The sequence below is a fragment of the Pseudomonas sp. TE3911 genome, from assembly GCF_054062775.1.
In genome coordinates, this window is sequence record NZ_JBSSFP010000001.1 from 742,644 (window position 1) to 855,139 (window position 112,496).

General features: G+C 59.7%; 111 protein-coding genes and 1 riboswitch (2 of these 112 cut by a window edge). Of the genes, 72 read left to right on the forward strand and 39 right to left on the reverse strand.

Features of this window, described 5'->3' with window-relative positions; all coding sequences use genetic code 11:
* The 4 genes from ACVWXD_RS03435 to ACVWXD_RS03450 all read right to left on the reverse strand — a co-directional run.
* Positions 1 to 901, reverse strand: the 5' portion of a protein-coding gene (locus ACVWXD_RS03435; protein WP_095185393.1) for an ABC transporter ATP-binding protein. It extends 932 nt beyond the left edge of the window; the window shows 901 of its 1,833 coding nt (coding positions 1–901); it begins with the start codon at positions 899 to 901; its stop codon lies beyond the left edge, outside the window.
* Positions 902 to 982: 81 nt separating this feature from the next.
* Positions 983 to 1,546, reverse strand: coding sequence for a peptidylprolyl isomerase (locus ACVWXD_RS03440; RefSeq protein ID WP_032887711.1), 564 nt, complete (start codon positions 1,544 to 1,546; stop codon positions 983 to 985).
* Between the two features lie 3 nt (positions 1,547 to 1,549).
* Entirely contained in the window at positions 1,550 to 2,353 is an 804-nt protein-coding gene (locus tag ACVWXD_RS03445) for an alpha/beta fold hydrolase (protein WP_260366294.1), read from the reverse strand.
* Positions 2,354 to 2,367: 14 nt separating this feature from the next.
* On the reverse strand, positions 2,368 to 3,291 hold the full coding sequence (locus ACVWXD_RS03450) for a LysR family transcriptional regulator (protein ID WP_032887714.1): 924 nt from the start codon (positions 3,289 to 3,291) through the stop codon (positions 2,368 to 2,370).
* Between the two features lie 49 nt (positions 3,292 to 3,340).
* On the opposite strand from ACVWXD_RS03450, the gene ACVWXD_RS03455 reads away from it, so the two are divergent.
* From ACVWXD_RS03455 to ACVWXD_RS03470, 4 genes are all read left to right on the forward strand, one after another.
* Positions 3,341 to 3,655 (forward strand): hypothetical protein, encoded by a 315-nt coding sequence (locus ACVWXD_RS03455; RefSeq protein WP_032887716.1) that lies wholly within the window; start codon positions 3,341 to 3,343, stop codon positions 3,653 to 3,655.
* Positions 3,656 to 3,806: 151 nt separating this feature from the next.
* Positions 3,807 to 4,409, forward strand: a complete 603-nt coding sequence (locus ACVWXD_RS03460; RefSeq protein WP_457370683.1) for an FMN-dependent NADH-azoreductase — start codon at positions 3,807 to 3,809, stop codon at positions 4,407 to 4,409.
* A 211-nt stretch (positions 4,410 to 4,620) separates the two neighbouring features.
* Positions 4,621 to 5,496 carry a carboxylate/amino acid/amine transporter gene (locus ACVWXD_RS03465; RefSeq protein ID WP_032887720.1) on the forward strand — a complete coding sequence of 292 codons (876 nt, stop codon included), beginning with the start codon at positions 4,621 to 4,623 and terminating at the stop codon, positions 5,494 to 5,496.
* 68 nt (positions 5,497 to 5,564) lie between these two features.
* The gene (locus tag ACVWXD_RS03470; protein ID WP_032887722.1) at positions 5,565 to 5,981 is read left to right on the forward strand and encodes an Lrp/AsnC family transcriptional regulator; all 417 of its coding nucleotides are present in this window, start codon (positions 5,565 to 5,567) and stop codon (positions 5,979 to 5,981) included.
* Positions 5,982 to 6,009: 28 nt separating this feature from the next.
* On the opposite strand, the gene ACVWXD_RS03475 is transcribed toward ACVWXD_RS03470, so the two are convergent.
* The 6 genes from ACVWXD_RS03475 to ACVWXD_RS03500 all read right to left on the reverse strand — a co-directional run bounded on the left by ACVWXD_RS03475 (position 6,010) and on the right by ACVWXD_RS03500 (position 12,340).
* Positions 6,010 to 6,687, reverse strand: coding sequence for a phenylalanine--tRNA ligase beta subunit-related protein (locus ACVWXD_RS03475; RefSeq protein ID WP_032887724.1), 678 nt, complete (start codon positions 6,685 to 6,687; stop codon positions 6,010 to 6,012).
* A gap of 4 nt (positions 6,688 to 6,691) precedes the next feature.
* Entirely contained in the window at positions 6,692 to 7,909 is a 1,218-nt protein-coding gene (locus ACVWXD_RS03480) for an ATP-grasp domain-containing protein (RefSeq protein ID WP_032887726.1), read from the reverse strand.
* Positions 7,910 to 7,921: 12 nt separating this feature from the next.
* Positions 7,922 to 9,103, reverse strand: a complete 1,182-nt coding sequence (locus tag ACVWXD_RS03485) for an MFS transporter (RefSeq protein ID WP_095185398.1) — start codon at positions 9,101 to 9,103, stop codon at positions 7,922 to 7,924.
* Between the two features lie 5 nt (positions 9,104 to 9,108).
* Entirely contained in the window at positions 9,109 to 9,426 is a 318-nt protein-coding gene (locus ACVWXD_RS03490; RefSeq protein ID WP_032887730.1) for a Rieske 2Fe-2S domain-containing protein, read from the reverse strand.
* Between the two features lie 12 nt (positions 9,427 to 9,438).
* On the reverse strand, positions 9,439 to 10,662 hold the full coding sequence (locus ACVWXD_RS03495; protein ID WP_241089592.1) for an iron-containing redox enzyme family protein: 1,224 nt from the start codon (positions 10,660 to 10,662) through the stop codon (positions 9,439 to 9,441).
* Between the two features lie 391 nt (positions 10,663 to 11,053).
* Positions 11,054 to 12,340, reverse strand: a complete 1,287-nt coding sequence (locus ACVWXD_RS03500) for a mechanosensitive ion channel family protein (RefSeq protein ID WP_032887734.1) — start codon at positions 12,338 to 12,340, stop codon at positions 11,054 to 11,056.
* A gap of 193 nt (positions 12,341 to 12,533) precedes the next feature.
* Between ACVWXD_RS03500 and ACVWXD_RS03505 the strand changes: the two genes are divergently transcribed.
* Positions 12,534 to 13,880, forward strand: a complete 1,347-nt coding sequence (locus ACVWXD_RS03505; protein WP_017735367.1) for a DEAD/DEAH box helicase — start codon at positions 12,534 to 12,536, stop codon at positions 13,878 to 13,880.
* 49 nt (positions 13,881 to 13,929) lie between these two features.
* Here the strand turns inward: ACVWXD_RS03505 and ACVWXD_RS03510 are convergent, their stop codons facing one another.
* Entirely contained in the window at positions 13,930 to 14,205 is a 276-nt protein-coding gene (locus tag ACVWXD_RS03510) for a hypothetical protein (RefSeq protein WP_095185399.1), read from the reverse strand.
* Positions 14,206 to 14,361: 156 nt separating this feature from the next.
* Between ACVWXD_RS03510 and ACVWXD_RS03515 the strand changes: the two genes are divergently transcribed.
* The gene (locus tag ACVWXD_RS03515) at positions 14,362 to 14,751 is read left to right on the forward strand and encodes a transcriptional regulator (protein ID WP_099602987.1); all 390 of its coding nucleotides are present in this window, start codon (positions 14,362 to 14,364) and stop codon (positions 14,749 to 14,751) included.
* 42 nt (positions 14,752 to 14,793) lie between these two features.
* On the opposite strand, the gene ACVWXD_RS03520 is transcribed toward ACVWXD_RS03515, so the two are convergent.
* The 3 genes from ACVWXD_RS03520 to ACVWXD_RS03530 form a co-directional block, all read right to left on the reverse strand.
* Complete coding sequence (locus ACVWXD_RS03520; protein ID WP_032887739.1) at positions 14,794 to 15,660, reverse strand: DUF6279 family lipoprotein; 867 nt, start codon at positions 15,658 to 15,660, stop codon at positions 14,794 to 14,796.
* 66 nt (positions 15,661 to 15,726) lie between these two features.
* Complete coding sequence (locus ACVWXD_RS03525) at positions 15,727 to 16,449, reverse strand: TorF family putative porin (RefSeq protein ID WP_122754458.1); 723 nt, start codon at positions 16,447 to 16,449, stop codon at positions 15,727 to 15,729.
* Between the two features lie 206 nt (positions 16,450 to 16,655).
* A complete protein-coding gene (locus ACVWXD_RS03530) occupies positions 16,656 to 16,835 on the reverse strand; it encodes a hypothetical protein (RefSeq protein WP_003193095.1) in 180 nt (59 codons plus the stop codon).
* A 322-nt stretch (positions 16,836 to 17,157) separates the two neighbouring features.
* On the opposite strand from ACVWXD_RS03530, the gene ACVWXD_RS03535 reads away from it, so the two are divergent.
* From ACVWXD_RS03535 to ACVWXD_RS03545, 3 genes are all read left to right on the forward strand, one after another.
* Positions 17,158 to 17,994, forward strand: coding sequence for a CvfB family protein (locus ACVWXD_RS03535; RefSeq protein ID WP_032887742.1), 837 nt, complete (start codon positions 17,158 to 17,160; stop codon positions 17,992 to 17,994).
* Positions 17,995 to 18,107: 113 nt separating this feature from the next.
* On the forward strand, positions 18,108 to 18,506 hold the full coding sequence (locus ACVWXD_RS03540) for a DUF2177 family protein (protein ID WP_032887744.1): 399 nt from the start codon (positions 18,108 to 18,110) through the stop codon (positions 18,504 to 18,506).
* Between the two features lie 199 nt (positions 18,507 to 18,705).
* A complete protein-coding gene (locus ACVWXD_RS03545; protein ID WP_032887746.1) occupies positions 18,706 to 20,148 on the forward strand; it encodes an NCS1 family nucleobase:cation symporter-1 in 1,443 nt (480 codons plus the stop codon).
* Here ACVWXD_RS03545 and ACVWXD_RS03550 read toward each other — a convergent pair.
* Positions 20,060 to 21,265, reverse strand: a complete 1,206-nt coding sequence (locus tag ACVWXD_RS03550; RefSeq protein WP_181639434.1) for an MFS transporter — start codon at positions 21,263 to 21,265, stop codon at positions 20,060 to 20,062. The genes ACVWXD_RS03545 and ACVWXD_RS03550 overlap by 89 nt on opposite strands.
* A gap of 104 nt (positions 21,266 to 21,369) precedes the next feature.
* On the opposite strand from ACVWXD_RS03550, the gene ptrR reads away from it, so the two are divergent.
* Entirely contained in the window at positions 21,370 to 22,263 is an 894-nt protein-coding gene (gene ptrR / locus ACVWXD_RS03555) for a putrescine utilization regulator PtrR (RefSeq protein WP_457370684.1), read from the forward strand.
* 143 nt (positions 22,264 to 22,406) lie between these two features.
* Entirely contained in the window at positions 22,407 to 22,529 is a 123-nt protein-coding gene (locus ACVWXD_RS03560; RefSeq protein WP_003193089.1) for a PA1414 family protein, read from the forward strand.
* Between the two features lie 91 nt (positions 22,530 to 22,620).
* Here the strand turns inward: ACVWXD_RS03560 and ACVWXD_RS03565 are convergent, their stop codons facing one another.
* Positions 22,621 to 22,929, reverse strand: coding sequence for a hypothetical protein (locus tag ACVWXD_RS03565; protein ID WP_457370685.1), 309 nt, complete (start codon positions 22,927 to 22,929; stop codon positions 22,621 to 22,623).
* 505 nt (positions 22,930 to 23,434) lie between these two features.
* Here ACVWXD_RS03565 and ACVWXD_RS03570 point away from each other — a divergent pair.
* Positions 23,435 to 25,492 carry an FAD-dependent oxidoreductase gene (locus tag ACVWXD_RS03570; protein ID WP_457370686.1) on the forward strand — a complete coding sequence of 686 codons (2,058 nt, stop codon included), beginning with the start codon at positions 23,435 to 23,437 and terminating at the stop codon, positions 25,490 to 25,492.
* A 63-nt stretch (positions 25,493 to 25,555) separates the two neighbouring features.
* On the opposite strand, the gene ACVWXD_RS03575 is transcribed toward ACVWXD_RS03570, so the two are convergent.
* The 4 genes from ACVWXD_RS03575 to speB are packed head-to-tail and all read right to left on the reverse strand — an operon-like array spanning position 25,556 to position 29,880.
* Positions 25,556 to 26,938: a sodium:solute symporter gene (locus tag ACVWXD_RS03575; RefSeq protein ID WP_032887756.1), complete on the reverse strand. Its 1,383-nt coding sequence runs from the start codon at positions 26,936 to 26,938 to the stop codon at positions 25,556 to 25,558.
* Between the two features lie 33 nt (positions 26,939 to 26,971).
* Positions 26,972 to 28,483, reverse strand: coding sequence for a purine-cytosine permease family protein (locus tag ACVWXD_RS03580; RefSeq protein WP_095185406.1), 1,512 nt, complete (start codon positions 28,481 to 28,483; stop codon positions 26,972 to 26,974).
* A 21-nt stretch (positions 28,484 to 28,504) separates the two neighbouring features.
* Complete coding sequence (locus ACVWXD_RS03585; protein ID WP_122681156.1) at positions 28,505 to 28,930, reverse strand: YybH family protein; 426 nt, start codon at positions 28,928 to 28,930, stop codon at positions 28,505 to 28,507.
* Positions 28,930 to 29,880, reverse strand: a complete 951-nt coding sequence (gene speB, locus ACVWXD_RS03590; protein ID WP_032887762.1) for an agmatinase — start codon at positions 29,878 to 29,880, stop codon at positions 28,930 to 28,932. The genes ACVWXD_RS03585 and speB overlap by 1 nt, the downstream gene beginning before the upstream one ends.
* 149 nt (positions 29,881 to 30,029) lie before the next feature.
* Between speB and ACVWXD_RS03595 the strand changes: the two genes are divergently transcribed.
* The 7 genes from ACVWXD_RS03595 (at position 30,030) to ACVWXD_RS03625 (ending at position 37,922) form a co-directional block, all read left to right on the forward strand.
* A complete protein-coding gene (locus ACVWXD_RS03595; protein WP_017134867.1) occupies positions 30,030 to 30,923 on the forward strand; it encodes a LysR family transcriptional regulator in 894 nt (297 codons plus the stop codon).
* A 6-nt stretch (positions 30,924 to 30,929) separates the two neighbouring features.
* Positions 30,930 to 31,535, forward strand: coding sequence for a tRNA-uridine aminocarboxypropyltransferase (locus tag ACVWXD_RS03600; protein ID WP_457370687.1), 606 nt, complete (start codon positions 30,930 to 30,932; stop codon positions 31,533 to 31,535).
* A 230-nt stretch (positions 31,536 to 31,765) separates the two neighbouring features.
* Positions 31,766 to 32,668 carry a cysteine synthase CysM gene (cysM, locus tag ACVWXD_RS03605; protein ID WP_457370688.1) on the forward strand — a complete coding sequence of 301 codons (903 nt, stop codon included), beginning with the start codon at positions 31,766 to 31,768 and terminating at the stop codon, positions 32,666 to 32,668.
* Positions 32,668 to 34,020 carry a 23S rRNA (uracil(1939)-C(5))-methyltransferase RlmD gene (gene rlmD / locus ACVWXD_RS03610; RefSeq protein ID WP_457370689.1) on the forward strand — a complete coding sequence of 451 codons (1,353 nt, stop codon included), beginning with the start codon at positions 32,668 to 32,670 and terminating at the stop codon, positions 34,018 to 34,020. Before cysM ends, rlmD begins: the two co-directional genes overlap by 1 nt.
* 121 nt (positions 34,021 to 34,141) lie before the next feature.
* Complete coding sequence (gene relA, locus ACVWXD_RS03615; RefSeq protein ID WP_032887770.1) at positions 34,142 to 36,385, forward strand: GTP diphosphokinase; 2,244 nt, start codon at positions 34,142 to 34,144, stop codon at positions 36,383 to 36,385.
* Between the two features lie 132 nt (positions 36,386 to 36,517).
* Entirely contained in the window at positions 36,518 to 37,351 is an 834-nt protein-coding gene (gene mazG / locus ACVWXD_RS03620; RefSeq protein ID WP_122754450.1) for a nucleoside triphosphate pyrophosphohydrolase, read from the forward strand.
* 25 nt (positions 37,352 to 37,376) lie between these two features.
* The gene (locus ACVWXD_RS03625; RefSeq protein WP_457370690.1) at positions 37,377 to 37,922 is read left to right on the forward strand and encodes a DUF2058 domain-containing protein; all 546 of its coding nucleotides are present in this window, start codon (positions 37,377 to 37,379) and stop codon (positions 37,920 to 37,922) included.
* A gap of 121 nt (positions 37,923 to 38,043) precedes the next feature.
* Here the strand turns inward: ACVWXD_RS03625 and ACVWXD_RS03630 are convergent, their stop codons facing one another.
* From ACVWXD_RS03630 to purM, 4 genes are all read right to left on the reverse strand, one after another.
* On the reverse strand, positions 38,044 to 38,232 hold the full coding sequence (locus ACVWXD_RS03630) for a hypothetical protein (RefSeq protein ID WP_032887774.1): 189 nt from the start codon (positions 38,230 to 38,232) through the stop codon (positions 38,044 to 38,046).
* Between the two features lie 308 nt (positions 38,233 to 38,540).
* Entirely contained in the window at positions 38,541 to 39,254 is a 714-nt protein-coding gene (locus tag ACVWXD_RS03635) for a DUF3108 domain-containing protein (protein ID WP_032887775.1), read from the reverse strand.
* Between the two features lie 8 nt (positions 39,255 to 39,262).
* Positions 39,263 to 39,913, reverse strand: coding sequence for a phosphoribosylglycinamide formyltransferase (gene purN / locus ACVWXD_RS03640; protein WP_457370691.1), 651 nt, complete (start codon positions 39,911 to 39,913; stop codon positions 39,263 to 39,265).
* The gene (gene purM / locus ACVWXD_RS03645; protein ID WP_014719398.1) at positions 39,913 to 40,971 is read right to left on the reverse strand and encodes a phosphoribosylformylglycinamidine cyclo-ligase; all 1,059 of its coding nucleotides are present in this window, start codon (positions 40,969 to 40,971) and stop codon (positions 39,913 to 39,915) included. The genes purN and purM overlap by 1 nt, the downstream gene beginning before the upstream one ends.
* Before the next feature lie 343 nt (positions 40,972 to 41,314).
* Between purM and ACVWXD_RS03650 the strand changes: the two genes are divergently transcribed.
* From ACVWXD_RS03650 to ACVWXD_RS03670, 5 genes are all read left to right on the forward strand, one after another.
* A complete protein-coding gene (locus ACVWXD_RS03650) occupies positions 41,315 to 42,355 on the forward strand; it encodes a DUF2066 domain-containing protein (RefSeq protein WP_122754449.1) in 1,041 nt (346 codons plus the stop codon).
* Positions 42,356 to 42,390: 35 nt separating this feature from the next.
* Complete coding sequence (locus ACVWXD_RS03655) at positions 42,391 to 43,464, forward strand: AI-2E family transporter (RefSeq protein ID WP_032887781.1); 1,074 nt, start codon at positions 42,391 to 42,393, stop codon at positions 43,462 to 43,464.
* A 203-nt stretch (positions 43,465 to 43,667) separates the two neighbouring features.
* Positions 43,668 to 44,372: a DnaA regulatory inactivator Hda gene (gene hda / locus ACVWXD_RS03660; RefSeq protein WP_032887783.1), complete on the forward strand. Its 705-nt coding sequence runs from the start codon at positions 43,668 to 43,670 to the stop codon at positions 44,370 to 44,372.
* A gap of 213 nt (positions 44,373 to 44,585) precedes the next feature.
* Positions 44,586 to 45,215, forward strand: coding sequence for a C40 family peptidase (locus tag ACVWXD_RS03665; protein ID WP_032887785.1), 630 nt, complete (start codon positions 44,586 to 44,588; stop codon positions 45,213 to 45,215).
* A gap of 144 nt (positions 45,216 to 45,359) precedes the next feature.
* Positions 45,360 to 45,896, forward strand: coding sequence for a C40 family peptidase (locus tag ACVWXD_RS03670; RefSeq protein WP_032887787.1), 537 nt, complete (start codon positions 45,360 to 45,362; stop codon positions 45,894 to 45,896).
* Between the two features lie 134 nt (positions 45,897 to 46,030).
* Here ACVWXD_RS03670 and ACVWXD_RS03675 read toward each other — a convergent pair whose 3' ends face one another.
* On the reverse strand, positions 46,031 to 47,344 hold the full coding sequence (locus ACVWXD_RS03675) for a PQQ-dependent sugar dehydrogenase (protein WP_122754448.1): 1,314 nt from the start codon (positions 47,342 to 47,344) through the stop codon (positions 46,031 to 46,033).
* Between the two features lie 99 nt (positions 47,345 to 47,443).
* Positions 47,444 to 47,696, forward strand: a riboswitch (cobalamin riboswitch).
* 79 nt (positions 47,697 to 47,775) lie between these two features.
* Here ACVWXD_RS03675 and cobO point away from each other — a divergent pair.
* The 13 genes from cobO to ACVWXD_RS03740 all read left to right on the forward strand — a co-directional run bounded on the left by cobO (position 47,776) and on the right by ACVWXD_RS03740 (position 59,120).
* Entirely contained in the window at positions 47,776 to 48,387 is a 612-nt protein-coding gene (gene cobO, locus ACVWXD_RS03680) for a cob(I)yrinic acid a,c-diamide adenosyltransferase (protein WP_027603802.1), read from the forward strand.
* Entirely contained in the window at positions 48,384 to 49,691 is a 1,308-nt protein-coding gene (locus ACVWXD_RS03685) for a cobyrinate a,c-diamide synthase (protein WP_032887791.1), read from the forward strand. Before cobO ends, ACVWXD_RS03685 begins: the two co-directional genes overlap by 4 nt.
* Entirely contained in the window at positions 49,688 to 50,338 is a 651-nt protein-coding gene (bluB, locus tag ACVWXD_RS03690; RefSeq protein ID WP_457370692.1) for a 5,6-dimethylbenzimidazole synthase, read from the forward strand. The genes ACVWXD_RS03685 and bluB overlap by 4 nt, the downstream gene beginning before the upstream one ends.
* Positions 50,335 to 51,243 carry an adenosylcobinamide-phosphate synthase CbiB gene (gene cbiB, locus ACVWXD_RS03695; RefSeq protein ID WP_457370693.1) on the forward strand — a complete coding sequence of 303 codons (909 nt, stop codon included), beginning with the start codon at positions 50,335 to 50,337 and terminating at the stop codon, positions 51,241 to 51,243. The genes bluB and cbiB overlap by 4 nt, the downstream gene beginning before the upstream one ends.
* Positions 51,236 to 52,225, forward strand: a complete 990-nt coding sequence (gene cobD, locus ACVWXD_RS03700; RefSeq protein ID WP_032887797.1) for a threonine-phosphate decarboxylase CobD — start codon at positions 51,236 to 51,238, stop codon at positions 52,223 to 52,225. The genes cbiB and cobD overlap by 8 nt, the downstream gene beginning before the upstream one ends.
* Positions 52,222 to 53,673, forward strand: a complete 1,452-nt coding sequence (locus ACVWXD_RS03705; RefSeq protein WP_457370694.1) for a cobyric acid synthase — start codon at positions 52,222 to 52,224, stop codon at positions 53,671 to 53,673. Before cobD ends, ACVWXD_RS03705 begins: the two co-directional genes overlap by 4 nt.
* 157 nt (positions 53,674 to 53,830) lie before the next feature.
* A complete protein-coding gene (gene cobU, locus ACVWXD_RS03710; RefSeq protein WP_179178621.1) occupies positions 53,831 to 54,352 on the forward strand; it encodes a bifunctional adenosylcobinamide kinase/adenosylcobinamide-phosphate guanylyltransferase in 522 nt (173 codons plus the stop codon).
* Positions 54,349 to 55,404, forward strand: coding sequence for a nicotinate-nucleotide--dimethylbenzimidazole phosphoribosyltransferase (cobT, locus tag ACVWXD_RS03715; protein ID WP_122754443.1), 1,056 nt, complete (start codon positions 54,349 to 54,351; stop codon positions 55,402 to 55,404). The genes cobU and cobT overlap by 4 nt, the downstream gene beginning before the upstream one ends.
* Positions 55,401 to 55,976, forward strand: coding sequence for an alpha-ribazole phosphatase family protein (gene cobC / locus ACVWXD_RS03720; RefSeq protein WP_032887806.1), 576 nt, complete (start codon positions 55,401 to 55,403; stop codon positions 55,974 to 55,976). The genes cobT and cobC overlap by 4 nt, the downstream gene beginning before the upstream one ends.
* 2 nt (positions 55,977 to 55,978) lie before the next feature.
* Positions 55,979 to 56,707 (forward strand): adenosylcobinamide-GDP ribazoletransferase, encoded by a 729-nt coding sequence (locus ACVWXD_RS03725; RefSeq protein WP_457370695.1) that lies wholly within the window; start codon positions 55,979 to 55,981, stop codon positions 56,705 to 56,707.
* 42 nt (positions 56,708 to 56,749) lie between these two features.
* Positions 56,750 to 57,154 (forward strand): MarR family winged helix-turn-helix transcriptional regulator, encoded by a 405-nt coding sequence (locus tag ACVWXD_RS03730; RefSeq protein ID WP_032887810.1) that lies wholly within the window; start codon positions 56,750 to 56,752, stop codon positions 57,152 to 57,154.
* A 63-nt stretch (positions 57,155 to 57,217) separates the two neighbouring features.
* Positions 57,218 to 58,417: an MFS transporter gene (locus ACVWXD_RS03735; protein ID WP_163033221.1), complete on the forward strand. Its 1,200-nt coding sequence runs from the start codon at positions 57,218 to 57,220 to the stop codon at positions 58,415 to 58,417.
* A gap of 151 nt (positions 58,418 to 58,568) precedes the next feature.
* On the forward strand, positions 58,569 to 59,120 hold the full coding sequence (locus ACVWXD_RS03740; RefSeq protein ID WP_032887814.1) for a glutathione peroxidase: 552 nt from the start codon (positions 58,569 to 58,571) through the stop codon (positions 59,118 to 59,120).
* A 65-nt stretch (positions 59,121 to 59,185) separates the two neighbouring features.
* Here ACVWXD_RS03740 and ACVWXD_RS03745 read toward each other — a convergent pair whose 3' ends face one another.
* The 4 genes from ACVWXD_RS03745 to ACVWXD_RS03760 all read right to left on the reverse strand — a co-directional run bounded on the left by ACVWXD_RS03745 (position 59,186) and on the right by ACVWXD_RS03760 (position 62,354).
* Complete coding sequence (locus ACVWXD_RS03745) at positions 59,186 to 60,469, reverse strand: OmpP1/FadL family transporter (protein ID WP_122754441.1); 1,284 nt, start codon at positions 60,467 to 60,469, stop codon at positions 59,186 to 59,188.
* Positions 60,470 to 60,615: 146 nt separating this feature from the next.
* The gene (locus ACVWXD_RS03750) at positions 60,616 to 61,098 is read right to left on the reverse strand and encodes a hypothetical protein (protein WP_122754440.1); all 483 of its coding nucleotides are present in this window, start codon (positions 61,096 to 61,098) and stop codon (positions 60,616 to 60,618) included.
* 281 nt (positions 61,099 to 61,379) lie between these two features.
* Positions 61,380 to 61,604 carry a hypothetical protein gene (locus ACVWXD_RS03755; RefSeq protein ID WP_003175353.1) on the reverse strand — a complete coding sequence of 75 codons (225 nt, stop codon included), beginning with the start codon at positions 61,602 to 61,604 and terminating at the stop codon, positions 61,380 to 61,382.
* Between the two features lie 444 nt (positions 61,605 to 62,048).
* On the reverse strand, positions 62,049 to 62,354 hold the full coding sequence (locus ACVWXD_RS03760) for a hypothetical protein (RefSeq protein WP_032887819.1): 306 nt from the start codon (positions 62,352 to 62,354) through the stop codon (positions 62,049 to 62,051).
* Between the two features lie 456 nt (positions 62,355 to 62,810).
* On the opposite strand from ACVWXD_RS03760, the gene ACVWXD_RS03765 reads away from it, so the two are divergent.
* Positions 62,811 to 63,134: an SEL1-like repeat protein gene (locus ACVWXD_RS03765; protein WP_032887821.1), complete on the forward strand. Its 324-nt coding sequence runs from the start codon at positions 62,811 to 62,813 to the stop codon at positions 63,132 to 63,134.
* A gap of 61 nt (positions 63,135 to 63,195) precedes the next feature.
* Entirely contained in the window at positions 63,196 to 64,674 is a 1,479-nt protein-coding gene (rmuC, locus tag ACVWXD_RS03770; protein ID WP_095185419.1) for a DNA recombination protein RmuC, read from the forward strand.
* Positions 64,675 to 64,706: 32 nt separating this feature from the next.
* Here rmuC and ACVWXD_RS03775 read toward each other — a convergent pair whose 3' ends face one another.
* The 3 genes from ACVWXD_RS03775 to ACVWXD_RS03785 form a co-directional block, all read right to left on the reverse strand.
* Positions 64,707 to 68,177: a hybrid sensor histidine kinase/response regulator gene (locus tag ACVWXD_RS03775; RefSeq protein ID WP_457370696.1), complete on the reverse strand. Its 3,471-nt coding sequence runs from the start codon at positions 68,175 to 68,177 to the stop codon at positions 64,707 to 64,709.
* A 120-nt stretch (positions 68,178 to 68,297) separates the two neighbouring features.
* Positions 68,298 to 68,681 (reverse strand): YbaN family protein, encoded by a 384-nt coding sequence (locus ACVWXD_RS03780; RefSeq protein WP_032887826.1) that lies wholly within the window; start codon positions 68,679 to 68,681, stop codon positions 68,298 to 68,300.
* Between the two features lie 20 nt (positions 68,682 to 68,701).
* Entirely contained in the window at positions 68,702 to 69,289 is a 588-nt protein-coding gene (locus ACVWXD_RS03785; RefSeq protein WP_032887828.1) for a UPF0149 family protein, read from the reverse strand.
* 279 nt (positions 69,290 to 69,568) lie between these two features.
* Between ACVWXD_RS03785 and recQ the strand changes: the two genes are divergently transcribed.
* Together recQ and ACVWXD_RS03795 are read left to right on the forward strand one after the other, a co-directional pair.
* Positions 69,569 to 71,695: a DNA helicase RecQ gene (gene recQ / locus ACVWXD_RS03790; protein ID WP_032887830.1), complete on the forward strand. Its 2,127-nt coding sequence runs from the start codon at positions 69,569 to 69,571 to the stop codon at positions 71,693 to 71,695.
* A gap of 121 nt (positions 71,696 to 71,816) precedes the next feature.
* On the forward strand, positions 71,817 to 72,251 hold the full coding sequence (locus ACVWXD_RS03795) for a MarR family transcriptional regulator (RefSeq protein WP_032887832.1): 435 nt from the start codon (positions 71,817 to 71,819) through the stop codon (positions 72,249 to 72,251).
* Positions 72,252 to 72,352: 101 nt separating this feature from the next.
* Here ACVWXD_RS03795 and ACVWXD_RS03800 read toward each other — a convergent pair whose 3' ends face one another.
* Positions 72,353 to 74,542, reverse strand: a complete 2,190-nt coding sequence (locus ACVWXD_RS03800; RefSeq protein ID WP_122754437.1) for a patatin-like phospholipase family protein — start codon at positions 74,540 to 74,542, stop codon at positions 72,353 to 72,355.
* Positions 74,543 to 74,626: 84 nt separating this feature from the next.
* On the opposite strand from ACVWXD_RS03800, the gene ACVWXD_RS03805 reads away from it, so the two are divergent.
* Complete coding sequence (locus ACVWXD_RS03805) at positions 74,627 to 74,914, forward strand: SelT/SelW/SelH family protein (protein ID WP_032888088.1); 288 nt, start codon at positions 74,627 to 74,629, stop codon at positions 74,912 to 74,914.
* 39 nt (positions 74,915 to 74,953) lie between these two features.
* Here the strand turns inward: ACVWXD_RS03805 and ACVWXD_RS03810 are convergent, their stop codons facing one another.
* From ACVWXD_RS03810 to ACVWXD_RS03820, 3 genes are all read right to left on the reverse strand, one after another.
* The gene (locus ACVWXD_RS03810) at positions 74,954 to 75,235 is read right to left on the reverse strand and encodes a hypothetical protein (protein WP_095185420.1); all 282 of its coding nucleotides are present in this window, start codon (positions 75,233 to 75,235) and stop codon (positions 74,954 to 74,956) included.
* A 132-nt stretch (positions 75,236 to 75,367) separates the two neighbouring features.
* Entirely contained in the window at positions 75,368 to 76,252 is an 885-nt protein-coding gene (locus tag ACVWXD_RS03815) for a DMT family transporter (protein WP_032887838.1), read from the reverse strand.
* Positions 76,253 to 76,351: 99 nt separating this feature from the next.
* Complete coding sequence (locus ACVWXD_RS03820) at positions 76,352 to 77,101, reverse strand: AraC family transcriptional regulator (protein ID WP_122681137.1); 750 nt, start codon at positions 77,099 to 77,101, stop codon at positions 76,352 to 76,354.
* A gap of 133 nt (positions 77,102 to 77,234) precedes the next feature.
* Here ACVWXD_RS03820 and ACVWXD_RS03825 point away from each other — a divergent pair, with 133 nt between their 5' ends.
* Complete coding sequence (locus ACVWXD_RS03825) at positions 77,235 to 78,044, forward strand: UDP-2,3-diacylglucosamine diphosphatase (RefSeq protein ID WP_053133181.1); 810 nt, start codon at positions 77,235 to 77,237, stop codon at positions 78,042 to 78,044.
* 126 nt (positions 78,045 to 78,170) lie between these two features.
* Here ACVWXD_RS03825 and ACVWXD_RS03830 read toward each other — a convergent pair whose 3' ends face one another.
* From ACVWXD_RS03830 to phhA, 3 genes are all read right to left on the reverse strand, one after another.
* Complete coding sequence (locus tag ACVWXD_RS03830; RefSeq protein ID WP_122754435.1) at positions 78,171 to 79,364, reverse strand: amino acid aminotransferase; 1,194 nt, start codon at positions 79,362 to 79,364, stop codon at positions 78,171 to 78,173.
* A complete protein-coding gene (locus tag ACVWXD_RS03835; RefSeq protein WP_010208721.1) occupies positions 79,364 to 79,720 on the reverse strand; it encodes a 4a-hydroxytetrahydrobiopterin dehydratase in 357 nt (118 codons plus the stop codon). Before ACVWXD_RS03835 ends, ACVWXD_RS03830 begins: the two co-directional genes overlap by 1 nt.
* Positions 79,721 to 79,825: 105 nt before the next feature.
* On the reverse strand, positions 79,826 to 80,617 hold the full coding sequence (gene phhA / locus ACVWXD_RS03840; protein WP_032887847.1) for a phenylalanine 4-monooxygenase: 792 nt from the start codon (positions 80,615 to 80,617) through the stop codon (positions 79,826 to 79,828).
* A gap of 258 nt (positions 80,618 to 80,875) precedes the next feature.
* On the opposite strand from phhA, the gene ACVWXD_RS03845 reads away from it, so the two are divergent.
* From ACVWXD_RS03845 to fliM, 29 genes are all read left to right on the forward strand, one after another.
* Positions 80,876 to 82,438 (forward strand): sigma-54-dependent phenylalanine hydroxylase transcriptional regulator PhhR, encoded by a 1,563-nt coding sequence (locus ACVWXD_RS03845; protein ID WP_032887849.1) that lies wholly within the window; start codon positions 80,876 to 80,878, stop codon positions 82,436 to 82,438.
* Between the two features lie 273 nt (positions 82,439 to 82,711).
* A complete protein-coding gene (locus ACVWXD_RS03850) occupies positions 82,712 to 83,452 on the forward strand; it encodes a flagellar basal body rod protein FlgF (protein ID WP_032887850.1) in 741 nt (246 codons plus the stop codon).
* 62 nt (positions 83,453 to 83,514) lie between these two features.
* On the forward strand, positions 83,515 to 84,300 hold the full coding sequence (gene flgG, locus ACVWXD_RS03855; protein WP_032887852.1) for a flagellar basal-body rod protein FlgG: 786 nt from the start codon (positions 83,515 to 83,517) through the stop codon (positions 84,298 to 84,300).
* Between the two features lie 53 nt (positions 84,301 to 84,353).
* Entirely contained in the window at positions 84,354 to 85,049 is a 696-nt protein-coding gene (gene flgH, locus ACVWXD_RS03860) for a flagellar basal body L-ring protein FlgH (protein WP_032887854.1), read from the forward strand.
* A gap of 27 nt (positions 85,050 to 85,076) precedes the next feature.
* Positions 85,077 to 86,165: a flagellar basal body P-ring protein FlgI gene (locus ACVWXD_RS03865; protein ID WP_081797739.1), complete on the forward strand. Its 1,089-nt coding sequence runs from the start codon at positions 85,077 to 85,079 to the stop codon at positions 86,163 to 86,165.
* Positions 86,166 to 86,175: 10 nt separating this feature from the next.
* Entirely contained in the window at positions 86,176 to 87,441 is a 1,266-nt protein-coding gene (gene flgJ, locus ACVWXD_RS03870; protein ID WP_260366331.1) for a flagellar assembly peptidoglycan hydrolase FlgJ, read from the forward strand.
* A 10-nt stretch (positions 87,442 to 87,451) separates the two neighbouring features.
* Positions 87,452 to 89,500 carry a flagellar hook-associated protein FlgK gene (flgK, locus tag ACVWXD_RS03875; RefSeq protein ID WP_457370697.1) on the forward strand — a complete coding sequence of 683 codons (2,049 nt, stop codon included), beginning with the start codon at positions 87,452 to 87,454 and terminating at the stop codon, positions 89,498 to 89,500.
* A 14-nt stretch (positions 89,501 to 89,514) separates the two neighbouring features.
* Complete coding sequence (locus tag ACVWXD_RS03880) at positions 89,515 to 91,155, forward strand: flagellar hook-associated protein 3 (protein ID WP_457370698.1); 1,641 nt, start codon at positions 89,515 to 89,517, stop codon at positions 91,153 to 91,155.
* Between the two features lie 276 nt (positions 91,156 to 91,431).
* Positions 91,432 to 92,361: a ketoacyl-ACP synthase III gene (locus tag ACVWXD_RS03885; protein ID WP_032887863.1), complete on the forward strand. Its 930-nt coding sequence runs from the start codon at positions 91,432 to 91,434 to the stop codon at positions 92,359 to 92,361.
* A gap of 265 nt (positions 92,362 to 92,626) precedes the next feature.
* Positions 92,627 to 94,111, forward strand: a complete 1,485-nt coding sequence (locus ACVWXD_RS03890; RefSeq protein ID WP_457370699.1) for a flagellin N-terminal helical domain-containing protein — start codon at positions 92,627 to 92,629, stop codon at positions 94,109 to 94,111.
* A gap of 74 nt (positions 94,112 to 94,185) precedes the next feature.
* The gene (locus ACVWXD_RS03895) at positions 94,186 to 94,536 is read left to right on the forward strand and encodes a flagellar protein FlaG (RefSeq protein WP_095185426.1); all 351 of its coding nucleotides are present in this window, start codon (positions 94,186 to 94,188) and stop codon (positions 94,534 to 94,536) included.
* Between the two features lie 80 nt (positions 94,537 to 94,616).
* On the forward strand, positions 94,617 to 96,020 hold the full coding sequence (gene fliD / locus ACVWXD_RS03900) for a flagellar filament capping protein FliD (protein ID WP_122756993.1): 1,404 nt from the start codon (positions 94,617 to 94,619) through the stop codon (positions 96,018 to 96,020).
* A gap of 139 nt (positions 96,021 to 96,159) precedes the next feature.
* Positions 96,160 to 96,564, forward strand: coding sequence for a flagellar export chaperone FliS (gene fliS, locus ACVWXD_RS03905; protein WP_032887870.1), 405 nt, complete (start codon positions 96,160 to 96,162; stop codon positions 96,562 to 96,564).
* A 26-nt stretch (positions 96,565 to 96,590) separates the two neighbouring features.
* Entirely contained in the window at positions 96,591 to 96,887 is a 297-nt protein-coding gene (gene fliT / locus ACVWXD_RS03910) for a flagellar protein FliT (RefSeq protein ID WP_028617332.1), read from the forward strand.
* A gap of 170 nt (positions 96,888 to 97,057) precedes the next feature.
* Positions 97,058 to 98,533: a sigma-54 dependent transcriptional regulator gene (locus ACVWXD_RS03915; protein WP_457370700.1), complete on the forward strand. Its 1,476-nt coding sequence runs from the start codon at positions 97,058 to 97,060 to the stop codon at positions 98,531 to 98,533.
* Between the two features lie 110 nt (positions 98,534 to 98,643).
* Positions 98,644 to 99,855 (forward strand): sensor histidine kinase, encoded by a 1,212-nt coding sequence (locus tag ACVWXD_RS03920; protein ID WP_457371574.1) that lies wholly within the window; start codon positions 98,644 to 98,646, stop codon positions 99,853 to 99,855.
* A gap of 6 nt (positions 99,856 to 99,861) precedes the next feature.
* Positions 99,862 to 101,238, forward strand: a complete 1,377-nt coding sequence (locus ACVWXD_RS03925; RefSeq protein WP_122754429.1) for a sigma-54-dependent transcriptional regulator — start codon at positions 99,862 to 99,864, stop codon at positions 101,236 to 101,238.
* Positions 101,239 to 101,366: 128 nt separating this feature from the next.
* A complete protein-coding gene (gene fliE / locus ACVWXD_RS03930; RefSeq protein WP_017134937.1) occupies positions 101,367 to 101,696 on the forward strand; it encodes a flagellar hook-basal body complex protein FliE in 330 nt (109 codons plus the stop codon).
* A gap of 16 nt (positions 101,697 to 101,712) precedes the next feature.
* On the forward strand, positions 101,713 to 103,494 hold the full coding sequence (gene fliF, locus ACVWXD_RS03935) for a flagellar basal-body MS-ring/collar protein FliF (RefSeq protein ID WP_032887876.1): 1,782 nt from the start codon (positions 101,713 to 101,715) through the stop codon (positions 103,492 to 103,494).
* Positions 103,487 to 104,503, forward strand: a complete 1,017-nt coding sequence (fliG, locus tag ACVWXD_RS03940; protein ID WP_032887877.1) for a flagellar motor switch protein FliG — start codon at positions 103,487 to 103,489, stop codon at positions 104,501 to 104,503. Before fliF ends, fliG begins: the two co-directional genes overlap by 8 nt.
* A gap of 10 nt (positions 104,504 to 104,513) precedes the next feature.
* Positions 104,514 to 105,278, forward strand: a complete 765-nt coding sequence (fliH, locus tag ACVWXD_RS03945; RefSeq protein WP_032887879.1) for a flagellar assembly protein FliH — start codon at positions 104,514 to 104,516, stop codon at positions 105,276 to 105,278.
* Positions 105,268 to 106,626, forward strand: a complete 1,359-nt coding sequence (gene fliI / locus ACVWXD_RS03950; RefSeq protein ID WP_032887880.1) for a flagellar protein export ATPase FliI — start codon at positions 105,268 to 105,270, stop codon at positions 106,624 to 106,626. Before fliH ends, fliI begins: the two co-directional genes overlap by 11 nt.
* A 3-nt stretch (positions 106,627 to 106,629) precedes the next feature.
* Complete coding sequence (gene fliJ, locus ACVWXD_RS03955; protein WP_032887882.1) at positions 106,630 to 107,079, forward strand: flagellar export protein FliJ; 450 nt, start codon at positions 106,630 to 106,632, stop codon at positions 107,077 to 107,079.
* A 167-nt stretch (positions 107,080 to 107,246) separates the two neighbouring features.
* Entirely contained in the window at positions 107,247 to 107,552 is a 306-nt protein-coding gene (locus tag ACVWXD_RS03960) for an STAS domain-containing protein (RefSeq protein WP_260366334.1), read from the forward strand.
* Positions 107,549 to 109,267, forward strand: coding sequence for an ATP-binding SpoIIE family protein phosphatase (locus ACVWXD_RS03965; RefSeq protein WP_260366335.1), 1,719 nt, complete (start codon positions 107,549 to 107,551; stop codon positions 109,265 to 109,267). The genes ACVWXD_RS03960 and ACVWXD_RS03965 overlap by 4 nt, the downstream gene beginning before the upstream one ends.
* A gap of 30 nt (positions 109,268 to 109,297) precedes the next feature.
* Positions 109,298 to 109,642: an Hpt domain-containing protein gene (locus ACVWXD_RS03970; RefSeq protein WP_032887887.1), complete on the forward strand. Its 345-nt coding sequence runs from the start codon at positions 109,298 to 109,300 to the stop codon at positions 109,640 to 109,642.
* 131 nt (positions 109,643 to 109,773) lie between these two features.
* Positions 109,774 to 111,108, forward strand: coding sequence for a flagellar hook-length control protein FliK (locus ACVWXD_RS03975; protein WP_457370701.1), 1,335 nt, complete (start codon positions 109,774 to 109,776; stop codon positions 111,106 to 111,108).
* A gap of 222 nt (positions 111,109 to 111,330) precedes the next feature.
* Positions 111,331 to 111,837 (forward strand): flagellar basal body-associated protein FliL, encoded by a 507-nt coding sequence (fliL, locus tag ACVWXD_RS03980; protein WP_032887891.1) that lies wholly within the window; start codon positions 111,331 to 111,333, stop codon positions 111,835 to 111,837.
* 9 nt (positions 111,838 to 111,846) lie between these two features.
* Positions 111,847 to 112,496, forward strand: partial view of a flagellar motor switch protein FliM gene (gene fliM, locus ACVWXD_RS03985; RefSeq protein WP_010208755.1) — the 5' portion only. The gene runs 319 nt beyond the window's last position; only the first 650 of its 969 coding nucleotides appear in the window; its start codon is at positions 111,847 to 111,849; its stop codon lies beyond the right edge, outside the window.

The window sequence follows — 112,496 nt, forward strand, 5'->3', positions numbered from 1 at the left end:
CGCCCACGGAAATCAGCGACTGGGTCCATAGCCACAGGGCGAGGCCGGTGGTGGTGACAATCAGCAGGCCGTTCATGGTGGTGATCACGATGTCCATACTGGTCACCACGCGGCTGGCCAACTGGGTTTTTTCGGTCTGCTCGATGATCGCTTCCTTGGCGTACTCCTGTTCGGATTGGGTATGGGCGAACAGCTTCAAGGTGGTGATGTTGGTGTAGCCGTCGACGATGCGGCCCATCAGTTTGGAGCGCGCCTCGGAGGAAATCACCGAGCGCTCCTTCACCCGTGGCACGAAGTAACGCAGTGCCAGGCTGTAGGCGATGATCCAGGTCACCAGCGGGATCATCAGGCGCCAGTCGGCCTCAGCGAACAGCACCAGCGAACTGATGGCGTAGATCGCCACGTGCCAGATCGCATCCACCGCCGCCACGGCGGAGTCGCGCAGGGAGTTGCCGGTCTGCATGATGCGTTGGGCGATACGACCGGCGAAGTCATTCTGGAAGAAGTTGAGGCTCTGTTTGAGCACATAGCTGTGGTTCTGCCAGCGAATCAGGCTGGTCATCCCGGGGCTGATGGTCTGATGCACCAGCAAGTCATGCAGTGCGCCGAAGATCGGGCGCAGCAACAGGGCGACCACGGCCATCCAGATCAGCTCGGTGCTGTGGACCTGGAAGAAGTCAGCGGGCGGGGTGCCTTGGGCGAGATCGATGATGCGGCTCAGGTAGCTGAACAGCGCGACTTCGATCAGCGCACCGATCAGTCCCACTACCAGCAAGGCGGCAAAGTGCGGCCACACCTGGCGCAGGTAGTAGAGGTAGAAGGGCAGGACTTTATCGGGAGGGGCTTCGCTGGGTGCGTCGCGGAAAATATCGATCAGTTGTTCAAAACGACGATAGAGCATTGAGTATGACGCCCGCTGTGCGGGCTCTCCTTTCAAATGCGCGCGCCGCCTTGTGGGCCGCGCGCGGAACTACCTGCTACCTCAGTCGATGCGCTTGGCCGACTTGATGTACACAGGATCGATTGGCACGTTCTGCATGCCCTGCTTGGTAGTGGTTTGCGAGTTGACGATCACATCAACCACGTCCATGCCCTTGACCACTTTGGCGAACACGGCATAACCGGCATCGCGACCCGGATCGAGGAAGGCGTTGTCAGCCACGTTGATGAAGAACTGGCTGGTCGCCGAGTTCGGGTCATTGGTGCGCGCCATGGACAAGGTGCCACGCACGTTATGCAGGCCGTTGCTGGCTTCGTTCTTGATCGGTGCTTCGGTCGGCTTTTGCGACATCGACTGGGTAAAACCGCCACCCTGGACCATGAAGCCCGGGATCACACGGTGGAAAATCGTGTTGGTGTAGAAACCCTTGTCGACATAGGCCAGGAAGTTCTTGGTACTGATCGGCGCCTTGACCGGGTCCAGTTCGATTTCAATGTCGCCGTTGGTGGTGGAGATCAATACGTGTGGCGCCTTGGCGGGTTCGGCCGCCATCAGGTTGGCAGCGAACAGAACGGAACCGGCAAAGAAGGCGATTTTTTTCAGCATGGGTCAGTGATCCTGGGTAGTGGTTTCGACTGTCTCTAGAAAATCGAGCAGGGTGGTATTAAAGACTTCGGGTTGGTCCAAGGGCGTGGCGTGGCGGGAATCCTTGATCACCACCAGCCGCGCATCGGGCAGCAGTTTTACATAGTTTTCTTTCTGGGCCACGGGGGTGTAGTCGTGGTCGGCGCTGATGACCAGGGTTGGACAGGTAATCCTCGAAAGTCGTTCCTGCACGCCCCAGCCCACAATCGCATCGAAGCTGGCGAGATAAGCACGTTTGTCGTTTTTTGCCCAGCGTTCGGCCATATTGCGGCGCAGGTCGGCCTGCGCAGGTTTGGGGAACAGCCGGTCGCCGAGGGCCTTGCCGATGGTGGCCAGGCTGAGCACGCGGGCCAGCGTCCAGCGCTTGGCCCACTGCCAATAGTCATCGGCACTGCGCACCTTGACCTCGGGTGCGCTGTTGACGATGCACAGGCTTCTGACCAACGTAGGTTCATCCACGGCTAACTGGAAAGCGATCATGCCGCCCATGGACAGGCCCACCACATGAGCGGCAGGCAGGTTCAGGTGCTCGAACAGCGCCACCACGTCATGGGTGAACCCTGGGATGCTGTAACGCTCACGCGGTTTGTCTGAGCGACCATGACCGCGTACGTCCACCACGATCACTCGGTAGTGCCTGGACAGTACCGGAATCTGCAATTCCCAATCCTGGCTGCTGGAGCCCAGGCCGTGGATCAGCACCAGCGGTGTACCGTGGCCGTATTCCTCGTAGTGCAGGCTGCATCCTTCGTGGTCGAACCAGGCCATGGATGAACTCCGTTTCAGGCTTGTTGGGGGGCGGCGAAAGGTGCGTCCAGGGGCGCCGTGTCAAACGTGCGCAGTAACTCCACGAGGATCTGCGTCGCTGGCCCCAGGGGTTTGTCCTTGTTCGAGTACAGGTAGAACGCGGGGTGACGGCTGCCGCCCTGTTCCAAGGGTAGTTGCTTGAGCACGCCCTCGGCGAGTTCGCGTTCGATCATGTGCCGCGGCAGCCAGGCGAAGCCCAGGCCGCTGCCGACAAAGGCGGCCGCGGTGGCCAGGCTGCCGACGGTCCAGCGTTGTTCGGCGCCGAGCCAGCCCACATCCCGTGGCTGCTGGCGGCCGGAGTCGCGGATCACCACTTGCATCTGGCTTTCCAGGTCCTGGAAGCTCAGCTCGCGATTCATACGGTGCAGCGGATGCTCGGGGTGGGCCACGGCGACGAATTCCACGTCGCTCATTTCCGTGCCCAGGTAACCGGGGATGCTGAAGCCGCAGATCGCCAGGTCGGCCACGCCTTCGATCAACAACTCTTCAACGCCGGACAACACCTCTTCACGCAGGCGCACGCGGCAACCACGGCTTTGCGGCATAAAGGCCGTGAGAGCGCGCACCAGGCGGGCGTTGGGGTAGGCAGCGTCCACGACCAGCCGCACTTCGGCTTCCCAGCCCTGTTCCATATGGTGGGCGAGGTCTTCCAGCTGACTGGCGTTTTTCACCAGTTGCCGGGAGCGGCGCAACAGCACTTCACCGGCGTCAGTGAGCACGGCTTTGCGCCCGTCGATGCGCAGCAGCGGCACGCCAAGCTGGTCTTGCATGCGGGCCACGGTGTAGCTCACCGAAGACTGCGAACGGTGCAGCGCTTCGGCCGCCTGGGCGAAGCCGCCATGGTCGACCACGGCTTGCAGCGTGCGCCATTGATCGAGGGTAACGCGGGGCGCTTTCAAGATAGGTTCCTCTTGTCCTAAGCTGGCGGTCCTTATTGGAGACTGCCGAATGAGAAAATTTTGTTATGTGCTGTTGGCCCTGCTGCCGATGAGCGCGTTTGCGTACCCCATCGACGTGACAAAAAAGATCAGTGGCGTGAGCGTGGACTACACCGCCTCAGACGTGGACGGCGACATCAGTTCGATTCAACTAAACAACTACGGCACCAACGATGCCCTGTGCTCGGTAGTCTTCACCAATGGCCCGGAGGCACCCCGCCGACGCACGGTCTCGGTGCCGGCAGGCAAAAGCACCAACACCACGGTCAAGTTCAACCGCGCCATTATCAAGATGCGGATTGCCTTGGACTGCGCGCCAAAATAAAGGGGTAGCGGAGCATGTCTACAGGAATACTCCGCATATCAACAAATTTCTAGATGGGTTATAGCAGTTTTTTGCGCTTTTTTATCGAATGAGCCATGGTTAATCTTTTCTCCATCGACTTACAGCATTTACAGATGGAGCCTACGAAGCCATGTCCAACGTTCTGATCATCGAAAGCAGCGCCCGCCAACAGGACTCGATCTCCCGTCAACTGACCCAGCAGTTCATCAGCCAATGGCAGGCCGCCCACCCGGCAGACCAGATCACCGTGCGCGACGTGGCCCTCAACCCGGTGCCACACCTGGACGCCAACCTCCTTGGCGGCTGGATGAAACCTGCGGATAAGCGCAACGACAGCGAGCAGGTGTCCCTTAACCGCTCCAACGAATTGACCGACGAACTGCTCGCTGCCGACGTACTGGTGATGGCCGCGCCGATGTACAACTTCGCCATCCCCAGCACCCTCAAGGCCTGGCTGGATCACGTGTTACGCGCTGGTGTGACCTTCAAGTACACCCCCACCGGCCCACAGGGTCTGTTGACCGGCAAGCGTGCCATTGTCCTGACCGCGCGCGGCGGCATCCACACCGGCGCCAGCTCCGATCACCAGGAACCGTACCTGCGCCAGGTCATGGGGTTTATCGGGATTCATGACGTCACCTTTATTCACGCCGAAGGGGTGAACCTGAGCGGTGACTTCCAGGAAAAGGGCATCAACCACGCCAAGGCCCTGCTGGTGCAGCTCGTGGCATGAGCCGCTTGATCCTTTAATCGTCAGATAATCGCGCGGTGTTTATATCGCTCCACGCAAACCCTTCAAGTACGCGTACGAACCTCCCTTTGCACTTGTTGCTCCTAAGTGCTCCTGCCCGACTGACGCTTTAGCGAGGTCGGGTTTTTTTTGCCCTGAGTTTCTTCAAACCTTGAAAACCTTTAATGTCGCGCCCATTCGAAGCGAGGCACACATGGGCTATCTACTGGTTGTCACCCTGATTCAGGCATTTTCCTTCAGTCTGATCGGCGAATACCTCGCCGGTCATGTGGACAGTTACTTCGCTGTGCTGGTACGCGTCGTGCTGGCCGGGCTGGTATTTATCCCGCTGACCCGCTGGCGCTCGGTAGAGCCGGCCTTCATGCGAGGCATGCTGGTGATCGGCGCGCTGCAGTTTGGCGTGACCTACGTGTGCCTGTACCTGAGTTTTCGCGTGCTCACGGTGCCGGAGGTGTTGCTGTTCACCATCCTCACGCCGTTGCACGTGACGCTTATCGAAGATGCACTTAACCGGCGCTTCAACCCGTGGGCCCTGGTCGCCGCCTTGGTGGCAGTGGCGGGGGCGGCGGTGATTCGTTTCGATCAGATCACGCCTCACTTCCTGATGGGCTTCCTGCTGCTGCAACTGGCCAACTTCACCTACGCCGCCGGGCAAGTGATGTACAAGCACCTGGTAGCGCGTTATCCGAGTGACCTGCCGCACTACCGGCGCTTCGGTTACTTCTACCTCGGTGCGTTGCTGGTGGTGTTGCCGGCGTTCCTGCTGTTCGCCAAGGCCGACTTTCTCCCGCAAGCGCCGCTGCAATGGGGTGTGTTGGTGTTCCTCGGGCTGGTCAGCACGGCGCTGGGCATGTACTGGTGGAACAAGGGCGCGTGTTTGGTGCATGGCGGCACGCTGGCGGTGATGAACAATCTGCATGTACCAGTGGGGTTGTTGCTGAACCTGCTGATCTGGAACCAACACGAACCCCTGGGCCGCCTGGCGTTGGGTGGGTTGGTGATTCTCGGGGCGGTGTGGATCAGTCGGTTGGGCATAAAGCCTGCGCCTGGCGTAAAGTCTGCGACGTGATGGCCCCAAGGCATGCGTGAGCGGCAATGAAAGTCTGTTATAGAAAAGAACGGTGTGGGGGCGGCAGAGTGGACAAGATTGATGAACTGATCATTGCAGCCTTGAAGGACGACTCCCGGGTCAGCCTGGCGCAATTGGCGCGGCAAGTTCATAAGTCGCGAACAGCGGTGGAGTCGCGTGTCCAGAAGTTGATTGAAAAGGGCATCATCCTAGGCTTCACCATCAACGTAGCCGAGGGCGATGAGACCCTGCAAGCGGCGTTCTTGATGCTGACGCTCAATGGCAGCAACTGCCACCTGGTGTTTCCGAAGATCCAGCAGTTCAGCCAAGTGGTGCACGCCTACTCACTGTTTGGCGACGTGGACATGATGCTCGACGTTCGCTACAGGAGCTTTGAAGAACTGATGGTCTTCAAGGAAAGCCTGCTGAACATCGAACATGTGAAGGAAGTCGTGGTCAACCCCGTGCTGAAGGCCTGGCGCTAGGCGCCGGCCGTTTCTTCAACTCGTGGCTTCAGGCGTGATCGCGAACCGTTTCAAGGAAGTGATGGCTCAGGTTCGGCATTTTCTGACGAAGCGTGTCCACCAGCTCTTCGATGACGCCCTGGTTGAATTGAAGCGACGTGTCGTCATGCCCCAGGATCACCACCAGAAGCCTTGACGAGTCCTTCGTCAGCCGGAAGTCATGGGCGTCGGCGTCAACCTTGCCGATGCTCGCCAACGGCACATCCCCGCAGGTATAGACGATATCGCCAACGGGAATGGTGATGGCCTTCTTGGCAAACAGTGGGCGTAGAACCCTTGGTTTGTCAGAGCGCATCACGTAGATGTCATCTTTCTGATGATAGGTGTGCACACCGATGCTGACCCCATGACGGATGGAGACTGCGTTATAGGCGTCAACGATGTTGTTGATGGGGTATACGCCCTTGGCGATGAAGCGCCGCAGCAGCTTTTCGTTGGCGCTGACGGTGTTTTCGTAGCCGAGTTTTTTGAGCTGCTTGGCAAACCCTTCATACACGATGTTCGAGTCCAGCTCATTGAGGCGGGATGCGACGTGGTTCAGGTTGCTCTGCAACACCCCGACGAAGCTTTGGTCGTCTGAAACGGTGATGTCTTCGATAACCGCGGCGCACGCATTATTGATGCCCAGCTCACAGGCTGATTTTTTGATGATCAAGCGACTTTGCATAACCTTAGCCCCAGAGTAGTTTTCGAAGGTTCGCGGTACTGGTGTCCAGTTGCAGCGCCGAAGGACTCTGTAGCCAGAACAGCCCCGGACAGGTGGCGAAGTCAATCGTGACCGGCGTGGTATGACCGGGAGCGATGAAGTACCGGTGGCCGCAATAGGCCTCGTCCGCTTGGGCACTCTGGAGGGCCTGGGGAGAGGGAGGATCGAAGGTGCGTTGTGCATCGGAGCAGAAGAAACCGATCCGGCCATGGCTGATCTGGCTCGCTGCATCAGCTTGCGGGCGTGGGTGGCCGAGGTAGCTGTCGATCGACAGCGACAGCAAGTCGGGGTGATAGACCTGTTGAAACAGAAGGGGCGCGATGCCGCCGTGCAAGCGACCTCCGGCTTCAATCATCACCGGCCCGGCATCGGACCAAATGATCTCCATATGAATCGGCCCGACCCGCACGCCGAGCGCCGCGGCTGCCTGGCGGGCGTAATCGGTCAGCGGTTGCAGGTGCGCAGCCTGGGGATCAAGTGTGTCCAGGCTTTCGTAGACAAACATGCTGCCGTTCTTCTGAATCTTGGTGTACTTGCAGACACTGGCAATGATGTACGTGCCGTTGAAGGCGACCATATCCACCACGTACTCCGGCCCCGCGATAAACGACTGCACGATAAACCCCAGGTTGACCTCACCCAGGTCATTCTTCTGCTGCCAGGCCGCGTTTCTCAACGCGGTCTCTGCTTCGCCTTTGCCCTGGGCAAACACCACGCCTTCGGTGGCGGCCGAATTCAGCGGCTTGACCACATAGGTGGCCGACTCTTCCAGCTTGGCCACCACTTCGCCAATGCGGCTTGGCGAGCTCAACAGGTGCGAGTCGATGTGCGCCAACTGGTGTTTTTTCAGCGCCTGCTGCATGGAGAATTTGTTGCGCCGCAGGTCGCTGGTGATACGGCTGTTACCCGGAATGCTGAGCAACTCCGTCAGGTAGTCCGTGAGGTAGATGGCGGTTTCGCAACCGGCGATTACTGCGCTCAAAGACAACGTTTCCAGGGTGATCAGCAGGCTCTCTTCCCAGTGATACACCTCATGGAAATTCTCAGCGACCAGGTCGTTGGTGAAGTGTTCGGGCAAGGCGCGTGTGGAGATCACGGCGATGCACCGTATGCCCTGCGCGTTGAGCAGGGGCGCATAGAGCTTGCCCGTGGAGAATGGGTCAACAATCAGTACGGTTTTCACGTCGTGCAATCCTTATTCCGTGGTCGCGGCAGGCGAGGCTGCGGGGGTCAGGTTCCACGCCAGTACGGCAGTGGCCAACAGGCCGGCGGAGACGATCATCAACAGCCGTGCGCCTTCGAGTCCGAGAAAGCCCGAGGTGGTAAAGAACGTCAGGATCATCGGTGCCGAGCCACTGACCAGCAGGTAGTAGAGCGAGCTTTTCGCGGCGATGACGTCGGCTACCCGGTCGTTGGGCGCCGATTCAATCAGGGTTTTACGCAGTTGGATCCGCAGGCTGTTGATGCAAAAGCCCAGCAGGAACGCAGCGGCCATCATCACGTAGAGATTCTGGAAGTAGACGATTGCCACGTCCGCCAGAATCACCAGTGCGATGGCCCCATAGCTGTTGAGTTTGATACGCGGAAGCACGGCGGCGCTGAAGGCCCCCAGGCCGGCCAGGCCACTGGCGACGCCAAACAGGGTGGCGTTCCACTCATTGAGCTTTTGAAAAACGATAGGCACCAGGCTGTTGAACGCGCCGATATGGAAGCCGATCATGCTCAGCACAATGATCAGAATGTAGAGGTTGCGCGGCAGGTCCAGCGGCGCGGCGGCGGTGGAGGCTGCGGTCTGATCGGTGCCATGTGCGCTGGGGCTGTCGGCCACCAAGTAGACGCCCGCCAGTGACACAATCGCCGCCAGGCTGATGATTTGCAGCGTCTCGTTGACCGAGAACACATCCACGATCAAACCGCCCAGGAGCGCGCCGCCGAAGGCACCGATCTGGATGGAGGTTTGCATCAACCGCGCGCAGGTATCGCTGTCGGTGAGGCCTGCCAGCACCAGCTTGGTGTTTTTCGATTCCAGGGTACTGATGGTGAAGTAGTCGGTGACGCCCACCACAAACGCGATCGCCAGGAAGCCGATCGGCAGCAAGGCGGCCTGGGTAAACGACAATCCCAGGACGGCGGCGAACGCAGCCAGGCGTATGTACAGCAGCCGTTTCAGGCTGAGTTCAATCGTGAAGAACTTGCCGATGTACTGTTCACATAAATAGGGCACCACGGTCGCTACACACAAGGTGGCGCCTACCAGGAATGTCGAGCCGGTGGTCTCAAGGCCAAACCAGACCATCGCGATCACAATCGCCATGTCGAGGCCGGTGAAGAGGGTCACGATTGAATAGAACGCGGTCAGTGTCGAATTAGTCTTCATGGGCTTCATCCGTCGTAACGGGAGAGTTTAAGTAGCGGCACGCACCGTTCGGTGTCGCCGACCACGGTGCTGATCTGGTTTCTGACGCGCACGGTGGGCAGCGCCTTCTTTTCCAGGTTGCAGACCTTGTAGGCGTTGTCGTGCCAGGGACAGATCACGCTTTGGCCGTCGCCCGTCACTTCGCCCATGTGCAGTGGGCCGCCACGATGGGGGCACGAGGTGGGCAGCAATTGCGTCGAATACGCGTGACGCTTCAGAAAATAGGTTCTGTCCTCCACGGCCACGTAATGGGCGTGGGTGATATTCAGGCTGATGGCTTTCATTGGGTGGCCCATTCAGATGGCGGTGACGGTGTACGTGCAGGACGGACTGACGATGCGCGTGCCATGGAGCATTCCCTTGGGAATCACGACGCCTTCGCCGGCGATGAGGCGCACAGTCAATTCGGGGCTGGCGACAAACTCCAGCTCGCCGGATTCGACCCAGAACAGTTCGTCATTGGGGTGGGTGTGCAGCACCGAGAGCTCGTGTTCAGCCTCGGTGATTCGCAGGTCCACCGGCTTTTGGCCCTGAAGCTGCGAAGCCTTGGCGCGATGTTCATCCAGCTCGTCGTGCCATTTGATATGGGCATACAGTTCTTCGTCGGCGATGTCCTGAAGGAGCTTGAACTCTTCAAAGCCGCGGATAAGGTCGGGGATGATCTTGGTGCCGAACTGCTTGATCATGGGAATGATCAGGCGCTGAAGTGCCATTCTGCCGTGGTGCACATCGATATGAGCATGCTCATCGAAGTAGGCAGTGGAGACCTGGCCATCGAAGATGGTCTTGATCGCACGGGACTGGTGCTTGGTCGTCAGCGCCAGCGTAGCTTCGGTGTAGTACATGGCGCCGATGTAGCGGAACAGTTCGCCGTGGTTGGCCGACACATAGTGGAAATAGTTGGTCAGCGACAGCGACGCAGGCGTGTAGAACTGCCAGTAATGGTGCACGTGGTGTGACATGTCCATGTCCTGGAGCATGTCTTCAAAGATGGTGCTGTGCTTCTTTTTGTCGACGCCGTAGCCATACTCGTCGATCAGGATCTTGAACAACTCGCTGGTGTACACACCGCAGTTACCCAAAACATTGCGCGCCATGGCCGAGGCTTCACTGAGGAAATCCCCTGCGCATTGGGTCATGAAAAAACGCGCGGCACGCTGGGGGTTGCGGCTGGTGGTCAGCACCTCATGCAGTTTGGAGTCGGCTTGGGCTACATCATCCAAGACTTTATCGGTGTGGGCGACAAAAGAGTCCAGGCACCAAGGACCATTGATGTGCACTTCTTCCTTAAGCCAGTTGTATAAGTAGTGTTCCAGTAACGGGCGGATCTTTTTGCCACTGGCGGCATGTTGGGGGTCATAAAACTGTTTGAAAGCCTTTAAGTCGAGTTCTAATGGCGGCTTGGGCAAGAAGACTAAGTCTTGCTCGTAGATATTCAATAACAAGCGTTGTGCCAACAAATGCTGACTGTCTGAAAGTTGGTCGCTGGTCAGGCTGGTGGTGATGATCGAGTCGGTCACGTCCTGCGGCCTGGAAGGTCGCTGATAGGGACTAGTGGTATAAAAATCGCGAGGTTGAGCAAAGGCACTAGCACCACAATAGTGGGTCAACGCTTCGGCATTCGAAGTTAATACAAAGTCTGCCGCATTATCAGAAAGCTGAGTTGTCCATAACATGAGGGATGGCCTTTATCTGGCGTTGTTTGATGGCCAAATGCTAAGGCGTTGGTTTTTTTAAAAACAGATTAGAAATAGTGCGCACAAGTAGTGAAAATCACTAAAGGCGTAGGAGAAATTTTCTTTATTGTTTGCGTCAGTTGATTATTCGGTCGCAGCGGCTACACATAGTTGCCGGCGCTTAGCGGGATATTGCGCCGGCGAGGTGCGTATTTTCACCTCGCCGGCTTCGGGCTCACTGCAGGGCTGGCGTGCTCTGGGGGCTGGGTGTCAGCGCCAGAATTCCTGCCCGTAGATCGGTGCCACTCGGTTGCTGGTACAGACTCAGTCCAAACTCCGGCAACACCGCCAGCAGGTAATCGAAGATGTCCCCCTGGATGCGCTCGTAATCGGCCCACGCCGTGGTGCGGGTGAAGCAGTAGATCTCCAGTGGCACGCCCTGAGCCGTGGTTTGCATCTGGCGCACCATGCAGGTCATGTTCGGCTGGATGTCCGGATGGCTTTTCAGGTAGGCCAGGGCATAGGCGCGGAAGGTGCCGAGGTTGGTCATTCGGCGACGGTTGGCCAGCAGTTGTGCGCTGTGTCCTTGGGCTTCATTCCAGGCCTTGAGTTCTGCCTGCTTGCGTCCGATGTAGTCGGTGAGCAGGTGCACCTGGGTCATGCGCACCTCTTCGTCATCGCGCAGGAAACGCACGCCGCTGGCGTCGATGAACAGGCTGCGCTTGATCCGACGCCCGCCGGAGGCTTGCATGCCGCGCCAGTTCTTGAACGACTCGGACATCAGGCGCCAGGTAGGAATGGAGACGATGGTCTTGTCGAAATTCTGCACCTTGACCGTGTGCAGAGTGATGTCCACCACGTCGCCGTCGGCGCCGACCTGGGGCATTTCGATCCAGTCACCGACCCGCAGCATGTCGTTGCTGGTGAGCTGCACGCTGGCGACGAACGACAGTAGCGTGTCCTTGTACACCAACAGAATCACCGCCGACATCGCACCCAAACCCGACAGCAGCAACAGCGGCGAGCGGTCAATCAGGGTGGCGACGATGATGATCGCGCCGAACACGAACAGCACCATCTTCGCCAACTGCACGTAACCCTTGATTGAGCGGGTGCGTGCGTGTTCGGTGCGGGCATAGATGTCCAGCAGGGCATTGAGCAGGGCGCTCATGGCCAGGACCAGGAACAGGATGGAGATGGCCAGTGCCACGTTGCCGATGAACAGAATTGCGGTTTTGCTCAAATCCGGCACCAGGTACAGGCCGAACTGGATCACCAGGGACGGCGTCATTTGCGCCAGGCGGTGGAAGACTTTGTTGTGCCGCAGATCATTGAGCCAGTGCAGCGACGGTTGGCGGCCGAGCAATTTGACGGCGTGCAGGGTGAGGTATCGCGCTACCCGTCCGAGCAGCAGGGCCACCACCAGCAACACCATAAAACCAAGGCTGGCATGCAGCACCGGGTGTTGGTCGAGGGCGCCCCATAGGTCTTGGACGTTGAGCCAAAGCTGTTTGATATCCATGGGTGAAACCGATTCCTCTGTAAGACAAGACGGCGCGATTAGAGCATCTAAGTGCGACAAAGTTGACGTTGTAGACAAATGCCCTGACAAAAAAGCACCTGATTCGCACCGTTCGCGTAAAGAAACTCGGTTTGGGCGCCCGAAACCGTTACCCTATGCAGCTGATATTTTGTATTTCTTCGAGGTAGCACCCGTGTTTTCCCAATTCGCCCTGCACGAACGCCTGCTCAAAGCCGTGGCCGAGCTAAAATTTGTCGAGCCTACGCCTGTGCAAGCAGCGGCCATCCCGCTCGCGCTCGAAGGGCGTGACCTGCGGGTGACGGCTCAAACTGGCAGCGGCAAAACCGCCGCTTTCGTCTTGCCGGTTCTGAATCGTCTGATCGGCCCGGCCAAAGTCCGCGTGAGCATCAAGACCCTGATCCTGCTGCCGACCCGTGAGCTCGCCCAGCAGACTTTGAAGGAAGTGGAGCGCTTCTCGCAGTTCACCTTCATCAAGTCCGGCATTATTACTGGCGGCGAAGACTTCAAGGTCCAGGCCGCCATGCTGCGCAAGGTGCCGGACATCTTGATCGGCACCCCAGGCCGTATGATCGAGCAACTCAACGCCGGCAACCTCGACCTCAAGGAAGTCGAAGTGCTGGTGCTCGACGAAGCCGACCGCATGCTCGACATGGGCTTTGCCGACGACGTTCAGCGTCTGGTTGCCGAATGTGTCAATCGCCAGCAGACCATGCTGTTCTCCGCCACTACCGGCGGCTCGACCTTGCGCGAAATGGTCGCCAAGGTGCTGAACAACCCTGAGCACTTGCAGGTCAACAATGTCAGCGACCTGAATGCCACCACGCGCCAGCAGATCGTCACCGCTGACCACAATGTGCACAAAGAACAGATCCTCAACTGGCTGTTGGCCAACGAGACCTACCAGAAGGCCATCGTGTTCACCAACACCCGCGCTGCCGCCGACCGCATCTACGGTCGCTTGGTTGCCCAGGAATACAAGGCTTTCGTGCTGCACGGCGAGAAAGACCAGAAGGACCGCAAGCTGGCCATCGATCGCCTCAAGGCGGGCGGCGTGAAGATCCTGGTGGCTACCGACGTGGCTGCCCGTGGCCTGGACGTTGATGGCCTGGACCTGGTGATCAACTTCGACATGCCACGAAGCGGCGACGAGTACGTGCACCGTATCGGCCGTACCGGGCGTGCCGGCAACGATGGCCTGGCCATCTCGCTGATCTGCCATGGCGACTGGAACCTGATGTCGAGCATCGAGCGCTACCTCAAGCAGTCGTTCGAGCGCCGCACCATCAAGGAAGTCAAAGGCACCTACACCGGACCGAAGAAGGTCAAGGCGTCGGGCAAGGCTGTTGGCGTGAAGAAGAAAAAGACTGACGCCAAGGGCGACAAGAAGAAGACAGGCGCCAAGTCGCCGACCAAGCGCAAGATCGCCAACCGTCCGAAGACCGATAACCTGTCGTTGGTCAGCAAAGACGGCATGGCCCCGCTTAAACGCCGCAAGCCCGAAGCACCGGCTGCTGAATAAGCCAGCGCTGATGTGAAAAAACCGGACATTGTCCGGTTTTTTTATGCCTTCAGTTTTTGGCTTTTGCCGCAGCTTCTTTCAATTCTTTAAGGCGCGCGTCGATCAGCTGGCACTTGTCAGGGAATTCCGCGCTTTCAGTGTCCAGGTCCATCTTCTGCAGCTCGTCGTTCATCTCTTTGGCTTTAGTGGGGTTCTGCTCGGTGAGCTTGGTCACTTCCGTCGCCAACTGCTCTCGTTTCGCCGTGGCCTCTTCGGGCGTGCAGGCCCAGGCGGGCAGGGCCGTGAGCAGGGCGGCGGCGATGGCCAGGTTTCTCAAGGTGTTCATGGTACGTACCTCCTTGGTGATGATGTGCGGTTGAGGGGGCGAACGTCTGGAAAGTTCAGAGAAATGACGTCCGTCTGGCGGGCTGAACGGTGGCAGGTGTGGCATGTCACACCTTTTGACGGGCTACTTTTTCTTAGGCCTGCAGGAGGAATCAGGATGACGACTTACAACTGGGATCTAATCGAACGTCTGCTGCACGAAGTGCAGAACGGCGAAGGCAGCTTTGCCCCGCGCAAATACGCCGAGCAGGAAGCGGCCGAGAAGGCCACGGCGGGTGAGAACACCGGCAATCTGGATGCGCTGAAAAAGACCGCAGCGGATTATGAAGCGCTGCTGTTCAAGCGCGGTTTTATTGAATCGCGCCCCGAGGCAGAGGGCGGAAATGGTGAGAACTTCATTTTGACGCAATTGGGTGCCCAACTGCTGGCGCTGATCGACAGTTCCATTCCCGGCAACGATCACCCGCGCCAAGTGCTGGATGAGCAGTCGGATGCACTGGACCCGGCAACCTTCGCTGAAGTGGCGTCCAAAGCGCAGATTGCCTGACGGGTATGCGCGGACCCAGTGTGGGTGGCAGCCCCTCCCACATTAAATCCCGGCGGCCTTGAGGCATTTGAGTGCCTTGAAGTCGCTGCGTACGCCGTCAATTTTCTGCGTGAGTTTAAGGCGTTGCTGCGGCGTACTTTCGGCCATCACGTCGACAATCAGGCTGCGCGCCGCAGCTTCGGTCTGGGCGTAAGCCGCGCGATATTGCGGGGTCCATAGGCTTTCGCGGTCCACCAGCAGTTGCTGCATCTTCTGTGGGAATTCGGCGCTGTGGCGTTGCTGCACCGCTTCGATAAATTGCGCCTGCCAATGGGCGCGATTGCCGATCCATTCCTGATTCTGTTCGCCCAGCGCGACGGACCACGCGGTGACGCGATTTTGCTGGCTAGCGCTCAGTGGGCCCATCCAGGTGTCCAGGCGTTTGTTCATGCGCTCGGCGCGGTCCTTGATTTGTTGGGCGAGGGGCGGCTTAAGGTAGTCGTCCTGGCGTTTGCGCAGATCCTTGGCCAGAGCGTCATTCATTTCTTTGACCTGCTGATCATTCAATCCCTGGAGCAATTCGATGGCTGAGGGGGTGATTTCGCGGGCGACTTCAGCGATTGCCTGTTCGGCTTCGGCGGTGCGCGTTTTCAATGCAGCATCGGTGACCTGGTTTTCGTCGACCATCTGTTGCAGGCGATCGAGCCAATCGAGATAACCCGGCAACTGCGTGGTGCAATGCCAGGCCAGGTGTTCCTTGAGCTTATCGTTGAACCAACTCTTCTGCCCGGCGTTCATGTCCAGGTAGTCATTGAGGGTCCAGGGGATGATCACGTCCAGGTTGCGGTAGGCCAGGCCCACGCGGTTGCAGCCGGCGAGTGCCAGGCTTAGGGTCAGCAGGGCCACCAACAGTTTGAGCCGACGCAGCATGGGCGTTTCCTTGGGCAGAGGGATTCAATGCATGTGAACCCGCGCCAGGCGCTACAGTTCAGCCCATCAATAAAACGACCGCGCGGCCTTTAACGTCAACAGCCCGTCGCATTGCGAATTGTGTCCGGAGTACGCCGAGCAGTCGCCGCCGCTAAGGCTGGAGTCGCTGTAAATCAGGTCCAAGTCGATGCCCTTCCAGGCGCGGGAGAACTGAACCGACCAGTCGCTGAAGCTGCTGATGGTGCCGCCGTCCACCGAAGCTGGAGTGCCCAATTGGTGGGTGGTGTACTTCATGCTGACGCCGATGCCGAAGGGTTGGGTGCCGCCGAGGTCGGCGAAAATCGTGCTGTCCTGGCGGTCCGGGTCGTTGCTGAAGGAGGCACCGAAACGATTGCCCAACAGGTTCAAGCCGCCGTAGAACTCTTGGCTGTCGAGGGGGCTGAGCTTGGGGTAGCTGTAGTGGATCAAGCCGACTTCGTAGCCGAGCGTCTGGTCGAAGGGGTGTTTGAAGCCCATGTAGGAGTCGACTTCGAGGGTGCTTGCCGAAGACAGGCCCATGTTTGGCGAGAACTGGCCGAAGTACAGGCCGCTGTTGTGGCTGAGGTCTAACCCCCCGTGGAAAGAGTCGCTGCCCGGCGAGGTCGGCTTGACCAGGCCCTGTGCCATGCTGCGGCTGGGGGTGGTGCCTAATTTCAGGTCGAAGTCGCCCAATTCGCGCTGGAAGATCTGCGCTTCGGCAAGGGGGCAAGCCACTAATGTGCTGACCAGAAAAATGCAGGATTTGAGCATGCTTCACTCCATGAAAAGCGAGGAGCAGTAACGGAGAAAATCGGGCAGATGCCCGTGCTAGACGTGTGCAAGGATACCGGCGAATGCCAGGCGATGAGGCCCGTTCGTCGATTAACGCAATATTGAATGTAGAAGGAGGGTGTTTCGGGCTCTAGTCCTAGCGCCTTGGAGGCAAGACGCTTAGGGACCAGGTATTTTGCGCGGTGTTACTTTTTACCCAGGCTGATCTGCTTGGACGGGCCGAAAGTCTGGCCGCTCACGCCTTTTGCAATTTGCTGGATTTCGCCACCGGACTTGAGGAAAGCAGCGATTTGGCTGTTGATCGATTCGCTGGTTTCAACGGCTGGAGCTGGCTTTGCTTTGCTGTTGGATGCTTTTACGCGCATGGCGGCCACTAACCTGTAGAAAATTAACTTGGCCAGGCATCGTACAGGAAATACTTGACAATTGCTTGGCAAATATCCCCTGGGAATAAGTAGCGCGGCTGGAAATAAACGAAGTTCATCGTTGAAATTAGGCCCTAACTTACTGTTTTGACTCGAAACCACCTAGCAAAGCAGTGCTGGTGGAAGGGCAAAACTCAGTCGAATGATCGGACGAGCGGAGCGATGCCATCGTAGGGCCATGCCAGGCCGCGATTTTTCAGGCGTGCGCGCGTCGCGGGCGCAACTCGGGTAGAATGCCGCCCACGCAATGAGGGTATTGGAAATGGCTCTAGTCGGGCGCTACAACAGCTTACAAGTGGTTAAACACACTAACTTCGGTTTGTACCTTGATGGTGCGCAAGATGGCGAAATCCTCTTGCCTAATCGGTATATCCCAAAAGATATTCCCAGTGAAGATGAAGACTGGCTTAACGTTTTTATTTACCTGGACAGCGATGACAAACTTATCGCCACCACCGAAAAACCCAAAGTTCAAGTCGGCGAATTTGCCAGTTTGAAAGTGGTGGAAGTCAACAGTATTGGCGTGTTCCTCGATTGGGGTCTGCCAAAGGATCTTTTGCTTCCGTACTCGGAAGAAAAACGTCAGATGACCGCCGGTGAATACTGCGTGGTGCACGTCTATCTCGACAAGCACACCAAGCGTATTACCGCCACCGCGCGCCTTGACCGCTACCTGGACAAGACGCCGGCCAACTACGTTGTGGGCCAGGAAGTCGACCTTTTGGTGGCCGAAGCCACTGATATGGGCTTCAAGGCGATCATCAACAACAAACACTGGGGGCTGATCCACAAGAACGAAGTGTTCAAGTTCCTGCGTCCCGGCAAGGAAGAGAAAGGCTTCATCAAAGAGATCCGCGCCGATGGCAACATCAGCCTGAGCCTGCAACCGGTCGGCCAGGAAGCGGCCTCCAGTCTCAACTCGAAGATCCTCGCCAAGTTGCGCGAAAACAACGGCACGTTGCCGGTCAGCGATAAAAGCGACCCGGCAGTAATCAGCAACTTGTTCGGCGTGAGCAAGGGTAACTTCAAGAAGGCTATTGGTGCGCTCTACAAGCAGGGTCAGATCGTGATTCACGCGGATCGCATTGAACTAAGCTGAGTAGGGTTTGCTCTTCTGTAGGAGCGAGCTTGCTCGCGAAAAGGGTACATCCGATACCGCGATGGGCCTGAGATATTTTCGCGAGCAAGCTCGCTCCTACAGAGGTCCGCTTGATGTCTAAAAAATCGTTGTTCGCCTACCTCGGCACCTTGCTTGCTTTTCTGGTGCTCGACGGCCTCTGGCTCGGCGTCCTCATGGGCCCTACCTACAAATCCTTGCTGGGCCCGCTGATGCTTGATCAGCCCCGCCTGTTGCCCGCAGTGCTGTTCTATCTCCTGTATGTCCTCGGTTGTGTGGTGTTCGTGGTCTTGCCAAGCATCAACTGGCAACGCGCAGCGCGTCTGGGTGCCTTGCTGGGTCTGGTGGCCTATGGCACCTATGACCTGAGCAACTGGGCCACACTGCAAGGCTGGTCTGCGAGCTTGGCCCTGATGGACATGGCCTGGGGCACCTTCCTGACAGCGGTCTGTTGCACGGTTGGACACGTGTGTGCACATCGGGTGCACCGATGATTGTGTACAGGATTTATGTGCACCGTTGCTGAGCGCGGTCCCCGCTACTAAACCGTCATAAGCGCCTTTGGAGCACCGTCGTAGAGGGATTGTGTGCCATTGGCACGCATTCTGCTGACTGTTTCGTATACAAACCTGGCCGCCTCCCGTATGCATCCCCGTGACGGAAGCGCAGGCCGGTATTACGAGGAGCCCAGCGATGACCGAACAATTGCCCAAAGGCTATAGCCCGCGCCTGTACAACCAGGATCTGGGCCCACTGCCGCAGAAGTGGAACTGGTACAACATTTTTGCCTTCTGGATGAGTGATGTGCACAGCGTCGGTGGTTATGTATTCGCTGCCAGTCTGTTCGCCTTGGGGCTAGCCAGTTGGCAGGTGTTGATCGCCTTGCTCGCGGGTATTTGCATCGTGCAATTGATCGCCAATCTGGTGGCTAAGCCTAGCCAGCAGGCCGCCGTTCCTTATCCAGTCATCTGCCGGCTCGCATTTGGTGTGTTTGGCGCGAATATTCCTGCGGTGATTCGTGGCCTGATTGCCGTGGCCTGGTACGGGATTCAGACTTATCTGGCGTCCAGCGCTTTGATCATCGTGGTGTTGCGCTTTTTTCCACAGATGGCGGTGTATGCAGAACCGCATTTCGCCGGTCTGTCCTACCTGGGCTGGTTTGGTTTCCTCAGCCTGTGGGTACTGCAAGCTGCAGTTTTCTGGGCCGGCATGGAGTCTATCCGCCGCTTTATCGATTGGGCGGGGCCGGTGGTATATGCGGTGATGTTTGCCCTGGCTGGCTGGATTGTTTGGAAGGCTGGCTGGTCGAACATCAGCTTTACTCTGTCGGAAAAGTCCCTGTCGGGCTGGCAAGCGTTCGGCCAAGTGATCGTAGCCACGGCGCTGGTGGTGTCGTACTTCTCTGGGCCAACCCTGAATTTCGGCGATTTCAGCCGCTACTGCCGCAGCATGCAGGATGTGCGACGCGGAAACTTTTGGGGCCTGCCGGTGAATTTCCTGGCGTTTTCCCTGGTGACGGTGGTGATCGTCTCTGGCACCTTGCCGGTGTTTGGCGAAATGCTCCACGACCCGATCGCCACGGTTTCGCGTATCGACAACAACATGGCCGTGCTGCTTGGCGCATTTGCCTTTGTGACCGCGACCATCGGTATCAATATCGTCGCCAACTTTGTGTCCCCTGCGTTTGACTTCGCCAACGTCGCGCCAAGCAAAATCAGCTGGCGTGCCGGGGGCATGATCGCAGCAGTAGCCTCGATCTTTATCACTCCATGGAACCTGTTCAATAACCCGCTGATGATCCACTACACCCTGGATATCCTTGCGGCGTTTATCGGGCCGCTGTTTGGGATTCTGTTGGTAGATTTCTACCTGATCAAAAAACAGAAAATCGATGTAGATGCGCTGTTCGATGACAGCCCAAGCGGGCGCTATTACTTCGACGGCGGCGTGAACTGGACAGCGGTCAAGGCGCTGGTGCCCGCGACACTGGTGGGCGTCGCGATCACCTTCACACCGGCGTTGCAGGGCATGGCCAACTTCGCCTGGTTTACCGGCTGCTTCCTGGGAGGGCTGTTTTTCCTGGCGCTGTCACGGCGCGAACAGGTGCGCACGCAAGCGCCTTTGGTTGCTGGCTGACCAATATCCCCCCCGCCAAGAACAGGCCTGTACCGGCAATCACCAATGCCGGTTGCAGGCCGCCGCTTAGATGGCTGCTCGCCGACGCCAATAAGGGCCCGCTCAATTGGCCGATGGCAAAGCTGGCGGTCAGCAGACCGGTGCTGCGCTGGTAGCCGTGGGGCGCCACATCCCGCAAGCGCGCCATCACCAATTGCATACAGGCCAGGAACGGACCGCCGCAAAGCAGAACGCCCAGTGCCAACCCCCAGCCATTGCCCAGCAAGCACGTGAACACTCCGGCCGCTTGCAGCCACAGCGTTGTCATCAGCCAGCGGCGAGTAGCGTCTGGATCTTTGCGACGCAGAGTCGCCACGCCCACGCCAATCGCTGCCAGCAGGCCAAAGCACGGCCAGAACAGATCGGCCTGCCAGGCCCCTTTGAACTGGGCGCTGGCCATCTGTGACAGGAAGGTCGCTGGAATGATGTAACCCAGTCCGAATAGCACATAAATCCAGCACAGGTGCGTGATGCTGCCGTTGCTGCCCGCGTCGCTATGACCGGCGCCAGGGGCGCTGGCACAAGGCTGCGGCAAAAACGGCAGGATCGCCAGCAGCATGAGCAGCGCCACAGCGCCATAGATCAACCATAACGTGGCGGAGTTTTGCCCCAGCAGGTTTGAGCCGAGCGCCAATAGCCCGGTCAACAGAATCCCCAGGCCCGGCCCGGCAAATACCAGAGCACCCAGACGCGGGCGTCCGGCGGTAAGCGCCAGCGGCTGGCTCAAGCTAGTGATCATCACCAATGCCCAGGCACTTGCCACGCCAGTGCCAAAGCGCAACAGCAGATGGGGCCAGAACCCATGGGCCCAGGAGGACGCAAAGGTCAGCAGCACACATAACCAGAGCCCACCGTACAGCCGACCGCGTACATGACGGTGACCGCGGGCGAAAATCGAATCCACCGCGCCCACGAAGTAGCCGAGGTAATTGGCGGCGGCGATCAGGCCGGCGTCGGTCAGGTCGATCTGCCCTTCGCTAAGCATGTGGGGCATTTGTGGGGTGAGGGCGAAGCGGCCAATGCCCATGGCCATCATCAGGGCGATGGAGCTGGCGAGTAAGCGAATCAGGGGTGACATGGTCAGGTGTCCTGCTGAGAAACGAATGACCCTCAGCCTAAGGTGTGTTGACTTTCTGTAAAATTGAATAATATTGAGTAACTTATTCAGTTTTGGAGAAAGTCGTGGAGTTCAGTCAATTGCGCATTTTCCAGGCCGTGGCGGAAGAGGGGTCCATCACCCGCGCGGCTGAGCGCCTGCACCGCGTGCCGTCAAACCTATCGACCCGACTCAAACAGATGGAGGAACAGCTCGGTGTAGAGCTGTTCCTGCGCGAACGTCAGCGCTTGCAGCTGTCTCCGGCGGGCAAGATATTGCTGGACTACAGCACCCGTCTGCTGGCGCTACACGATGAAGCCCATGGCGCCGTGCAAGGTGGGCAACCGGCCGGCGACTTTGTTCTGGGCAGCATGTACAGCACTGGAGCAGTGCATTTGCCCAAGCTGCTGGCGCGTTATCACAAGGCCTACCCAATGGTGAATCTGCAGGTGCAGTCAGCGCCCAGTGGTGAGTTGCTGGAAGATCTGATCACGGGGCGTCTGGACGCAGCGTTTGTGGACGGCCCGCTGACCATCGCCAGCCTGGACGGCGTGCAGTTATGCGAGGAAAAACTGGTGCTGATCTGTGAAGCCGACCACCCACCCGTGCGTGGTCCCCAGGATGTTGCCGGCCGTTCGGTGTTTACGTTCCGACGCAGTTGCGCTTATCGCACACGCCTGGAAAGCTGGTTTTCCCACGAGCGCGTAGCCATGGGACGGGCGATTGAGATCGAGTCATATCAAGGCATGCTCGCTTGCGTGATTGCTGGTTCAGGAGTGGCGTTGATGTCCCAAGCCATGCTCGACAGCCTGCCAGGCAAGGACAGCGTGTCCGTTCATCCACTGACAGGGCATTTTGCCACTGCGACCACCTGGTTGATGTGGCGAAAGGGTATGCTCGGCGCTAACCTCAATGCGTGGATCGACTTGCAGCAAGAGGGCCAGGCGACGGTAATGAAAGACACCCGCGCCATTGCCTGACCGGTCCGTCAGAATTCGGATGAATTCAGTAATAGTTCGTTGTGGTTTCGTTCAAGCAATATGTAGGACTTAGGGCTACTATCAGTGTAGGAAAAGGCGACATAGCTTGCGCCTACAAGCATTACCCTCAAAGGGGGCAAACCATGAAAGAGAAAATCCAAAACTGGCTCCATGATCTGGGCGTTGCACTGGGCTTGATCGAGCCTCCGCTGCAGCCGGTGCCGATTCGTACGGATGACGAGCAGCGTCGCCCACGTCGCAGATGAGGCCCCGGGGAGCGCTCGCGCGATGAATACCTCTCTATGTCGTGGGAGCGCTGCCAGGTAAATCGGATGGCTGTACGACGTGTGAGTTGCGTCATTCGCCTTTACTGACTTCGGTAAACCCGAAGCTATGTATGTGGTCCTCGCCAGTGGCGCAATCGTGATAATGGCCCTTTACCTCCATCTCACCATTGAAACTTCCGTGAACTTCAAAGCCGAACCAGTCTTTAAATGCTCGTTCTATGGGCAGTGTGGCAAATGAAGTCCCGTTTTTATAAAACATGAGCTTGTATATTCCAGTGCAGACGCCTGCGTGGGGGCCGTTTATATGCACGCGGTCGCCTGTCTTAAGTTGCGGTGGAACTGTTGACGCAGCGGGGTAGCTAGGATCGCGCTGTTTCATTTCATCACCTCATGGGTTATCGGGTAGCCAAGCCAATTTCTTCAGATTTGAAATGGCCATGTCAGGCTATTACGGCCCTCAGCGGTCCTTCTACTGTGATAACGATCAGTTCCGACTAATGGCAGCTGGGTGAGCTCAGGGAAAACAGGTGCAGCATCCGCGTGCATCTGATGCAGTAAATTCCTCCCGAACATATTCGTTGGGTAACGCCTCGTAGACACGGGTTGTAGTACGAAAGTGAGCGTGCCATTCAGGCTGTGCTTTTTTAAGACCGGAATTGGACTACCCGTTTATCAGAAGCGGTTGGGTTAGTTAGTTTGAAATATCGGAGTAGTTTGAGTTTCGTTAAGTAATGATTTGTACCGCTTACTGATATAAAGCTTCCTGAAGAAAACGGGTTTATGAAGAGTGAGTTTTAGGGCTTTAAGTATTTAAAGTGTTGGCCCCAACTTATTTAACTCCTATCTCCAGGCATTAGTCAGCCAGAATTGTTGGAGACGAAACTATGCTGCTCTCTCACGTTCCGCCAGTTGCCGCGTCACTCATCGCCACTACCGAAAATATTTTACATATCGCACCTACGTCGAGCCGTTGGAAGGCTGATGCACCCAGCAACGTAGTGTTTTTCCCCCCGAACTCAACCAAGCAAGCGCTGCTGCTACAGATCGGGCTCGTGCGCCCATCAACGATCATTATTGGAGATCAGGTTATCGATGGGGAGGTCATTGACCTATGGCGTTTAAGCCACCCATTTGGAGATCTCTGTCTGATTCGCCGAGGCACAAGTCTGGATAAGGTGCGGTTGGATTTATGCGAGTCAAACGGCATTCGAGTGGTCAACACTCCTGGGGTCAACGCGCCGCACGTTGCGGCTTATATCGCGCACTGGCTGACACTTGCCGATGGCTCTACACCCCAAGACATCTGTGTCCTGGGTTACGGAAATGTGGGGAAAGAGCTGGTCAAGTTGTTACTTGATCGAGATCCGCATGTTCGGATCAAAGTGTTGAGTCCACGCAGCCAGGCGTGTCCAGATAGCCGAGTCTCATTTGTGTCGGACTGGTCCGAGGCACTGCAAGGGGCTCGTTCTATCGCCATTTGTTTATCCCTGAATGATGATTCTGCCCATCGCATTGATCGGGCCCTGATTCAATGTATGCACAGGCAGGCGCGTCTGATCTGCGTCGCCAAACCAGATGTGTTCAGCGACGATGCGTTGCAATCCCTTTCACTGGCTGACGACGTCCAACTTGTCTTGGATTACGGGCCTGCGACATTGGAGGCGTTTCGGATACGTACACAAGCGCTCGGTTGCAGTGTCGCCACCTGGCGGAGACCGGCGACGCTGACTGCACAGGCGGCAACCACCGAAGCCTGCCATTGCGACCTTGATTATGCCGTCGCTGTTCAATTGAGCTTGATGGCCCTGCGTGGCCTTGTCAGGCGCAAACTTGCACGCTCACTGACGATCCCCACACTGCATGCACATGCCGATGCGCCCCGTGTATCAATCATCGGCAGAGGGATCAACGGCCTGCTCCAGGCCGTGATGTTTCGCTTGGCGAATTATCAGGTAACAGTCTATGGAGGCAATCGGGACAGTGATGGTGCCAGCCATAAGCGTATGAATATGCGCCATCTTTCAGCAACTGAGACGACTGCAAAGCCGCCACATAACGACTATTTACTTCCAGGAAATCAGTATCTGGCCATTGAGTGCAACCGCGCCGGCATTGAGTTGTTTGAAAAATTTCTGGCTGACAACCCATCACTGGAGCAATTTGCGCGAGCGCGGGTTGTGCGCGCTTATAGGGAGACAACCAGTGAAGTAGATGCCGCAATACGCGAGCAGCGCGAGATCGAAAGCAGACCGTGGCCTAGTGGCAAACCTGGAGGTGAGCTCAGAGAAATCAGCCCACAACAACTCCACGCGCTTTGTGGCATCCATGGAGTCGGAAGGGCTATTGAAGTATCAGGCTACGATGTGGAATTTGTTTACCTAATGGATGAGATTGAGGTGCTGTTGCAGTGCTCTGGGGTTCAGTTCCAGCCTCAGCATCTGAGCCGTGTCCAAATTGCTGAGCTGAGCAAAGAACATTTCGTCGTCAGTGCCATGGGCGTAGAGGAGCCAGAGGTTATCGCGATCATCGGCTGGTTTTTCAAGCTGCCTGCTGTGGGTAATGAAGGCGCTGAAATGCGGGGGCTCAAGCTTCAATACGATCTGCCAATTGGTGTCATGAATTGCCGCTTGGACGGGCACTGCATTCTCGTCTCCGGTGGACAGGTCCCGCCCGATTCGACGCCGGAGCACAAAGAGCAGATCCTGGCAGCCTGTCTGGCCGCTGTTTCTCTTCACTTTCCAATGTCTTATTGCAGTGCAATCGAAAGTGGCGACTTGCATATTGTCGAATGTGTCAGGCCCGGCACCTCAGATGGACTTTCGATCGTTTATTGGGCCGCCCATCATCAAATCGCCGCCGGAGGCACAACCCAAGGATTGGTATGGGCCTCCCTGGTCCAGGAAATCATCCAGGCAAACCAAAACCTGTCAGTTGGGCGATAAAAAAACGGGCGCGACATCCGACGTCGCGCCCGCTGAAGAAACCGCTCTTGATTCTGTGAGGCGTCAAACCACCCGAGTCGCCATCGCCTCCGGCCGCCGGGACAACAAACTGACCAGCACAAAACTCACCAGCCCAACCGCCAAGCTGTAGTAAATCGGCGTGTTCGCATCCAGCCCATCCTTGAACATGAACACCAGCGCCGTCACAAAGCCCAGCGTCATGGACGTAATCGCCCCCGACGTGGTCGCGCGCTTCCAGAAGATCGCGCCAATCAACGGGATCAACATCCCGCCGACCAAAAGGTTATAGGCCAGGGTCAGCGCGCTGATTACATCGCTGACCACCAGCGCGATACCCAGCACGGCGATACCGGTCAGCATCGTGAACAGGCGGTTGATGTTGAGGCTCGACTGCTTACCACCACGCAAACGCGGCAGCAGGTCCTCGGTCAGTACGGTGGAGGCGGCCAGCAAGCCGGCGCTGGCCGTCGACATCATCGCCGCCAGTGCTGCCGCGATCACCAGCCCACGGATGCCGTCCGGCAGCGACAGTTTGACGATGGCCGCAAACGCGTTGTTGACGTTGTCCAGGTCCGGAATCAGTACATGGGCCGCCATGCCGATCAGCGCACAGGCCAGGCCGTAAAGGATGCAGTAGAAACCGGCGAAGGTGCCTGCGTACTTGGCGACTTTTTCATCACGGGCGGTGAACACCCGTTGCCAGATGTCCTGGCCGATCAGGATGCCGAAGAAGTAGATCATGAAGTAGGTAATGATCGTGTCCCAGCCGATCGCGGTGAAGCTGAAGCTCGACGCCGGCAGCTTGGCTACCAGTTCATCCCAGCCGCCTACGCGGTACAGGCAAATCGGCAGCAGGATAAACATCAGGCCAACGGTCTTGATCACGAACTGCACAATGTCGGTGAGGGTCAGCGACCACATGCCGCCGATGGTCGAGTACACCACCACCACGCCGCCGCCCAGCAGTACCGAGATCCAGAACGGCAGGCCGAACAGCACTTGCAGCACGGTACCGATGGCCAGGATCGAAGTTACGCCGATCATCAGCGCGTAGGCCAGCATGATCACCGCACTCGCTTGGCGAGCCATGGGGTTGTAGCGTTTTTCCAGCACCTGGGTGACGGTGAAGATCTTCAGTTTGAGCAGCGGCTTGGCCAGGAACAGGTTCAGCGCGATGATTCCCATGCCCAGCGCGGCGCACAGCCAGAAGCCGGAGATGCCATGCACATAACCCAGGCGCACGGTGCCGACGGTGGACGCGCCGCCCAATACCGTCGCGGCCATGGTGCCCATGTACAGCGACGGGCCCAGGTTGCGCCCGGCCACTAGGTAGTCTTCGTGGGTCTTGGCGCGGCGCATGCCGTAATAGCCGAGCACGAGCATGCCGGCGGCGTAGATGAGTACGACGAATAAATCCAAAGCCATGACGGCGAGTCTCCGATTATCTTTTTTATGAGGTCAGGCGGCGTGTTGCATCGCCGGTTTAGCGAGCGAATCCATGCTCTTGCTGCGTGGATCAGTCGGTCCATAAACAGAGGCCGGCTCCGGGAACACTCGCAACAACGTCAGGTAAACCACTGACGCCAACCCCAGCGTTACCGGCAGGCTGATATCGATGCCATCGGCCAAATTGCCCAGCGGCCCGACAAACTGCCCCGGCAGGTTGACGAAGCACAGGCCCACCAACGCGCTCGGAATCCAGGCCCCCAGCCCGCGCCAGTTCCAGCCATGGCTGAACCAGTAGCGCCCGCCGGTTTCACCGCGGGTGAACACTTGCAGGTCATCCGGGCAGTAGAAGCCGCGGCGCACGATCAGGCCGATGATCATCATCACCATCCACGGCGTGGTGCAGGTGATGATCAGCACGGCGAAGGTCGACACGCTCTGCACCAGGTTGGCGGCGAAACGTCCGATAAAGATGAAGGCAATCGACATCACCCCAATCAGCAGCGTGGCCTTGACCCGCGACAGCAGGCGCGGGAATACGCTGGACATGTCCAGCCCCGTGCCATACAGCGAGGTCGTGCCGGTGGACATGCCGCCGATCACCGCGATCAGGCACACCGGCAGGAAGAACCAGGTGGGCGCCACCGCCAGCAGGCCACCGACATAGTTGTTGGCTGCGATGTAATCCGGTGCCTTGATCGCCACGATGGTCGCGGTGGCGAGGCCAAACAGGAACGGGATCAAAGTAGCGATTTGCGCCAGGACCACTGCCAGCATGATGCGCATTTTCGGCGTCTCACGGGGGATGTAGCGTGACCAGTCTCCGAGGAACGCGCCGAAGGAAATCGGGTTGCTCATGGCTACCAGCGCAGCGCCGATAAACGCGGCCCAGAAGCCGGTCTGGCCCATGGCGACGCTGCCTGAGAAGTGGCTGTCAAAGGCTGGCGCGAACGCGAAGATCCCCAGCAAAAACAGCAGGCTCGCCGCCCATACCGCAATTCGGTTGACCCACAGCATGAAGCGAAAGCCGTAGATGCACACCGTGAGGACAAGCAGGGCGAACAGGCCGTAGGCCAGGCCCAGGGTCAGGTCGGTTTCCGGCAGGCCAATCAGGCGTTTCGCACCTCCGACCAGCGCATCGCCTGAACTCCACACCGACAGTGAGAAGAAGGCAATTGCCGTCAGCAATGACAGAAACGAACCGACGATCCGCCCGTGCACCCCAAAGTGCGCACCGGAAGACACCGCGTTGTTAGTGCCATTGATCGGCCCGAACAAGCCCATAGGCGCCAGGATCAGAGCACCCAGCAGCACGCCCAGCACAATGGCCCAGACGCCGGCCTGGAATGACAAGCCAAACAGCACTGGGAACGAGCCCAGCACGGCAGTGGCGAAGGTATTGGCACCGCCGAAGATCAGACGGAACAGATCCTTGGGGTTGGCGGTACGTTCGTGGTCCGGAATCTGTTCGACCCCGTTGGTTTCAATCTTGCGAATACTGTTTTCGTTGTTTTTATTATTCATGATCAGCTCCGATCACATTGGCTAAGGGGGCGGCAGCCCTTCCGGCACAGCGGACAAATGTTCGTGACAGGCCAGCCACAGGCCTTGTTTTTGTTGTGTGCGTAGCCCTTGCCGTTTGAAGACAATGGTCTCGCGTTCCTGGCTGAAAAATTGCTCCCCGTTCATGCGCAACTCGGTGGCCACGTCATGAATAAATATCGCCACATCCTCACCTTGCAGGCTGACAGACGGGTTGCTCGACGTGCAGGACAGCACCTCGAAGCCCTCGTCCGCGCGCCAGCTGTCCCACAACGCCTGGTAGGCATCGCGGCTGAGCAGCGGTTGGGGGAGGGTGTAGAACACAAAGCTGGCATCGGCCGTGAACGCACCGAAGTAGGCGGCGCGGTCATTGCGGGCGAAGGCCGCCACCAGGTCGGCGGCGGCTTGCAGCACCTCGTGCGTGCTCATCAGCGATGCGCCACGCCGGGCAGTACGCAGAGCATCTCGTACAGCAGGTTGGCGCCGAGCAGCGAGGTGTTGCCGGTGGTGTCGTAGGGCGGCGAAACTTCTACCAGATCACAACCAACCAGGTCGAGGCCCTGGCAACCACGGATGATCTCAATGGCCTGGATAGTGGTCAGCCCGCCGATTTCCGGAGTGCCTGTGCCGGGGGCCCAGGCGGGATCGATGCCGTCGATGTCGAAGCTCAGGTACACCGGGCCGCCGCCGACTTTCTCCCGCACTTCGGCCATCAGCGGCGCGAGGGAGTGGTGCCAGCATTCTTCCGCCTGGACCACGCGAAAGCCCTGTTTGCGGCTCCAGTTGAAGTCTTCCGCGGTGTAGCCCTGGGCGCGCAGGCCGATCTGCACCACGCGGTCGCAATCGAGCAGGCCTTCTTCCACGGCGCGGCGGAAGGTGGTGCCGTGGGCGATTTTCTCGCCGAACATATGGTCGTTGACGTCGGCGTGGGCATCGATGTGCACCAGCCCGACCTTGCCGTGTTTCTTGTGGATCGCCCGCAGGATCGGCAGGGTGATGGTGTGGTCACCGCCCAGCGTCATGGGGATCACATCGTGTTCTAGGATCTCGTCGTAGGCTTCTTCGATGATGCGCACGGCGTCGAGCAGGTTGAAGGTGTTGATCGCCACGTCGCCGATGTCAGCCACGGAAAGCGAGTCGAACGGTGCTGCGCCGGTGGCCATGTTGTACGGGCGGATCATCACTGATTCGGCGCGGATTTCACGCGGCCCGAAGCGGGTTCCGGCACGCAGCGAGGTGCCGATGTCCAAGGGCACGCCGACAAAAGCAGCGTCCAGGCCTTTGGCCGATTGCAGGTGGGGAAGACGCATCATGGTGGCGATGCCGGCGAAGCGCGGCATTTCGTTGCCGCCCAGTGGTTGGTGGAAGATCTTGTCCACGGGATTGCCTCATCGTTGTTTTGTTTATTAGGGGCCGATTCTGCGAAATGCGAAGGAAGGGAAGAATCGGCAGAGGCAAATACTTAGTTCAGGTTTTTCTAAACTAATGCACGCGAGTAAACTGCCCCGGTCCTTACCCGGAGCCGACCATGGCCAACGCCTTGCCCGACCTCAAACTCCTGCGCATCTTCGTCAGCGTCGTGCGCCACCAGGGGTTCGCCAACGCCCAGCACGAACTCAACCTGTCCACGTCGGCCATCAGCACCTATATGAGCCAGTTGGAAAGCGCGTTGGGCCTGGTGCTGTGCCATCGCGGGCGCGGCGGCTTCAGCCTCACCAGCAAGGGCGAGTTGTTTCACCAGGAAACCTTGCGCCTACTCGGTGAACTGGAAGGCTTCGAGCAGTACGCCGCCGCGCTCAAAGGGGAGTTGCGCGGCACTCTCAAGCTCGGCGTGCTCGATTCCACCGTCAGCGACAAGGCTCTGCCGTTCGCCGAAGTGATCGGCGCCTACAGCCTGGAACACCCGGCGGTGCATCTGCATCTCTCGGTGATGAGCCCGTACGAATTGCAATTGGGTGTGCAGGACAACCGCCTCGACCTGGCCATCGGCGCCTTCTCCAACCGTATGAGCGGGCTGATCTACATGCCGCTTTATCGCGAGCAGCATTGGCTGTATTGCAGCACGCGGCATCCTTTATTCAATGAGCGACGCATTCCCGAACAAGTGATCACCCAGCAACGCATGGTCGGACGCGGCTACTGGAGCCAGGCGGAACTCGCGCGCCACGGCTTCAAGCACAGCGCCGCCACGGTGGAAAGTATGGAGGCGCAGCTGATCTTGGTGCTGTCCGGCGCCTATATTGGTTACCTGCCGGAGCATTACGCCCAGGCCTGGGCCGACAAGGGTGACCTGCGCGTATTGCTGCCAGCCACCTTTGGCTATCAAGCGCCATTTTCGATGATCATGCGCCGGGGCCGCAGCCGTGAGCCGCTGATCCAGACCTTCCGCGATTTGCTCAAAGCCCAGCTCAATCAGGCCTGAAGAACCATGTCCAGACCCCAATGCTCCCGTTGCCTCAGGCCCACTGCCCATTGCTTGTGCGCGCTGATCCCCAACCTCGATAGCCGCACCCGCGTATTGCTGTTGCAGCACCCGAGCGAGGTCAACCATGCGCTCAATACCGCGCGGTTGGCGGCGCTGGGATTGAACAATGCGCAGTTGGTGGTGGGCGAGGTCTTTGATGACTTGCAGGCCCTGTTGAACCCGCCCGGCTACCAGGCGAGGCTGTTGTTTCCTGCTGACGATGCCCAGCCGCTGCAAGCCTACGCGCCAGGGGCTCAGCCGCTGTTGCTGGTGGTGCCTGACGGCACTTGGCGCAAGGCGCGCAAGTTGTTGCACCTCAATCCCTTGCTGGCGGCGTTGCCTCGGGTGACGCTGGCTGAGGCCGCCGTGTCCCGCTATCGACTGCGCAAGGCGCCCGGGCCAGGGGCGTTGTCGACGGTGGAGGCGATTGTGCAGGCGCTGCAGGTGCTGGAGGCGCCGGTTTCGTTTGAGCCGCTGCTCAAGCCGTTTGATTCATTGATCGAAGGGCAGATTGCGGCGATGGGTGAGGAGGTCTTTCGGAGAAATCATGGCGATGGGCATTTGGGCTAGGCGGGGTATCGAGGCGCGGCCATCGGGAGCAAGCCCGCTCCCACATTCGACCGAGTTCCAGCATGAGAATGCGGTCCAGTGTAGGAGGGGGCTTGCTCCCGATGGGGTCCCCAAGCTCACCCTCTTTTCCGCTTATTCCTTTAAGCCATAAGCACCACACTTTGCGTGATATGGCCCGCCGGCCTTTCCCGGTATGATGTGCGCCCCGCAGTCTGGATTGCGAATACGCCATGACCTTGCAGTACCCTACAATCGCCGATTGCGTCGGCAACACGCCCCTGGTCCGCTTGCAACGCATGGCGGGTGAAACCAGCAATACCCTTTTGCTCAAGCTCGAAGGCAACAACCCGGCCGGCTCGGTAAAAGACCGCCCGGCGCTGTCGATGATCACCCGCGCCGAGCTGCGTGGGCAGATCAAGCCCGGTGACACTCTGATCGAAGCCACCTCCGGTAACACCGGCATCGCCCTGGCCATGGCCGCCGCGATCAAGGGTTACAAGATGGTGCTGATCATGCCCGACAACGGCAGCGCCGAGCGCAAGGCGGCGATGACCGCCTATGGCGCCGAGTTGGTGCTGGTGACCCAGGAAGAAGGCATGGAGGGCGCCCGCGATCTCGCCGAGCGCATGGCCGCCCAAGGCCGTGGCCAGGTGCTGGACCAGTTCGCCAATGGGGACAACCCCGAGGCGCACTACACCACCACCGGCCCGGAGATATGGCGCCAGACCCAAGGCACCATCACCCATTTCGTCAGCTCCATGGGTACCACCGGCACCATCATGGGCAACTCGCGCTACCTCAAGGAGCAGAACCCGGCGATCCAGATCGTCGGCCTGCAACCGATGGAAGGCTCGGCTATCCCAGGTATTCGCCGCTGGCCCGAAGAGTACTTGCCGAAGATCTACAACGCGACGCGCGTGGACCGCATCATCGACATGGCCCAGCGTGAAGCCGAAGACACCACCCGCCGACTGGCCCGTGAAGAAGGCATCTTCTGCGGCGTGTCGTCCGGCGGTGCCGTGGCGGGTATGTTGCGGTTGTCCAAGGAAGTGGAAAACGCGGTGATCGTCGCGATCATCTGTGACCGAGGCGACCGTTACTTGTCGACCGGCATTTTCGACGAACCCAACTGATGGCCAAGCACGAGAGAGGCCTGCGCTTCCAACCGACGGGCGGCAGCCGGGCCCCACAGATTCCAGTGGGCAAGAAACAACGCCTGACCATTGAGCGCCTGGCCAACGATGGCCGTGGCATCGTCTTTTTTGAAAGCCGCACCTGGTTCGTCAATGGCGCGCTGGCCGGCGAAGAAGTCGAAGCGCGGGTGTTGGGTACCCACGGCAAAGTGGTCGAGGCCCGCACCGAGCGGGTGTTCAAGGCCAGTGAACTGCGCCGTCCTGCACCGTGCGCGCACTTCGGCCGCTGTGGCGGTTGCAGCGTGCAGCACTTGCCCCACAACGAACAACTCGCCCTGAAACAGCGCATGCTCGCCGAGCAACTGTCCCGCGTGGCCGGTGTCGAACCGCAAGAGTGGGCCGCACCGTTGAGCGGCCCGGAGTTCGGTTACCGGCGCCGTGCCCGCGTGGCGGTGCGTTGGGATGCCAAGGCAAAAAAACTCGACGTGGGTTTCCGCGCCGTTGCCAGCCAGGACATCGTCGCCATCGATGATTGCCCGGTGCTGGTACAGGCCTTGCAGCCGATCATGCAGCGCTTGCCCAACATGCTCCGTCGTCTGAGCAAACCTCAGGCACTGGGCCATGTTGAGTTGTTCAGTGGCTCGTCCGTCGCCTTGTTGCTGCGGCATATGGCGCCGTTGTCGGAGGCGGACCTGCTGATCCTGAAAGAATTTTGTAGCTTCCATGAAGCCCAGTTGTGGCTGCATGGCGAAGGCCAGCCGGAACCCTTTGAGGCCGATCAGTCACTAGGTTTCCGATTGGACGCATGGGACTTGGAGTTGGCGTATCGGCCGGGGGATTTTGTCCAGGTCAACGCCGGGGTCAACGAGGCGATGGTTGCCCAGGCCCTGGACTGGCTGGCGCCGCAACCTGATGAACGGGTGTTGGACCTATTTTGCGGCTTGGGCAATTTTGCCCTGCCACTGGCCAAACAGGTGCGTGAGGTGGTGGCAGTGGAAGGGGTGCAGACCATGGTGGACCGGGCTGCACAGAACGCCATCAGCAACAATTTGCATAATGCGCAGTTTTTTCAGGCCGATTTGTCCCAGCCTTTGACTGACGCGGATTGGGCCAAACAGGGCTTTTCTGCGGTACTCTTGGATCCACCCCGCGATGGTGCCCAAGAGGTTGTGCGCAAGCTCGCCACCCTGGGGGCCAAGCGCCTGGTGTATGTGTCCTGCAACCCGGCGACGCTGGCGCGGGACACGGTTGAGTTGGTCAAGCAAGGCTACCGGCTAAAACGGGCCGGGATCCTCGACATGTTTCCGCAGACGGCGCATGTCGAGGCGATGGCGTTATTTGAAGCGGGCTAGGATGCCCGTTTAATCCGACTGGCCTGCATTCTCCAAGGCCGTGAACTGCCAGGGAGTTTGCAGCAAAAGGTCGGCATGATTTTTGGCGCATCCAAGGTGCGTCGTAGGGAAGGTAAGCAAGATGGTACAGGTGAGAGCACACCAGCCGATCAACACCGACGGCAGTATCAACCTGGAGGCATGGCTGGATCATGCCATCAGTGTCGACCCGGCACTGGACCGTGAAGCCTTGAAAGCAGCCTGCGAGTTCGCTCGCGAGTCTGAGCAGCAAGACAATGCGGCCAAGAACCTGTGGGCTGAAGGCACTTCCAGCTTTCGCACCGGGTTGGAAATCGCCGAGATTCTTGCCGATCTCAAGTTGGACCAGGATTCGCTGATCGCCGCCGTGCTCTATCGCGGCGTTCGTGAAGGGCACATCCAGTTGCCGACGGTCAGCCAGCGTTTCGGCGCAGTGGTGGCCAAGCTGATTGACGGCGTCCTGCGCATGGCGGCCATCAGCGCGAGCCTCAGTCCGCGCCAGTCCATGGTGCTGGGCACCCAGGGCCAAGTCGAGAACCTGCGCAAGATGCTGGTCGCTATGGTCGACGACGTACGCGTCGCCCTGATCAAGCTGGCCGAACGCACCTGCGCGATCCGTGCGGTAAAAACCGCCGACGACGAAAAGCGCAACCGCGTTGCCCGCGAAGTCTTCGACATCTACGCCCCCCTGGCTCACCGCCTGGGCATCGGCCATATCAAATGGGAGTTGGAGGACTTGTCCTTCCGCTACCTGGAACCCGATCAATACAAACAGATTGCCACGCTGCTGCATGAGCGGCGGCTCGATCGCGAGCGGTTTATCAGCGACGTGATGGGCCAGTTGCGCTCCGAGTTGCAGGCCACCGGGGTCGACGCCGACATCAGTGGCCGTGCCAAGCACATCTATTCCATCTGGCGCAAAATGCAGCGCAAGGGCCTGGCCTTCAGCCAGATCTACGACGTGCGTGCGGTGCGCGTGCTGGTGCCGGAAATGCGCGACTGCTACACCGCGCTGGGCATCGTTCATACGCTGTGGCGTCACATTCCCAAGGAGTTTGACGACTACATCGCCAACCCCAAGGAAAACGGCTATCGCTCTCTGCACACCGCCGTGATCGGCCCCGAAGGCAAGGTACTGGAAGTGCAGATCCGCACCCACGCCATGCACGAAGAGGCTGAGCTGGGCGTGTGCGCGCACTGGCGCTACAAGGGCACCGACGTCAAGGCCGGGTCCAACCAGTACGAAGAGAAAATCTCCTGGCTGCGCCAAGTGCTGGAATGGCATGAAGAGCTCGGCGACATCGGCGGCCTGGCCGAACAACTGCGTGTGGATATCGAACCGGACCGGGTCTACATCTTCACCCCCGACGGCCACGCCATCGACCTGCCCAAGGGCTCGACGCCGCTGGACTTCGCCTACCGCGTTCACACCGAGATCGGCCACAACTGCCGGGGCGCCAAGATCAACGGGCGCATCGTACCGCTCAACTACAGCCTGCAGACCGGTGAGCAGGTCGAAATCATCACCAGCAAACACGGCACGCCGAGCCGCGACTGGCTGAACCCGAACCTGGGCTACATCACCACGTCGCGGGCACGGGCGAAAATCGTCCACTGGTTCAAATTGCAAGCGCGCGACCAAAACGTCGCCGCCGGCAAGACCCTGCTTGAGCGCGAACTGGCTCGCCTGGGCCTGCCGCAGGTGGACTTCGACAAGCTGGCCGAAAAGGCCAACATGAAGATCGCCGAAGACATGTTCGCCGCCCTCGGTGCCGGCGACCTGCGCCTGGCGCAACTGGTCAATCTGGCCCAGCAGTTGGTCGAGCCGGAACGCGGCAACGAACAACTTGAGCTGATCCCCCGTAAAGCCACCGGCTATAAGCCTGGCAAGCGCGGTGATATCCAGATCCAGGGCGTGGGCAACCTGCTGACGCAAATCGCCGGCTGCTGCCAGCCGCTGCCGGGGGATGCGATCGTCGGTTACATCACCCAGGGCCGTGGCGTGAGCATTCACCGCCAGGACTGCGCCTCGGTGCTGCAACTGGGTGGGCGCGAGCCGGAGCGGATTATCCAGGTCAGCTGGGGCCCGGTGCCGGTGCTCACCTACCCGGTGGACATCATCATCCGTGCCTACGACCGTTCCGGTTTGCTGCGTGACGTTTCGCAAGTGCTGCTCAATGAGCGGATCAACGTGCTGGCGGTCAACACCCGCTCGAATAAAGAGGACAACACCGCGTTGATGTCCCTGACCATCGAGATCCCGGGGTTGGACGCATTGGGCCGGTTGCTGGGGCGGATTTCCCAGTTGCCGAATATCATCGAGACACGGCGTAACCGCACACCATGATTCGCGGAATGAATGCAGGCTAAATGTGGGAGGGGGCTTGCTCCCGATAGCAGGCTGTCAGTTGATACATCTGGTGGCTGACGCACCGCTATCGGGAGCAAGCCCCCTCCCACACTGATCGGACACAGAAAGATGTATTCACTTGAAGACCTGCTGCACCTGATGAGCCGCCTGCGAGACCCGCAATATGGGTGCCCGTGGGACCTCAAGCAAACCTACGCGACCATCGTCCCGCACACCCTCGAAGAAGCCTATGAAGTGGCCGACGCCATCGAGCGCGGCGACTTCGATCACCTGCAAGGCGAGTTGGGCGACCTGTTGTTCCAAGTGGTGTATTACAGCCAGTTGGCGGGGGAAGAGGGGCGTTTCGAATTTGCCGGCGTGATCGACAGCATCACGCGCAAGCTGATCCGGCGTCATCCCCATGTGTTCCCCACCGGTGATCTGTATGCGCCATTAGATATCCCACAGTTGAGCGAAGAGCAGGTCAAGGAGCGCTGGGAGCAGATCAAAGCCGAGGAGCGTGCGGAAAAATCCGACGCACCAGAGCAGCTTTCCCTGCTGGATGATGTGCCCACGGCGCTGCCGTCCTTATCCCGTGCCGCCAAATTGCAAAAGCGCGCCAGCCAGGTCGGTTTCGACTGGCCGTCTGCCTTGCCGGTGGTGGACAACGTGCGCGAAGAGCTGGATGAAGTGCTCGAAGCCATGGCCGATAATGACTCGGTAGCCATTGCCGATGAAGTCGGTGACCTGCTGTTTGCGGCGGTCAACTTGGCCCGTCACCTCAAGGTTGACCCGGAAACCGCACTGCGTGGCGCCAATGCCAAGTTCGAACGACGTTTCCGATTTATCGAACAGGCATTGCGCGACACCCGTCGTCCCATAGAAGATTGCACCCTCGAAGAGTTGGACGCCCTATGGGGCGAAGCCAAACGTCAGGAAAAGAATGTGTCCAGCTGCGGTTGAGCAGTTGCCTAAGTGAGTAAGCACCATGAGCCTTTCCCTTCGCGACCAGTTGCTCAAAGCAGGTCTGGTCAACCAAAAGCAGGCCAAGCAGGTCGGCAAAGAGAAACAGAAGCAGCAGCGCCTGGTCCACAAAGGCCAAGCCGAGGTCGATGACACCCAGGCACGCCTGGCTGCCGAGGCACACGCCGAAAAGGTCAAACGTGACCAGGAGCTGAATCGCCAGCAGCAGGAAAAAGCCGAGGCCAAGGCCCGCACGGCTCAGGTCAAGCAATTGATCGAAACCTCGCGCCTGCCCAAGCTGACCACCGAGGATTACTACAACTTCGTGGATGACAAGAAGGTCAAGCGCCTGTCGGTCAACACGCTGATGCGTAACAAGCTGAGCAACGGCTCCTTGGCGATCGTGCACCACGGCGGCGGCTACGAAGTGATCCCGCGTGAAGCGGCGCTGAAGATTCAGGAGCGCGCACCAGAGCGCATTGTGCAACTCAACATCCTCACAGAAAGCCAGGTGTCGGATGAGGACGATCCGTACGCGGCTTACCAGATCCCGGATGATCTGATGTGGTAAAGCGTTCAAGCACCTGAGTGGTAAGCAGTACCTCTCAAAACAACAAACCCCGCTCAAAAGGCGGGGTTTGTGTTTTCAGGCGTCGGGCTGCGTGGGCCTTGTGCCGAAATCCTGCGAATATTCAGGAGCTTTGTGCCTGGCGTTTCATCTCAAGCGACTCAAGCTCGTTTTTATAATTGTGAGCGTCGCTCTCGTTGTGAAACATGCCGACCAGCAGGTCTTGTTGGTGTACATCCCAGATGTGAATCCCATGGCCCAGCGCTTCGTGGGACATATGTGCATCGTCGCGTTCAGTTACTTTTACAGTCATCTGCTTGCTCCAATTTCTGGTGGGTATGCGGCAAGTCGTCGCAGGTCTTTTTATACGATTTGTTAGCTTGCTAAGTAAACCGCTTTGGCGGTTTATGACAGAAGTTTCATGTTGGGCGGCAGCCTGATAGGGCTGTGTTGGTCATGCCGGCGCCATCGGGAGCAAGCCCCCTCCCACAGGGGTAAGTGTTCGCAGTTCAAATGTGGGAGGGGGCTTGCTCCCGATGATGGCAGACACTTGAACCCAAAATCCCCAGACGAAAAAAAGCCCCGCATTCAGCGAGGCTCTTGTTCAGCTCATCCGCGCAATCAGTTGCCTTTGACAGCCTTGCCGTCAACGGTACCGTCTTGCAGCATGATGTTGTATTCCTTGCCGTCGGTCTCAACCTGACGCAGGGCGACCAGGATGCCGCCCTGGTCCTTGGCAAACCACATCTGGGTGATGCGCTTGCTTTGGGTCGGGTCACGCACGCGCTCGACCTTGATCGCGTCGATGGAGCCTACCTTGGTCTGGACCTTTTCCGGGCCGATCACGCGGAAGTCGTAGGTGTCGACGTCGGTCCCTTCAACCACGTTGTAGCTCATGCTTTTCTTGCCGGCTGCCACATCGCGTTGCAATGCGAGCTGGTAGGTCGACTTGTCGAGCATGTTGCTTTGCAGGGCCACGTTCACTGGGTCTTTGTTTTCAAAACCGGTGACTTTCTTGGCGGTCTGGTCGAAGTCCAGGTTGATTTTCTTTGCCTTGCCCAGGCCGCCACGTTCGAAGCTGTAGCTCACGGGTTGCAGGGTGTCCTTGTCGAAGCGGATCACGCTGGTTTCGGTCAGGCTGGCGATCATCATGGATGCCTTGAAATTCAAGGTCCACGAGCCGTTGTCGTTCTTGGTCAGGCTGCGCTCAGCCGAACCACTCATGGGCAACTGTTTCCAGTCGGCGGTGTAGCTGGCGGAGAAGGGGTGAAGGTCGGCTGCCTGCACGGCAGGCAAGGCGAACAGCGCAACAGCGAAAAGCAAGGCGCGACGCATAAAATCTCCTAGGTTCGAATCAAGTGGCCGCTGGCCGCAAGTAACTGACCGTCCAATAATGCACCCTGGTCACCAAGAATCAACCGCCCCTCGGCAAACCAGCGCACAGCCAGCGGGTAAATCCTGTGTTCCTGGGTATGAACCCGTTGCGCAAGTGTCTGCGCCGAGTCGTCAGACTCTACCGGAACCACTGCCTGTACGACCAGAGGCCCGCCATCGAGTTCCTCGGTGACAAAGTGCACGCTGCAGCCATGCTCACTGTCACCGGCTTCAAGGGCGCGCTGATGGGTGTGCATGCCTTTGTATTTGGGCAGCAGGGAAGGGTGGATATTCAGCAGGCGCCCGTCGTAGTGCCGCACGAAATCGCCGCTGAGGATTCGCATGAATCCGGCCAGTACCACGAGTTTGGGGTTGAAGGCATCGATGAGTTCGATCAAGGCGCTGTCGAAGGCCTCGCGGCCCTCGAAAGCCTTGTGATCCAGCGAGCGGGTTTCGATACCCGCGTCCCTGGCACGTTGCAGGCCGAAGGCGTCGCTGCGGTTGGAGATCACCGCAGCGATGCGCACCGGGCTGTCGCCGGTGCGCGTGCTGTCGATCAGGGCCTGCAAGTTACTGCCGGTGCCGGAGAGCAGCACCACAACATCACAGGTCTGAGACATCAATGAGCCTTGAGGTTCTTCAGTTCAACCTGGGCCGCGCCCTCGGCAGCGGTGGCGATCTGGCCGATGACCCAAGGCTGCTCGCCGGCTTCACGCAGGACGTTCAGCGCAGTTTCAACGTGCTCTTGCGCTACGCAGATCACCATGCCCACGCCGCAGTTCAGCACGCGGTGCATTTCGGTTTCATTGACGTTGCCTTTCTCTTGCAGCCAGTCAAATACCGCAGGACGCTGCCAGCTGGCCACGTCGACGATCGCCTGAGCGCCTTTTGGCAGGACGCGCGGGATGTTGTCCAGCAGGCCGCCGCCGGTGATGTGGGCCATGGCTTTGACCGCGCCAGTGTCCTTGATCAGCTTGAGCAGTGGCTTGACGTAGATGCGGGTCGGGGCCATCAGCAGGTCGGTCAGTGGCTTGCCGTCGAGTTGGATGTTCTCGATGTCCGCACCGGACACTTCGATGATCTTGCGGATCAGCGAGTAGCCGTTGGAGTGCGGGCCAGAGGATGGCAGGGCGAGCAGGGCGTCACCGGCAGCCACTTTGGAACCGTCGATGATTTCGGCTTTCTCTACAACACCCACGCAGAAACCGGCCAGGTCGTAGTCTTCGCCTTCGTACATGCCTGGCATTTCAGCGGTTTCGCCGCCTACCAGGGAGCAACCCGACAGTTCGCAACCCGCGCCAATGCCGGTTACCACTTGGGTAGCGGTCTCGACGTTGAGCTTGCCGGTGGCGTAGTAGTCAAGGAAGAACAATGGCTCGGCGCCGCATACCACCAGGTCGTTGACGCACATGGCCACCAGGTCGATGCCGATGCTGTCGTGCTTGTTCAGGTTCAGTGCCAGGCGCAGCTTGGTGCCCACACCGTCGGTGCCGGAAACCAGAACAGGCTGCTTGTAGCCGGCCGGGATTTCGCAGAGGGCGCCAAAACCGCCCAGGCCGCCCATGACTTCGGGGCGCGCAGTGCGCTTGGCGACGCTCTTGATGCGTTCGACCAATGCTTCACCGGCGTCGATGTCTACACCGGCGTCCTTGTAGCTCAGGGAGGGTTGCTTGCTCATGATCCAGGCCTTTAGGGGGGATTCAGGGGTAACGACCGAGCGGGCAGGGGCTTTTGGTAAAAGGCCCAGCCGATGACGGTCTGCGAAGGCGCGCGATTTTATCAGGCTTGAGGGGCAGCGGCCATCCTCGGGCCGACGGGCAGGGCCATATAGGTTAAAAAAATGCTAATCGCGTCAGCCGTGGCACGTATTAAGGTATAGCCTTGAACCCGCTATCGTTATGACAGCATGAAAACTTACCAGGACTCTGTGAATGTTTTACCGGTTGCCGTGGTCACAGCCTTGGCAAACCGAGTTCACGCGGTCTGTTCCAGCCGCTAAATTTGTCGTTCGGGAATCTTCCATGCGTCTGTGTAAATTCTTCTTTATGGGCTGCTTGTCGTTGGTCAGCCTGGCGAGTCATGCCGAAACCCTCAATGGTCTTTATCAAGTACTTGAACCCGTCAGCAGCCAATCGCCCCAAGAGCGCGACCAGGCCACCCAGCGCGCGGTGCAGACCCTGGTAATCCGTCTGACCGGCGACGCCAAAGCCGCCGACGGCCCAGGCCTGGCGGCGATTCGCAAGGATCCGCAGCAAATCATCACGCAATACGGTTACGACGCCGGCCCACCCGAGAGTCTGCAAGTGGATTTCGACCCGGTCAGCACCGACCGCGCTCTGCGTGATGCGGGCCTGTCGATCTGGGGCAGCAATCGGCCGTCGATCCTCGGCTGGTGGTTGAACGATTCCACTGAAGGCAGCAGCCTGGTGGGGGATGGCCAGACCGTCGCCCAGGCGCTGCGTCATGCAGCCCAGCACCGTGGCTTGCCGTTGCGTCTGCCGCTGGGCGATCTGGATGAGCAGGTCGTCGCCACGGCGCCGAACCTGGAGAGTGCCGACGCCACACCGTTGCGCGCCGCATCCGAGCGCTACGGCGCCGACGCGTTGCTTGCCGTGCACGCGCGTCAGGAAGGTAACCAATGGCAGGCCAAATGGCGCCTGTGGCTGGGCGACAAGAGCGAACAGGGCACAGCCCAAGGCCCCGACACCGGCGCGGTGGCCGACGCAGTGATGCTGGCGGTCAGCCAGAAATTGGCGCCGCGTTTTGCGGTCAAGCCTGGCGTGAGCACCGAACAACTGCTGGAAGTGCAGGGGATGACCCTGGAGCGCTACGCGGCACTGGGTCATCTGCTGGAGCCGTTTGGTGGCCAGCCGCAGTGGGTTGACGGCAATCGCATTGTGTATCGGGTTAACGGGAGCGCCGATCAGTTGCGCACCCAGTTGAGCCTGGCCAAGCTGCAGGAGATCCCTGCGGGCGAGTCGCCGGCTACGCAGCCAGTCGCTGAGGGCGCGCAACCGGCCGCTGCGCCTGAGCCTCAGGCGCAACTGCGTTTTCGTTGGTAACAGTTCTTCCTTATATAGAAGCAATGGAGTGGTTTATGGCGGATACGCGTCGTTGGGTGTGGCTTGGCGGGATCGTCCTGCTGTGCGTTTTTGTGTTCTTGCTGCATTCGATCCTGACGCCGTTCCTGGTTGCGTTGCTGCTGGCCTATCTGTTCGATCCGGTGGTGGATCGTTTGGAGAAAGCCGGGCTGTCGCGGACCTTGGGCGTAGTGGCGGTGTTTGCGCTGTTCACCTTGATCATCACCGCGCTGGTGCTGGTGTTGGTGCCGATGCTGGCCAAGCAACTGTTTCGTCTCTATGAGTTGGCGCCGCAGATGCTCGACTGGTTGCAGCACACGGCAATGCCGTGGGCCCAGGCCAAGTTGGGGTTGTCGGACGGCTTCTGGAAGTTCGATAAGGTCAAGGCGGCGATCAGTGAGCATATGGGGCAAACCACCGATATCGTCGGTGTGATCCTCAGTCAGGCGACTGCGTCGAGCCTGGCGTTGATCGGCTGGCTGACCAATCTCGTGCTGATCCCGGTGGTGGCGTTCTATCTGCTGCGCGACTGGGACATCATGATGGCCAAGATCCGCAGCTTGCTGCCGCGTGATCGTGAGGAGCGCATCGTCTCCCTGGCCGGTGAGTGCCATGAAGTCCTTGGCGCATTCGTGCGTGGCCAGTTGCTGGTGATGCTGGCCCTGGGCGTTATCTACGCCGCCGGCCTGATGGCCATCGGCCTGGAGCTGGGCCTGTTGATCGGCCTGATCGCTGGCCTGGCGGCTATCGTTCCTTATATGGGCTTTGTGATCGGCATCGGCGCGGCGCTCGTGGCTGGCCTGTTCCAGTTTGGTGGTGATCTGTATCCGATGCTCGGGATTGTCGCGGTGTTCATGGTCGGCCAGGCCCTTGAGGGCATGGTGCTGACGCCGTTGTTGGTGGGTGACCGGATCGGTCTGCACCCGGTGGCGGTAATCTTTGCGATCCTGGCGGGGGGCGAGCTGTTTGGCTTTACCGGCATCTTGCTGGCATTGCCGGTGGCGGCGGTGATCATGGTGCTGGTGCGCCATATGCACGATTTGTACAAGGATTCGGATGTGTACACGGGCGTCGAAGACCCCGACCTGTAACCGCTGCTTCATAAACCCGGCTTCGGCCGGGTTTGTTGTTTATGGGGGGATGGCGTCAAACAATCCGCGTAAAACCGGCAAGTTAACGCAAACCTTTGATTTTGCTTGTGGTCTGCTGCATTGTGCGCCCCGCGTCACGGGTATAAACTTTGCAAACTTTACACAGAGGCCACTAGCGGTTCGATGGGAGCCGTTCAGTCAGCATGAAACCGATTCAGCTGCCCTTAGGTGTGCGTCTGCGTGATGACGCCACCTTTATCAATTACTACCCAGGCGCCAATGCCGCTGCACTCGGCTATGTCGAGCGGCTCTGCGAAGCCGACGCCGGGTGGACTGAAAGCCTGATCTATCTGTGGGGCAAGCACGGCGTGGGGCGTACTCACCTGTTGCAGGCCGCCTGCTTGCGCTTCGAGCAAATGGGCGAGCCGGCGGTGTACCTGCCTTTGGCTGAATTGATGGACCGCGGTATCGGGATCTTCGACAACCTTGAGCAATACGAGCTGGTATGCCTGGATGACCTACAGGCGATTGCTGGCAAGGCCGATTGGGAAGAGGCGCTGTTTCATCTGTTCAACCGCCTGCGAGACAGCGGACGGCGCTTGTTGATTGCTGCCTCCACATCGCCCCGCGAGTTGCCCGTCAAACTGGCCGACCTCAAGTCGCGCCTTACCCTGGCGCTGATCTTCCAGATGCGCCCGCTCTCCGACGAAGACAAATTGCGCGCCCTGCAACTGCGTGCTTCTCGCCGCGGCCTGCACCTCACCGACGAAGTCGGACACTTTATCCTCACCCGTGGCACTCGCAGCATGAGTGCGTTGTTCGATTTGCTCGAACAGCTCGATCAAGCCTCTTTGCAGGCCCAGCGTAAACTGACCATTCCCTTTCTCAAAGAAACCCTCGGCTGGTAGCAACCCCTTTGTTTGCAGGGGTTTTGGCAAATTCCAGGCGTCAGAAAACCCGCGTTTGAGCCGGTTTGGCCACGCGAAAGGCGCTTATAGGGTGTTAAGGGCTTAGATGTCATAGTCCAAACAGGAAGTCACATAGATCACGATTGAATTTGCAAATCGATGTGATAGAGGGCATAGTCTCGGCTTCTTTACACATCAGCCACGGTCGTGCCCATGCTAAATCGCTTCGCACCCCTCGTGCCTCTCGCACTCGTTACCCTGTTGTTTGGTTGCGCCTCCCACCCTCAGCAGGTGGTTGAGCAGCAAAAGCCTCAACAACATTCCCAGGCAAAATTTGTTGCAGCGCAGTCTTCCACTGTCTATGAGGAAGAAGTTGCAACAGAGAAAGAACTGGCCGATTTCTCCGGCAGCAAGCCTTATCAGCTTCCAGTTCTGGCCGACAGCATTCTCGAACGCGGCATGTCCCTGATCGGTACCCGTTACCGTTTTGGCGGTACTTCCGAAGCCGGTTTCGACTGCAGCGGTTTCATCGGCTATCTGTTTCGTGAAGAAGCTGGCATGAACTTGCCACGCTCCACTCGCGAAATGATCAACGTGAACGCACCGTTGGTCGCGCGCAACAACCTCAAGCCCGGTGATCTGCTTTTCTTCAGTACTGCAGGTCGTGGTCGTGTCAGTCACGCCGGTATTTACCTGGGTGATAACCAGTTTATCCACTCCAGCAGCCGTCGCAGTGGCGGTGTCCGAGTCGACAACCTGGGCGACAGTTACTGGAGCAAAACCTTCATCGAAGCCAAGCGTGCACTCGCCATGGCCCCGACGACCGTTACCGCTAGCAAGTAAACTTAAAGTGATACTTGAAGTTTGACGTGTAAGCGCTAGAATCCCTGGACATTGTTGTAATCCGTTCGCGCGAGCCTTGCTTGCGCGTTCTGGTTTTCAGCGTTCGGCAGCGAAAGCCGCATCCAGATCAGGATTGTTCTGCACATGTCGACGTCAGCCCGCCTAGTTCTTCTCGTTTGCGCCGCGCTGCTCAGCGCCTGCGCCAGCCGTCCGCCGCCTGCTCCTGTCGCGGCCAAGCCCAAGCCGGTATTCAACTACGCCACCCAGAATTTCTCGCCTGCTGCCGAAGACGTGCTCTTCCGTGCGCTGGGCCTGGTCGGCACGCCTTATCGCTGGGGCGGCAACACGCCGGACTCGGGCTTTGATTGCAGTGGCCTGATCGGCTTTGTGTTCCGTGACGCCGCCGGCATTTCCCTGCCACGCACTACCCGTGAGCTGATCGTGATGCGCGCTCAGGACGTGAGTGAGCAGAACCTGCAAACAGGTGACCTGCTGTTCTTCGCCACCGGTGGTGGTTCGCAGGTCAGCCATGCTGGGATCTATGTGGGCGAGGGCCGCTTTGTCCATGCGCCGCAAACCGGCGGTACGGTGAAGCTCGATACCCTGTCCAAGGCGTATTGGCAGAATGCCTATCTGAGCGCCAAGCGGGTATTGCCAGCAAACCTGGCACGTAATCCCTGAACCCAATACCTAACTAAATGTGGGAGGGGGCTTGCCCCCGATAGCGAAGTATCAGTCACAGTATCTGTGCCTGACCCACTGCTATCGGGAGCAAGCCCCCTCCCACATTGGTTTTGTGATGCTTCTGGGGGCGTTTATTTGGCCGCCGACACCCGCCATACCTTGTTCCCCACGTCATCCGCCACCAGCAAGTCCCCTTGCTGATCAATCACCACGCCCACTGGGCGGCCCATGGCTTTCTCATCTTTATCGAGGAAGCCGGTCAGCACGTCCACCGGCTGACCTTTAGGCTGGCCTGCCTCGAATGGCACGAAAATCACCTTGTAGCCGCTGTGCGGCTTGCGATTCCACGAGCCATGCTGGCCGATGAATGCGCCGTTGCTGAACGGCGCCGGGAGTTTGCTGCCCTCGGCGAACGTCAGGCCCAAAGAAGCGGTGTGCGGCCCTACGGCGTAGTCCGGCGCAATGGCCTTGGCGACCAGGTCCGGGTTCTGCGGCGTGACGCGCACATCCACATGCTGGCCGTAATAGCTGAACGGCCAGCCATAGAAACCGCCGTCCTTGACCGAGGTGATGTAGTCCGGCACCAGGTCGCTGCCGATCTCGTCGCGCTCGTTCACCGCTGTCCACAGCTTGCCGCTCTGCGGTTCCCAAGCCATACCATTGGGGTTGCGCAGGCCGGAGGCGAAAATACGGTGCTGGCCGCTGGCGCGGTCGACTTCCCAGATCGCGGCACGCCCCTGTTCCGCCTCCAGGCCGTTTTCACCGACATTGCTGTTTGAGCCGACGCTCACGTACAGCTTGCTGCCATCCTTGCTGGCCACCACGTTTTTCGTCCAGTGATGGTTCAGCGGACCGCCTGGCAAGTCGACCACCTTGGAGCCTTGGGCCTTGATGGCAGTTTCGCCTGGCTGATAGGGGAAACGCAGCAGCTTGTCCGAGTCGGCCACATACAGGTCGTTTCCGACCAGGGTCATACCGAACGGCGAATTGAGGTTTTCCAGGAACACCGTACGTGTTTCGGCGACGCCGTCGTGGTCGGCATCGCGCAATAGAGTGATACGGTTCGGGCTCGGCACCCCGGCGCCGGCACGTCCCATGACCTTCTCCATGACCCAGCCGCGTATGCCCTTGGCGTCATCCGGTTTGGGCGGTGCGTTGGTTTCCGCCACCAGCACATCGCCATTGGGCAACACATACAGCCAGCGCGGGTGGTCGAGGCCCTCGGCGAACGCGGCCACTTGGGTGCCGGGGGCTGCCGTTGGCTTCGCGCCATCTGGCCAGCCGATGGCTGGAGCGATGTTGACGGTAGGGATCAGCGTTTTGTTCGGTTCCGGCAGTCGGGGCGAGGGGCCGGTGCCGTCGGAAACCTTCAGGGTTGAGCTTTCTCCGCACGCCGCGAGGGTGCCGGCAAGCATGATTAACAGGGCGAGTCTGGTTTTATGCATGGTGTTCTCCTTGATACCTGTAAGGGTAGAGGAGGGCGGTGGTGCGATGGTTCAAGTACTCGACTAGCTTTCATTGACGCTCCACCCCCAACCCACTAACCTTCGCCGCTTGTTCCAGGTGCTCTGTGACCCGTGGGTCGACAGAGTGAAACAGGGAAGCCGGTGAGTGAGCGCGCTTGTACACAGCGCCGCCGCAATTCCGGCGCTGCCCCCGCAACGGTAAATGAGTCAAGACGCTGCTTTTGCCACTGTATCGCGTGCGATATGGGAAGGCGCAGCGTTGGCCTGCTTGCTCTCTACAAGAGCTGCGCCACTCATGAGCCCGGAGACCGGCCTGGATCATCCAACAGCATCACGGTGGGCGATGCTTGGCTGTCTGTTTTTTCTTTTTCCTGCCCGCCGTTTTTGTCCAGCCCCAACGGAGAGCTGCCATGACCGATACCCCCGACCGCGACGAACGCCACTTGGCGCGCATGCTGCGCAAAAAAGCCGTGATCGACGAGCGCATCGCCAACTCCCCTAACGAATGCGGCTTGCTGCTGGTACTCACCGGCAACGGCAAAGGCAAGAGCAGCTCGGCGTTTGGGATGCTCGCTCGCGCCATGGGCCATGGGATGCAATGCGGTGTGGTGCAGTTCATCAAGGGGCGTAACAGCACTGGCGAAGAGTTGTTTTTCCGCCGCTTCCCCGAGCAAGTGCGTTTCCACGTCATGGGCGAAGGCTTTACCTGGGAAACCCAGGACCGCCAGCGCGATATCGCCGCCGCCGAGGCAGCCTGGGCGGTATCCCGCGAACTGCTGCAAGACCCAACCATCGGCCTGGTGGTGCTGGACGAGCTGAACATAGCCCTCAAGCACGGCTACCTCGACCTGGACCAAGTGCTCAGCGACCTGCAAGCCCGCCCGCCGATGCAACACGTGGTGGTCACTGGCCGTGGCGCTAAGCCGGAGCTGATCGAGATGGGCGACACCGTCACCGAAATGGGCATGCTCAAACACGCATTCCAGGCCGGTATCAAGGCACAGAAGGGCGTCGAACTTTGAATCAGCCCCGTCATTGCCCGGCCGTATTGATCGCCGCACCGGCGTCCGGCCAAGGCAAAACTACCGTCACCGCCGCCCTGGCCCGTTTGCACCGCAATCTGGGACGTAGGGTGCGCGTGTTCAAATGCGGTCCGGACTTTCTGGACCCGATGATCCACGAACGCGCCAGCGGTGCGCCGGTGTATCAATTGGATATGTGGATGGTGGGCGAGCAGGAAAGTCGCCGCCTGCTGTGGGAAGCGGCGGGGGAGGCCGACCTGATCCTGATCGAAGGCGTGATGGGTCTGTTCGACGGCACGCCCTCCAGTGCCGACCTGGCGCGGCACTTCGGCGTGCCGGTGCTGGGCGTGATTGATGGCACCGCCATGGCCCAAACCTTTGGTGCTCTGGCGCTAGGCCTTGCGCGCTACCAGCCGGATCTACCGTTCGCGGGCGTGTTGGCCAACCGCGTCGGCACGTTGCGTCATGCGCAATTGCTCGAAGGTAGCCTCACTGAAGGCCTGCGCTGGTACGGCGCGCTGTCCCGCGAGACGGGAATCGAGCTGCCGAGCCGTCATCTGGGCCTGGTTCAAGCCAGCGAACTGAATGACCTCGATGCACGCCTGGACGCCGCCGCCCAAGCCTTGGGCAGCAGTTGCGAAGTCGCTTTACCGCCGCCCGTGACCTTCGCCGCGCCTGAAGTGATCGAAGCTGAGCCGTTGTTGGCCGGTGTCCGCATTGCCGTGGCCCGCGACGAAGCCTTCGCCTTCACCTACGGCGCCAGTCTTGACCTGTTGCGGGCGATGGGCGCTGAGCTGACATTTTTCTCCCCGATCCACGATCGCGAATTACCTGACGCCGACAGTCTGTATCTGCCTGGTGGCTACCCGGAACTGCACCACCAGGCGTTGTCGGAAAATACTCCGATGCTCGACGCCATCCGTGCTCACCATGCGGCGGGTAAGCCGTTGCTCGCTGAGTGTGGCGGCATGCTCTACCTGCTGAACTCCCTCACCGACGTCGACGGCAACCGCGCCGAACTGCTCGGCCTGTTGCAGGGTGATGCAGTGATGCAAAAGAAACTGGCGGCCCTGGCGCTGCAAAGCGTCGAATTGCCGGAAGGCGTACTGCGCGGCCATACCTATCACCACTCCCTGACCAGCACCGAATGGCAACCGATTGCCCGTGGTTTGAGCCCCAATGGTGGGCGCGGGGCCGAAGCGGTCTACCGACAGGGGCGGATGACGGCCTCTTACGTGCACTTCTACTTTCCGTCGAATCCGGCTGCTGTGGCCGCATTGTTTTTACCCACGATAGCGCCATGACTGACAACGCCTTCCCCCAGGCCGACCGCGATGCCGTTTACCGCGCCATTGCCGAACGCCGCGACATGCGTCACTTCAGCGGTGGCACTGTCGCCCCTGAATTGCTCCACCGCCTGCTTCAGGCCGCGCATCAGGCGCCGAGTGTCGGCCTCATGCAGCCCTGGCGTTTTATCCGCATCAGCGACCGCCACCTGCGCGGGCAGATCCAGCAACTGGTGGAAGAAGAGCGCGTGCGCACAGCCGAGGCCCTTGGCGAGCGCACCGATGAGTTCATGAGGCTTAAGGTCGAAGGCATCAATGACTGTGCCGAAGTACTGGTGGCGGCATTGATGGATGATCGCGAGCGCCATATTTTCGGCCGGCGCACCTTGCCGGAGATGGACATGGCCTCGCTGTCCTGCGCGATCCAGAATCTGTGGCTGGCCGCTCGCGTGGAAGGCCTTGGCATGGGCTGGGTCTCGTTGTTTGAGCCCCAGGCCCTGGCCGATTTGCTGGGCCTGCCGCCCGGCGCAAAACCTCTGGCTGTGTTGTGCCTGGGGCCGGTCGTCGAGTTCTATCCGGCACCGATGTTGCAGCTCGAAGGCTGGACCGAACCGCGTCCGCTGAGTGACATGTTGTTTGAGAATACGTGGAGAGTAAGTCAATGAGTGTGGCCTTGCTGTGTGTCGCTGCAGTGGCGTTGGATGCGCTACTGGGCGAGCCCAGGCGCTGGCATCCGCTGGTGGCGTTCGGCAATTTTGCCGGGCGCATCGAGCAACGTTTCAACAGTGGCGGCCGTGGCTGGCGCAGTCACGGTGTGACGGCGTGGTTTATCGCCGTGGTGCCGTTGACGCTGCTGGCCACCGCGTTGTCGTGGGCGCCTTATATCGGCTGGGTGTTGGAGATTCTGGCGTTGTACTGCGCCCTCGGTATGCGCAGCCTCGGCGAGCATGTGATGCCGGTGGCCCAGGCGTTGCGCAGCGATGACCTGGATGAAGCCCGCACGCGGGTGAGTTACCTGGTGAGCCGCCAGACCAGCGAGCTGGATCGCACCGAAGTCGCCCGCGCCGCCACCGAATCGGTATTGGAAAACGGCAGCGATGCGATATTCGCCGCGCTGTTCTGGTTCGTGGTCGCTGGCGTACCGGGCGTGGTGCTCTACCGATTGAGCAACACCCTTGATGCCATGTGGGGCTATCGCAACGAGCGCTTCGAGCGCTTCGGCTGGGCCGCAGCGAAAATCGACGACGTGCTCAACTACATTCCGGCACGCCTGGTGGCCTTGACCTACGCCGTGCTCGGCAAAACCCGCCTGGCCCTCAAATGCTGGCGCACCCAGGGCCCGACCTGGGACAGCCCCAACGCCGGGCCGGTGATGGCTGCCGGCGCAGGCGCCTTGGGTGTTGAATTGGGTGGTGCTGCGATTTATCACGGCGAAGTACACCAGCGTCCGCCATTGGGCGAAGGCCCGGCGGCGGATGCCGACTCCATCGACCGAGGCTGGCAACTGGTGCAGCGCGGCGTATGGTTGTGGCTGCTGATCCTATGTGCGGGGGCGCAATTCTATGCTTGAACACGGTGGCCGACTGCGTAAAGCATCCATTCAATACGGGATTGCCGAGGCCGACTGGCTTGACCTGTCCAGCGGTCTCGCGCCTTGGCCCTGGCCGATCCCGCCGATCCCGCTGCGTGCCTGGGCACGATTGCCAGAGACCGACGACGGCTTGGAACAGGCTGCCAGCGAGTACTACGGGGCCGCGCATTTATTGCCGGTGCCCGGTTCCCAGGCGGCGATCCAGTTGCTGCCGCGCCTGCGCCGATCCGGCAAAGTCGGCGTGCTGTCGCCTTGCTATGCCGAGCATGCCGAAGCCTGGCGCCGCGCCGGGTATGTGGTGCGCGAGGTGCAGGAACAGGAAGTCGACTTCTTCCTCGATAGCCTCGACGTTTTGGTGGTGGTCAATCCCAACAATCCTACAGGCCAGAGCCTGACTCCCCAGCGCCTGCTGGACTGGCACACACGGCTGGCCCAGCGCGGCGGCTGGCTGGTGGTGGACGAAGCGTTTATGGACGTGACGCCGGAGTTGAGTTTGGCAGGCCAGGCTCATCAGGTCGGTCTGATTGTGTTGCGCTCGTTCGGCAAGTTCTTCGGCCTGGCCGGCGTGCGTCTGGGATTTGTGCTGGCCGAACGCAAGTTGCTCAAGTTGCTCGCTGAACAGGTCGGGCCTTGGGCCGTCAGCGGACCGACACGCGTGTTGGGGCAAGTGTGCCTGCGCGACACTGCCGGGCATACCCGTCAGCGGGCGCGTTGCGTCGAGGCTGGCGAGCGATTGTTCACGCTGCTTGAGCGCCACGGATTTCAGCCTCAGGGCGGCTGCGCGTTGTTCCAATGGCTGATCACCCCGCACGCCGAACGCATGCACGAATTCATGGCCCAGCGCGGCATCCTGCTGCGCCTGTTCGTCCACGACAGCAGCCTGCGCTTCGGCCTGCCCGACACCGAGGCCGATTGGTTGCGCCTCGACGCCGCACTGGCCGCCTATAAGGATGCTTCATGAGTACGCTGATGGTGCAAGGCACCACGTCCGACGCCGGCAAAAGTACGCTGGTGACCGCGCTGTGCCGCTGGCTGGTGCGCCAGGGCGTCGCAGTGGTGCCGTTCAAGCCGCAGAACATGGCGCTCAACAGTGCCGTGACGGCCGAAGGCGGCGAGATCGGCCGCGCCCAGGCGGTGCAGGCCCAGGCAGCTAATCTGGCGCCCCACACTGACATGAACCCGGTGTTGCTCAAACCCAACAGCGACACCGGTTCCCAAGTGATCATCCACGGCCGCGCCGTGACCACCATGAACGCCGTGGCCTATCACGACTACAAAGCCATCGCCATGCAGGCAGTGCTGGCCTCCCACGCACGGTTGAGCGAAGCCTATCCGGTGGTGATGGTGGAAGGCGCAGGCTCCCCGGCGGAGATCAACCTGCGCGCCAATGACATTGCCAACATGGGCTTCGCCGAAGCCGTTGACTGCCCAGTGTTGCTGATCGCCGACATCAATCGCGGCGGTGTGTTTGCCCATCTGGTCGGCACCTTGGAATTGCTTTCGCCCACCGAACAAGAGCGGGTCAAGGGCTTCGTCATCAACCGTTTTCGCGGCGATATCGCGCTGTTGCAACCCGGTTTGGATTGGCTGCAAGCACGCACTGGCAAACCGGTAGTGGGGGTTTTGCCCTACGTGATGGATTTGCACTTGGAGGCTGAAGACGGCATCGACCAGCGTCAGATCGACAAGGCGGCGCAGGTGCTCAAGGTGGTGGTGCCGGTATTGCCGCGCATCAGCAATCACACGGATTTTGACCCACTGCGCCTGCATCCTCAGGTGGATTTGCAGTTTGTCGGTCCGGGCCGGTCGATTCCTGCCGCCGACCTGATCATCCTGCCGGGCTCGAAAAGCGTGCGCAGTGATTTGGCGTATCTGCGTGCCAATGGCTGGGATACCGCCGTAGCACGGCATTTGCGGTATGGCGGCAAGGTGCTGGGGATTTGCGGCGGGTTGCAGATGCTGGGCGAGCAGGTGCATGACCCATTGGGGCTGGAAGGAGCGGCGGGTTCCAGTGACGGGTTGGGGTTGTTGGCGTTCAGCACGACTTTGGAAGAAGAGAAGCAACTGCGCAATGTGCGGGGGCGGTTGTTGCTGGAGGATGCTGAGGTCAGAGGGTACGAGATTCATGCGGGTGTGACGTGTGGCGCTGCCCTGTCGAACGCCGCCGTGCTGCTGGAGGACGGTCGCAGTGACGGCGCGCAAAGTGCTGACGGGCAGATTCTCGGCACGTATCTGCATGGCTTGTTCGAGACCCCGGCGGCCTGCAGTGCGTTGCTGCGTTGGGCAGGGTTGCAGGATGTGCAGGAGGTGGACTACCACGCCCTGCGCGAGCGCGATATCGAACGCCTGGCCGATCTGGTGGAGAACCATTTGGACACCGATTTGTTGCGCAAACTGTGTGGGATTTAATGGTGTACACACGGTTCAAAGGTGGGAGGGGGCTTTCGGTGTACATATCCATTCCTGCGTTCGGCCAGCGTGGTTTACGGGGCGACTTCAGATCAAAAGCAGGATCAAAAACGACTCGCTTCGCATCGTGGATGGGTGGGTGGGTAGGGGGTGTCTCATGCTTCAACTGATTTTAGGCGGCGCTCGTTCCGGTAAAAGCCGCCTGGCCGAAAAGCTCGCCAGCGACAGCGCTTTGCCCGTCATCTATATCGCCACCAGTCAGCCGCTTGACGGCGAGATGAATGCCCGCGTTGCCTCGCATCGCGAGCGTCGCCCTGATCATTGGGGTTTGATCGAAGAGCCTGTCGAGCTGGCGCGTGTGCTACGCGAAAACGCCGCACCCGGTCGCTGCTTGCTGGTGGATTGCCTGACCCTGTGGCTGACCAATCTGCTGATGCTCGAAGACGCAGAGCGCTTGGCGTTTGAGCGCGATCAATTGCTGGAAACCCTGGCCACGCTGCCGGGGGAAATCATTTTTGTCAGCAACGAGACCGGAATGGGTGTCGTGCCGCTGGGCGAATTGACTCGCCGCTATGTGGATGAAGCCGGTTGGCTGCATCAAGCTTTGGCCGAGCGGTGTCAGCGTGTTGTCCTGACGGTTGCCGGCCTGCCCCTGACTTTGAAAGGTATTGCGTTATGACTGACACCTGGTGGCTCAACCCTTGTAAGGCGATTAACGCCTCGGCGTACGAACAGGCCCTGGCGCGCCAGCAGCAATTGACCAAGCCGACCGGTTCCCTCGGTCAGTTGGAAGCGCTGGCCGTGCAATTGGCTGGCTTGCAGGGCCAGGTCAAACCGTCGGTTGATCACGTGTGGATTGCGATTTTTGCCGGGGATCACGGCGTGGTTGCCGAAGGTGTGTCGGCGTATCCCCAGGAAGTGACCGGGCAGATGCTGCATAACTTTGTCACCGGTGGTGCGGCCATCAGCGTACTGGCGCGGCAATTGGATGGGCAGTTGGAGGTGGTCGACCTCGGTACGGTGAACCCGTCGCTGAGCCTGCCGGGCGTGCGTCACCTGAATATCGGCACGGGCACCGCCAACTTCGTCAAGGGCCCGGCAATGACCGTGGCTCAGGGGCAATTGGCATTGCAAGCGGGTCGCGATAGCGTGCTGCGTGCCCGTGAAAGCGGTGCGCAGTTGTTTATCGGCGGCGAAATGGGCATCGGCAACACCACCGCTGCCAGTGCGTTGGCGTGCGCGTTGCTCGATTGCCGCGTCAGCGATCTGACCGGCCCGGGTACAGGGTTGAACGCTGAAGGGGTGAGCCACAAGGTTGCCGTGATCGAACGCGCATTGGCGTTGCATGGCGGGCAGCGTGGTGACGCACTGCACACCCTGTTCAACCTGGGCGGCTTTGAGATTGCTGCGTTGGTGGGAGCTTATCTGGCGTGCGCCCAAGAAGGCGTGGTGGTGCTGGTGGATGGGTTTATCTGCACGGTCGCCGCACTGGTGGCCACGCGTCTGAATCCGGACTGCCGCGATTGGCTGTTGTTCGGCCATCGGGGCGCTGAGCCGGGTCATCGTCATGTGCTGCAAAGCCTTGATGCTCAACCGTTGCTCGAACTCGGCTTGCGCCTGGGCGAAGGCAGCGGCGCCGCGTTGGCGGTACCGTTGTTGCGCCTGGCGTGTGCGCTGCACGGGCAGATGGCGACCTTTGCTGAAGCGGCCGTGGCAGACCGTCCGGCATGATTTTGCACCTGGACCTGCTGCGCCACGGCGAAACCGAGCTGGGCGGCGGCCTGCGTGGCAGCCTGGATGACGCCTTGACCGCCAAAGGCTGGGAGCAGATGCGCGCCGCCGTCATAGCGCAGGGGCCTTGGGACCGGCTCATCAGTTCGCCGCTGCAACGCTGCGCGCGCTTCGCTGATGAGTTGGCGGCGCGGCTGAAGGTGCCGGTGAGCTTGGAAAAGGACCTGCAAGAGCTGCACTTCGGCGCTTGGGAAGGACAGAGCGCGGCGGCGTTGATGGAAACCGACGCCGAAGGCTTGGGCCTGTTCTGGGCCGATCCCTATAGCTTCACGCCACCTGAGGGTGAGCCGGTCAGGGAATTTTCCGAACGTGTTTTGAGCGCCGTCTCACGCTTGCATCAGGCCTATGCTGGTGAGCGCGTGCTGTTAGTCAGTCATGGCGGGGTGATGCGTTTGCTATTGGCCCAGGCCCGAGGCTTGCCCCGCGAGCAGTTGCTGAATGTCGAAGTCGGCCATGGTGGGCTGTTCAGCTTGCAGGTCGCTGCCGATGGCGTGTTGAAGGAAGGAATCTGACGATGCTGCCGTTCTGGATTGCCCTGCAATTTCTCAGCAGCCTGCCGATTCGCTTGCCGGGCATGCCGCAGCCGCAGGAGTTGGGGCGCTCGTTGCTGTTTTATCCGGTAGTCGGGCTGCTGTTCGGGTTGCTGTTGTGGGGGCTGAATACGGCGTTGATGGGGGCGCCATTGTTGCTGCATGCCGCGCTGCTGCTGACGGCCTGGGTGCTGCTCAGTGGCGGGTTGCACTTGGATGGCCTGGCGGACAGCGCGGACGCCTGGCTCGGTGGTTTTGGCGACCGTGAGCGCACCCTGACCATCATGAAAGACCCCCGCAGTGGACCGATTGCGGTAGTCACCCTGGGCTTGGTGTTGCTGCTCAAGTTCAGTGCACTTGTGGCCTTGATTGAGCAACACAACGGCGCTGCGCTCATTTTGGCACCGCTGATCGGGCGGGCCTCGATGCTGGCGTTGTTTCTGACCACTCGTTATGTGCGTGCTGGCGGATTGGGTCAGGCATTGTCGGATCATTTACCTCGGCTCGTCGGCCAACAGGTGCTAATCCTCAGTGGTCTGGCCTGCATTCTTATCGGGGGATTCAGTGGTGGGATCGCGGTGCTGCTCGCGGCGATCTGCTTCATTGGTCTGCGCCAGTTGATGGTCAATCGCCTCGGCGGCACCACCGGCGACACCGCTGGGGCCTTGTTGGAGCTGCTGGAAGTCGCTGTATTGGTCGGTCTGGCGCTGTAACACTTTCTTGCATTTCAATAATCGCGGGTATATACACGTTCCATGCTTGCCTCCCAATGTTTATGCACCAACCTGCGACGCGCCGCCCGTGGCGTCAGCAGGCACTACGACGGCGCCCTCGACGGCTTCGGGATCAACGTTGCCCAGTATTCTTTGCTGTGTAACCTGCAGCGCCTTGATCAGCCGAGCATTTCCAGCCTGGCGGACGCCATGGGGCTGGACCGCAGCACCTTGGGGCGCAATCTCCGGGTGTTGGAGTGCGAAGGATTGGTCCAGTTGGTCGAGGGCAATGACCTGCGAAATCGCCTGGTGCTGCTGACCGAGGCGGGTGCAGAACGGCTGGCTGCGGCCTTGCCAGCCTGGGAAGCAGCGCAACAGAAATTGATCGATCAACTCGGCGCGGATAAACGCGAAACCTTGTTGGCCTTGCTGGATGAGCTCGCCTGAAGGCGAGCTTGTTCGAACATAAGCGGGTATATACCCGCGAGCGGAGAATAAGAAATGACCTCGATGTGGCGCACCAGTGGTTGGATCCTAGTGGGGAGTGCGCTGATCCTGGCGTTGTCATTGGGGGTGCGACACGGTTTCGGCTTGTTCCTTGCGCCAATGAGCAGTGAATTCGGCTGGGGTCGAGGCACGTTCGCCTTGGCGATTGCGCTGCAGAATCTGATCTGGGGCCTGGCGCAGCCATTTGCGGGGGCGGTGGCCGACCGATTCGGCGCGACCAAAGTGGTATTTGTAGGTGGAGTGCTGTACGCCGTGGGCCTCGTGTTGATGGGCCTGTCCGATTCCGCGTGGTCGCTTTCGCTGAGTGCCGGTCTGCTGATTGGTATCGGTCTCTCTGGAACCTCGTTTTCGGTGATTCTTGGGGTCGTCGGCCGTGCCGTGGCGCCGGAAAAACGCAGCATGGCCATGGGTATTGCCAGCGCCGCAGGTTCATTCGGCCAGTTCGCTATGGTGCCCGGCACCTTAGGCTTGATCAGTTGGCTGGGCTGGTCCGCAGCACTGCTTGCGTTGGGCCTGATGGTGGCGTTGATCTTGCCGCTGGTCAGCATGCTCAAGGATCAGCCGCTGCCGGTACTGGCCGGGCAGCAGACCTTGCGCGAGGCATTGCACGAAGCCTGCGGACACTCCGGATTCTGGCTGCTGGCCTTTGGCTTTTTCGTCTGTGGTTTCCAGGTGGTGTTTATCGGTGTGCACCTGCCGGCCTACCTGGTGGATCAGCACTTGCCGGCCACCACAGGCACCACCGTGCTGGCATTGATTGGCCTGTTCAATATCGTCGGTACCTACACCGCCGGTTGGCTGGGTGGGCGTATGTCCAAGCCGCGTCTGCTGACCGGGTTGTACCTGTTGCGAGCGGTGGTGATTGTGCTGTTCCTTTGGGCGCCGGTGACCCAACTCAGCGCCTACCTGTTCGGCATGGCGATGGGCTTGCTGTGGTTGTCCACGGTGCCGCTGACCAACGGCACCGTAGCCACCTTGTTTGGCGTGCGAAATCTTTCGATGCTCGGTGGGATTGTGTTCTTGTTCCATCAGATTGGTTCGTTCCTCGGCGGTTGGTTGGGCGGGGTGGTCTATGATCGAACCGGCAACTACGATTTGATCTGGCAAGGTGCCATTGTGTTGAGCCTGCTCGCAGCCGCCCTCAATTGGCCGGTACGCGAGCGGCCGGTGGCGCGTCTACAGGCGCAAATGGAGGCGGCATGAGCCTGAAAGCACAGGGTTTATTGATTATTGCGGGGCTCATCCTGCTGGTGCTGGCATGGTGGGGCTGGCAGCGCGGCGGGCTGGCATTGATGCAACTGGGTATGTCGATCTGTTAAGTTCGATCCCTGAACTCTTGAAAGGACGTTTCGACATGCAGATGCGCTGGCTGGCTGTACCTGTGCTGATGGCGGCTTTTGGCGGTGTGGCGTTGGCTGCTGATTGCCCACCTTTGCTTGAAGGCCAATTGCCCAAACTGCGCGCCAAGGAATCCATCGACCTGTGCCAGCGCTTTGCCGGCAAGCCTTTGGTTATCGTCAACACCGCGAGCTTTTGCGGATTCGCCCCGCAGTTCAAAGGCCTCGAAGCCTTGTATCAACGCTACAAGGATCAAGGGCTGGAAGTGATCGGCGTGCCGTCCGATGACTTCAAGCAGGAAGCCAAGACCGGCGAGGAGACCGCCAAGGTCTGCTACGTGAACTACGGCGTGACCTTCACCATGACTGAGCCGCAGAAGGTCAAGGGCCCGGATGCAGTGAATCTGTTCAAGGTGTTGGCACAGCAGAGCAACGCGCCGAAGTGGAATTTCTACAAGTACGTGGTGGATCGCCAGGGTAAGGTGATTGCCGATTTTTCCAGCCTGACCAAGCCGGACAGCCCGGAGCTGATCAAGGCGGTGGAGCAGGCGATAGCGTCTAAACCCTGATCCGCGCCCAATGAAAAGCCCCGCCTCCTTTGCAGGAGAGCGGGGCTTTTTTACACCTGCCTGAATCAGAAGGTGTAGGTCATGCCCAGGCCGAAACCGTTGGCACTGTTTTCGTACTTGGCGCTGTAGTTGGACGGCAGCGAGGTGTTATTGACCTTGACGTCTTCTTCCTTGAGGTAGGAGTACGCCAGGTCGACCGTCATGTTATCCATGACCTTGTAGCCCAGGCCCACGCTGAAGATCGTCCGGTCGCCAGTAGGAATACGTGGCGAACGATCGGTGTTGTTGGTTGGCGACTGGTCGAAGGTCAGGCCGGTACGCAGTACCACCTGCTTGGTCAACTGGTATGAGGTACCCACGGCATAGGCCCAGGTGTCGTGCCAGTTTTGTTCTTCGGTGATGTTGGCGATTCGGCTAGGGGCCAGGGCGCCACCGTTTGTCCCAGTCACACCTTCGTTGTTGACGGTGATCTCTTTCAGGCGACTCCAGCGTGTCCAGGTTGCACCGCCGTACACTTTCCAGGCATCGGTCAGGTCTTGAGTGACCGACAGGTCGTAGGATTCCGGGGTCTCGATTTTCAAGGAGGCGTCGTAACGGTTGTTACGCAGCGCGCCTTGAGTCTGGGCCGGACCGCTGACGGTGGTGTGCCCCTCAAGCTTGTAATTGACCTTGGAGTGGTAGGTCAGGCCGACGCGGGTAGTATCGGTTGCCTGGACCAGCACACCAACATTGAAGCCCAGTGCGGTGTCATCACCCTTGATCTTGACGTTGGTGTCCGAGAAAGGCGCGCCGATTACCAATGTCTTGTCCGACTCCAACACCCCGGAGATGCGGTTGATGGTCGGACCAAAACCGATGGAAACCTTGTCGTTGAAGGCATAGCTGACAGTCGGCTGGAAGGTCATGACCTTCACTTCGCTCTTGCTGCCAAAGCCACGGCCCTGGAAGCCGTTTTCGTAGTCGGTCACCAGACCGAACGGTGCATAGACGCCGAAGCCGATGGCCCACTGATCGTTGAGTTTGTTGGTGTAGAAGCCGAATGGCACCGCAGTGAACGGAACCATATCACCTTTGTTGGAGCCGCTTGGGCGGCCACTTGCGTCCTTGATATCGGTCGAAGCATCAATGGCAGCAACACCGCCCGTGATCTGCTGGCCATTCAGGCGAGCCATACCGGCAGGGTTACCGTAAACAGTGCTTGCATCATCGGCAGAAGAGGAGCGACCTGCGAAACCCGTACCCATCCCGCTCACGCTTTGTTCGTTCAGTGCAAAGCCGCTTGCGAACAGTTGGGAGGATGCCATGGCAACGGCGAGGCTAAGTGTGGTCTTGAGCATTACTTTTTTCATTATTAGAACTCCGTGGTGATCACCGCTGCGGAAAGTACCAATAAAATTAACATCGCGCTATAGGCTGTAATGTCGGAGATAGAGCGTTTTTGTAGGACAATCCGACCAAAATTCAGCGTTTTTGGCGAATCTTGCAAATTGCCCGGTCAGCAGGCCACGTGATTCATGGGTGAAACACAGGTTTGCCAGGTTTGGGTGAAATCTCGCAGCCTTCCTTGCGGATGAAATATTTCTTTCCAGATACGTGCCATCGCTAAAACGTCACCGGATTGAGGCAGGGCAGGGCTATGTTGTTCCACCAGAAGCCATGCGATGGCGGTGGCGTAACGCAGGTTTACGGTGAGCTCCAATTGTGGGGCGCTGAGAAAGGCGTGTTGGCTGGCCAGCCCGCGCACCAGGCTGGCACGCTCGGGGTCGAGTGCCAGGTAGGTGTCCCACAAGGCGCGATGACGGGGTTCGGTGATGCTGTACAGGCCGTGACCGCGTCGATCGTGCAAGGCGGAACCCAATTCCGACTGGCTGGCCGCGATACCCAGGAGCAGAGACTCTGCCGTTGGGCTCTGTCGGTCGAGGTACATCAGCGTCGGCCGGATTACATAACGACACAATTCACTGGCAGCGATACCCATACAAGCCTCAATCCGTGAAAGTGGTCGACGAGACCTGAGAAGGAGGGGGCTTGGCAGCAGTGGATCGGATCTCAGGCTCGCCGGAAGCGGATCACGCCGCTTGAGTTGAAGTGTAGTGTCATATTCGCGATGTAAAGGCCTGTTTTTAAAACATCTTATTCAACCAGTTATAATGTTTATATCGATTTGAACTTAGTAAAACTTCGCAATTCAGGAATCGCAGGCAATAAAAAACCCTGTGTTTTAAACAGGGTTTTTTGTGTTTCAGCGACTCGGGTCGATCAGGCAACCAGTGCCTGACGGGTACGCTCGATCACGGCCTGCAGCGGTTCTGCGCTGGAGTATTGATCGGGGTACAGGCGTTCGCTGTGACGAGCGATGCCGTGTTCGTTGACCAGTGTGAAGCTGAAGCAGCCTTTGCGAGCGGCCATGATCAGGCAGTTCATTGGGGCAAAAGCATTAGTGAGGGTGCGAATGGCATCCTGAGTATGGATTTGAGCGTTCATATTATTGGTGTTCCTACAAATGACACGGATTAAGAGCCGTGCAACGTTAAAACGTTCCAGTAACGTTGATCACCATTGATCAAACGAAGAACCTGACTGGAACAAAGCAGCCAGTTTGAAGCGCTAATAAGTTAGGCGCGCTTGGGCTGGCAGGTAGGTACTTAGGAGGGCAGGCAGCACAACAGGGGCAAAGGTTCTGGGCCCAGGGTGAAGATCCTGATCAATTTGCAGGTTGGTTCGGTCAGAGTATGGAAACTTCGCGACACCCTTTGCTTGTTCAAAGGCAATGTCGTCGCAAGTGATACCTGGAAACCTTCGAGGTGGTCGATCCCGTGTTGTTCAGGGGAGTTGTTCGACCAGAATTGACTTTCAGCTTGGTACTAACGCCGCGGATAGTAACGGAATGAAACAGGTAATGGAAGTGTGTTACCAAAAAAACTTCAATCAGCCAGCCAGCAGGCTGCGGTAGACCAGTACGGTGATAGCTGCGGCCATCGAACAGCCCAGCCCATAGGCGGCTAAGGTCAGGCGCAGTGATTGGCCGGTCTCAACGACCTTCATCACATCGCGCATATCGTTGATGCGGCCTTCGCCGAGCTCGATGCACAGGCTTATGGCCGTGAAAGCGGCCGACAGCAAGATAGCGATGGCGAACAGCGCGCCATCTGGCGATGGCAGCGCGGCATTAATCCACAATGAGATGGCGCAGATGGCCAGTAACAGCACAGCGAATAACAGAATTCCTTTCATCGACCTAGTCCGCATTGCGTTGCCCGTCGGGCAGTGTGGAGAGCCGGTAAAGATTTGAAAAGTCCCCAATTGGCTTCGCGGTAACGTTTTTGAAGGCAGTCGCTCCAAAAAAAGCCGGGGATATAACCATCGGATCGGTACTTGTGCACATTGGTTGCGGCAGGTGTAACCAGGCTGTCCATCGCATCGCAGCCTCGCCATTTGCCTGTAATGGAAATTTAAGTCAATGAAAAATCTGGCTTTTTTTTATTGGTGAAAAAATCGTCAGTTTGACTGCGAGCCCCGCTCCATGGGCCTTTGCGCGAGTTTAAGGTAGGTTGTCCACTGAGTTATCCACAGCTTCTGTGGATTGTCCCAAGCGCTTGCTCTAGCACGGGCGTGCACGGTTTTTTGAGCTTTACCTGTACGAAAAAAAGAGTAGAGTGGCGCGCCTTCCGTTCTGTCCCACAGTGCTTTATGAAGTTTCGCTCAGTATCACCTTCTGTTACCGACACCCTACAGACTGTTACCGCACCCAAGCGCTTCTCATTGAAAGTGGCCCTGTGGTTGCTCGACAGCCCGCGCCTGGGACACAGCAGCAACGTCAAACACTTCGCCGGACGCTTGCTCAAGCAGCCGGCTCGTGAAGGCGTCGTCGCCGCACAAAGCCGCCTGGGCCAATTGATGTGCCGTGAATGCGGCAATGCCCGCGACCGCCGTATCGGTCACGACCTGCTGCGCATGGCCGCCCGTGCCGGTGACCTGCGCGCCCAACGCGAACTGGGCCAGGTCGAAGACTGAGCTGTCTTCCCGCCCTATGCTTGGTTAACCTTGCTCCTTTTCGGTGATGGCAGAAATGGCTATGGCTTTTGACTGGACCAGTATTGCCCTGGGCCTTGCAGGCGCTGCAGTGCCGTTGTTGGCTGTGTGCTGGCAGCTCCAGCGGCGGTTGACCGCGCGCACCACTGGCTGGGAATTGCTTGAAGAGCGCCTGGCCACTGCGCAACTGGCCCAGGAAGGCCTCGCCGCGCAACTGGATGCCAGCCGCGATGAAATCAGCGACCTGAGCCAGGCCAACGCCGCCAAGCAGGCCGACCTCGCCGCTGTGCGCCGTGAAGTCGAACTGCTGCAGATCGACCGTGACAACGCCCGCGACGCCGCCCACGCCTGGAACCTCGACCGCAGTGCAAAAGACACCGAGTTACGGCGCCTCGACGCCCTGGCGGCCGGCTTGCGCGCCGAACTGCGTGAGCAACAGGACAGCCATCAACAGCGTCTGACTGACCTGCAAGGCTCGCGAGATGAACTGCGCGCGCAATTCGCCGAATTGGCCGGCAAGATCTTCGACGAGCGTGAACAGCGCTTTGCTGAAACCAGCCAGGAACGCCTGGGACAGTTGCTCGATCCGTTGAAGGAACGCATACAGTCCTTCGAAAAGCGTGTGGAAGAGAGCTATCAGAACGAGGCGCGTGAGCGTTTTTCCCTGGCCAAGGAGCTTGAGCGCTTACAGCAACTGAACCTGCGTCTGTCAGACGAAGCCACCAACCTGACCCGCGCCCTCAAGGGCCAGAAAACCCAGGGCAACTGGGGCGAACTGATCCTTGAGCGCGTGCTGGAACATGCGGGACTGGAGAAGGGGCGCGAGTACCAGACCCAGGTCAGCCTCAAAGGGCCGGACGGCGAACGCTTTCAGCCGGATGTGCTGATCATGTTGCCTGGCGACAAGCAGGTGGTGGTGGATTCCAAGGTCAGCCTGACGGCGTATCAACAGTACGTTGCGGCTGATGATGAAGTGATTGGCCAAGCGGCGCTGAAACAGCACGTGCTGTCGCTGCGCAATCACGTCAAAGGCTTGGCCGGCAAGGACTATAAGCGCCTGGAAGGCCTGCACAGCCTGGATTTCGTCTTGCTGTTCGTGCCGATCGAAGCGGCGTTTTCCGCTGCGTTGCAGGCCGAGCCGAATCTGTTTCAAGAGGCCTTCGACCGCCATATCGTGATCGTCAGCCCTACGACCTTGCTTGCGACACTGCGGGTGATCGACAGCCTTTGGAAGCAGGAACGCCAAAGCCAGAACGCCCGGGAAATCGCCGAGCGCGCTGGTTGGCTGTATGACAAGTTTGTGCTGTTTATCCAAGACTTGGACGAAGTGGGCAACCGTCTTCAGCAGTTGGATAAGGCCTACAGCGCCGCGCGAAACAAGCTGACAGATGGACGCGGAAATCTGGTCAGCCGCACCGAGCAATTAAGGCTGCTGGGTGCTCGCGCGAGCAAAAGCCTGCCGGCGGACTTGCTGGAGCGGGCGATGACCGATTCAGACGGCGTCGCACACCTTCCCGAATAAACGCAGCGCTAAATGTGGGGGGCGCATCCGGTTTATAGAGGTAAGTGTCGACTCAGCAACGCCCGCAACGCCGCCGGCTTCACCGGCTTGGCCAGATAGTCCAAGCCAGCCGCATGCACCTCGGCAACCATCTCCGGACGGCCGTCGGCACTGATGACCACACCGGGAATAGGCTCCGCCAACTGCGCGCGCAGCCAACCCATCAATTCAGTGCCGGTTTCTCCATGATCCAAGTGGTAATCCACCAGCGCCAGTTGCGGCCGCACCCCTTCGGCTAACAACGCCGCGCACTGCGCCTGGTCGGTGGCGGTCCACACTTCGCACCCCCAGCGCGTCAGCAGGCTGCGCATGCCGATCAGGATGCTTTCTTCGTTATCCACGCACAGCACTTGCGCGCCGCTCAATGGCTGGCCGTTATCCGCTGTCGGCTTGGGCTGCGGGCTGGCCTGGTTGCGCGCCAGTGGCACGCGCACGCTGAACACGCTGCCTTTGCTCGGCCACGAGCGCACGCTCAGACGATGGCCCAGCACCCGGCACAGGCCGTCGGCAATCGCGAGGCCCAGGCCCAGGCCTTTCTCGGCGCGGGTCTGATGGCTGTCCAGGCGCTTGAACTCTTCGAAGATCACCTTCTGTTTATCCTGCGGAATACCGGGGCCTCTGTCCCACACCTCCAGGCACAACTCGCCCTTGCGCCGGCGTACGCCAAGCAGCACCGGGCCGTCGGCATAACGGAAAGCGTTGGTCAGGAAATTCTGCAGGATTCGTCGCAGCAGCTTGATGTCGCTGTCGACCCGCAGGCGACTACCGCGCAGGCGGAAGCGCAAACCTTGCTCCTGGGCCAGTGCCTTGAATTCCGCGCCCAGAGTGTCGAACAGCTCGTTGAGCACAAAGGGCTGGCGTTGCGGATTGATTTTGCCGTTTTCCAGGCGCGAGATATCCAGCAGGTCGCTGATCAGGTCTTCGGCGGAGCGCAGCGAACTGTCCAAGTGCTGCACCAGTTGCCTGGCTTCGCTGGACAGGCCGTCGTTCTGGTGGGAGAGGGCGGCTGAGAACAGGCGGGCGGCGTTCAATGGTTGCATCAGGTCATGACTGACGGCTGCGAGAAAGCGTGTCTTCGACTGGCTGGCGGATTCGGCCACGCCTTTGGCATCGGTGAGCGCCACATTGAGCTGCGACAGTTCATGGGTACGTTCGGTCACCCGCTGCTCAAGGCCTTCGTTCGCTTCGGTGAGCGCCTGCTCGGCTTCGCGGAACGCGGTGATGTCAGTGAAGCTCATGACAAATCCACCACCGGGCATCGGGTTGCCAATCAGCTCAATCACCCGTCCATTCGGGAACAAACGCTCGGAGGTGTGCGCGCGGCCCTGGCGCATCCAGTGCAGGCGTCGCGCCACATGCACTTCGGCCTCGCCCGGGCCACAAAGGCCGCGCTCGGCGTTGTAGCGGATGATGTCGGCGATTGGCCGGCCGACGCTGATCAGCCCGTCGGGGTAGTTGAACAGTTCCAAGTAGCGTCGATTCCAGGCCACCAGCTTGAGCGACTGGTCGACGACGCTGATGCCCTGGGTAATGTTTTCGATAGCCCCTTGCAGCAGCGCACGGTTGAACTGCAGCACTTCCGACGCTTCATCGGCGATGCGTACTACGTCCTCCAGCTGCATTTCCCGCCCTTCAATCGCAGCTTTTACCACCGCACGCGTCGAAGAGGCGCCGAGTACACCGGCCAACAGGCGTTCGGTGTGGGCGATCCAGTCATTATCGGCATTCTGATTGGGGTTGAAGCCTTTGCCCTGGCGGTAGGCAAAGCGGATAAAGCTCTGCTGGGCACGTTCTTCACCAACAAAACGTGCCGCCAGGCTGAGGAGGTCGCTGATCTGTACCGACAGCATTGAGCGGGCGTTGGCGCGCTGGCTGATTTCCTGGCCGATAAAACGCCCGGCTTGCCAGTGCTCCGACACCCGCGTGCGCGACAGCATCGACACCCACACGAACAGCGTGAAGTTACCCGCGAGGGAGAACACCGTGCCCAGGGTCAGCGACGTGACGGATAAACCCAACGGGTGGGAATGCATCCACGTCAGCCCAGGGAAAAGGCTGAGGGACCAGCCCAGGCTTTTCGCCGTTACGGGTAGGACCAAGGTGTAGAACCACAGGAATGTGCCCGCCGCCAAGCCGGCAAACACACCGCGGCGGTTCGCCTGCTTCCAATACAGCGCGCCAAGCATGGCCGGGGCGAGCTGGGTCACGGCGGCAAAAGCGATCTGTCCGATAGTTGCCAGGCTTGCCGTAGAACCCAGTAAGCGGTAACTCACGTAAGCCAACAGCAAAATGATCACAATGCTGACCCTGCGCACCGAGAGCATCCAGTGGCGGAACACCTCGAACGGGCGCTCTGCGCTGGAACGGCGCAACAGCCACGGCAGCAACATGTCGTTGGAGACCATGGTCGACAGGGCGATGCTCGCCACAATCACCATGCCGGTGGCCGCTGAGGCGCCGCCGATAAATGCCAGCACCGCCAACGCCGGATGGGCTTCGGCCATGGGCAGGCTGATCACGTAGGAGTCCGGCAATACGGAGCCGGGCAGCAGCATCTTGCCGCCGAGAGCGATGGGGATGACGAACAGAGCGGCGAGGATCAGGTAGGCGGGGAATACCCACTTGGCTACGCGCAGGTCCTGCGGGTCGATGTTCTCTACCACCGTCACATGAAACTGTCGGGGCAAGCAGATGATCGCCATCATCGCTACGCCGGTCTGCACCACCATTGACGGCCAGTTGACGGTCTCCTTCCAGTATTCCTCCAAGCGTGGCGCGAGCATTGCCTGGCTGAACAGGTCGCCGAAACCGTCGTAAAGGCCGTAGGTCACGAACGCGCCCACTGCAAGAAAAGCGAACAGCTTGACCAGGGATTCAAACGCAATCGCCAGCACCATGCCACGGTGGTGTTCCGTGGCGTCGAGGTTGCGCGTACCAAACACAATGGTGAACAGCGCCAGCACCAAGGACACGATCAGTGCCGTGTCCTGGGCCCGCGTGCCGGTGGTATCGGCGCCCGCGCCGATCAGCAGGTTCACCCCCAGCACGATGCCTTTGAGTTGGAGGGCGATATAGGGCAGCACGCCCACCAGGCAGATCAGCGCGACCACCACTGCCAGGGACTGGGATTTGCCGTAGCGCGCGGCAATGAAGTCTGCGATGGAGGTGATGTTTTCCTGCTTGCTGATCAGAATCATCTTCTGCAGCACCCAGGGTGCCAACACAAGCAACAGCACCGGTCCCAGGTAGATCGGTAAAAACGCCCACAACTGTTCGGCGGCTTGGCCTACGGCGCCGAAGAACGTCCAACTGGTGCAATACACCGCCAGAGACAGGCTGTACACCCAGGCGCGCACGCGCGGCGGCAATGGCGCGCGACGGCGGTCACCGTAGAAGGCAATGGCAAACATAATGGCCATATAGGCCAGGGCAACGGCTGCAATCAGCCCGCTGGACAGCGTCATGGTAACTCCGAGCATAGAAACACCCGGGTATTCCTGCCCCGGTTGGACAGTCTCGCATGATGGCTGAGGTTAGTCAGTGTCGACCAAGGTCGTGTGGGATCTAATGTCGCAGGGCGACACTTAGCGCGGTGGCAGGGTTTTCTGGCGCAGGATGTAGATCGTGACGAGTACCGCACTGGTCAGCATGAACCCGCGTGCCCACGGCAGCGGCACCAAGTAGCACGAGAGGCCGATGCTCAGCCACATCAAGCCAATGGCGTAGACCTTACCCTTGAGTGGGATGCCATTGCCGTCCAGATAATCGCGAATCCAGGGGCCCAGGCGCGGATGTTCCACCAGCCACTGGTAGAAACGCGGGGAGCTTCGAGCGAAGCAGGCGGCGGCGAGCAGGAGGAAGGGCGTGGTCGGCAATACCGGTAGGAAAATGCCGATTACCCCCAGCGCTACGCTTAACCAGCCGATGGCTAGCAGCACGTAACGCAGGAGGAGCGAGCGATTGCCCATGGGTGTCACGGGCAAGGGACTCAGTGGTGACGAGGCTTGAGGATCGCCGGTTTTTCGTCAGGGGCGTTGCACAGCAGGTACAGGGCGGTCAGGGCTTCCGGGATCTGTACGATCATGTCGTCCATCAGGTTGGCGTCGGCGGCGATGTCGGAAAACTCAGCTTCTTCTTCAAACAGCCCCGAACCGACCATGATCGGCAGCAGCATTTCGCTGACTTCTTCCTCGGCGGTTTCGAACCAGGCAGCTTCACGCAGGAACACGCCTTCCATGAAACCGATGCACCAGCCGCGCAGGTCGGAGTCGTCCGGATCTTCGCCCAGGTCCAGCTCGCATGGCAGTTCGAATTCCTCATCGGAGGCCAGTTGGCGAGCGATGTGGGCCTTGAGGGCCAGCAGGGTGGATTCGATTTCTTCGCGCTGGGCGTCGTCTGCGTAATGAGGCTCTTCAGCGAATAGCGCGTCAATCCATTCACGGTCGGGAACGACGTCGGAGCAGATCGAAAGGGCGGTCAGGTAGCCGTGGGCGGCCACATAGTCCAGCGCCTCGTCATGCAGCTCATCGGCGTCGAGGAAGGCTTGCAGGCGGGTTAGTTGCTCAGCGAAGGACATTGAAGGACTACCTTGGGAATAAACGATGCTGAATTCTAGGCGTTCTTGCGCGCCCAAGCCAGTCGGCATGCAGATTTGCCCGGTTTTAGAGACGGGCTGCAATTCGTCAGCGGCGCCCTTTGCCGGATGGTGCTCGGGTATACTGCCGCGTTTTGTGATGCCCCAGCAGGCCAAGCGCCAGGTCGAGAAAACTCCACTTACGGATTATTTTCCGTGAGGTCGGATTTTTTCGACCAGCCTGTACAGAGGGATTTCGGCACTATTTTGTTGGAGTTATACATGCTCGATCAGGCTCAACGCGTCCTCAAGGACATCTTCGGCTACGACAGCTTTCGTGGCCGCCAGGGTGCGATCATTGAGCGCGTGGCCAAAGGCGGTGACGCCCTGGTACTGATGCCTACCGGCGGCGGCAAGTCGTTGTGTTTCCAGGTGCCTGCATTGTTGCGCAACGGGCTGGCCGTGGTGGTGTCGCCGTTGATTGCATTGATGGACGACCAAGTGGCGACCCTGGAAGAACTTGGTGTCGCCGCCGCCGCCTTGAATTCCACCCTCAGTGCCGAGCAGCAGCGTGACCTGGCCGCACGCATCAAGCGCGGTGAAGTGAAAATGCTCTACCTGGCCCCCGAACGCCTGGTGCAGCCGCGCATGCTGGCGTTTTTGCAGAGCCTGGAAATTGCCCTGTTCGCCATCGACGAAGCTCACTGTGTATCCCAATGGGGGCACGATTTCCGCCGCGAATATTTGCAGTTGGGTCAACTGGCGGAGCTGTTCCCGGACGTTCCGCGCATCGCCCTGACCGCCACCGCCGACAAGCGCACCCGCGAAGAAATCGTCGAGCGCCTGCACCTGCAGAACGCCGAGCGTTTCCTGTCGAGTTTCGACCGACCGAATATTTTCTACCGCATCGTGCCCAAGGAGCAGCCGCGCAAGCAGTTGCTCGCGTTCCTCTCTGAACGGCGCAGCGACGCGGGCATTGTCTATTGCCTGTCGCGCAAGAAGGTCGATGAGGTGGCCGCGTTCCTCTGCGAGCAAGGCTACCCGGCGCTGCCGTACCACGCCGGTCTACCTAATGAAACGCGCTCCGCTCACCAGAAGCGCTTCCTCAACGAGGAAGGCCTGATCATGGTGGCGACCATCGCGTTCGGCATGGGCATCGATAAATCCAACGTGCGTTTTGTCGCCCATATGGACCTGCCAAAATCCCTTGAGGCTTACTACCAGGAGACCGGGCGTGCTGGCCGTGATGGTTTGCCGGCGGATGCGTGGATGGTCTACGGCCTGCAGGACGTGGTGATGCTCAAGCAGATGTTGCAGAACTCCGAAGGCGATGAACGGCACAAGCGCTTGGAGCAGCACAAACTCGACGCCATGCTCTCGTTGTGTGAAGAGACTCGCTGCCGCCGTCAGACCTTGCTGGCGTATTTCGACGAAGACATGCCGGAGCCTTGCGGCCATTGTGATAACTGCATCGATGGCGTGCAGACCTGGGACGCTACCGAGCCCGCACGCCAGGCGTTGTCGACCATCTACCGCACCGGTCAGCGTTACGGTGTGGGCCATCTGGTGGATGTGTTGCTGGGTAAGGACAACGAAAAAGTCCGCAGCTTCGGTCACGAAAAACTCTCGGTCTACGGCGTCGGTAAAGCCCGCGCTGAGGGCGAGTGGCGTTCGCTGTTCCGCCAGATGGTCGCGCGCGGCCTGGTGGATATCGACATTGAAGGCTACGGCGGCCTGCGTCTGAATGACAGTTGCCGCCCGCTGCTCAAGGGCGAGGTCAGCCTGGAACTGCGTCGCGACCTCAAACCGCAAACCACTGCCAAGACCAGCACCAGCCAGGCCAGCCAGCTCGTGCGAGGCGAGGAGCGCGAGCAGTGGGAAGCCTTGCGCACCCTGCGGCGCAAATTGGCACAGGAACACAGTGTGCCGCCTTACGTTATTTTTCCCGACTCCACCTTGCTGGAGATGCTGCGCGAGCAGCCCACCACCATGGCCGAGATGGCGCGGGTCAGCGGCGTCGGTGCACGCAAACTGGAGCGCTATGGCCAGGCGTTCCTCGAAGTGCTCGGCGGCCAGGCCGAAGCACCGAAGGAAATCGCCGACATTCGGCACGAGCTGATCAGCCTGGCGCGCGCTGGCATGACGCCGATCCAGATCGCGGGCCAACTGCAATGCTCGGAGAAAAACGTCTACACCCTGCTTGCTGAATCCATTGGCAAGCAGCAGTTGTCCCTGGAGCAGGCCCTTGATTTGCCGGAAGATTTGCTCGGTGAAATCCAGGATGCATTTCTCGACGGAGAAGGCGAACTGCCACCGGTAGCCGAGATTGCGCCACTGTTCACAGGACGTGTTCCAGAGGGTGTTTTGTACTGCGTGCGGGCCGCTTTGCAGTCTGAATTCGAAATTTAGTGTGCCAATTACGACAATGTAACGATTCAGTTCATAGCAACTCTTGCCTAGTGGCATGGCTCATGCTTAGCTGGCTAATAATTAGCCACACTTTATTTTCAGTCTAACCCATGAGTTTTTTATGCCGTTAACCGATCAACACCGATTTGGCATGCAGCTGGCGCAAATGTCCCGAGGTTGGCGCGCCGAGCTAGACCGCCGTTTGGCGGGGCTGGGCTTGTCCCAGGCGCGCTGGCTGGTGCTGCTGCACTTGGCCCGTTTTGAAGAAGCTCCCACTCAGCGTGAGCTGGCGCAAAGCGTTGGCGTAGAAGGGCCGACCCTGGCTCGCTTGCTCGACAGTCTCGAAGGCCAGGGCCTGGTGCAACGCCAGGCAGTGGTTGAAGACCGCCGCGCCAAGCGCATTCTGCTGTGTGACACCGCGCGGCCGCTGATCGAACAGATTGAAACCATCGCCACTGAGTTGCGTCACGAGCTGTTCGTGGGCGTGGATGAAGCGGATTTGAGTGTGTGCATGCGCGTGCACGGGCACATCCTGGCGAATCTGGAAAAGTCCTGAACCCAAGTGCAGTGAAGATCAACGTGTGTGGGGCTAATTGTGGTGAGCGGGGCAAGCCCGTTCACCACAATTAGCCGCTCCAACACTGATTCAGCGTTGTCTCAGAACGTCTGCCCCAGGTTCAGGTACACCGCCTTCTGATTATCATCGTTGAACCCGTAGCTGAAATTCAGCGGCCCCAACGGTGTATCAAACCCCAGAAAAATACTCGCAGCGTTTATATAACCGCTGTCGAACTCATTGTCGTTGTTCCATGCCCGGCCCCGCTCCAGAGACGCGCCCAGGTACAACGGGAAATCCAACGGTAAGTACGAGCGCGGCGTCAGTCGGCGGTAGTACACCGCGCGCATCAGGCTGATGTTCTGCCCGGAAATCGCATCCTGGCGGAAGCCCGACAACTGTCGCGCACCGCCCAGCAGGAAGCTGGAAATCACCACATCGGAATCATCCAGGGTGCGCCCATACCGGCCGCCCAGCACCAGCGTGTCCGGGCCATGGCTCATGGCCTTGTCCAGCTTGAATTCCCATTGTCGATAGCGCTGGTCCGAACCCAGTCCCGGTTCGAACTCGCGGTAGGCCAGGCCGATGTCCTCACCGGTGTGCGGGAAGTACACGTTATCCAGGGTGTCGAAGGAGTACTTCAGTTCATAGAAACCTTCGCTGAAGCTCACACTCGGCAGGTCGCGGTCGCCGATGCGCACATCCGCCTTGCCCCAGGCCTCGCCGACACCGAAGCGGATCTCGCCGCTGTTGCCGATCTGCCGCCCCACGTTCAGGCCGAAACCATAGCGTTCCAGGCGGTATTCGGAGATGGGGTCGTTGTCCAGAATCAGCTCGACGTTCTGCGCCTGGGCGCTGAGATAGGGTGCGATGAAGTAGCGCGAGCCAGCGTCCATCGGTTGATAGAACTCGCTGTACAACTCCTGCCGATCACCGATCTGCACGCGGGTCAGCCACTCGGCACCGAGGCGATTGATGCCGTTCATGCGGTAGCTCGCGCCGAGGTTGAAGGCGCTGTCGCCGCGCATATCGTCCGACAGGTTCAAGCCCAGGCGCAGGTAGTCGGTGCCGCTGCGCTTGCCCCGCGCGCTGATCACCAAGGTGTTGTCGTGGCCTTTTTTCACCACGCGGTATTGCACCTGCTCGAAGTAATCCAGGCCGTACAACGTGCCCATGTCGGTTTGCAGACGGCCAAGCTCCAACGGTTCGCCCAACGGTTGGCGGATGTAGTAGCGGATCACGTCGTCGCTGACTTTCGAATCGTTCTCCAGCTTGATCGCGGTGATCACCGGGGTTCGCTCGCCTGGAGTCCGCGCGGCCACCAATTCGGGGTCAACCGGTTCGGCAGGGCGCAAATGGGCCAGGCGAACGTCAAGGGCGCGGGTGGCACGGTAGCCGGCGTCGATCATGTCTTTGGCGCGGCCGAAATCGGTCACGCCAAAAGCGGACAGTGGCGGCTGGATCAGTACGTCCTTGGGATTGAGGGCCTTGAGCTGTTCTTCTGAGTTGCGCCGGGTCATCAGGGTGATGGACTGGTTGAGCACATCTACCACGGTCGCGAGTTGCTTGCGTGAGCGCAGCGGGGTGCCGATGTCGACCACGATGGCGATGTCCACGCCCATCTCACGCGCCACATCCAATGGGATGTTATCGGTCATGCCGCCATCCACCAGCAGCCGGCCATCCAGCTCTACAGGGGCGAACACCGCCGGGATCGACATACTGGCGCGGATTACCTGGGGCAGGTGGCCCTTGCGGAACACTACTTTTTCGCCGGTGGTGATGTCGGTGGCCACGGCGCGAAAGGGGATCGGCAGCTTGTCGAAATTACGCGTGTCGCTGCTGTGGGCGAACATGCTTTCCAGCAGCAGCGCCAGATTCTGGCCCTGGATCACGCCCAGGGGCAGGCCGAGGCTGCCGTCATCGCGGAAGCTGAGCTTCTGCTTGACCAGGAAATCCCGGTCATCCTGCTTGCGCCGAAACGGCACGTCTTCACGCGGCGGCGCGTCGGATAACGCCTGCTGCCAGTCGATGCTCAGGGCGAGCTTTTCCAGCTCGTCGATCTTGTAGCCCGAGGCGTATAACCCACCAATCACCGCGCCCATGCTGGTGCCGGCAATGGCGTCGATATGGATGCCCTGTTCTTCCAGGGCCTTGAGCACGCCAATGTGCGCCAGGCCGCGGGCGGCACCGCCGGACAGCACCAGGCCGATTTTCGGTCGGGGTGGTTCAATGGCGTCGGCAAGCAGGGGGACGAGGCACAGAAACAGGCAGGACAGCAGGCGGCGCATCAGGAATCTCAGGGCTGGGCGATAAAGGCCGGTATTATAGCCACTCGATCCTCATCCCTCGTCATGCCAGGAACTTGTCAAATGATGTCCGTCAGCAAACCCGAGATCGTTATCACCTATTGCACCCAGTGCCAGTGGCTGCTGCGCGCCGCGTGGTTGGCTCAGGAACTGTTAAGCACCTTTGCCGATGACCTGGGCAAAGTGTCGCTGGAGCCAGCGACTGGCGGCGCGTTTCGTATCACCTGCGATGGCGTGCAGCTTTGGGAGCGTAAGGCTGACGGTGGTTTCCCTGAGGCCAAGGTGCTCAAGCAGCGCGTGCGCGATCAGATCGACCCGCAGCGTGACCTGGGGCACAACGACCGTACACAGTGAAGGTCACCGCCATCGGCTGACGGTGACTGATGGAGGCCGCTACTTGGCGGCCATTTTGCTTTTGATGAAGCCCACGACCCACGTCAGCACCAGGCCTCCGACGCCGCCGCCGACAATATTGCTGCCGACCGCCGCCACATCCAGCGCCTCACCGCCCGAAGCGCCCGTCAGTGCCGTCACGATCTGGCCCAGTACAAGCCCGCCGACACCGCCCAGCATGGTATTGAGCCCGGTCCCCAGGCTTTGTTTGGTCATGCCGGCCAAATTGCCGCCGACGGCACCGCTGATGATTTGAACCAGTAAGCTGATAAACATTTCCATGATGTAGCCTCTGCATCGCGTTTAAGGAGTGACTACTCGCTTGCAGCAACTGCAGGGCACACCAAGGCTGTCGTCGAGCGGTCAGTTATCCGTTGAACGACTCCAGACTGTTGCGGATGTTTAAAGTATAGATCAGGTCGTTGCAGTCGGCTGTTTGGCCTGGCTGGCGCTGCCCATCAGCCCTGAGAGCACGATGGCGACGATGATCAGCGCGCCCCCCAGCAGCATGCGCAGCGTCGGGGTTTCGGCGAACAGCAGCCAGGCCGCGGTAATGCCGTAGACCGGCTCCATGGCAAATACCACGGAGGCGGTACGCGCCTTGATTACTGCGAGGCTGGCGACAAACAGGCTGTGGGCCAAGCCTGTGCAGAACACGCCGAGCAGGCCGATCCACAACCAGTCCAGCGCACGCACATCCGCCAACCCCGGCGCGGCCACGGGCAATAGGCACACCGCAACGACCACGTTCTGGCACAGGGCTGCCTGTACGGCAGGAATGCGCCCGGAGCTGGCACGGTTGTTCAGCGACAATAAAGAGAACAGCAGCCCCGACGCGATGCCCCACAGCAGGCCGCCGGTGGCTTCGCTGGCCAGGTTGAAGTCCGGCGTCACCAGCACCAGGCCAACGGTGACCAGCGCCACCAACACGACTTCATTGGCGCGGATACGCTCGCGGAAGATCAGCCCTTCAAGGATCACGGTAAACGCCGGAAACGCCGTGAACCCGAGCGTGGCGACGGCCACGCCAGCGACTTTGACCGCCATAAAGAACGTCACCCAATGCGCGGCCAGCAACACGCCGCTGACCAGCAGGCGTTTCCAGTCGCGCAGTTCCAGCGTTTTCCAGGGTGCGTTGCTGACGAAGCGCGCAAACACTGCCAGGGCAATCACGGCAAACGCGGCGCGACCGAATACGATAATGGCCGGTGAGGCGGCCGCCAGCTTGCCGAATACGCCGGTAAGGCCAAACATCAGTGCGCCGATATGCAGGGCGCCGAGGGCTGAACGGGGAGTCATTGCGATCCTTGAACCAACGGGAGTGACAGGACCGCAGTCTAGAGGGTGCTACTACGCACGTCTGTCGCGCAGCTCGCGATTTTTAGCGCCAGCCTCGCCCTATGCCGAGCGCCGCAACGCGCCGGGAGAGGCGCCAAACTCGCGCAACATAGCGGCGGCAAAGGCACTTTGAGAGGTGTAGCCGACACGCTCGGCGATTTCACCGATGGGCAATGGCGTTTCGCGCAGCAGGTTCAGGGCCAGTTGCAGGCGACGGCTGCGGATGTAATCCATGGGTGTTTGGCCGCACTCGGTCACAAAGCGCGCATGCAGGCGCGCCACCGACAGGCCGGCAATCCGCGCAAGGTCGGCGACCTGCAGCGGATGGGCGACGTGGCGCTCTATATGCGTATTGAACGCCGCATACGGCAGGCGCCGGCCAGGTACCGGTTGGGCCAGTGAATGATTGAGGCTGGCCAGCAACAGCACCGCGCCCTGTTGCACGATCAGTGGGTCATCCACCGGGCTATGGGCCAGCCATTGCACCAGTTGGTGTTGTCGCGAATCCAACGCCAGGCGCGCCGGTTGATCCAGCAAGCGGCGGCTTGCATCGGCGTGTTCACCCAACGATTGCAGCACCCAATGCTCCGTGGGCACATCCAGCACCAGGCAGCGGCTGCCATCGCGACTGCCGCAGGCATGGTGGGCAGAGAAGGGCAGGACCATCACGCTGCTTTCACGCACCTGGCTGCCACGGCCATCGACTTCCAGGTCCAGATGACCGGACAGGCCGAACACCAACTGCGCATGTTCATGGCTATGGGCGATGGGCGCTTCGAGGTAGTGGCGCAGGGTGAGGGTAGGTCTCATCGCGGTCTCCTATGCAGGTCGCCAGTCTACAACGCTTCGCGAACACGGGCTTTGTCATCAGACTGACGCACAGTTGTCATGGGCTATTAATCGCCATGGCGCAAGCTCGCGAAAACAGCGTCGAGTGATGCCCATGACCAGTGCCGAGTTCACCAAGCCCAGCCGCAAGCAACGGGTACGTACCCTGTGGATTTCCGACGTGCACCTGGGCACCCGGGATTGTCAGGCCGAACATTTGTCGCAATTCCTCAAGGGTTACCACGCCGACAAGGTGTACCTGGTGGGCGATATCATTGACGGCTGGAAAATGCGCGGCGGCATGTATTGGCCCCAGGCCCATACCAACGTAATCCGTCGCCTGCTGACCATGGCCAAGCGCGGCACCGAGGTGATCTACGTCACCGGCAACCATGATGAGTTCCTGCGGCGCTATTCCAAGCTGATCCTGGGCAATATCCAGTTGGTCGATGAAGCAGTGCACGTCACCGCCGATGGCCGGCATTTGTTGGTGATCCACGGTGACCAGTTTGATGTGATCACCCGTTATCACCGCTGGCTCGCATTCCTCGGCGACTCTGCCTACGAATTCACCCTCACGTTGAACCGCTGGTTGAACCATTGGCGTGCGCGGTATGGCTACGGCTATTGGTCGTTGTCGGCGTATCTGAAGCACAAGGTCAAAACGGCCGTGAGCTTTATCAGCGATTTCGAAGAGGCCATCGCCCATGAGGTGACCAAACGCGAGTTGCACGGTGTGGTGTGCGGGCATATCCACCATGCGGAGATTCGCAAAGTGGGCGAGGTGGATTACCTCAACTGCGGGGATTGGGTGGAGTCGTGCACGGCATTGATCGAGCACTGGGATGGGAGTATCGAGTTGTATCGGTTGGCGGACGCGCAGGCGAAAGAGGCGCTGCTGAAAGCCGAGATGGTCGCCAGCTGAAGGGTGTACTCGGTCAAAATGTGGGAGGGGGTTTGCCCCCGATGAGGGAGTGTCAGCCAGTACACCTGTCACTGACCCACTGCCATCGGGAGCAAGCCCCCTCCCACATTTTCAGTCCCGGTTTCGTCAGTTGGATACGTCGGCGATGGCTTCGGCCAGGAGTGTCAGGCGTGTCGCATCAATACCCGCCACGTTGGCTCGCCCCGAACTGACCATATACACGCTGTGCTTTTCCCTCAGTTGCTTGACCTGCTCGGCACTCAAACCGGTATAGGAAAACATCCCGCGTTGTGCGCCGATGTGCGCAAAGCGCTCCGATAAACCATGGGGCGCCAACGCCTCCACCAGTCCGGAACGCAACTGCGCGATCCGCGCACGCATGGCTTCGACTTCCTCGCTCCACTGCTTTTTCAGCTCGGCATCACCGAGGATAGTCGCGACCACTGCCGCACCATGGTCCGGCGGCGTAGACCACAGATTACGCGCGATATTCGCCAGTTGGCTGCGTACATCCGTCAGCTTCTCGGCGTCTGCAGCGCACACGATCAGCGCGCCAACACGGTCGCTGTACAGGCCGAAGTTTTTCGAGCACGAGCTGGTGACCAATACTTCCGGCAACTCTCTGGCAAACAAGCGCACCGCCCAGGCGTCCTGCTCCAGGCCATCGCCGAAGCCCTGGTAGGCGAAGTCGATCAGTGGCAGCAGTTGGCGCTCGCGCACGATCTGCAGCACGTGGCGCCAGTCATCCTGGGACAGGTCGAACCCGGTGGGGTTGTGGCAGCACGCGTGCAGCAGCACCACATCACCTTTTGGCACGGTGGAAAGGGTCGCTAGCATCGCCTCCACATCTAGGCGGTTGTCGGCGCCTACATACGGATAGTGGCTGACCTTGAGCCCGGCCTTGGCAAAGATGCTTTCGTGGATTGGCCAGGTCGGGTTGCTCAGCCACACGCCGCGTCCTGGAAGGTTTTGAGCGATGAAGTCGGCACTGAGGCGCAAAGCACCGGTACCACCCGGGGTTTGCGTGGCGCCGGCCCGGCGTTCACGGATAAGTGCAGAATCGGCACCGAGGACCAGCTCGCTGATCAATGTGCCGAACGCTGCATTGCCGTGGCCGCCGATGTACGTTTTGGTGGTTTGGGTGTCAACCAGGCGCTGTTCGGCGAGCTTCACCGAATGGGGAATCGGCGTCAGGCCCTGATCATCTTTATAGACGCCCACGCCGAGGTCGAACTTGTTCGGGTTGGTGTCCTGGGCATACAGGTCCATCAGCCCGAGGATCGGGTCGCCGGGCACGCGGCCAATGGCATCGAAATGCATTACTTGCGGCCCTCGGCGTCCTTGGCCACTTCGTCGGTGCGGGCGGCCATGATGAAGTCGTTGCGGTGCAGGCCTTTGATGGAGTGGCTCCACCACGTCACGGTGACTTTGCCCCATTCGGTGAGCAGGCCCGGGTGATGGCCTTCGGCTTCGGAGATTTCACCCATGGCGTTGGTAAAGGCCAGGGCGAATTTGAAGTTCTTGAACAGAAAAACCTTTTCCAACTGCATCACGCCGTCGCGGACTTCGATGTTCCAGTCTGGGATCTGCTTGAGCAGCACCGGCAATTCTTCATCGCTGACTTGTGGGGCATCGGCGCGGCAGGCTTCGCAGTGGGCTTGGTTCAAGGTGGTCATGTGGTGGTGTCCTGAATTCGAGTGTTTAAAAACGGTCGTCAGTGGCGTCACCCTAAAGCAACGCGGGGCCAGGGAACAGACTCACCTGGCCTTAAAAGCCACGGTTCATGCGGCCTTGGGTTTTGGCGGGAATTTCGGCGCATGCAACCCAAGCTGCATACCGCGCTCGACCATGCCCATGATGTCTTCCTGCGCGACTTCGAACAGGCGCTTGAGGTTGGGCAGTACGAAATACAGCGGTTGGAGGATGTCGATGCGATACGGCGTGCGCATCGCTTCCAGCGGGTCGAAGGCCTGGTGCTCGGGCTCGTCCGACAGGCAGTACACGCTTTCCTTGGGCGACGACAAAATCCCGCCACCGTAGATGCGCCGACCCTCGGGCGTATCCACCAAGCCGAACTCGATGGTCATCCAGTACAGGCGCGCCAGGTACACCCGTTGCTCCTTGCTGGCCGCCAAGCCGAGCTTGCCGTACGTGTGAGTGAATTCGGCGAACCAGGGGTTGGTCAGCAGTGGGCAGTGGCCAAAGATCTCGTGGAAAATATCCGGCTCTTGCAGGTAGTCCAGTTCTTCACGGGTACGAATAAATGTCGCCACCGGAAATTGCTTGTTAGCGAGCAATTCGAAGAAGGTCTGAAAGGGGATCAGCGCGGGGACCCGGGCCACTTGCCAGCCGGTGGTCTCGGCCAGCACTTTATTGATTTCGCCCAACTGTGGAATGCGGTCCAGGGGCAGGCCAAGTTTGTCGATACCGTCCAGGTATTCCTGGCAAGCGCGGCCTTCGATCACTTTCAACTGGCGCGTGATCAGAGTGTTCCACACCGCGTGTTCTTCCGGCGGGTAGTGGATAAAACCTTGCGCATCGGGCTCGCGGGCCACGTAGTGCGTCTGCTTCATACGGCTCTCCTGCTAGGCATTCGTTCTTGTTATGTCATGCGATGAACCTATTGATAACCCGCGCGGAGCAGGATTCCATCTGTTTGTGAGCGGATATTGTAGGAAAAAATACCGATTTTCGTAAATTAATCGTTACGCTTGTGTGGTTCATCGCGCCGTTGGGCTGTGAAAAGCACATAAGCTGTCACATAATCTTGACGACTATCTGCGCCCAGCGACAAAAAGACGCGGCGCCTACCCACTTTTTCGGGCCCTTTCATGCGTATCAAAGTGCACTGCCAAAACCGCATCGGCATATTGCGGGACATTCTCAATCTGTTGGTGGAGTACGGCGTCAACGTCGCCAAGGGCGAGGTCGGTGGTGAGCATGGAAATGCCATTTACCTGTTTTGTCCGAACCTGGTGAACATGCAGTTCCAGGCATTACGTCCGCAGTTCGAAGCCATTGCCGGGGTGTTTGGCGTGAAAAGGGTAGGGCTGATGCCCAGCGAGCGCCGGCACATGGAGCTCAATGCCTTGCTCGGTGCGTTGGAGTTTCCGGTGCTGTCCATCGACATGGGCGGCTCCATTGTCGCCGCCAACCGCGCGGCGGCGCAGTTGCTCGGGGTGCGCGTGGACGAAGTTCCGGGTATTCCGCTGTCGCGCTACGCCGAGGACTTCGACTTGCCGGAACTGGTGCGCGCGAGCAAGTCGCGGATCAATGGTCTGCGGGTCAAGGTTAAGGGTGACGTGTTCCTGGCGGACATAGCGCCACTGCAATCCTCCGAGCACGACGACAGCGAGGCCATGGCTGGCGCGGTGCTGACCCTGCACCGCGCCGACCGCGTGGGCGAGCGCATCTACAACGTGCGCAAGCAGGAACTGCGCGGCTTTGACAGCATCTTCCAAAGCTCCAAAGTCATGGCGGCGGTGGTACGTGAAGCCCGGCGCATGGCGCCGTTGGACGCACCGCTATTAATAGAAGGCGAAACCGGCACTGGCAAAGAATTGCTGGCCCGCGCCTGCCACCTGGCCAGCCCCCGTGGGCAATCGCCGCTGATGGCGCTCAATTGTGCTGGTCTGCCGGAGTCGATGGCTGAGACCGAGTTGTTTGGCTATGGCCCCGGCGCGTTCGAAGGCGCGCGGGCCGAAGGCAAGCTCGGGCTGCTGGAGCTGACGGCGGGCGGTACGTTGTTTCTCGATGGCGTGGGGGAAATGAGTGCGCGCTTGCAGGTGAAATTGCTGCGCTTCCTGCAGGATGGTTGCTTCCGTCGGGTGGGCAGTGATGAGGAGGTGTACTTGGATGTGCGGGTGATCTGCGCAACCCAGGTGGATTTGTCCGAACTCTGCGCCCGTGGCGAATTCCGCCAGGACCTTTATCACCGCCTCAACGTGCTGTCGTTGCACATCCCACCACTGCGCGAATGCCTTGATGGGCTGGGGCCGTTGGTTGACCACTTTCTTGACCAGGCCAGCCGTCAGATCGGCTGCCCACTGCCCAAGCTGGCGCCGGCGGCGATGGAGCGACTCAGTCACTACCACTGGCCGGGCAATGTGCGGCAGTTGGAAAACGTGCTGTTCCAGGCCGTGTCGTTGTGCGAGGGCGGGACGGTCAAGGCCGAGCATATTCGCTTGCCGGATTATGGCGTGCGTCAGCCGCTTGGCGATTTTTCCCTGGAGGGTGGGTTGGAGGCGATCGTCGGACGGTTCGAGAAGGCGGTGCTGGAGAGCCTGTATGCCGAGCACCCGAGCAGCCGGCAGTTGGGCAAGCGGCTTGGGGTATCGCACACCACCATAGCCAATAAGTTGCGCGATTACGAAATTCTGAAGGCTGATAAATAACCTGTGTGGTTGGGGGGGCTGCTTCGCAGCCCGGCGTGGGGCAAGCCCGCTCACCACAGCAAGCTCGCTCTCACATTTGATCTACGTCGTTGCCGTAAGCGGCAGTAGTCCGCCGTTTTTTCGACTATCCCCAGTCCTTCAAATCCTGCTGACTCAACGCAAACCCCCGTCCTGCCTGGTCTTTCCCCTTTTTTTAAAAGTTGGTTCGCAAATTGCTTAAGCCTCATCAGTACAGCGGTGGGCGGCAAGCCTGCGTCAGAAAGAGGAAAGAATGTGGACAAGTACCTTTATGTGGCAATGACCGGCGCCAGCCAGAATGCTCTGGCGCAGAAGGCCCATGCCAACAACTTGGCGAACATTTCCACCAACGGCTTTCAACGTGACCTGGAACAGGCGCGTTCGATGCCGGTGTTCGGTGACAGCTTTCCGGCGCGGGCGTTTGCCCTGACCGAACGTCCAGCCACCGACTTCACTCCCGGCGCGATGATCGAAACCGGTCGTGATCTGGACGTGGCGGTCAACGGCGACGGTTGGATGGCGGTGCAAACCCCGGATGGCAGCGAAGCCTATGTGCGCAGCGCCAGCATGAACGTCGATGCGTTGGGCGTGCTGCGCGCCGGTAACGGCATGCCGATCATGGGCAACGGTGGCCCGATTGCCGTGCCGCCCCAGCAGAAGATCGAAGTTGGTTCCGACGGCACCATCAGCATCCGCGCCATGGGCGAAGGCCCACGGGTGATGGCTGAAGTGGACCGGATCAAGCTGGTCCAGCCTGACCTGAAGAATATGAATAAAGGCCTCGATGGCACCATTCACACCAAAGATGGCCAGCCGGCCGTGGCCGATGCGAGTGTCAAGCTGACCTCGGGTTTCCTGCAGGCAAGCAACGTCAATGCCGTGGAAGAAATGACGGCAGTGCTGGCGCTTTCCAAGCAGTTCGAGCTGCACATCAAGATGATGAACAGCGCCAAAGAAGACGACCAGGCCATGACTCGCGTCATGCAGATGAGCTGATCAGCGCTCACTCACTAATTTGCTAAACGGCGCCAACAAACAGGCGCACGAAGGAGAACACCATGCTTCCGGCTCTATGGGTTGCCAAAACAGGTCTGTCCGCCCAGGACACCAACCTGACCACCATTTCCAACAACTTGGCCAACGTGTCGACCACGGGCTTCAAACGTGACCGCGCCGAGTTCCAGGACTTGCTCTATCAGATCAAGCGCCAGCCAGGCGCCCAGTCGACCCAGGACAGCGAATTGCCGTCGGGCCTGCAATTGGGTACCGGTGTGCAAATCGTCGGCACCCAGAAGAACTTCAACGCCGGTAACCTGCAGCAAACCGGCCAGCCGCTCGACATGGCTATCAACGGCAAGGGGTTCTTCCAGATCCTGCAACCGGATGGGACCACTTCGTACACCCGTGACGGCACGTTCCACCTGGACGCCAACGGCCAGATCGTGACGGCCAACGGTTTCGCCCTGGAACCGGCCATCGTCGTGCCGAACAACGCCCAGACCTTCACCGTCGGCAACGACGGCACCGTGTCCATCACCGTGGCCGGTAACCCGGCATCGCAAGTGATCGGCAACCTGCAAACCGCCGACTTCATCAACCCGGCTGGCCTGCAGGCCATGGGTAATAACCTGTTCCTGGAAACCGCCTCCAGCGGCGCGCCGCAAATCGGCACCCCTGGCCTGAACGGTTTCGGCACCACGCTGCAAAGCACCCTGGAAACCTCCAACGTGAGCACCGTTGAAGAGATGGTCAACATGATCACCACTCAGCGCGCCTACGAGATGAACTCCAAGGTGATTTCCACCGCCGACCAGATGCTCTCGTTCGTAACGCAGAATCTGTAATCAAGTCTATGGGGCGCTCTTGAAGGCGCCTGCAACACCGTGAGGTATGGGTCATGAATCGCTATGTTTCCGTTTTGGCATTGAGTGGGATTGCCGTGCTCGCGGGCTGTGTCGCCCCGACGCCCAAACCCAATGACCCGTACTACGCGCCGGTGTTGCCGCGCACGCCGTTGCCGGCGGCGGCCAACAATGGCTCGATCTACCAGGCGGGTTTCGAACAGAACCTGTACAGCGACCGCAAGGCGTTCCGGGTTGGTGACATCATCACCATCACCCTGAACGAGCGGACCCAGGCCAGCAAGAACGCCAACTCGCAGATCGGCAAGACCAGCAAGGCCAGCATTGGCCTGTCCTCGCTGTTCGGCGGTGTGCCGAACACCAATAACCCATTGGGCAGCGGTGACTTGAGCCTCGATGCCGGCTACAGCGGCGACCGTGCTACCAACGGCAAGAGCGCTGCGGCGCAAGGCAACACACTGACCGGTTCGATCACCGTGACCGTGGCCGACGTGTTGCCTAACGGCATCATCGCGGTACGCGGTGAAAAGTGGATGACCCTCAATACCGGTGATGAACTGGTGCGCATCGCCGGCATGGTCCGTGCCGATGACATCGCCACCGACAACACCGTGCCGTCGACACGGATTGCCGATGCACGCATTACCTACTCGGGTACGGGTTCGTTTGCTGATGCGAGCCAGCCGGGTTGGTTCGACCGTTTCTTCCTTAGCCCGCTGTTCCCTTTCTAGGTGGCCACTTTGAAACTCAAACAGCTGATGGCTGCCGCACTCCTGCTTTCGTTAAGCGCTGTCGCCCAGGCCGAGCGCCTGAAAGACATTGCGAGCATCTCCGGCGTGCGTTCCAACCAGTTGATCGGTTACGGCCTGGTAGTGGGGCTCAACGGCACGGGTGACCAGACCACCCAGACTCCGTTCACTCTGCAGACCTTCAACAATATGCTCTCGCAGTTCGGCATCAAGGTGCCGGCGGGCTCGGGTAACGTGCAGCTCAAGAACGTCGCGGCCGTGTCTATCAGTGCCGACTTGCCGGCGTTCTCCAAGCCGGGTCAGGTGGTGGACATCACCGTGGCCTCCATCGGTAACTCGAAAAGCCTGCGCGGCGGCACGCTGCTGATGACGCCGCTTAAAGGTATCGACGGTAACGTCTATGCCATCGCCCAGGGCAACCTGGTGGTGGGTGGGTTTGACGCCGAAGGTCGTGACGGTTCGAAGATTACCGTCAACGTGCCATCGGCCGGTCGCATTCCTGGCGGTGCCACGGTGGAACGTACCGTGCCCAGTGGTTTCAACCAAGGCAACAGCCTGACCCTGAACCTCAACCGTTCCGACTTCACCACCGCCAAGCGCGTGGTCGACAAGATCAACGACATGCTCGGCCCTGGCGTGGCCCAGGCCATCGACGGCGGCTCGATCCGTGTAACTGCGCCGCTGGACCCAAGCCAGCGTGTGGATTACCTGTCGATCCTGGAAAACCTTGAAGTCGACCCAGGCCAGGCGGTGGCCAAAGTCATCATCAACTCGCGCACCGGCACCATCGTGATCGGCCAGAACGTCAAGGTGTCGCCGGCAGCGGTGACCCACGGCAGCCTGACCGTGACCATCACCGAAGACCCGATCGTCAGCCAGCCTGGGCCGTTGTCCAATGGCCAGACGGCGGTAGTGCCGCGCTCGCGGGTCAATGCTCAGCAGGAAGCCAAGCCGATGTTCAAGTTCGGCCCTGGCACCACGTTGGATGAGATTGTCCGCGCGGTGAACCAGGTGGGCGCTGCGCCAGGCGACTTGATGGCAATTCTTGAAGCCCTGAAACAGGCCGGCGCCTTGCAAGCCGACCTGATCGTAATCTGAGGCCGTGGCCATGGATATGCGCAAGAGCGGGATCAGCAGCACGGCGGACTCGGGGTCTTACTCCGACTTGAACCGGCTTAACCAGCTCAAGGTCGGCGACGACAAGAACAGCGAAGGCAATATGCGCAAGGTGGCGCAGGAGTTCGAGTCGCTGTTCTTGAGCGAGATGCTCAAGTCGATGCGCTCGGCCACAGAGGCCCTGGGCAAAGACAACCCGATGAACACGCCTGCGGCCAAGCAATATCAGGAGATGTACGACCAGCAACTGGCGGTGTCGTTGTCCCGTGAGGGCGGTGGTATCGGCCTCGCCGACGTGCTGATGCGCCAGATGCAGAAGAACAAACCGGTGGACGCCGCTGCGGCCACTTTGCAGGGCCCGGCAGCCGCTGAACCGTTTAAGAAAGTCGACGTGCCGACGGAAATTGCCGCCGGCACCCAGGCCCAGGGTCCGCTGGGTCGCTCCAATGGCCAGCGTCCGTTGTGGGCCTACCGCGTGGCAGAGCCCCAGGCCGGTGCCGCTGCTGCCCATAGCAACGATATGGAGCTGATGAACCAGCGTCGGATCGCCTTGCCAAGCAAGCTGACCGATCGCCTGCTCGCCGGCATCGTTCCGAGCACCCAAGTGGCGACCGAGGCCAAGGCCGCGCCGCTGCGTAACAGTGCCTCCGATGACAACGTCGTCAATAGCACCGCACGCAGTTTTGCGGTGCCCAGCGACCGTATGCAGATCTACAGCCGCGCCGTGGCCCAGCCGCCGCTGGCACCGGCGAAGAAGGCGTTCAGTTCGCAGGACGAATTTGTCGCGACCATGCTGCCGATGGCCAAGGCGGCTGCGGCGCGCATTGGTATTGATCCGAAGTACCTGGTGGCCCAGGCCGCCCTGGAAACCGGTTGGGGCAAATCGGTGATGCGCGCCGAAGATGGCAGCAGCAGTCACAACCTGTTCGGCATCAAGGCCGGCCAGAGTTGGCAGGGCGGTCAGGCGCGTGCGATCACCAGCGAGTTTCGCGATGGCGCGATGGTCAAGGAAACGGCGCAGTTCCGTTCCTACGACTCCTACCAGGACAGCTTCCACGACCTGGTGACATTGCTGCAAAGCAATGATCGCTATAAAGAAGTTGTGAAGTCGGCCGACAACCCGGAACAGTTTGTGCGCGAGTTGCAAAAAGCCGGTTACGCCACCGATCCGGCCTACGCCAGCAAGATTTCGCAGATCGCAAAAACGATGAACAGTTATCAGAATTACGCTGCCGCGGGCGCGACCACTCATTTATAAGGTCTGAACCATGAGTTTGCTCAATATCGGGATGTCGGGGCTTAACGCCGCTCAAGGATCGTTGTCGGTCTTGAGTAACAACATCGCCAACGCCAATACCGCGGGCTATTCGCGTCAGCAGACCACCCAGAGCGCGAACGCGTCGAATCAGTACGGCGGCGTGTTCATCGGCAGCGGCACCACCCTGGCCGACGTGCGCCGGGTCTACAACGAATACCTGGACACCGCTTACCAGAACAGCACCTCGCTCAACAGCGATGCCAAGGCTTACCTGGACCAGATCAGTGCGGTCGACAAGACCCTGTCAGACAAGACCACCGGCATGTCCGCCGTGCTCAGCTCGTTCTTCGCGGCGGTGCAGACCGCCTCGGCCAGTCCGAACGATGCTTCGGCCCGTCAGATCCTGCTTACGAATGCCCAGACCCTGACCAACCGGTTCAACACCATCTCCAGCCAGTTGAGCCAGCAGAAAGAGACCATCAACAGCCAGTTGACCTCGATGAGCGATCAGGTCAACCAACTGACGTCGTCGATTGCGTCCCTTAACAAGCAGATCGCCCAGGTACAGGGTTCGTCGAACACTTCCCCGGCCAACCTGCTGGACTCCCGTGCCGAGGCTGTACGCTCGCTCAATGAGTTGATCGGCGTGACCGCCACGGAAAAGAACGGCGTGTTCAGCCTCAGCACCGGCAGTGGCCAGTCCCTGGTGCTGGGCGATCAGTCCAGCAGCATTTCCGCGGTGCCGAGCAAGAGCGACACCAGCCAGTACACGATCCAGTTCAATGCGCCGGGCGGTACCGCCCTGGACTTGGGCAACGTGATCAGTGGCGGCAGCATCGGTGGCCTGCTGCGTTATCGCAGCGATGCGCTGATGCCGGCAATCAATGACTTGGGGCGTATCGCGATTGTCACTGCCGATGCTCTCAACAGCCAGTTGGGCCAAGGCCTGGACCTCAATGGCGAGTTCGGCGCCTCGATGTTCACCGACATCAATAACGCAGCCTCCGTTGCCCTGCGCAGCCAGGCGGCCCAAGGCAACCTGGGCGACGGCGCCTTGGGCGTGACGATCAAAGACAGCAGCCAGTTGACCAACTTCGATTACAAGGTCAGCTTCAACGATGGGACCAATCTCAACAAGGTGACGGTCCTGCGATCCGACGGCAAGGCTATGGGCACTTATGACCTGAGTGCCACGCCGCCGCCGGTTATCGACGGTTTCACCCTGGCGGTCCAGAGCGGCGCAGTGCAGGCGGGTGACAGCTTCAAGGTCAGCCCGACCGCCAACGGCGCCAAGGAAATCGGCACCGTGCTCAGCGATCCGAGCAAGATTGCCTTTGCCGCGCCGTTGCAGGGCGAGGCGGGTAAAACCAACCAGGGCACCGGCACCTTTACGCCGCCGACCCTCACAGTGCCTCTGGATATCCAGGGTGGCGCCGACACCGCGCAATTGCGTACGGGCATTGAGCACTCGATGCCGGTGACGATGGTCTTTGGTAAGCCCGCGGCCGATGGCACTCAGGCTTACACCCTCAGCAACGCCCAGGGTGATCCGATCGGCTCCGGCACTATCATTCCAGGCCAGGCCAACAAGATCAGCATCAGCGTGCCGATGCGCGATGCCGGCGGTGTCTTGTTGTCGCCAGCCAAGAGCTTCAGCTTCGACACCACGGTGGGCGGTTCGCCAGCGAACGGCGACAGCACCTCTTTCTCGTTCAATGCCTCCGGCAAGTCCGACAACCGTAACGCCCAGGCTCTGCTCAGCCTGCAGACCAAGTCAACCGTAGGCCTCGCGGCCGATGGCAGTGGCGGCACCAGCCTGGTGGGGGCCAACAGCAAGTTGGTCTCGACCGTCGGCGCCAAGGCTGCAGCGGCCACCACAGACACCACGGCGACCAACGCGCTGTTGACGGCCAACAAGAACGCACGCAACTCCGTATCCCAGGTCAACCTGGATGAAGAAGCGGGCGACATGATCAAGTTCCAGCAGTACTACACAGCGTCGTCGCAGATCATCAAGGCTGCGCAAGAAACCTTCAGCACGCTGATCAATAGTCTTTAAGGGAGTCTGGGACGATGCGCATTTCTACACAGCAGTATTTCGACACCAGTGCCAGCAAGTATCAGAACAATTATTCAGGTGTGGTGCAGGCCCAGCAGCAGGCCAGCTCCGGCGTGCGTGTGCAGACCGCCGCCGATGATCCGGTGGCTGCCCAGCGCTTGCTGATGCTGCAACAGCAGAAAGATATGCTGTCGCAGTACAGCGGCAATATCACCAGTATTCAGAACAAGCTGACTAACGAAGAAAGCATCCTGGATGCGATCAACACCACGATCCAGGCCGGCAGCCAACTGGCGCTGCGTGCCGGTGGCGTGACCAGTGATGCTGACCGCAAGTCCATTTCGGTTGAGGTGGGCGCACTTGAGGATCAACTGTTGGGCTTGCTCAACAGCAAGGACTCGGCCGGCAACTATCTGTTCTCAGGCTCAAAGACCGACACGCCGCCGTACTCGCGTAACAACGATGGTACTTACAGCTATCAGGGCGACGAGAACGAGCTGAGCCTGCAGGTATCCGAGACCCTGACGGTTCGCACCGGCGACACCGGCAAGACCATCCTGGAAGGGGCGGTCAATACCAGTCGCACCCAGTCCAATTACCTCGCGCCTGCCACTGCGCCGGTGGCGCCTGCGATTTCGCCGCCGCTGGTCGACGACCACAAGGTCGCCTTATCGAGCGGCCTTGTGACTTCGGGTTCCGACTACACCCGGCAGTTTGCCGACGGCCAGCCGTACAAACTGACGTTCACCAGTAGCACCCAGTACGTCATTACCGACAAAGACAACAACGACATTACTTCGCAGGTTGCCGGTAACGGGACGTTCGACTCCACCAAGGAAGGCAATGCCAGCGTCAACCTGCGTGGCGTCAAGTTCGATATCACGGTAGACCTGACCGACGTTGCTACCGGGCCTGATGCCGATGCGCTGGTCAAGGGGCGTGAGTTCAGCCTCAGCGCCAAGCCTGACGGGTTCAACATCGCCCGAACCGCGAGCAACACTTCCAGCGCGCAATTGACCAATGCCAGTGTCAGCAGTGCGGCCAACTATTCGAGCACGTTTCCTAACAGCGGCGTATTGATCAAGTTCGACGACACCGACCCGACGGCCTACAAGGTCTATGCCCAGCCGTATACCGCCGGCAGCAAACCGATCGTGGACAATGGCGTCATCACTCCCGGCACCGGCACCCCGCCGGGCCCGAGCACCATCACGGCGGCAGGCGTTACCTTCGAACTGAGCGGCACGCCGAACGTTGGCGACCAGTTTTCGGTGGGCAACACCACCCAGAAGACGCAGAACGCCCTCGATACGCTAGGTCAACTGCGCAAGGCTCTGGAACAACCGGCAGACGGCATTCCGGGCGCGCGGGTCAAACTTCAGGACGCCTTGAATGCCGCCGTCAGTAACCTGACCAGCTCGGCCGACCAAGTGGACAACGTACGTGGCTCCATCGGTGCGCGTGAGAATGCGTTGACGGTGCAGGCCAGCGCAAACACTAGCATCAGCTTGGCCAACACCACGACCATGAGTGCACTGGCCAACGTCGACATGGGTGAGGCGGCGATCAACCTGACGCTTCAGCAAACCATGCTCGAAGCCTCGCAGCTGGCATTCGTGAAAGTCTCGCAGTTGAGCCTGTTCAACAAGATGTAAGTGGCGCCAAGTCAAGCGGCCCGCTCTGGAAACAGGGCGGGCCGTTGTCGTTTCTGGGGTTAAATTGTTGAAACGTTTTGCATAAAGCGCACAAAATTGAGTGACCTGTGAGTCATAAAGCGCATCTTCACTGTATCGTGTGAAAAGGATAAGTCGTCACAGGGTCCTTGCGGGGCGGCTTTCAGCGAGATTTTTATGGGGTTATCCCCTTTATTGTCAGCACTCCGGGCGCAGTCCTCGGGGTGTTCTCCAGCTATTTAGTATTGGGAAGCCACAATGATTGGCATAAAAAGCATCGCCAGTTACGTGCCGGCAGACGGGATCGATAACTACGCCCAGGGTGCCAAATTCGCCAAGGATGAAGAATTCATCATTGGCAAGATCGGTTCTGCGTTCCTGCCGCGCAAGGAAGCCGCGCAGGAAACCTCCGATCTGTGTGTCGAGGCGGTCAACGCTTTGTTTGCCAACAACCCGGATCTGAAGCGCGAATCGATTGATGCGCTGATCGTCGTCACCCAGAACGGTGATGAAGAGGGTTTGCCCCACACCGCCGCGATCGTCCAGGACAAACTGGGCCTGCCGACGCATGTGGCGGCCTTTGATATTTCCCTGGGCTGCTCCGGCTACGTCTACGGTATCTACGCGATGAAGGGCTTCATGGAAGCCACTGGCCTGAAAAACGGCCTGCTGATCACCGCCGACCCGTATTCGAAGATCGTCGACCCGGAAGACCGTAACACCACCATGCTGTTCGGCGATGCCGCTACCGCCACCTGGATGGGTGAAGACGCGCCGTGGTTGCTGGGCAAGTCCAAATTCGGCACCGACGGTTCCGGCGCACCGCACTTGAAGGTCAGTGATGGCGTGTTCTTCATGAACGGTCGCCAGGTCTTCAACTTCGCCTTGCTCAAGGTGCCGGCGCATTTGCACGAGCTGCTCAACGAGTCGGACCTCAAGGCTGATGAGATCGACGCGTTCTGCATTCATCAGGGCAGTGCGGCCATCGTTGACGCCGTGGCGCGCCGTTTTGAAGATGCCCCGGTGGACAAGTTCATCAAGGACATGGTCGAGACCGGCAACACCGTGTCGTCGAGCATTCCACTGCTGCTGGAAAAGCATGTGATGGACGCCAAGTGGAAGCGCGTGGCAATCAGCGGTTTTGGTGTGGGTCTGTCGTGGGGTTCGGCGATTCTGTATCGCCCGTGACGCTTTAATAGGCTGCATAAAAAAACGCCGATGATTTAGAAATCATCGGCGTTTTTTATTTGGCGCCAGAAAAGCCAATGAATCCGGGGTTTTGAGCTGATGTAAGCCGTTGAATTGCAAAGGGTGGCACGGCGCCAGTAAAAAAAATCAAAAAAATCCTCAAGCAACTGCCTACCACGACGATAACTATTACGTAGGTTCTCAGGCCACACCCGGCGGTTGCCAGGGCCGGAAGCCGCAGTATCCATCCAACGAGGATTTCGTCATGGCTTTAACAGTAAACACCAACATTGCTTCGATCACTACTCAGGGCAACCTGAACAAAGCTGGCGGCGCCCTGGCCACTTCCATGCAGCGCCTGTCTTCCGGCCTGCGTATCAACAGCGCTAAAGACGACGCAGCTGGCCTGCAGATCGCTAACCGCCTGACCAGCCAAATCAACGGCCTGGGTCAAGCAGTAAAAAACGTGAACGACGGTATCTCCATCGCTCAGACCGCTGAAGGCGCGATGCAGGCTTCGACCGACATTTTGCAAAAAATGCGTACCCTGGCTCTGTCTTCCGCTACTGGCTCCCTCAGCGCTGACGACCGTAAGTCGAACAACGACGAATACCAGGCTCTGACTTCGGAACTGACCCGTATCTCCACCACCACAACTTTCGGTGGCCAGAAGCTGCTGGACGGTTCGTACGGTACCAAAGCTATCCAGGTTGGCGCCAACGCCAACGAAACCATCAACTTGAGCCTGGAAAACGTTTCGGCCCAGAACATTGGTTCGCAGCAGATCAAGTCGACTGCCATTACTCCTACCGCTCTCGGCGTTGGTGCTACCACCCTGAAAGTGACTGGTAACGGCCAGACTGCAGACGTCGACGTTAAAGCTGGCGCATCGGCCAAGACCATCGCTGCCGGCCTGAACGGCGCAATCGGTGGCCTGAGCGCTACTGCCAGCACCGAAGTCAAGTTCTCGGTTAACGAGACGCTGACCAAAGGCGACCCAACTGCTACTCCAGCTGTTGCTGGTGTACCTGCCAACTTCGAACTGAGTGTGGGTTCTTCCACCGTTAAGTTCGTAGGTGTAACCGACACTGCTGGTCTGGCTGACCAACTGAAGTCCAACGCTGCCAAACTGGGCATCAGCGTTAACTACGACGAAGCCAAGGGCACCCTGGAAGTCAAATCCGACACCGGCGAAAACCTGTCCTTCAAGGCCGTTGGTGTGGGCGCTGATGCGATCTCGATTAACGTCAAAGACGGCAACGGCAAATACGCCGCTGACGCTGCTGGCGTTGAGACCCCAACCAAACTGGGCGCTGCTGACACTGACGTGATCATTGCCACTGGCCAGGTTTCCCTGGATTCGTCCAAAGGCTACTCGATCGCAGACGCAGGCACTAACGCACTGTTCGGCAAAGCTGACGCGTCTTCCCAGAAGACCACCGTTGCTATGACCGACGTGACTGACGCCTACAACGCTCAAAACGCCCTGTCTGTAATCGACAAGGCCATCGGCACCATCGACAGCGTGCGTTCGGGCCTGGGTGCTACCCAGAACCGTCTGACTACCACTGCAGACAACCTGCAGAACATTCAGAAGAACTCCACCGCTGCACGTTCCACCGTTCAGGACGTCGACTTCGCTTCCGAAACCGCCGAACTGACCAAGCAACAAACCCTGCAGTCGGCTTCCACCGCGATCCTGTCGCAGGCTAACCAGCTGCCATCCGCTGTACTGAAGCTGCTTCAGTAATCCCAGCGCTTGGTAACTAACGGAAGGGCGCGTCTACGTGCCCTTCCGTTTTTTCGGTTTAGAGGAGATTGGACATGGACATGAGTGTAAAGCTGAACCAGTCTTATCCGCCGGTTGCACCTCAAAGCGCACCTGCCAAGGTAGTGGCTGACAACAATGTTCTGAATGTCCAGGCAACGCCCGCGATTAGCCAAGAGCCCGCACGCGCCGACCTGGAAAAAGCAGTCACCGATATTCGCGATTTCGTTCAAGCTACCCAGCGTAGCCTCGATTTTTCCATTGATGATTCCACCCACCGTGTGGTGGTCAAGGTCATCAATACCGACAATGGTGAAGTGATTCGCCAGATTCCGTCGGAAACAGCATTGAAGCTGGCACAGAACCTCAGCAGCGCAAGCAACCTGTTGTTTGACGACAAGGCCTGAGCTGGCATGAAACTTGTTGCTGTCCGGTCTTGAGGCGTAATAAGTCAAGATAACGGCAGCCACCGAACAGGAGATAGATGATGGCGGGTTCAACGGTAAGTGGTATCGGTTCGAACATCGATACGCAAGCGATCGTGACATCCTTGGTTAACGCCGAAAAGGTGCCCAAGCAAACGCAGATCAATACCGCGTCTCAGAAGGCGACCACCACGCTGTCTTCGATCGGCAAGATTCAGGCGGCGCTGGATGCGTTTCGTGGTGCGCTGGACACCATGACAACGAGTTCGAGCTTTACGGGGTTGAGCGGCTCGTCCTCGGATGAAAAGGTCGCCACCATGACTGCCAGCAATACTGCCTCCAACGGTAGTTTCCGCCTGATCGTCAATCAGTTGGCTCAAGCGTCCAAGTTGTCGAGCAAGAACTTTGCTGGCGGCACGTCGACGGTGGTGAATGCCACCGACAAACCAACCACCCTGACCATCTCGCAGTCGGGCAAAGCTTATGATGTCAACATTCCTGTCGGTGCAACCTTGCAGCAGGTGCGTGACTCGATCAACACTCAATTCGGCACTTCGGGATTGAGTGCGAACATCCAGACCGACTCCAATGGTTCGCGGCTGATTCTGACCTCGACGACCATGGGTACGGGGTCGGATCTGAAGCTTTCAGGTAATTCGGGGTTGGATGTCGGCGCTACAGTAGTTGATGAGCCCAAGGATGCGCTTTACAGCATCGACGGTGTTGCTTCGGTCTCCAAGACCAATAGCATCGAAGGCGCATTGAGCGGCGTGAATATCAAGCTGGTATCGGTGTCGGCGCTCAAGACGGCGGGTGACACAGCTAAGGATCCGGATAGAACCGCCACGCTGATCACTGTAAGCACCAACAACGCGGCACTCAAATCAGGGGTCAAGGGTTTTGTAGATACTTACAATGCGCTGATTACTGCGATGAACGCCGAGACTAAGGTCACTACCAACCTGGATGGCAGCACCACGGCGGCAAGCCTCACCGGTGACTCCACCATGCGCTCGTTGCAGGCGGCAATTCGTAACGAGTTCAACCAGCTGTCGGGAACAGGCAAGTTCAAGTCCCTGGCTCAATTTGGTGTCACCACCAGTTCCAGCAACGGTTTGTTGGCCCTGGACGACAAAAAGTGGGACGCGGCGGTAAAAACCAACGCAGCCGATATCAACAGTATGTTCAGCGGCCCTGACGGCATGCTGGCGCGCATGAAAAGCGCTACGGATGATTACGCCAAGTCTACGACGGGCATCCTGGCGACACGCTCCACGTCTTTGTCCGACACACTCAAAGACCTGACCAAGCAGCAGTCGTCCCTGGACGAGCGCATGACCCTGCTCACCAGCAGCCTGTCGGCCAAATACAACGCCATGGACACCCTGGTCGCCCAATTGCGCCAGCAAAGCACCAGCGTCATGACCACGCTCAACGCATTGAACAACGTCAAGACCAATAGTTGATGCCTGCGCATGAAAAAGGCCAGGCAATCTGCCTGGCCTTTTTTTATCGCGGGACAACTGGCCCTAAAGCTTTTTGCGAACCCGTCGACATATTGGTTACTAGAATCCTTTTCGCTGTCGCCCGTCACGAGGTAGAAACATGAATCCCATGAGAGCCCTTCGCCAATACCAGAAGGTCAATTCCCATGCTCAGATCTCCGAAGCCAGCCCTCATCGCCTGGTGCAGATGCTGATGGAAGGCGGGCTCGACCGCATGGCCCAGGCCAAGGGCGCGCTGGCGCGTGGCGACATCGCCCAGAAGGGGCTGATGCTCGGCAAGGCCATCGATATCGTGATCGGCCTGCGTGACGGCCTGAACGCTGAAAAGAGTGATAACCCGGCTTACGTTCAGCAGTTGGAAAGTCTGTATGCGTACATGACCAACCGTCTGATGGAAGCCAACCTGCATAACGACGCTGACATGATCGACGAAGTTGCTCGTTTGATGATTACCGTTAAAGAAGGCTGGGATGCGATTGGCGCGCCACAGGCTGCAGCAGAATAAGGCCTGGGTGCCTTGAGGAACACGTCATGAGCCAAGCACTGCAACGCATTGATGAAACCCGTGAGGCGCTGATGGGCGCGCTGGCAGACCGTAACTGGGACGCCATTGGCGAGCTGGATATGGGCTGTCGCGACGTGATCGAGCAGGTGCTCAGCGAAGCACCGGTGGATGAGGATGCGTTGCGTGAAAAGCTTGAGAGTCTGTTGGCGGTATACCAGCAATTGCTTGAGGTGACGACCGGCGAACGCCAGGCGATTTTCGAAGAGATGTCGCAGATCAACCAAGCGAAAAATGCGTCAAAGGTTTACCATCTGTTCGGCTGAACAGTCGAAGTTAATCCTACCGGCGCGTCATAAATTTGACCGTGCCAGCATTTTTGACTTAACTAGTGCTGTTTTCAGATTTCAGACGTCTATAAGGTAAGAAGTCTTACAGGCGCCTCGATTGCCCTCAATCTCGGGGCAGGAAGTTTTACTAGGGAAGTTGCTATTGCATGTGGCGTGAAACCAAAATTCTGCTAATCGATGACGATAGCGTCCGCCGCCGCGACCTGGCGGTGATTTTGAATTTTCTTGGCGAAGAAAATCTGCCCTGCGGTAGCCATGACTGGCAGCAGGCGGCCAGCTCATTGTCATCGAGCCGTGATGTCATTTGTGTGCTGATCGGGACAGTAAACGCTCCAGGCGCTGTTTTGGGCTTGTTAAAGACACTGTCTACGTGGGATGAGTTCCTTCCCGTCCTGCTGATTGGTGATATTTCTTCTGTCGAGCTGCCGGAAGACCAGCGCCGCCGCGTGCTTTCCAGCCTGGAAATGCCTCCCAGCTACAGCAAATTGCTTGATTCCCTGCACCGTGCCCAGGTCTATCGCGAGATGTACGACCAGGCCCGCGAGCGCGGTCGCCACCGCGAACCTAATCTATTCCGCAGCCTTGTCGGCACCAGCCGCGCCATCCAGCACGTGCGCCAGATGATGCAGCAAGTGGCCGATACTGACGCCAGCGTGCTGATCCTCGGCGAGTCGGGCACTGGCAAAGAAGTGGTCGCGCGTAACCTGCATTACCACTCCAAGCGCCGCGACGGGCCATTTGTGCCGGTCAACTGCGGGGCGATCCCTGCAGAGCTGCTCGAAAGCGAACTGTTCGGCCATGAGAAGGGCGCCTTTACCGGGGCGATCACCAGCCGTGCCGGGCGTTTCGAGCTGGCCAACGGCGGCACCCTGTTCCTTGACGAAATCGGCGACATGCCGCTGCCGATGCAGGTCAAGCTGTTGCGCGTATTGCAGGAGCGCACCTTCGAGCGCGTGGGCAGCAACAAGACCCAGAGCGTCGACGTACGCATCATCGCCGCTACCCACAAGAACCTCGAAAGCATGATCGAGGTGGGCAGCTTCCGTGAAGACTTGTACTACCGCCTAAACGTTTTCCCAATCGAGATGGCCCCGCTGCGTGAGCGCGTGGAAGACATCCCGCTGCTGATGAATGAACTGATCTCGCGCATGGAACACGAAAAGCGCGGCTCGATTCGCTTCAACTCCGCTGCGATCATGTCCCTGTGCCGCCATGGCTGGCCGGGCAACGTCCGTGAGCTGGCCAACCTGGTCGAGCGCATGGCGATCATGCACCCCTACGGTGTGATCGGCGTGGTCGAGCTGCCGAAGAAATTCCGCTACGTCGACGACGAAGACGAGCAGATGGTCGACAGCCTGCGCAGTGACATGGAAGAGCGGGTCGCCATCAACGGCCATACCTCGGACTTCGGTTCTACCGCCATGCTGCCGCCGGAAGGTCTCGACCTCAAAGACTACCTCGGCAACCTGGAGCAAGGCTTGATCCAACAGGCCCTGGACGACGCCAACGGCATCGTCGCCCGGGCCGCCGAACGCCTGCGCATTCGCCGAACCACCCTGGTGGAGAAGATGCGCAAGTACGGTATGAGCCGCCGAGAAGGTGATGAACAGGCAGATGATTGACGCCTGTTTTTCAAGCCGCTGATTAATCAGCGGTTTTTTTTCGGCACAAGTATTGCTACAGCCCTCGCAACGTTCCGTTTAACTGACGGTCAGCCAAGCGAGAGAGCATGATGCCCCACGCCGCCCAACTATCTTCGGCCCCTGCCATCCAGGGACTGATTGCGCCTGTAGAACCGCAGACCCGCCAGGGTCTTGAACAAGCGTTCTCGCAGTTCAACCAGATGTCGAGCCAACTGACTGATTCCTACAGCCTGCTGGAGGCCCGGGTCTGCGAGCTGAAAGGCGAACTGGCGGTGGTTAGCGCCCAGCGCATGCAAGAGCTGGCCGAGAAAGAGCGCTTGGCCAACCGTCTGCAGAACCTGCTGTCGCTGCTGCCCGGTGGCGTTATCGTCATTGACGAAGAGGGCCGCGTGCGCGAAGCCAATCCGGCAGCCTGCGACATGCTCGGCCTGCCGCTGGAAGGCGAGCTGTGGCGCCACGTCATTACCCGCTGCTTTGCGCCGCGCGAGGATGATGGTCACGAAATCTCCCTTAAAGACGGGCGCCGCCTGTCCATCGCTACCCGTTCCCTGGACGCAGAGCCGGGGCAATTGGTGCTGCTCAACGACCTGACCGAAACCCGTCACCTGCAAGACCAGTTGGCGCGCCACGAGCGTTTGTCCTCGTTGGGCCGAATGGTCGCTTCTTTGGCGCATCAAATCCGTACGCCGTTGTCGGCGGCCTTGATTTACGCCAGTCATTTGACTGATGAACAATTGCCCGCTGCCACGCAGCAGCGTTTTGCTGGCCGTCTCAAAGAGCGCCTGCACGAACTGGAGCATCAGGTACGCGACATGTTGGTGTTTGCCCGCGGCGAATTGCCGCTGACCGACCGCGTGACACCTGCCCAATTGATGCAGGCCCTGCAAGCGGCGGCGGTCACCCATATTCAAGACACTCAGGTGCGTTGGCAGTGCGACAGCCACCTTGGCGAGTTGCTGTGCAATCGCGACACCCTGGTGGGCGCGCTGCTCAACCTGATCGAAAACGCTATCCAGGCCAGCGGCCCGGGCGCACGGCTCAAGGTGCACCTGTACAACCGCGAGCAAACCCTGCGCCTGTGCATCAGCGACAGCGGTGCCGGCATCGATCCTGTGGTGCTTAAGCGCCTTGGCGAACCCTTTTTCACCACCAAGACCAATGGAACCGGCCTCGGCCTGACCGTGGTCAAGGCTGTGGCGCGTGCCCATCAGGGAGAATTGCAGCTGCATTCCCGACTGGGGCGTGGCACGTGTGCATTGATGAGCTTGCCGCTGTTTTCATGCGCGGCAAGCGCGGAGTAAAAAGTAATGGCTATCAAGGTTCTGTTGGTGGAAGACGATCGCGCCCTGCGTGAAGCATTGGCGGACACGCTGCTGTTGGCGGGTCATGACTACCGGGCGGTCGGTTCTGCCGAGGACGCCTTGGACGCGGTGGAGCAGGAAACCTTCAGCCTGGTGGTCAGTGACGTGAACATGCCCGGCATGGACGGCCACCAGTTACTGGCCTTGCTGCGCGCGCGCCAACCGCAACTGCCGGTGTTGCTGATGACTGCTCACGGCGCGGTGGAGCGTGCGGTGGACGCCATGCGCCAAGGCGCGGCGGATTACCTGGTCAAGCCGTTCGAGCCCAAGGCGCTGATCGAACTGGTGGCGCGGCACGCCCTGGGTGTTATCCCTGCCAACGAAGGCGAAGGCCCGATTGCCTTCGAACCGGCCAGTGCGCAACTGCTTGAACTGGCGGCCCGGGTGGCGCGCAGTGATTCCACGGTGCTGATCTCCGGCGAGTCCGGTACCGGTAAAGAGGTGCTGGCACGTTACATCCACCAGCAATCCACTCGCGCCAAACAACCGTTCATCGCCATCAATTGCGCGGCGATCCCCGACAACATGCTTGAAGCCACCTTGTTCGGTCATGAAAAAGGCTCGTTCACTGGCGCCATCGCGGCCCAGGCCGGCAAGTTCGAACAGGCCGATGGCGGCACCATTCTGCTGGATGAAATCTCGGAAATGCCTCTGGGCCTGCAAGCCAAGCTGCTGCGGGTGCTGCAAGAGCGCGAAGTGGAGCGCGTCGGTGCGCGTAAACCGATCCAGTTGGATATCCGTGTGGTCGCCACCACCAACCGCGACCTTGCTGGCGAAGTGGCGGCGGGGCGCTTCCGCGAAGACCTGTTCTACCGGCTATCAGTATTCCCCCTGGCCTGGCGCCCGCTGCGTGAGCGTCCGGCGGACATCATTCCGCTGGCCGAGCGGTTGCTGAACAACCACGTCAAAAAAATGAAGCACGCCCAGGCGCGGCTCTCGGCCGAGGCGCAAGCGTGTCTCATCAGCTATCCCTGGCCGGGCAACGTGCGCGAGTTGGATAACGCCATCCAGCGCGCGCTGATTCTGCAACAGGGTGGCTTGATCCAGCCCCAGGATTTCTGCCTGGCCATGGGCAGTGGTGCGGCCCCATTGCCTACCTTGGCGCCCACGCCGGTGGTTGCAGAGGCTGAGTCTGCCGGTGCCCTGGGGGACGACCTGCGTCGCCGCGAATTCCAGATGATCATCGACACCCTGCGCGCCGAGCGCGGCCGTCGCAAAGAGGCCGCCGAGCGTCTGGGCATCAGTCCGCGCACCCTGCGCTACAAGCTGGCGCAGATGCGCGACGCCGGGATGGACGTCGAGGCGTATCTGTTCGCCACATAACCGGTAACAACGTCGATAAGGTTTGTCGCCTTTTCTTACGAGTTGATACAGAGCTGGCACCCTTGTTGCTACCTCCCCTAGTAATCGCTGCGTAGTGTCAAAAATTTGCGGGTTGGAGAGAGAAGTTCATGAGCCAGGGTATTGAGTTCAATCGGTTGATGTTGGATATGCGCTCCATGCAAATGGATGCCATGGCTCAACCGAAATCCGTCGCGCCAGCGCCGGAATTGGGCCAAAGCAGCTTCGCCGACATGCTCGGCCAGGCCATCAACAAAGTCAGTGACACCCAGCAAGCTTCCAGCCAGTTGGCCACCGCGTTCGAGATCGGCAAAAGCGGCGTGGACCTCACCGATGTGATGGTCGCCTCGCAAAAGGCCAGCGTCTCCTTTCAGGCTCTGACCCAAGTGCGTAACAAGTTGGTTCAGGCCTATCAAGACATCATGCAGATGCCGGTTTAAGGGCGAGATTTAAGTCATGGCAGAAGCAGTCTCCGACAACGTACCCGCCAAGGCAGACGGCAAGCCGCCGCTGTTTGGCCTGTCGTTCCTGGAAAACCTCTCGGAAATGACCATGTTGCGTCAGGTGGGCCTGATGGTCGGCCTGGCTGCCAGCGTGGCGATTGGTTTCGCCGTGGTGTTGTGGTCGCAACAACCCGATTACCGTCCGCTTTACGGCAGCCTGGCGGGCATGGATTCCAAGCAGATCATGGAAACCCTCGCCGCCGCCGACATCGCCTACACCGTAGAGCCTAACTCTGGCGCGCTGCTGGTTAAGGCCGATGACGTGGCCCGTGCGCGCATGAAGCTTGCCGCTGCCGGCGTAACGCCGTCCGACAGCAATATCGGTTTTGAAATCCTCGACAAGGACCAGGGCCTCGGGACCAGCCAGTTCATGGAAGCCACGCGCTACCGTCGTGGCCTGGAAGGCGAGCTGGCCCGCACCATCTCCAGCTTGAACAACGTCAAGGGCGCCCGTGTGCACTTGGCCATTCCGAAAAGCTCGGTATTTGTGCGCGACGAGCGCAAGCCAAGTGCCTCGGTACTGGTGGAACTGTTTTCCGGCCGTTCGCTGGAGCCTGGCCAGGTTCTGGCGATCATCAACCTGGTGGCCACCAGCGTTCCCGAACTGAGCAAGTCGCAAATCACCGTTGTCGACCAGAAGGGCAACCTGCTGTCCGACATGGCGGAAAACTCCGCCCTGACCCAGGCCGGCAAGCAATTTGACTACAGCCGCCGTATGGAAAGCATGCTCACCCAGCGTGTGCACAACATCCTGCAACCGGTGCTGGGCAACGACCGCTACAAGGCTGAGGTGTCCGCCGACGTGGACTTCAGTGCCGTCGAGTCGACCTCCGAGCAGTTCAACCCGGACCAGCCAGCGCTGCGCAGCGAACAGTCCACCAGCGAACAACGCACCGCCAGCAATGGTCCGCAAGGTGTGCCGGGTGCCCTGAGCAACCAGCCACCAGCCCCGGCTTCGGCCCCGCAAACCACCGGTGGCGCTGCTGCCACCGCTGGCGCGATCCAGCCCGGCCAGCCATTGTTGGACGCCAACGGCCAGCAGATCATGGACCCGGCCACCGGCCAACCGATGCTCGCCCCGTACCCGGCGGACAAGCGTAACCAGTCCACCAAGAACTTCGAACTCGATCGCTCCATCAGCCACACCAAGCAGCAGCAGGGTCGCGTCAATCGCCTGTCGGTGTCGGTGGTGGTCGATGACCAGGTCAAGGTCAATGCGGCGGATGGCGCCGTTACCCGTGCGCCGTGGAGCGCCGACGAATTGGCGCGCTTCACTCGCCTCGTGCAGGACGCCGTCGGCTTTGACGCCAGTCGTGGTGACAGCGTCAGCGTGATCAACATGCCGTTCTCCGCCGAGCGCGGTGAAGTCATCGCCGAAGCGGCGTTCTACACCCAGCCGTGGTTCTGGGACATCGTCAAGCAAGTGCTGGGTGTGTTGTTCATCCTGGTGCTGGTGTTCGGTGTGCTGCGTCCGGTGCTCAACAACATCACCGGCAACGGCAAGAACAAACAGCTGGCGGCGTTTGGCGGCAGTGACGTCGAGTTGGGTGGCATGGGCGGCCTGGACGGCGAACTGGCCAACGACCGCGTCAGCCTCGGCGGCCCGCAAAGCATCCTGTTGCCAAGCCCGAGCGAAGGTTACGACGCTCAGTTGAACGCAATCAAAAGTCTGGTAGCAGAAGACCCGGGCCGTGTGGCCCAGGTCGTGAAAGAGTGGATTAACGCAGATGAGTGATCGAGCCGCTGTTGCCAAGCTCACCAAGGTCGACAAAGCCGCAGTCCTGCTGCTGTCGCTCGGTGAAACCGATGCCGCCCAAGTGCTGCGCCACATGGGGCCCAAAGAGGTCCAGCGTGTGGGCGTGGCCATGGCGCAGATGCGCAATGTGCACCGTGAGCAAGTCGAGCAGGTGATGAGCGAGTTCGTCGAGATCGTCGGCGACCAGACCAGCCTGGGCGTCGGCTCCGACAGCTACATCCGCAAGATGCTCACCTCGGCCCTGGGCGAAGACAAGGCCAACGGCCTGATCGACCGCATTCTGTTGGGTGGCAACACCAGTGGTCTGGACAGCCTCAAGTGGATGGAACCGCGCGCCGTCGCCGACGTGATCCGCTTTGAACACCCGCAGATCCAGGCCATCGTGGTGGCGTACCTCGATCCGGACCAGGCCGGTGAAGTGCTCGGCCATTTCGACCATAAAGTGCGCCTGGACATCATCCTGCGCGTCTCGTCGCTGAACACCGTGCAGCCGGCGGCCCTGAAAGAATTGAACACCATCCTGGAGAAGCAGTTCTCCGGCAACTCGAATGCCTCGCGGACCACCTTGGGTGGTATCAAGCGTGCGGCAGACATCATGAACTTCCTCGACAGCTCGGTCGAAGGCCAGTTGATGGACTCGATCCGCGAGATCGACGACACCCTGTCCGGCCAGATCGAAGACCTCATGTTCGTGTTCAACAACCTCTCCGATGTCGACGATCGTGGCATCCAGGCGTTGCTGCGCGAAGTGTCCTCCGACGTGCTGGTGCTTGCCCTCAAAGGCTCGGACGAAGGCGTCAAAGAGAAGATCTTCAAGAACATGTCCAAGCGTGCTTCCGAACTGTTGCGCGACGACCTGGAAGCCAAAGGCCCGGTGCGCGTCAGCGACGTAGAAACCGCGCAGAAAGAAATCCTCACCATTGCCCGCCGTATGGCCGAAGCCGGAGAAATCGTTCTCGGTGGGAAGGGCGGCGAAGAAATGATCTAAGGCGCCCCTGATGTCGAACAAAGATGAGGCGCCCAGCGATCTGATTCGCGCACGGGATGTCGGTGGGTTCGACATCTGGTCGTTGCCCAGCTTCGACCCGCATGTGCCCGAGCCTGAGCCGGAACCCGTTGAAGAAACGCCGGTGGAAATGGAAGAAGTGCCGCTGGAAGAAGTCCAGCCACTGACCCTGGAAGAGTTGGAAAGCATCCGCCAGGAGGCTTACAACGAAGGCTTCGCTGCGGGTGAAAAAGACGGTTTTCGCAGCACCACTCTCAAGGTGCGCCAAGAGGCCGAAGCGGCGCTGAGCGTCAAGCTGGCCAGCCTGGAACGTTTGATGGGTGTGCTGTTCGACCCTATCGCCGAGCAGGATGCGCAGATTGAAAAATCCATGGTCGGCCTGGTGGAGCATATTGCACGCCAGGTGATCCAGCGCGAACTGGTACTCGACTCCAGCCATATCGAAAGCGTGATGCGCGAAGCACTCAAGCTGCTGCCCCTGGGTGTCGGCAATGTGCGGCTGTACATCAACCCGCAGGATTTCGAACAGGTCAAAGCCCTGCGCGAGCGCCATGAAGAAACCTGGCGCATCGTCGAAGACGCAGCGCTGCAGCCCGGTGGTTGCCGGGTCGAGACCGAACACAGCCGCATTGATGCGACGGTGGAAACCCGCATCAGCCAGATCATGGCCAAGCTGCTGGATCAAGTCCACGAGCAGGTGTTGAACCCAGCCGAACCTGACCTCAGCGTCGACCTGGACGCCGCCGATGCGCCTTGATCGCACCAGCTTCGTCAAGCGCCTGAGCGGCTACGTCGAGGCCACTGAATTGCCCGGCCAGCCGATCCTTGAAGGGCGTCTGTTGCGCATGGTCGGCCTGACCCTCGAAGCCGAGGGCCTGCGCGCCGCCATGGGCAGCCGCTGTATGGTGATCAACGATGACAGCTACCATCCGGTGCAGGTCGAAGCGGAAGTGATGGGCTTTTCCGGCAACAAGATCTTCCTGATGCCCGTCGGCAGCCTGGCGGGCATCGCCCCCGGCGCCCGCGTGGTACCGCTGGCCGATACCGGCCGCCTGCCCATGGGCATGAGCATGCTCGGTCGGGTGCTGGACGGCGCCGGTCGTGCGTTGGACGGCAAGGGCGGCATGAAAGCCGAAGACTGGGTGCCGATGGACGGCCCCACCATCAACCCGCTCAACCGCAACCCCATCAGCGTGCCGCTGGATGTGGGCATCCGCAGCATCAACGGTTTATTGACGGTCGGCCGCGGCCAGCGTCTGGGCCTGTTCGCCGGTACCGGTGTGGGTAAGTCGGTGTTGCTCGGCATGATGACGCGCTTTACCGAGGCCGACATCATCGTGGTGGGGCTGATCGGCGAGCGGGGCAGGGAAGTTAAGGAATTCATCGAGCACAGCCTCGGTGAAGAAGGCCTCAAGCGCTCCGTCGTCGTCGCCTCCCCAGCGGATGATGCGCCGCTGATGCGTTTGCGCGCGGCGATGTACTGCACGCGCATCGCCGAATACTTTCGCGACAAGGGCAAGAACGTCCTGTTGCTGATGGACTCGCTCACCCGTTTTGCCCAGGCCCAGCGGGAAATCGCCCTGGCCATCGGCGAACCGCCGGCGACCAAGGGCTACCCACCGTCGGTGTTCGCCAAGTTGCCGAAACTGGTGGAGCGCGCCGGCAATGCCGAGGCCGGTGGCGGCTCGATCACTGCGTTCTATACGGTGTTGTCCGAAGGCGATGACCAGCAGGACCCTATCGCCGACTCGGCGCGGGGCGTGCTCGACGGCCACATTGTGCTGTCGCGCCGTTTGGCCGAAGAAGGCCACTACCCGGCTATCGATATCGAAGCGTCCATCAGCCGGGTCATGCCGGCGGTGGTCACGCCGGAGCATATGGTCCGCGCGCAACAGTTCAAGCAGTTGTGGTCGCGCTATCAACAGAGCCGCGACCTGATCAGCGTTGGCGCCTACGTGGCCGGTGGCGATCGCGACACCGACCTGGCGATCGCGCTGCAACCGCAGTTGGTGACTTACCTGCGCCAAGGCCTCAACGACAAGATCAGCATGGGTGAAAGCGAAGCGCATCTGCATTCCATCTTCGCCCCTGCGCCAGGCGGCTAAGCCATGGCCAACAGCCGCGCCGCGCGCCTGGCCCCCGTGGTGGACATGGCCGAAAAGGCCGAAAAAACCGCCGTACAGCGCCTGGGTTATTTCCAGGGCCAAGTGCGCTTGGCGGAAAGCAAGTTGGGTGACCTGGAACGCTTTCGCGGCGAGTACCAACAGCAATGGATCGAGCGCGGCACCAAGGGCGTTTCGGGTCAGTGGCTGATGGGCTACCAGGGCTTTCTCAACCAGTTGGAAACCGCCGTGGGCCAACAGCGCCAGAGCCTGGCCTGGCACCAGAACAACCTCGATAAGGCCCGCGAAAGTTGGCAAGAGGCGTTTGCCCGGGTCGAAGGTTTGCGCAAGCTGGTGCAGCGCTATATCGATGAAGCGCGGGCGCTGGAAGACAAGCGTGAGCAGAAGTTGCTCGATGAGCTATCACAACGTCTTCCCCGCCAATCACAATTCTGAATGTGCCAGGGGGCTTGCCCCCGGTAGCGATAGATCGGTCACTGAATTTGTTGGCTGACCCACGGCTATCGGGACCAGGCCCTCTTCCGCATTTGACCTGCGGTGTTGCCCGGATCTCATTCGCCTGCTACACCTTGTGTCTATGCCCATGACAAGGAAGCAGTCGCATGTCAATCGAGTCAGAAGTATCCCTGGACGGGAAGAAGTTGACGATCGCTATCAAGGGACGATTTGATTTCGGCAGTCATCAGACGTTTCGTGACGCCTACGAGCGTTACTACAAAGTGCCTGAGCTGTATGTGGTCGATCTGAAAGAAACCACGTACATGGACAGCTCGGCCTTGGGCATGCTCCTGCTGTTGAGGGACCATGCTGGCGGCGAAAAGGCGCAGGTTGAGGTGATCAACACCAACTCCGATGTGCGCAAGATCCTCGCCATCTCCAACTTCGACAAGCTGTTCGACATCAAGTGAGCGCCCAGGCCCCCGCGGTTGAGCCGCTGACGATCCTGATCGCCGATGATAACGCTGCCGATCTTCTGTTGCTGTCGACCATTGTGCGGCGCCAGGGGCATCAGGTGCTCACCGCTACCAACGGCGAGGAAGCCGTCGAAGTCTTTGCCCGCGAACGGCCGCAGCTGGTGCTGATGGATGCCTTGATGCCAGTGATGGATGGCTACGGCGCTGCGCGGTGGATCAAGCAACTGGCGGGGGAAGAATTGGTCCCCATCATTTTCCTCACCTCCCTGCGCGAAAGCGCTGCCCTGGCCGAGTGCCTGGATGCCGGCGGTGATGACTTCCTGCCCAAACCCTATAACCAACTGATCCTGGCGGCCAAGATCAACGCCATGGACCGCCTGCGCCGCCTGCAAGCCACGGTGTTGCAGCAACGCGACATGATTGCCAAGCACCACGACTACCTGCTGCATGAGCAGCGCGTGGCCAAGGCAGTGTTCGATAAGGTCGCCCACTCCGGCTGCATCAATGCCGCACCGAACATCCGCTACCTGCAATCGCCCTATGCGCTGTTCAATGGCGACCTGCTGCTGGCGGCCTACACGCCGTCAGGCGACATGCACGTGCTGCTCGGCGATTTCACCGGCCATGGCTTGCCGGCGGCGGTGGGCGCTATGCCCCTGGCGGAAGTGTTCTACGGCATGACCGCCAAGGGCTATGGCCTGACGCAGATCCTTCGGGAGATGAATGCCAAGCTCAAGCGCATCCTGCCGGTGGACATGTTCTGCTGCGCCACTCTGTTGTGCCTGAGCACCGAGCGGCGCGTGGTGGAGGTGTGGAACGGGGGCATGCCCGACGGTTATGTGCATGACATCGCCAGCGGCAACCGCACCCCGATGCAGTCGCGGCATTTGCCGTTGGGGGTGTTGTCGGCGCAAGCCTTTGATGACCGCACCGAAGTCTGGCCCATGGCGTTGGGCGACCGTGTGTTCTTGCTGTCCGACGGCGTGTTGGATACCGCAGATGCCAACGATCAACTGTTCGGCGCCGAGCGTTTACAGCAGGTCTTTGCGGCCAATCGCGAGCCCAATCGTCTGTTTGAAGACATCGAACAGGCCCTGGCGGCGTTTCGCGGTGAAGCGCGTGACGACGTGAGCATGGTGGAAATCACCCTGCAGCACGGCCAATCCCTGCGCGCCACCGGGCCGTTGTATGCCGACAGCGGCCAATCCTGCCCGCTGGATTGGTCGGTGAGCTTTGAGTTTCGCGCCGAGACCCTCAAGCGCTACAACCCTTTGCCCTATCTGCTGCAACTGCTGCTTGAGATCCACGGCCTGCGCGAGCAGAGCGGGGCGCTCTACAGCGTGATGGCTGAGCTGTATTCCAACGCCCTGGAACATGGTGTGCTGGGGCTGGACTCGCGGCTCAAGCGCAATGCCCAGGGGTTTGCCGAATATTACCGCCAGCGCAATGACCGCCTGGCGAAGTTGAACAGCGGTTACGTGCGGGTGCATGTGCAGGTGGTGCCCACCCACATGGGCGGCAAAATGACGTTGCGCCTGGAAGACAGCGGGCCGGGTTTCGACGTTGAACAGATGCTGGCACGGCCGCTGGACGTCGATCGTCTGTCGGGTCGGGGCCTTAGCCTGGTGCGCCAGTTGAGCAGCGACGTACGCTGGTCTGACGGCGGGCGCAGTGTCTGCGTGGAGTTTTGCTGGGGGGCTCTGGCATAATCCGCCGATTCTTGATCAAGGAGCGAGCAAGTGGCAGAGATTCATATGGACCCGCAGGTGTTGTCGGGTTTGCAGGAGGTTATGGAGGGCGAGTATCCCAAGCTGCTTGATACCTTTCTTGATGACTCCCAGAAACGCATCGAGGCCCTGCACCAGGCGCGGGATGATGCCAAGGCGTTGGGACGGATTGCGCATAGTTTCAAGGGGAGCAGTGGGAACCTTGGGGCGCTGCGGTTGGCGCAGTTGTGTCAGTCGCTTGAGGCCAGGTCTTCTGAGCCGGCTTCGGACTTGGGGGAGTTGGTGGATCAGATTGATCGGGAGTTTGCGTTGGTGCGGCCGTTGTATGAGCACGAAAGGCAACGGTTTCAACTTTGATGGGTGACCTGTCCGTTACCGAATAACGGATAGGCCCACCCAAAAAACCGCAATCCAACAAACCTGGCCCAACTCTTGCTCTATCTCCAGATACTGCATCCCCGACCCCCATGCAGTGGAGACCTTTACCTATGCCAGTCGCCCCCAATTCGCTTCTTCAGGCTGCCCCCGCGGCCAAGCCTCAAGCGCCCGCTGCCAACCCCCAGGTAGCGGCTGCGGACCCACGGGACAAGGGCCCTGGCTTCGCTCAAGTGTTCGCCAGCCAAGGCTCGAAACCGTCGGTCAAAACCGACGACAACGCGGCTAAACCCACACGCGACAAGCCTGTCGACGCCAGCGCCAAGCCGGCTGCCGGTACCGACAAGCCTGCCGCCAGTACACCGGCGGTTGCCGATAGCGGCAAGACCTTGCCTGCCAAGCCGTCCGACGACAGCGCCAATAAGGATGACGACGCACCCGCCGATCCAGCACTCGCGCAGCAGCCCCCGACTGATCCCGTCGTCGACCCGGCCATGATTGCCGCTGTCACGCCTGTGGTCTTGCCGGTGGTCGTGCCGGTGGAAACCCCGGAACCCGCCGCTGCCGCCCAGGACGACAAGGCCCTGCCGTTGGTCGCTGTGCCCATCGTGGCGACCGAGGAGGTCAAGCCGGCCTTCGATCCTGAGGCTGATCCCCTGGATGCCATGCCGGCCGTACGCCTGGCGATGGAGCAGGGCGGGCATGTGTCGGCCAGCAGCCAGACGCCGGCCAAAACCGCACCGACGACTACCCAGGACCAGCCAACCGCCGCGCAGAACTTTGCCGCTGGCCTGGCCACAATGGTCGACCAGCAAGCCACCAAAGACAGCACTGACCAAGGCGGTGACAAGGCCTTCAGCGGCTTGATCGAAGACGGCCTCAAAGACCTTAAAAACGCCACCAGCGACACCCGTGTCGATGATTTCGCCAATCGTTTGGCGGCATTGACCCAGGCGGCCACGCCGAAAACGGCCAACGCTTTGCCGCCGGTGACGAATGCGCCACTGGCCATGCACCAGAGCGGTTGGACCGACGAGATCGTCAATCGGGTGATGTACCTGTCCAGCGCCAACCTCAAGTCGGCGGAGATCCAGTTGCAACCGGCTGAACTCGGCCGTCTGGATATCAAGGTCAACATGACCGCCGACCAGCAAGCCCAGGTCAACTTCATGAGCGCCCACCCGGTGGTGCGTGAAGCGCTGGAAAGCCAGTCGGGTCGCCTGCGGGAAATGTTTGCGCAACAGGGTATGGGGCAGGTGGACGTCAACGTGTCCGACCAATCCCGTGGTCAGGAGCAGCAACAGCAGCAGGCCCAGACCAGTGGCGTGAGTCGCAGCGGGCGAGGGGCTGACAGCGGCGACAGTGGCAACCACATTGATGTGGCTGAAGCCGTGGTGCCAGTGAGCTCTACAGTGATCGGCTCCAGCGCCGTCGATTACTACGCCTGACTTGAGCCGCGTACAGATCCAAATTGTGGGAGGGGGCTTGCCCCCGATGAGGGTGTATCAGTCAACCGATGTATGAACTGACACACACTCATCGAGGCAAGCCCCCTCCCACATTTGTTTTGTGGTGTTCGTTCGTCTCTGCCTGCCAGACAACTCTGGCATAACACTTGCTCTTGCCTATCCGTAGATCTATGAATTCCCGAATAGTGACGGATTATTGGCATGGCGAAGAGCGACGACGCAGCAAAAGCACCCGCACCGGCAGGCAAAGGCAAGCTCAAGCTTATCCTGATGATAGTCGTGGGCCTGCTCCTGGCCATCGGGGCCTCGGTGGGCGGCACTTGGTACATCATGCATAGCAGTGCAAGCAAACCGGCACCTGCCGCCGAAACCGCCAGTAACGTCAAGCCACCGGCAATCTTCGAGCCGATGCTTCCGGCCTTTGTCGCCAACTTCAATCAGAACGGTCGCCAACGCTACCTGCAAGTGAGCATCACCTTGCTGGCACGGAATGCGGCGGACCTGGATGCCCTCAAAGTGCATATGCCGGTGATCCGCAACAACCTGGTGATGCTGTTCTCCGGGCAGAGCTTCGACACCTTGGCCACCCCGGTGGGCCAGGAAATGCTGCGCCAGAAGGTCACTGCCAGCGTGCAGGAAGTGGCCCAGAAGGAGCTCGGCAAAGTCGTGGTCGAGCAGGCGCTCTTCACTAACTTCGTATTGCAGTAGGATCACGACATGGCCGTGCAAGACCTGCTGTCCCAGGATGAAATCGACGCGCTGTTGCATGGCGTCGACGACGGTCTGGTACAGACCGAAATGGCTGCCGAGCCCGGCAGCGTCAAAAGTTATGACCTGACCAGCCAGGATCGCATCGTCCGTGGACGCATGCCGACGCTGGAGATGATCAACGAACGCTTCGCTCGCTACACCCGGATCAGTATGTTCAACATGCTGCGCCGCTCGGCGGACGTGGCGGTGGGCGGCGTGCAGGTGATGAAGTTCGGTGAGTACGTGCATTCGCTGTACGTTCCCACCAGCCTTAACCTCGTCAAGATCAAGCCGTTGCGCGGCACTGCGCTGTTCATCCTCGACGCCAAACTGGTGTTCAAGCTGGTGGACAACTTCTTCGGCGGTGATGGCCGTCACGCCAAGATCGAAGGCCGTGAATTCACCCCCACCGAATTGCGCGTCGTGCGCATGGTGCTGGAGCAGGCCTTCATCGATTTGAAGGAAGCCTGGCAGGCGATCATGGAAGTCAATTTCGAGTACATCAACTCGGAAGTGAACCCGGCCATGGCCAACATCGTCGGCCCGAGCGAAGCGATTGTGGTGTCCACTTTCCACATCGAACTCGATGGCGGCGGCGGCGACCTGCACGTGACCAT

Coding starts and splice junctions, on each gene's coding strand:
- ACVWXD_RS03735 (WP_163033221.1), top strand. CDS start 57,218: ATGTGGCGCACCAGTGGTTGGATCCTAGTGGGGAGTGCGCTGATCCTG.
- flgK (WP_457370697.1), top strand. CDS start 87,452: ATGAGTTTGCTCAATATCGGGATGTCGGGGCTTAACGCCGCTCAAGGA.
- flgG (WP_032887852.1), top strand. CDS start 83,515: ATGCTTCCGGCTCTATGGGTTGCCAAAACAGGTCTGTCCGCCCAGGAC.
- ACVWXD_RS03630 (WP_032887774.1), bottom strand. CDS start 38,232: ATGACTGTAAAAGTAACTGAACGCGACGATGCACATATGTCCCACGAA.
- ACVWXD_RS03775 (WP_457370696.1), bottom strand. CDS start 68,177: ATGACGCTGTCCAGCGGGCTGATTGCAGCCGTTGCCCTGGCCTATATG.
- ACVWXD_RS03975 (WP_457370701.1), top strand. CDS start 109,774: ATGCCAGTCGCCCCCAATTCGCTTCTTCAGGCTGCCCCCGCGGCCAAG.
- ACVWXD_RS03810 (WP_095185420.1), bottom strand. CDS start 75,235: ATGGAAATGTTTATCAGCTTACTGGTTCAAATCATCAGCGGTGCCGTC.
- relA (WP_032887770.1), top strand. CDS start 34,142: ATGGTACAGGTGAGAGCACACCAGCCGATCAACACCGACGGCAGTATC.
- ACVWXD_RS03575 (WP_032887756.1), bottom strand. CDS start 26,938: ATGGCTTTGGATTTATTCGTCGTACTCATCTACGCCGCCGGCATGCTC.
- cobD (WP_032887797.1), top strand. CDS start 51,236: ATGCTTGAACACGGTGGCCGACTGCGTAAAGCATCCATTCAATACGGG.
- ACVWXD_RS03835 (WP_010208721.1), bottom strand. CDS start 79,720: ATGACCACCTTGAACCAAGCCCACTGCGAAGCCTGCCGCGCCGATGCC.
- ACVWXD_RS03625 (WP_457370690.1), top strand. CDS start 37,377: ATGAGCCTTTCCCTTCGCGACCAGTTGCTCAAAGCAGGTCTGGTCAAC.
- ACVWXD_RS03540 (WP_032887744.1), top strand. CDS start 18,108: ATGTCTAAAAAATCGTTGTTCGCCTACCTCGGCACCTTGCTTGCTTTT.
- ACVWXD_RS03585 (WP_122681156.1), bottom strand. CDS start 28,930: ATGAGCACGCACGAGGTGCTGCAAGCCGCCGCCGACCTGGTGGCGGCC.
- ACVWXD_RS03535 (WP_032887742.1), top strand. CDS start 17,158: ATGGCTCTAGTCGGGCGCTACAACAGCTTACAAGTGGTTAAACACACT.
- ACVWXD_RS03475 (WP_032887724.1), bottom strand. CDS start 6,687: ATGCAAAGTCGCTTGATCATCAAAAAATCAGCCTGTGAGCTGGGCATC.
- ACVWXD_RS03655 (WP_032887781.1), top strand. CDS start 42,391: ATGGCGGATACGCGTCGTTGGGTGTGGCTTGGCGGGATCGTCCTGCTG.
- fliD (WP_122756993.1), top strand. CDS start 94,617: ATGGCGGGTTCAACGGTAAGTGGTATCGGTTCGAACATCGATACGCAA.
- ACVWXD_RS03880 (WP_457370698.1), top strand. CDS start 89,515: ATGCGCATTTCTACACAGCAGTATTTCGACACCAGTGCCAGCAAGTAT.
- ACVWXD_RS03920 (WP_457371574.1), top strand. CDS start 98,644: ATGCCCCACGCCGCCCAACTATCTTCGGCCCCTGCCATCCAGGGACTG.
- fliL (WP_032887891.1), top strand. CDS start 111,331: ATGGCGAAGAGCGACGACGCAGCAAAAGCACCCGCACCGGCAGGCAAA.
- ACVWXD_RS03650 (WP_122754449.1), top strand. CDS start 41,315: ATGCGTCTGTGTAAATTCTTCTTTATGGGCTGCTTGTCGTTGGTCAGC.
- purM (WP_014719398.1), bottom strand. CDS start 40,971: ATGAGCAAGCAACCCTCCCTGAGCTACAAGGACGCCGGTGTAGACATC.
- ACVWXD_RS03670 (WP_032887787.1), top strand. CDS start 45,360: ATGTCGACGTCAGCCCGCCTAGTTCTTCTCGTTTGCGCCGCGCTGCTC.
- ACVWXD_RS03545 (WP_032887746.1), top strand. CDS start 18,706: ATGACCGAACAATTGCCCAAAGGCTATAGCCCGCGCCTGTACAACCAG.
- ACVWXD_RS03565 (WP_457370685.1), bottom strand. CDS start 22,929: ATGAAACAGCGCGATCCTAGCTACCCCGCTGCGTCAACAGTTCCACCG.
- cobC (WP_032887806.1), top strand. CDS start 55,401: ATGATTTTGCACCTGGACCTGCTGCGCCACGGCGAAACCGAGCTGGGC.
- ACVWXD_RS03560 (WP_003193089.1), top strand. CDS start 22,407: ATGAAAGAGAAAATCCAAAACTGGCTCCATGATCTGGGCGTTGCACTG.
- ACVWXD_RS03925 (WP_122754429.1), top strand. CDS start 99,862: ATGGCTATCAAGGTTCTGTTGGTGGAAGACGATCGCGCCCTGCGTGAA.
- ACVWXD_RS03815 (WP_032887838.1), bottom strand. CDS start 76,252: ATGACTCCCCGTTCAGCCCTCGGCGCCCTGCATATCGGCGCACTGATG.
- ACVWXD_RS03530 (WP_003193095.1), bottom strand. CDS start 16,835: ATGCGCGTAAAAGCATCCAACAGCAAAGCAAAGCCAGCTCCAGCCGTT.
- fliF (WP_032887876.1), top strand. CDS start 101,713: ATGGCAGAAGCAGTCTCCGACAACGTACCCGCCAAGGCAGACGGCAAG.
- rmuC (WP_095185419.1), top strand. CDS start 63,196: ATGGCTTTTGACTGGACCAGTATTGCCCTGGGCCTTGCAGGCGCTGCA.
- ACVWXD_RS03445 (WP_260366294.1), bottom strand. CDS start 2,353: ATGGCCTGGTTCGACCACGAAGGATGCAGCCTGCACTACGAGGAATAC.
- ACVWXD_RS03960 (WP_260366334.1), top strand. CDS start 107,247: ATGTCAATCGAGTCAGAAGTATCCCTGGACGGGAAGAAGTTGACGATC.
- ACVWXD_RS03550 (WP_181639434.1), bottom strand. CDS start 21,265: ATGTCACCCCTGATTCGCTTACTCGCCAGCTCCATCGCCCTGATGATG.
- cobO (WP_027603802.1), top strand. CDS start 47,776: ATGACCGATACCCCCGACCGCGACGAACGCCACTTGGCGCGCATGCTG.
- fliI (WP_032887880.1), top strand. CDS start 105,268: ATGCGCCTTGATCGCACCAGCTTCGTCAAGCGCCTGAGCGGCTACGTC.
- recQ (WP_032887830.1), top strand. CDS start 69,569: ATGCTCGATCAGGCTCAACGCGTCCTCAAGGACATCTTCGGCTACGAC.
- ACVWXD_RS03760 (WP_032887819.1), bottom strand. CDS start 62,354: ATGAAAGGAATTCTGTTATTCGCTGTGCTGTTACTGGCCATCTGCGCC.
- ACVWXD_RS03730 (WP_032887810.1), top strand. CDS start 56,750: ATGCTTGCCTCCCAATGTTTATGCACCAACCTGCGACGCGCCGCCCGT.
- purN (WP_457370691.1), bottom strand. CDS start 39,913: ATGTCTCAGACCTGTGATGTTGTGGTGCTGCTCTCCGGCACCGGCAGT.
- ACVWXD_RS03460 (WP_457370683.1), top strand. CDS start 3,807: ATGTCCAACGTTCTGATCATCGAAAGCAGCGCCCGCCAACAGGACTCG.
- ACVWXD_RS03465 (WP_032887720.1), top strand. CDS start 4,621: ATGGGCTATCTACTGGTTGTCACCCTGATTCAGGCATTTTCCTTCAGT.
- cysM (WP_457370688.1), top strand. CDS start 31,766: ATGACCTTGCAGTACCCTACAATCGCCGATTGCGTCGGCAACACGCCC.
- ACVWXD_RS03890 (WP_457370699.1), top strand. CDS start 92,627: ATGGCTTTAACAGTAAACACCAACATTGCTTCGATCACTACTCAGGGC.
- fliE (WP_017134937.1), top strand. CDS start 101,367: ATGAGCCAGGGTATTGAGTTCAATCGGTTGATGTTGGATATGCGCTCC.
- ACVWXD_RS03755 (WP_003175353.1), bottom strand. CDS start 61,604: ATGAACGCTCAAATCCATACTCAGGATGCCATTCGCACCCTCACTAAT.
- hda (WP_032887783.1), top strand. CDS start 43,668: ATGAAACCGATTCAGCTGCCCTTAGGTGTGCGTCTGCGTGATGACGCC.
- ACVWXD_RS03635 (WP_032887775.1), bottom strand. CDS start 39,254: ATGCGTCGCGCCTTGCTTTTCGCTGTTGCGCTGTTCGCCTTGCCTGCC.
- cbiB (WP_457370693.1), top strand. CDS start 50,335: ATGAGTGTGGCCTTGCTGTGTGTCGCTGCAGTGGCGTTGGATGCGCTA.
- ACVWXD_RS03820 (WP_122681137.1), bottom strand. CDS start 77,101: ATGAGACCTACCCTCACCCTGCGCCACTACCTCGAAGCGCCCATCGCC.
- ACVWXD_RS03740 (WP_032887814.1), top strand. CDS start 58,569: ATGCAGATGCGCTGGCTGGCTGTACCTGTGCTGATGGCGGCTTTTGGC.
- ACVWXD_RS03865 (WP_081797739.1), top strand. CDS start 85,077: ATGGCTGCCGCACTCCTGCTTTCGTTAAGCGCTGTCGCCCAGGCCGAG.
- ACVWXD_RS03455 (WP_032887716.1), top strand. CDS start 3,341: ATGAGAAAATTTTGTTATGTGCTGTTGGCCCTGCTGCCGATGAGCGCG.
- ACVWXD_RS03885 (WP_032887863.1), top strand. CDS start 91,432: ATGATTGGCATAAAAAGCATCGCCAGTTACGTGCCGGCAGACGGGATC.
- ACVWXD_RS03500 (WP_032887734.1), bottom strand. CDS start 12,340: ATGGATATCAAACAGCTTTGGCTCAACGTCCAAGACCTATGGGGCGCC.
- fliS (WP_032887870.1), top strand. CDS start 96,160: ATGAATCCCATGAGAGCCCTTCGCCAATACCAGAAGGTCAATTCCCAT.
- ACVWXD_RS03915 (WP_457370700.1), top strand. CDS start 97,058: ATGTGGCGTGAAACCAAAATTCTGCTAATCGATGACGATAGCGTCCGC.
- fliT (WP_028617332.1), top strand. CDS start 96,591: ATGAGCCAAGCACTGCAACGCATTGATGAAACCCGTGAGGCGCTGATG.
- mazG (WP_122754450.1), top strand. CDS start 36,518: ATGTATTCACTTGAAGACCTGCTGCACCTGATGAGCCGCCTGCGAGAC.
- ACVWXD_RS03580 (WP_095185406.1), bottom strand. CDS start 28,483: ATGAATAATAAAAACAACGAAAACAGTATTCGCAAGATTGAAACCAAC.
- ACVWXD_RS03510 (WP_095185399.1), bottom strand. CDS start 14,205: ATGAACACCTTGAGAAACCTGGCCATCGCCGCCGCCCTGCTCACGGCC.
- ACVWXD_RS03785 (WP_032887828.1), bottom strand. CDS start 69,289: ATGTCCTTCGCTGAGCAACTAACCCGCCTGCAAGCCTTCCTCGACGCC.
- ACVWXD_RS03440 (WP_032887711.1), bottom strand. CDS start 1,546: ATGCTGAAAAAAATCGCCTTCTTTGCCGGTTCCGTTCTGTTCGCTGCC.
- fliH (WP_032887879.1), top strand. CDS start 104,514: ATGTCGAACAAAGATGAGGCGCCCAGCGATCTGATTCGCGCACGGGAT.
- ACVWXD_RS03845 (WP_032887849.1), top strand. CDS start 80,876: ATGCGTATCAAAGTGCACTGCCAAAACCGCATCGGCATATTGCGGGAC.
- ACVWXD_RS03765 (WP_032887821.1), top strand. CDS start 62,811: ATGAAGTTTCGCTCAGTATCACCTTCTGTTACCGACACCCTACAGACT.
- ACVWXD_RS03515 (WP_099602987.1), top strand. CDS start 14,362: ATGACGACTTACAACTGGGATCTAATCGAACGTCTGCTGCACGAAGTG.
- ACVWXD_RS03805 (WP_032888088.1), top strand. CDS start 74,627: ATGTCCGTCAGCAAACCCGAGATCGTTATCACCTATTGCACCCAGTGC.
- ACVWXD_RS03665 (WP_032887785.1), top strand. CDS start 44,586: ATGCTAAATCGCTTCGCACCCCTCGTGCCTCTCGCACTCGTTACCCTG.
- phhA (WP_032887847.1), bottom strand. CDS start 80,617: ATGAAGCAGACGCACTACGTGGCCCGCGAGCCCGATGCGCAAGGTTTT.
- ACVWXD_RS03705 (WP_457370694.1), top strand. CDS start 52,222: ATGAGTACGCTGATGGTGCAAGGCACCACGTCCGACGCCGGCAAAAGT.
- ACVWXD_RS03830 (WP_122754435.1), bottom strand. CDS start 79,364: ATGCATTTCGATGCCATTGGCCGCGTGCCCGGCGACCCGATCCTCGGG.
- ACVWXD_RS03780 (WP_032887826.1), bottom strand. CDS start 68,681: ATGGGCAATCGCTCGCTCCTCCTGCGTTACGTGCTGCTAGCCATCGGC.
- ACVWXD_RS03795 (WP_032887832.1), top strand. CDS start 71,817: ATGCCGTTAACCGATCAACACCGATTTGGCATGCAGCTGGCGCAAATG.
- ACVWXD_RS03745 (WP_122754441.1), bottom strand. CDS start 60,469: ATGAAAAAAGTAATGCTCAAGACCACACTTAGCCTCGCCGTTGCCATG.
- ACVWXD_RS03570 (WP_457370686.1), top strand. CDS start 23,435: ATGCTGCTCTCTCACGTTCCGCCAGTTGCCGCGTCACTCATCGCCACT.
- cobU (WP_179178621.1), top strand. CDS start 53,831: ATGCTTCAACTGATTTTAGGCGGCGCTCGTTCCGGTAAAAGCCGCCTG.
- ACVWXD_RS03490 (WP_032887730.1), bottom strand. CDS start 9,426: ATGAAAGCCATCAGCCTGAATATCACCCACGCCCATTACGTGGCCGTG.
- ACVWXD_RS03525 (WP_122754458.1), bottom strand. CDS start 16,449: ATGCTCAAATCCTGCATTTTTCTGGTCAGCACATTAGTGGCTTGCCCC.
- fliG (WP_032887877.1), top strand. CDS start 103,487: ATGAGTGATCGAGCCGCTGTTGCCAAGCTCACCAAGGTCGACAAAGCC.
- ACVWXD_RS03800 (WP_122754437.1), bottom strand. CDS start 74,542: ATGCGCCGCCTGCTGTCCTGCCTGTTTCTGTGCCTCGTCCCCCTGCTT.
- ACVWXD_RS03750 (WP_122754440.1), bottom strand. CDS start 61,098: ATGGGTATCGCTGCCAGTGAATTGTGTCGTTATGTAATCCGGCCGACG.
- cobT (WP_122754443.1), top strand. CDS start 54,349: ATGACTGACACCTGGTGGCTCAACCCTTGTAAGGCGATTAACGCCTCG.
- ACVWXD_RS03600 (WP_457370687.1), top strand. CDS start 30,930: ATGTCCAGACCCCAATGCTCCCGTTGCCTCAGGCCCACTGCCCATTGC.
- flgJ (WP_260366331.1), top strand. CDS start 86,176: ATGGATATGCGCAAGAGCGGGATCAGCAGCACGGCGGACTCGGGGTCT.
- ACVWXD_RS03595 (WP_017134867.1), top strand. CDS start 30,030: ATGGCCAACGCCTTGCCCGACCTCAAACTCCTGCGCATCTTCGTCAGC.
- ACVWXD_RS03675 (WP_122754448.1), bottom strand. CDS start 47,344: ATGCATAAAACCAGACTCGCCCTGTTAATCATGCTTGCCGGCACCCTC.
- ACVWXD_RS03825 (WP_053133181.1), top strand. CDS start 77,235: ATGACCAGTGCCGAGTTCACCAAGCCCAGCCGCAAGCAACGGGTACGT.
- ACVWXD_RS03725 (WP_457370695.1), top strand. CDS start 55,979: ATGCTGCCGTTCTGGATTGCCCTGCAATTTCTCAGCAGCCTGCCGATT.
- flgH (WP_032887854.1), top strand. CDS start 84,354: ATGAATCGCTATGTTTCCGTTTTGGCATTGAGTGGGATTGCCGTGCTC.
- fliJ (WP_032887882.1), top strand. CDS start 106,630: ATGGCCAACAGCCGCGCCGCGCGCCTGGCCCCCGTGGTGGACATGGCC.
- ACVWXD_RS03520 (WP_032887739.1), bottom strand. CDS start 15,660: ATGCTGCGTCGGCTCAAACTGTTGGTGGCCCTGCTGACCCTAAGCCTG.
- ACVWXD_RS03895 (WP_095185426.1), top strand. CDS start 94,186: ATGGACATGAGTGTAAAGCTGAACCAGTCTTATCCGCCGGTTGCACCT.
- rlmD (WP_457370689.1), top strand. CDS start 32,668: ATGGCCAAGCACGAGAGAGGCCTGCGCTTCCAACCGACGGGCGGCAGC.
- ACVWXD_RS03485 (WP_095185398.1), bottom strand. CDS start 9,103: ATGAAGACTAATTCGACACTGACCGCGTTCTATTCAATCGTGACCCTC.
- bluB (WP_457370692.1), top strand. CDS start 49,688: ATGACTGACAACGCCTTCCCCCAGGCCGACCGCGATGCCGTTTACCGC.